At 60.9% G+C, this 113,881-nt stretch carries 105 protein-coding genes, 2 tRNA genes and 2 CRISPR repeat arrays (2 of these 109 only partly in view); of the genes, 49 read left to right on the top strand and 58 right to left on the bottom strand.

The window, feature by feature from the left end:
• The 5 genes from F7R90_RS16390 to F7R90_RS16375 form a co-directional block, all read left to right on the top strand.
• On the top strand, positions 1 to 49 hold the final stretch of the coding sequence (locus F7R90_RS16390) for a bacterio-opsin activator domain-containing protein (RefSeq protein WP_158058476.1). It extends 611 nt beyond the left edge of the window; only the last 49 of its 660 coding nucleotides appear in the window; its start codon lies off the left edge, out of view; its stop codon occupies positions 47 to 49.
• 69 nt (positions 50 to 118) lie between these two features.
• Positions 119 to 469 (top strand): DUF7344 domain-containing protein, encoded by a 351-nt coding sequence (locus tag F7R90_RS22915; RefSeq protein ID WP_449272369.1) that lies wholly within the window; start codon positions 119 to 121, stop codon positions 467 to 469.
• A gap of 280 nt (positions 470 to 749) precedes the next feature.
• On the top strand, positions 750 to 1,556 hold the full coding sequence (pheA, locus tag F7R90_RS16385; RefSeq protein WP_158058475.1) for a prephenate dehydratase: 807 nt from the start codon (positions 750 to 752) through the stop codon (positions 1,554 to 1,556).
• A 69-nt stretch (positions 1,557 to 1,625) separates the two neighbouring features.
• A complete protein-coding gene (locus F7R90_RS16380) occupies positions 1,626 to 2,072 on the top strand; it encodes an Hsp20/alpha crystallin family protein (protein ID WP_158058474.1) in 447 nt (148 codons plus the stop codon).
• 72 nt (positions 2,073 to 2,144) lie between these two features.
• The gene (locus tag F7R90_RS16375) at positions 2,145 to 2,597 is read left to right on the top strand and encodes a peroxiredoxin (RefSeq protein WP_158058473.1); all 453 of its coding nucleotides are present in this window, start codon (positions 2,145 to 2,147) and stop codon (positions 2,595 to 2,597) included.
• Positions 2,598 to 2,599: 2 nt separating this feature from the next.
• On the opposite strand, the gene F7R90_RS16370 is transcribed toward F7R90_RS16375, so the two are convergent.
• Positions 2,600 to 3,067: a hypothetical protein gene (locus F7R90_RS16370; protein ID WP_158058472.1), complete on the bottom strand. Its 468-nt coding sequence runs from the start codon at positions 3,065 to 3,067 to the stop codon at positions 2,600 to 2,602.
• Positions 3,068 to 3,189: 122 nt separating this feature from the next.
• Here F7R90_RS16370 and leuS point away from each other — a divergent pair, with 122 nt between their 5' ends.
• The 3 genes from leuS (at position 3,190) to F7R90_RS16355 (ending at position 7,406) form a co-directional block, all read left to right on the top strand.
• Entirely contained in the window at positions 3,190 to 6,066 is a 2,877-nt protein-coding gene (gene leuS, locus F7R90_RS16365) for a leucine--tRNA ligase (protein WP_158058471.1), read from the top strand.
• A 77-nt stretch (positions 6,067 to 6,143) separates the two neighbouring features.
• The gene (locus tag F7R90_RS16360) at positions 6,144 to 6,989 is read left to right on the top strand and encodes a class I SAM-dependent methyltransferase (protein ID WP_192498343.1); all 846 of its coding nucleotides are present in this window, start codon (positions 6,144 to 6,146) and stop codon (positions 6,987 to 6,989) included.
• A gap of 177 nt (positions 6,990 to 7,166) precedes the next feature.
• Positions 7,167 to 7,406 carry a DUF7535 family protein gene (locus F7R90_RS16355; protein WP_158058469.1) on the top strand — a complete coding sequence of 80 codons (240 nt, stop codon included), beginning with the start codon at positions 7,167 to 7,169 and terminating at the stop codon, positions 7,404 to 7,406.
• Between the two features lie 15 nt (positions 7,407 to 7,421).
• On the opposite strand, the gene F7R90_RS16350 is transcribed toward F7R90_RS16355, so the two are convergent.
• From F7R90_RS16350 to F7R90_RS16310, 9 genes are all read right to left on the bottom strand, one after another.
• A complete protein-coding gene (locus F7R90_RS16350) occupies positions 7,422 to 8,417 on the bottom strand; it encodes an ornithine cyclodeaminase family protein (RefSeq protein ID WP_158058468.1) in 996 nt (331 codons plus the stop codon).
• A gap of 184 nt (positions 8,418 to 8,601) precedes the next feature.
• The gene (gene thsB, locus F7R90_RS16345) at positions 8,602 to 10,254 is read right to left on the bottom strand and encodes a thermosome subunit beta (RefSeq protein ID WP_158058467.1); all 1,653 of its coding nucleotides are present in this window, start codon (positions 10,252 to 10,254) and stop codon (positions 8,602 to 8,604) included.
• 188 nt (positions 10,255 to 10,442) lie between these two features.
• Entirely contained in the window at positions 10,443 to 10,874 is a 432-nt protein-coding gene (locus F7R90_RS16340) for a CBS domain-containing protein (protein ID WP_158058466.1), read from the bottom strand.
• A 65-nt stretch (positions 10,875 to 10,939) separates the two neighbouring features.
• Positions 10,940 to 11,021: transfer RNA gene (locus F7R90_RS16335), tRNA-Ser, on the bottom strand.
• Positions 11,022 to 11,083: 62 nt separating this feature from the next.
• Complete coding sequence (locus F7R90_RS16330) at positions 11,084 to 11,284, bottom strand: hypothetical protein (protein WP_158058465.1); 201 nt, start codon at positions 11,282 to 11,284, stop codon at positions 11,084 to 11,086.
• The gene (locus F7R90_RS16325) at positions 11,281 to 11,661 is read right to left on the bottom strand and encodes a Rid family detoxifying hydrolase (protein WP_158058464.1); all 381 of its coding nucleotides are present in this window, start codon (positions 11,659 to 11,661) and stop codon (positions 11,281 to 11,283) included. Before F7R90_RS16325 ends, F7R90_RS16330 begins: the two co-directional genes overlap by 4 nt.
• A 64-nt stretch (positions 11,662 to 11,725) precedes the next feature.
• Positions 11,726 to 12,937 (bottom strand): threonine ammonia-lyase, encoded by a 1,212-nt coding sequence (ilvA, locus tag F7R90_RS16320; protein ID WP_158058463.1) that lies wholly within the window; start codon positions 12,935 to 12,937, stop codon positions 11,726 to 11,728.
• Positions 12,938 to 13,289: 352 nt separating this feature from the next.
• Positions 13,290 to 14,396 (bottom strand): GNAT family N-acetyltransferase, encoded by a 1,107-nt coding sequence (locus F7R90_RS16315; RefSeq protein ID WP_158058462.1) that lies wholly within the window; start codon positions 14,394 to 14,396, stop codon positions 13,290 to 13,292.
• 93 nt (positions 14,397 to 14,489) lie between these two features.
• On the bottom strand, positions 14,490 to 14,885 hold the full coding sequence (locus F7R90_RS16310) for a gamma-glutamylcyclotransferase family protein (protein ID WP_158058461.1): 396 nt from the start codon (positions 14,883 to 14,885) through the stop codon (positions 14,490 to 14,492).
• Positions 14,886 to 15,081: 196 nt separating this feature from the next.
• Between F7R90_RS16310 and F7R90_RS16305 the strand changes: the two genes are divergently transcribed.
• The gene (locus F7R90_RS16305) at positions 15,082 to 16,404 is read left to right on the top strand and encodes an MATE family efflux transporter (protein WP_158058963.1); all 1,323 of its coding nucleotides are present in this window, start codon (positions 15,082 to 15,084) and stop codon (positions 16,402 to 16,404) included.
• 50 nt (positions 16,405 to 16,454) lie between these two features.
• Positions 16,455 to 17,132 carry a class I SAM-dependent methyltransferase gene (locus F7R90_RS16300; RefSeq protein WP_158058460.1) on the top strand — a complete coding sequence of 226 codons (678 nt, stop codon included), beginning with the start codon at positions 16,455 to 16,457 and terminating at the stop codon, positions 17,130 to 17,132.
• Positions 17,133 to 17,151: 19 nt separating this feature from the next.
• Here F7R90_RS16300 and citZ read toward each other — a convergent pair whose 3' ends face one another.
• Entirely contained in the window at positions 17,152 to 18,291 is a 1,140-nt protein-coding gene (gene citZ, locus F7R90_RS16295) for a citrate synthase (RefSeq protein ID WP_158058459.1), read from the bottom strand.
• 131 nt (positions 18,292 to 18,422) lie between these two features.
• On the opposite strand from citZ, the gene F7R90_RS16290 reads away from it, so the two are divergent.
• Positions 18,423 to 19,676 (top strand): potassium channel family protein, encoded by a 1,254-nt coding sequence (locus F7R90_RS16290; RefSeq protein ID WP_158058458.1) that lies wholly within the window; start codon positions 18,423 to 18,425, stop codon positions 19,674 to 19,676.
• Here the strand turns inward: F7R90_RS16290 and F7R90_RS16285 are convergent.
• Together F7R90_RS16285 and F7R90_RS16280 are read right to left on the bottom strand one after the other, a co-directional pair.
• The gene (locus tag F7R90_RS16285; RefSeq protein WP_158058457.1) at positions 19,673 to 19,939 is read right to left on the bottom strand and encodes a DUF7536 family protein; all 267 of its coding nucleotides are present in this window, start codon (positions 19,937 to 19,939) and stop codon (positions 19,673 to 19,675) included. The genes F7R90_RS16290 and F7R90_RS16285 overlap by 4 nt on opposite strands.
• Before the next feature lie 54 nt (positions 19,940 to 19,993).
• Positions 19,994 to 21,238 (bottom strand): MFS transporter, encoded by a 1,245-nt coding sequence (locus F7R90_RS16280; protein WP_158058456.1) that lies wholly within the window; start codon positions 21,236 to 21,238, stop codon positions 19,994 to 19,996.
• A gap of 122 nt (positions 21,239 to 21,360) precedes the next feature.
• Here F7R90_RS16280 and F7R90_RS16275 point away from each other — a divergent pair, with 122 nt between their 5' ends.
• Complete coding sequence (locus F7R90_RS16275; protein WP_158058455.1) at positions 21,361 to 21,999, top strand: hypothetical protein; 639 nt, start codon at positions 21,361 to 21,363, stop codon at positions 21,997 to 21,999.
• Positions 22,000 to 22,090: 91 nt separating this feature from the next.
• On the top strand, positions 22,091 to 22,243 hold the full coding sequence (locus tag F7R90_RS22315) for a hypothetical protein (RefSeq protein ID WP_192498342.1): 153 nt from the start codon (positions 22,091 to 22,093) through the stop codon (positions 22,241 to 22,243).
• 14 nt (positions 22,244 to 22,257) lie between these two features.
• On the opposite strand, the gene F7R90_RS16270 is transcribed toward F7R90_RS22315, so the two are convergent.
• Positions 22,258 to 23,544: an MFS transporter gene (locus F7R90_RS16270; RefSeq protein WP_158058454.1), complete on the bottom strand. Its 1,287-nt coding sequence runs from the start codon at positions 23,542 to 23,544 to the stop codon at positions 22,258 to 22,260.
• Between the two features lie 484 nt (positions 23,545 to 24,028).
• Between F7R90_RS16270 and F7R90_RS16265 the strand changes: the two genes are divergently transcribed.
• Genes F7R90_RS16265 through F7R90_RS16255 form a run of 3 tightly spaced genes read left to right on the top strand, consistent with a single transcriptional unit; the run spans position 24,029 to position 26,609 of the window.
• Positions 24,029 to 24,985, top strand: coding sequence for a succinylglutamate desuccinylase/aspartoacylase family protein (locus tag F7R90_RS16265; protein WP_158058453.1), 957 nt, complete (start codon positions 24,029 to 24,031; stop codon positions 24,983 to 24,985).
• Entirely contained in the window at positions 24,985 to 26,088 is a 1,104-nt protein-coding gene (locus F7R90_RS16260; RefSeq protein ID WP_158058452.1) for a pyridoxal-phosphate dependent enzyme, read from the top strand. The genes F7R90_RS16265 and F7R90_RS16260 overlap by 1 nt, the downstream gene beginning before the upstream one ends.
• On the top strand, positions 26,085 to 26,609 hold the full coding sequence (locus F7R90_RS16255) for an NUDIX hydrolase (protein WP_158058451.1): 525 nt from the start codon (positions 26,085 to 26,087) through the stop codon (positions 26,607 to 26,609). Before F7R90_RS16260 ends, F7R90_RS16255 begins: the two co-directional genes overlap by 4 nt.
• A 16-nt stretch (positions 26,610 to 26,625) precedes the next feature.
• Here F7R90_RS16255 and F7R90_RS16250 read toward each other — a convergent pair whose 3' ends face one another.
• Together F7R90_RS16250 and F7R90_RS16245 are read right to left on the bottom strand one after the other, a co-directional pair.
• Positions 26,626 to 27,153, bottom strand: coding sequence for a hypothetical protein (locus tag F7R90_RS16250; RefSeq protein ID WP_158058450.1), 528 nt, complete (start codon positions 27,151 to 27,153; stop codon positions 26,626 to 26,628).
• Positions 27,154 to 27,385: 232 nt separating this feature from the next.
• Positions 27,386 to 28,756, bottom strand: a complete 1,371-nt coding sequence (locus tag F7R90_RS16245) for a tRNA(Ile)(2)-agmatinylcytidine synthase (RefSeq protein ID WP_158058449.1) — start codon at positions 28,754 to 28,756, stop codon at positions 27,386 to 27,388.
• Between the two features lie 150 nt (positions 28,757 to 28,906).
• On the opposite strand from F7R90_RS16245, the gene F7R90_RS16240 reads away from it, so the two are divergent.
• Positions 28,907 to 29,872 (top strand): transcriptional regulator, encoded by a 966-nt coding sequence (locus F7R90_RS16240; RefSeq protein ID WP_158058448.1) that lies wholly within the window; start codon positions 28,907 to 28,909, stop codon positions 29,870 to 29,872.
• A gap of 30 nt (positions 29,873 to 29,902) precedes the next feature.
• Here the strand turns inward: F7R90_RS16240 and F7R90_RS16235 are convergent, their stop codons facing one another.
• Positions 29,903 to 30,157 carry a glutathione S-transferase N-terminal domain-containing protein gene (locus tag F7R90_RS16235; protein WP_158058447.1) on the bottom strand — a complete coding sequence of 85 codons (255 nt, stop codon included), beginning with the start codon at positions 30,155 to 30,157 and terminating at the stop codon, positions 29,903 to 29,905.
• Positions 30,158 to 30,699: 542 nt separating this feature from the next.
• Here F7R90_RS16235 and F7R90_RS22880 point away from each other — a divergent pair.
• On the top strand, positions 30,700 to 30,954 hold the full coding sequence (locus tag F7R90_RS22880; RefSeq protein ID WP_394352010.1) for an SHOCT domain-containing protein: 255 nt from the start codon (positions 30,700 to 30,702) through the stop codon (positions 30,952 to 30,954).
• A 7-nt stretch (positions 30,955 to 30,961) separates the two neighbouring features.
• Here F7R90_RS22880 and F7R90_RS16225 read toward each other — a convergent pair whose 3' ends face one another.
• From F7R90_RS16225 to prf1, 7 genes are all read right to left on the bottom strand, one after another.
• Positions 30,962 to 32,368, bottom strand: a complete 1,407-nt coding sequence (locus tag F7R90_RS16225; protein ID WP_158058446.1) for an aryl-sulfate sulfotransferase — start codon at positions 32,366 to 32,368, stop codon at positions 30,962 to 30,964.
• Positions 32,369 to 32,410: 42 nt separating this feature from the next.
• A complete protein-coding gene (locus F7R90_RS16220; protein ID WP_158058445.1) occupies positions 32,411 to 32,773 on the bottom strand; it encodes a hypothetical protein in 363 nt (120 codons plus the stop codon).
• Positions 32,774 to 32,855: 82 nt separating this feature from the next.
• The gene (locus F7R90_RS16215) at positions 32,856 to 34,286 is read right to left on the bottom strand and encodes an NCS2 family permease (RefSeq protein WP_158058444.1); all 1,431 of its coding nucleotides are present in this window, start codon (positions 34,284 to 34,286) and stop codon (positions 32,856 to 32,858) included.
• Between the two features lie 145 nt (positions 34,287 to 34,431).
• Positions 34,432 to 35,148: a phosphoribosyltransferase family protein gene (locus tag F7R90_RS16210; protein WP_158058443.1), complete on the bottom strand. Its 717-nt coding sequence runs from the start codon at positions 35,146 to 35,148 to the stop codon at positions 34,432 to 34,434.
• Positions 35,149 to 35,361: 213 nt separating this feature from the next.
• A complete protein-coding gene (gene pyrE, locus F7R90_RS16205) occupies positions 35,362 to 35,883 on the bottom strand; it encodes an orotate phosphoribosyltransferase (RefSeq protein ID WP_158058442.1) in 522 nt (173 codons plus the stop codon).
• A 370-nt stretch (positions 35,884 to 36,253) separates the two neighbouring features.
• A complete protein-coding gene (locus tag F7R90_RS16200) occupies positions 36,254 to 38,056 on the bottom strand; it encodes a metallophosphoesterase family protein (RefSeq protein ID WP_158058441.1) in 1,803 nt (600 codons plus the stop codon).
• Positions 38,057 to 38,572: 516 nt separating this feature from the next.
• Positions 38,573 to 39,811: a peptide chain release factor aRF-1 gene (gene prf1 / locus F7R90_RS16195; RefSeq protein ID WP_158058440.1), complete on the bottom strand. Its 1,239-nt coding sequence runs from the start codon at positions 39,809 to 39,811 to the stop codon at positions 38,573 to 38,575.
• Between the two features lie 208 nt (positions 39,812 to 40,019).
• Between prf1 and minD the strand changes: the two genes are divergently transcribed.
• Complete coding sequence (gene minD, locus F7R90_RS16190; protein WP_158058439.1) at positions 40,020 to 41,774, top strand: cell division ATPase MinD; 1,755 nt, start codon at positions 40,020 to 40,022, stop codon at positions 41,772 to 41,774.
• Between the two features lie 41 nt (positions 41,775 to 41,815).
• Positions 41,816 to 41,950 carry a hypothetical protein gene (locus F7R90_RS22735; protein WP_267905098.1) on the top strand — a complete coding sequence of 45 codons (135 nt, stop codon included), beginning with the start codon at positions 41,816 to 41,818 and terminating at the stop codon, positions 41,948 to 41,950.
• A 19-nt stretch (positions 41,951 to 41,969) separates the two neighbouring features.
• Here F7R90_RS22735 and argS read toward each other — a convergent pair whose 3' ends face one another.
• From argS to F7R90_RS16175, 3 genes are all read right to left on the bottom strand, one after another.
• Positions 41,970 to 43,730 carry an arginine--tRNA ligase gene (argS, locus tag F7R90_RS16185; RefSeq protein ID WP_158058438.1) on the bottom strand — a complete coding sequence of 587 codons (1,761 nt, stop codon included), beginning with the start codon at positions 43,728 to 43,730 and terminating at the stop codon, positions 41,970 to 41,972.
• A gap of 186 nt (positions 43,731 to 43,916) precedes the next feature.
• The gene (locus tag F7R90_RS16180; protein ID WP_158058437.1) at positions 43,917 to 45,029 is read right to left on the bottom strand and encodes a mechanosensitive ion channel family protein; all 1,113 of its coding nucleotides are present in this window, start codon (positions 45,027 to 45,029) and stop codon (positions 43,917 to 43,919) included.
• A gap of 85 nt (positions 45,030 to 45,114) precedes the next feature.
• Complete coding sequence (locus tag F7R90_RS16175) at positions 45,115 to 47,262, bottom strand: outer membrane protein assembly factor BamB family protein (protein WP_158058436.1); 2,148 nt, start codon at positions 47,260 to 47,262, stop codon at positions 45,115 to 45,117.
• On the opposite strand from F7R90_RS16175, the gene F7R90_RS22310 reads away from it, so the two are divergent.
• From F7R90_RS22310 to twy1, 4 genes are all read left to right on the top strand, one after another.
• Positions 47,255 to 47,401: a hypothetical protein gene (locus F7R90_RS22310; protein WP_192498341.1), complete on the top strand. Its 147-nt coding sequence runs from the start codon at positions 47,255 to 47,257 to the stop codon at positions 47,399 to 47,401. The genes F7R90_RS16175 and F7R90_RS22310 overlap by 8 nt on opposite strands.
• Before the next feature lie 591 nt (positions 47,402 to 47,992).
• The gene (locus F7R90_RS16170) at positions 47,993 to 55,501 is read left to right on the top strand and encodes an MBL fold metallo-hydrolase (RefSeq protein WP_192498340.1); all 7,509 of its coding nucleotides are present in this window, start codon (positions 47,993 to 47,995) and stop codon (positions 55,499 to 55,501) included.
• A gap of 159 nt (positions 55,502 to 55,660) precedes the next feature.
• Positions 55,661 to 56,152 (top strand): hypothetical protein, encoded by a 492-nt coding sequence (locus F7R90_RS16165; RefSeq protein WP_158058434.1) that lies wholly within the window; start codon positions 55,661 to 55,663, stop codon positions 56,150 to 56,152.
• 106 nt (positions 56,153 to 56,258) lie between these two features.
• Positions 56,259 to 57,236: a 4-demethylwyosine synthase TYW1 gene (gene twy1 / locus F7R90_RS16160; RefSeq protein WP_158058433.1), complete on the top strand. Its 978-nt coding sequence runs from the start codon at positions 56,259 to 56,261 to the stop codon at positions 57,234 to 57,236.
• 1 nt (position 57,237) lies between these two features.
• Here twy1 and F7R90_RS16155 read toward each other — a convergent pair whose 3' ends face one another.
• The gene (locus tag F7R90_RS16155) at positions 57,238 to 57,711 is read right to left on the bottom strand and encodes a helix-turn-helix domain-containing protein (RefSeq protein WP_158058432.1); all 474 of its coding nucleotides are present in this window, start codon (positions 57,709 to 57,711) and stop codon (positions 57,238 to 57,240) included.
• A gap of 115 nt (positions 57,712 to 57,826) precedes the next feature.
• Here F7R90_RS16155 and F7R90_RS16150 point away from each other — a divergent pair, with 115 nt between their 5' ends.
• Entirely contained in the window at positions 57,827 to 58,612 is a 786-nt protein-coding gene (locus F7R90_RS16150; protein ID WP_158058431.1) for a hypothetical protein, read from the top strand.
• Between the two features lie 9 nt (positions 58,613 to 58,621).
• Here the strand turns inward: F7R90_RS16150 and F7R90_RS16145 are convergent, their stop codons facing one another.
• Positions 58,622 to 59,059 carry an ArsR family transcriptional regulator gene (locus tag F7R90_RS16145; protein ID WP_158058430.1) on the bottom strand — a complete coding sequence of 146 codons (438 nt, stop codon included), beginning with the start codon at positions 59,057 to 59,059 and terminating at the stop codon, positions 58,622 to 58,624.
• Positions 59,060 to 59,378: 319 nt separating this feature from the next.
• On the opposite strand from F7R90_RS16145, the gene F7R90_RS16140 reads away from it, so the two are divergent.
• The 5 genes from F7R90_RS16140 (at position 59,379) to F7R90_RS16120 (ending at position 64,677) form a co-directional block, all read left to right on the top strand.
• Positions 59,379 to 61,679 (top strand): glycoside hydrolase family 3 N-terminal domain-containing protein, encoded by a 2,301-nt coding sequence (locus tag F7R90_RS16140; protein ID WP_225741199.1) that lies wholly within the window; start codon positions 59,379 to 59,381, stop codon positions 61,677 to 61,679.
• A 61-nt stretch (positions 61,680 to 61,740) separates the two neighbouring features.
• On the top strand, positions 61,741 to 62,394 hold the full coding sequence (locus tag F7R90_RS16135; protein ID WP_158058429.1) for a hypothetical protein: 654 nt from the start codon (positions 61,741 to 61,743) through the stop codon (positions 62,392 to 62,394).
• Positions 62,395 to 62,482: 88 nt separating this feature from the next.
• Positions 62,483 to 63,235 (top strand): DUF120 domain-containing protein, encoded by a 753-nt coding sequence (locus tag F7R90_RS16130; protein WP_158058428.1) that lies wholly within the window; start codon positions 62,483 to 62,485, stop codon positions 63,233 to 63,235.
• Positions 63,232 to 63,888, top strand: a complete 657-nt coding sequence (gene ribB, locus F7R90_RS16125; protein ID WP_158058427.1) for a 3,4-dihydroxy-2-butanone-4-phosphate synthase — start codon at positions 63,232 to 63,234, stop codon at positions 63,886 to 63,888. The genes F7R90_RS16130 and ribB overlap by 4 nt, the downstream gene beginning before the upstream one ends.
• Positions 63,889 to 64,062: 174 nt before the next feature.
• Entirely contained in the window at positions 64,063 to 64,677 is a 615-nt protein-coding gene (locus F7R90_RS16120; RefSeq protein ID WP_158058426.1) for a hypothetical protein, read from the top strand.
• A gap of 1,435 nt (positions 64,678 to 66,112) precedes the next feature.
• Positions 66,113 to 69,816: direct repeats of the CRISPR family, unit length 37 nt; unit sequence GTTTCAATGCCTTCTCGGCTTTTCTGGCTTCTGCGAC.
• A gap of 119 nt (positions 69,817 to 69,935) precedes the next feature.
• Here the strand turns inward: F7R90_RS16120 and cas2 are convergent.
• From cas2 to cas6, 8 genes are read right to left on the bottom strand one after another with little or no spacing between them, the layout of a single operon-like run.
• Positions 69,936 to 70,208, bottom strand: a complete 273-nt coding sequence (gene cas2 / locus F7R90_RS16115; RefSeq protein ID WP_158058425.1) for a CRISPR-associated endonuclease Cas2 — start codon at positions 70,206 to 70,208, stop codon at positions 69,936 to 69,938.
• A 2-nt stretch (positions 70,209 to 70,210) separates the two neighbouring features.
• Positions 70,211 to 71,206: a CRISPR-associated endonuclease Cas1 gene (cas1, locus tag F7R90_RS16110; RefSeq protein ID WP_158058424.1), complete on the bottom strand. Its 996-nt coding sequence runs from the start codon at positions 71,204 to 71,206 to the stop codon at positions 70,211 to 70,213.
• The gene (gene cas4 / locus F7R90_RS16105) at positions 71,203 to 71,814 is read right to left on the bottom strand and encodes a CRISPR-associated protein Cas4 (RefSeq protein WP_158058423.1); all 612 of its coding nucleotides are present in this window, start codon (positions 71,812 to 71,814) and stop codon (positions 71,203 to 71,205) included. The genes cas1 and cas4 overlap by 4 nt, the downstream gene beginning before the upstream one ends.
• The gene (cas3, locus tag F7R90_RS16100; protein WP_158058422.1) at positions 71,811 to 73,985 is read right to left on the bottom strand and encodes a type I-D CRISPR-associated helicase Cas3'; all 2,175 of its coding nucleotides are present in this window, start codon (positions 73,983 to 73,985) and stop codon (positions 71,811 to 71,813) included. The genes cas4 and cas3 overlap by 4 nt, the downstream gene beginning before the upstream one ends.
• Positions 73,982 to 74,707: a type I-D CRISPR-associated protein Cas5/Csc1 gene (gene cas5d / locus F7R90_RS16095; RefSeq protein WP_158058421.1), complete on the bottom strand. Its 726-nt coding sequence runs from the start codon at positions 74,705 to 74,707 to the stop codon at positions 73,982 to 73,984. Before cas5d ends, cas3 begins: the two co-directional genes overlap by 4 nt.
• A 5-nt stretch (positions 74,708 to 74,712) precedes the next feature.
• Positions 74,713 to 75,690: a type I-D CRISPR-associated protein Cas7/Csc2 gene (gene cas7d / locus F7R90_RS16090; protein ID WP_158058420.1), complete on the bottom strand. Its 978-nt coding sequence runs from the start codon at positions 75,688 to 75,690 to the stop codon at positions 74,713 to 74,715.
• Positions 75,691 to 75,693: 3 nt separating this feature from the next.
• A complete protein-coding gene (cas10d, locus tag F7R90_RS16085; RefSeq protein WP_158058419.1) occupies positions 75,694 to 78,699 on the bottom strand; it encodes a type I-D CRISPR-associated protein Cas10d/Csc3 in 3,006 nt (1,001 codons plus the stop codon).
• A gap of 25 nt (positions 78,700 to 78,724) precedes the next feature.
• A complete protein-coding gene (gene cas6, locus F7R90_RS16080) occupies positions 78,725 to 79,558 on the bottom strand; it encodes a CRISPR system precrRNA processing endoribonuclease RAMP protein Cas6 (protein ID WP_158058418.1) in 834 nt (277 codons plus the stop codon).
• A 182-nt stretch (positions 79,559 to 79,740) separates the two neighbouring features.
• Here cas6 and csa3 point away from each other — a divergent pair, with 182 nt between their 5' ends.
• Both csa3 and F7R90_RS16070 read left to right on the top strand, forming a co-directional pair.
• Positions 79,741 to 80,400, top strand: a complete 660-nt coding sequence (csa3, locus tag F7R90_RS16075) for a CRISPR-associated CARF protein Csa3 (protein ID WP_158058417.1) — start codon at positions 79,741 to 79,743, stop codon at positions 80,398 to 80,400.
• A gap of 116 nt (positions 80,401 to 80,516) precedes the next feature.
• Positions 80,517 to 82,954: direct repeats of the CRISPR family, unit length 37 nt; unit sequence GTCGCAGAAGCCAGAAAAGCCACTACGGCATTGAAAC.
• A gap of 318 nt (positions 82,955 to 83,272) precedes the next feature.
• Entirely contained in the window at positions 83,273 to 84,130 is an 858-nt protein-coding gene (locus F7R90_RS16070) for an HNH endonuclease (RefSeq protein ID WP_158058416.1), read from the top strand.
• A 49-nt stretch (positions 84,131 to 84,179) separates the two neighbouring features.
• On the opposite strand, the gene F7R90_RS16065 is transcribed toward F7R90_RS16070, so the two are convergent.
• Positions 84,180 to 84,252 (bottom strand) — tRNA-His (locus F7R90_RS16065).
• Between the two features lie 187 nt (positions 84,253 to 84,439).
• Here F7R90_RS16065 and F7R90_RS16060 point away from each other — a divergent pair.
• The 3 genes from F7R90_RS16060 (at position 84,440) to F7R90_RS22910 (ending at position 86,043) form a co-directional block, all read left to right on the top strand.
• Complete coding sequence (locus F7R90_RS16060; RefSeq protein WP_158058415.1) at positions 84,440 to 84,628, top strand: hypothetical protein; 189 nt, start codon at positions 84,440 to 84,442, stop codon at positions 84,626 to 84,628.
• A gap of 227 nt (positions 84,629 to 84,855) precedes the next feature.
• Positions 84,856 to 85,311, top strand: a complete 456-nt coding sequence (locus F7R90_RS16055) for a DUF5814 domain-containing protein (protein ID WP_158058414.1) — start codon at positions 84,856 to 84,858, stop codon at positions 85,309 to 85,311.
• 327 nt (positions 85,312 to 85,638) lie between these two features.
• Positions 85,639 to 86,043 carry a DUF7344 domain-containing protein gene (locus tag F7R90_RS22910; RefSeq protein WP_449272368.1) on the top strand — a complete coding sequence of 135 codons (405 nt, stop codon included), beginning with the start codon at positions 85,639 to 85,641 and terminating at the stop codon, positions 86,041 to 86,043.
• 103 nt (positions 86,044 to 86,146) lie between these two features.
• Here F7R90_RS22910 and F7R90_RS16045 read toward each other — a convergent pair whose 3' ends face one another.
• Positions 86,147 to 86,557, bottom strand: a complete 411-nt coding sequence (locus tag F7R90_RS16045) for a ribbon-helix-helix protein, CopG family (RefSeq protein ID WP_158058412.1) — start codon at positions 86,555 to 86,557, stop codon at positions 86,147 to 86,149.
• Positions 86,558 to 86,751: 194 nt separating this feature from the next.
• On the opposite strand from F7R90_RS16045, the gene F7R90_RS16040 reads away from it, so the two are divergent.
• The 3 genes from F7R90_RS16040 (at position 86,752) to F7R90_RS16030 (ending at position 90,270) form a co-directional block, all read left to right on the top strand.
• Entirely contained in the window at positions 86,752 to 88,194 is a 1,443-nt protein-coding gene (locus tag F7R90_RS16040; RefSeq protein WP_158058411.1) for a cytochrome ubiquinol oxidase subunit I, read from the top strand.
• The gene (locus F7R90_RS16035) at positions 88,187 to 89,143 is read left to right on the top strand and encodes a cytochrome d ubiquinol oxidase subunit II (protein ID WP_158058410.1); all 957 of its coding nucleotides are present in this window, start codon (positions 88,187 to 88,189) and stop codon (positions 89,141 to 89,143) included. The genes F7R90_RS16040 and F7R90_RS16035 overlap by 8 nt, the downstream gene beginning before the upstream one ends.
• A gap of 305 nt (positions 89,144 to 89,448) precedes the next feature.
• Positions 89,449 to 90,270 carry a mechanosensitive ion channel family protein gene (locus tag F7R90_RS16030; protein ID WP_192498339.1) on the top strand — a complete coding sequence of 274 codons (822 nt, stop codon included), beginning with the start codon at positions 89,449 to 89,451 and terminating at the stop codon, positions 90,268 to 90,270.
• A gap of 30 nt (positions 90,271 to 90,300) precedes the next feature.
• On the opposite strand, the gene F7R90_RS16025 is transcribed toward F7R90_RS16030, so the two are convergent.
• The 7 genes from F7R90_RS16025 to F7R90_RS15995 all read right to left on the bottom strand — a co-directional run bounded on the left by F7R90_RS16025 (position 90,301) and on the right by F7R90_RS15995 (position 96,692).
• Complete coding sequence (locus F7R90_RS16025; protein WP_158058408.1) at positions 90,301 to 91,794, bottom strand: HAL/PAL/TAL family ammonia-lyase; 1,494 nt, start codon at positions 91,792 to 91,794, stop codon at positions 90,301 to 90,303.
• A gap of 76 nt (positions 91,795 to 91,870) precedes the next feature.
• The gene (locus tag F7R90_RS16020) at positions 91,871 to 92,557 is read right to left on the bottom strand and encodes an ABC transporter permease (RefSeq protein WP_158058407.1); all 687 of its coding nucleotides are present in this window, start codon (positions 92,555 to 92,557) and stop codon (positions 91,871 to 91,873) included.
• Positions 92,550 to 93,521, bottom strand: coding sequence for an ABC transporter ATP-binding protein (locus F7R90_RS16015; protein WP_158058406.1), 972 nt, complete (start codon positions 93,519 to 93,521; stop codon positions 92,550 to 92,552). Before F7R90_RS16015 ends, F7R90_RS16020 begins: the two co-directional genes overlap by 8 nt.
• Positions 93,518 to 94,171: an ABC transporter permease gene (locus tag F7R90_RS16010; RefSeq protein ID WP_158058405.1), complete on the bottom strand. Its 654-nt coding sequence runs from the start codon at positions 94,169 to 94,171 to the stop codon at positions 93,518 to 93,520. The genes F7R90_RS16015 and F7R90_RS16010 overlap by 4 nt, the downstream gene beginning before the upstream one ends.
• Positions 94,172 to 94,173: 2 nt before the next feature.
• A complete protein-coding gene (locus tag F7R90_RS16005) occupies positions 94,174 to 95,112 on the bottom strand; it encodes a glycine betaine ABC transporter substrate-binding protein (RefSeq protein ID WP_158058961.1) in 939 nt (312 codons plus the stop codon).
• Positions 95,113 to 95,194: 82 nt separating this feature from the next.
• The gene (locus F7R90_RS16000) at positions 95,195 to 95,902 is read right to left on the bottom strand and encodes a helix-turn-helix domain-containing protein (protein WP_158058404.1); all 708 of its coding nucleotides are present in this window, start codon (positions 95,900 to 95,902) and stop codon (positions 95,195 to 95,197) included.
• A 64-nt stretch (positions 95,903 to 95,966) separates the two neighbouring features.
• Positions 95,967 to 96,692 carry a helix-turn-helix domain-containing protein gene (locus F7R90_RS15995; protein WP_158058403.1) on the bottom strand — a complete coding sequence of 242 codons (726 nt, stop codon included), beginning with the start codon at positions 96,690 to 96,692 and terminating at the stop codon, positions 95,967 to 95,969.
• A 90-nt stretch (positions 96,693 to 96,782) separates the two neighbouring features.
• Here F7R90_RS15995 and hutU point away from each other — a divergent pair, with 90 nt between their 5' ends.
• The 4 genes from hutU to hutH are packed head-to-tail and all read left to right on the top strand — an operon-like array spanning position 96,783 to position 102,341.
• Positions 96,783 to 98,540 carry a urocanate hydratase gene (gene hutU / locus F7R90_RS15990; protein ID WP_158058402.1) on the top strand — a complete coding sequence of 586 codons (1,758 nt, stop codon included), beginning with the start codon at positions 96,783 to 96,785 and terminating at the stop codon, positions 98,538 to 98,540.
• Positions 98,537 to 99,472, top strand: a complete 936-nt coding sequence (gene hutG, locus F7R90_RS15985; RefSeq protein WP_225741198.1) for a formimidoylglutamase — start codon at positions 98,537 to 98,539, stop codon at positions 99,470 to 99,472. The genes hutU and hutG overlap by 4 nt, the downstream gene beginning before the upstream one ends.
• A complete protein-coding gene (gene hutI / locus F7R90_RS15980; protein WP_158058401.1) occupies positions 99,469 to 100,764 on the top strand; it encodes an imidazolonepropionase in 1,296 nt (431 codons plus the stop codon). Before hutG ends, hutI begins: the two co-directional genes overlap by 4 nt.
• Positions 100,761 to 102,341, top strand: coding sequence for a histidine ammonia-lyase (gene hutH / locus F7R90_RS15975; protein WP_158058400.1), 1,581 nt, complete (start codon positions 100,761 to 100,763; stop codon positions 102,339 to 102,341). Before hutI ends, hutH begins: the two co-directional genes overlap by 4 nt.
• On the opposite strand, the gene F7R90_RS15970 is transcribed toward hutH, so the two are convergent.
• From F7R90_RS15970 to F7R90_RS15955, 4 genes are all read right to left on the bottom strand, one after another.
• The gene (locus F7R90_RS15970; protein WP_158058399.1) at positions 102,342 to 102,710 is read right to left on the bottom strand and encodes a hypothetical protein; all 369 of its coding nucleotides are present in this window, start codon (positions 102,708 to 102,710) and stop codon (positions 102,342 to 102,344) included.
• Between the two features lie 305 nt (positions 102,711 to 103,015).
• The gene (locus F7R90_RS15965) at positions 103,016 to 103,699 is read right to left on the bottom strand and encodes an RPA family protein (RefSeq protein WP_158058398.1); all 684 of its coding nucleotides are present in this window, start codon (positions 103,697 to 103,699) and stop codon (positions 103,016 to 103,018) included.
• 1 nt (position 103,700) lies between these two features.
• A complete protein-coding gene (locus tag F7R90_RS15960; RefSeq protein WP_158058959.1) occupies positions 103,701 to 104,636 on the bottom strand; it encodes a replication factor A in 936 nt (311 codons plus the stop codon).
• Between the two features lie 126 nt (positions 104,637 to 104,762).
• The gene (locus F7R90_RS15955; RefSeq protein ID WP_158058397.1) at positions 104,763 to 105,431 is read right to left on the bottom strand and encodes a LysE family translocator; all 669 of its coding nucleotides are present in this window, start codon (positions 105,429 to 105,431) and stop codon (positions 104,763 to 104,765) included.
• Between the two features lie 131 nt (positions 105,432 to 105,562).
• Between F7R90_RS15955 and F7R90_RS15950 the strand changes: the two genes are divergently transcribed.
• The 3 genes from F7R90_RS15950 to F7R90_RS15940 all read left to right on the top strand — a co-directional run bounded on the left by F7R90_RS15950 (position 105,563) and on the right by F7R90_RS15940 (position 106,568).
• Positions 105,563 to 105,820: an AbrB/MazE/SpoVT family DNA-binding domain-containing protein gene (locus F7R90_RS15950; protein ID WP_158058396.1), complete on the top strand. Its 258-nt coding sequence runs from the start codon at positions 105,563 to 105,565 to the stop codon at positions 105,818 to 105,820.
• Positions 105,817 to 106,248, top strand: coding sequence for a type II toxin-antitoxin system VapC family toxin (locus F7R90_RS15945; protein ID WP_158058395.1), 432 nt, complete (start codon positions 105,817 to 105,819; stop codon positions 106,246 to 106,248). The genes F7R90_RS15950 and F7R90_RS15945 overlap by 4 nt, the downstream gene beginning before the upstream one ends.
• A gap of 74 nt (positions 106,249 to 106,322) precedes the next feature.
• Complete coding sequence (locus F7R90_RS15940) at positions 106,323 to 106,568, top strand: hypothetical protein (protein ID WP_158058394.1); 246 nt, start codon at positions 106,323 to 106,325, stop codon at positions 106,566 to 106,568.
• A 38-nt stretch (positions 106,569 to 106,606) separates the two neighbouring features.
• On the opposite strand, the gene F7R90_RS15935 is transcribed toward F7R90_RS15940, so the two are convergent.
• Positions 106,607 to 106,996 carry a hypothetical protein gene (locus F7R90_RS15935; protein ID WP_158058393.1) on the bottom strand — a complete coding sequence of 130 codons (390 nt, stop codon included), beginning with the start codon at positions 106,994 to 106,996 and terminating at the stop codon, positions 106,607 to 106,609.
• Between the two features lie 142 nt (positions 106,997 to 107,138).
• Between F7R90_RS15935 and F7R90_RS15930 the strand changes: the two genes are divergently transcribed.
• The 3 genes from F7R90_RS15930 to F7R90_RS15920 all read left to right on the top strand — a co-directional run bounded on the left by F7R90_RS15930 (position 107,139) and on the right by F7R90_RS15920 (position 108,772).
• Positions 107,139 to 107,417: a DUF7091 family protein gene (locus F7R90_RS15930; RefSeq protein WP_158058392.1), complete on the top strand. Its 279-nt coding sequence runs from the start codon at positions 107,139 to 107,141 to the stop codon at positions 107,415 to 107,417.
• 1 nt (position 107,418) lies between these two features.
• Positions 107,419 to 108,435 (top strand): mannose-1-phosphate guanylyltransferase, encoded by a 1,017-nt coding sequence (locus F7R90_RS15925; RefSeq protein ID WP_158058391.1) that lies wholly within the window; start codon positions 107,419 to 107,421, stop codon positions 108,433 to 108,435.
• Positions 108,436 to 108,502: 67 nt separating this feature from the next.
• On the top strand, positions 108,503 to 108,772 hold the full coding sequence (locus tag F7R90_RS15920; RefSeq protein ID WP_158058390.1) for a hypothetical protein: 270 nt from the start codon (positions 108,503 to 108,505) through the stop codon (positions 108,770 to 108,772).
• A 3-nt stretch (positions 108,773 to 108,775) separates the two neighbouring features.
• On the opposite strand, the gene F7R90_RS15915 is transcribed toward F7R90_RS15920, so the two are convergent.
• The 6 genes from F7R90_RS15915 to F7R90_RS15890 all read right to left on the bottom strand — a co-directional run bounded on the left by F7R90_RS15915 (position 108,776) and on the right by F7R90_RS15890 (position 112,304).
• Positions 108,776 to 109,501, bottom strand: a complete 726-nt coding sequence (locus tag F7R90_RS15915) for an adenine nucleotide alpha hydrolase (RefSeq protein WP_158058389.1) — start codon at positions 109,499 to 109,501, stop codon at positions 108,776 to 108,778.
• Positions 109,502 to 109,504: 3 nt separating this feature from the next.
• On the bottom strand, positions 109,505 to 110,290 hold the full coding sequence (locus tag F7R90_RS15910) for an SDR family oxidoreductase (protein ID WP_158058388.1): 786 nt from the start codon (positions 110,288 to 110,290) through the stop codon (positions 109,505 to 109,507).
• An 81-nt stretch (positions 110,291 to 110,371) separates the two neighbouring features.
• A complete protein-coding gene (locus F7R90_RS15905) occupies positions 110,372 to 110,854 on the bottom strand; it encodes a Tfx family DNA-binding protein (protein ID WP_192498464.1) in 483 nt (160 codons plus the stop codon).
• A gap of 144 nt (positions 110,855 to 110,998) precedes the next feature.
• Entirely contained in the window at positions 110,999 to 111,469 is a 471-nt protein-coding gene (locus F7R90_RS15900; protein ID WP_158058386.1) for a TRAM domain-containing protein, read from the bottom strand.
• 308 nt (positions 111,470 to 111,777) lie between these two features.
• The gene (locus tag F7R90_RS15895; RefSeq protein ID WP_158058385.1) at positions 111,778 to 111,960 is read right to left on the bottom strand and encodes a hypothetical protein; all 183 of its coding nucleotides are present in this window, start codon (positions 111,958 to 111,960) and stop codon (positions 111,778 to 111,780) included.
• Positions 111,961 to 112,094: 134 nt separating this feature from the next.
• Complete coding sequence (locus F7R90_RS15890; RefSeq protein WP_158058384.1) at positions 112,095 to 112,304, bottom strand: DUF6684 family protein; 210 nt, start codon at positions 112,302 to 112,304, stop codon at positions 112,095 to 112,097.
• Positions 112,305 to 112,397: 93 nt separating this feature from the next.
• Between F7R90_RS15890 and F7R90_RS15885 the strand changes: the two genes are divergently transcribed.
• A complete protein-coding gene (locus tag F7R90_RS15885; RefSeq protein WP_158058383.1) occupies positions 112,398 to 112,967 on the top strand; it encodes a hypothetical protein in 570 nt (189 codons plus the stop codon).
• 19 nt (positions 112,968 to 112,986) lie between these two features.
• Here F7R90_RS15885 and F7R90_RS15880 read toward each other — a convergent pair whose 3' ends face one another.
• A protein-coding gene (locus tag F7R90_RS15880) for a radical SAM protein (RefSeq protein WP_158058382.1) crosses the window boundary here: on the bottom strand, positions 112,987 to 113,881 show its 3' portion. The gene runs 98 nt beyond the window's last position; the window shows 895 of its 993 coding nt (coding positions 99-993); the start codon falls outside the window, past its right edge; it ends in the stop codon at positions 112,987 to 112,989.

Below are 113,881 nucleotides of genomic sequence, written 5' to 3'. Positions count from 1 at the left end.
ACAGGTCCTGCGGGCGGTCCTGGTGACTTCGGCTTCTGACTTGGGCTAAGTATTTAATAGAGTTGTTCGTTCAACAAACAGTCTATTACTCCTCTACGTGGAACACATATCCGCTCCAATGTCACCGACGCGTGATCGGCAAGCGCACGATGCTGCCGACGTCGATCGACTATTCTCGGTCGTATCGAGTGCACAGCGGCGTGGCGTCATCGACTACTTCCGCACGTCGTCCGACTCGACCGCATCGCTCGAGACGCTCGTCGACCACATCGTGTCAGACGAGAAGCAGACGAAAGCCGAGCGCAGAAAGCGGGTGGCGACGCACTTGCATCACTCCGCGCTACCGAAACTGACCAGTGCAGGGGTCGTGGAATACGACGCACAGAGTGGAACTGTTCGCTACCGTGGTAGAACGCGCGTTGAAGACCTGGTAGATTACGCTACTCGTCTCGAAGCGAACGATTCCTGAGCGACGAGAAACGCACAGCAAGGCGCACGTCTGTGGACCGCGCGGGGCTTTCGAGCATTTTTCTTGAAACCGTCGCAACCTCGCCACGTGCTTCGAATCGTCACCGTCGGTTCGGTTACTCCCCGAAGGAAAGTGGTCCGTGAGCGCGATAATCTCGTAGTCGTCGAGGCGGATTCTCGCTCGACGCGGGGACCGTCGAACCCGAGGACATACGGGGCGACGAACACCGGGTTCTGTCACACCCGACGCCCTTTTACCCTGTTCCGCAAAACACACGCCCATGAAGGCAGTCACGCTCGGTCCCGAGGGGACCTACTCCCATCGCGCGGCCAGCGCAGTCGCCGACGAGGTGGCGTTCCGCGAGTCGGTCACGAGCATCGTCGAAGCAGTCGCCGAATCGGAGTTCGACCGCGGCGTGGTCCCCATCGAGAACAGCATCGAGGGGAGCGTCACCGAGACGCTGGACGCCATCGCCGACCACGAGGTGTCCGCGGTCAAGGAAATCGTCACGCCGATTCGTCACGCCTTGCTCGCCCAGTCCGAGGAGTTCTCTGTCGTCGCCAGTCACTCACAGGCTCTGGCGCAGTGCCGGTCGTACCTCGAAGCCGAGTATCCCGATGCGGACCTCGAAGCGGTCGCCAGCACCGCTCGCGGCGTCGAACACGCCCGCGAGAATCGCGACGTGGCAGGTATCGGTCACCCCGACAACGCGGGCGAGGACCTGCAAGTCATCGCCGAGGGCATCCAAGACCGCACGTCGAACGCCACGCGCTTTTTCGTCGTCGCGCCCACCGACCAGTCCTCCCAAGCGGGCGGGAAGTCCTCGATAGTCGTCTATCCGAACGCCAACTACCCCGGTCTCCTGCTCGAACTGCTCGAACCGTTCGCCGACCGGGACATCAACCTCACCCGCGTCGAGTCCCGCCCGAGCGGCGAACGCCTCGGCGACTACGTCTTCCACGTCGATTTCGCGGCGGGCCTGTACGAGGACCGCGCACAGGAGGCAATCGCCGACATCGAATCCATCGCCGAGAACGGTTGGGTCCGCCGCCTCGGTTCCTACGACACCGAACACGTCCTGTACTGAACGGAGCTGAATTTTTAAGACGAAACGCGTCGAACGTCCGATGGGCAAAGACCGCCCGATGGGGGTACTATGGCACGACGTAGAAATCCGTTCGACGAACTCGAAGAGATGATAGACCGAATGAGTCGCCAATTCGAGGACTCGATGTCCAGCGGCGACTGGACCAAGTTCGGCGGGCGCGCCGAGATGTCGATGGACGTGGCCGACCACGGCGACGAGTACGTCGTCACCGCGGACCTGCCCGGTTTCGAGCAGGACGACATCGACGTATCGCTGCGCGAGGACGTACTCACGATTAGCGCGGAACACGCAGAAGAGACGGAGGAAGCCGAGGAAGACGACGGTCGGTATCTCCGGCAGGAACGCCGCCACCAGTCGGCCAGTCGCTCCGTGACGCTTCCCGAGAGCGTAGACGAGACGGGCGTCTCCGCGACGTACACGAACGGCGTCCTGACGGTGACGCTCCCGAAGATGGAGGCTGAAGAGGAGGACTCGACGCACATCGACATCGGGTAGCCGACTAGGGAAGATACCTCGCCGAGTCGCCGCAAGCACAAATGGCTTACCGCGCTAGACGAATCGTCGGGTATGACACTCGACGCAGGCGACGGCGCGCCGACCGTGGAAGCGACCAACCAGCGCGGCGAAACCGTCTCGCTCGACTTCCAAGCGCCGACGGTGCTGTACTTCTACCCGCGCGACGACACGCCGGGTTGCACTGTGGAGGCCAAGCAGTTCAACACGGAGCTAGAGACCTACGAAGACGCAGGCGTCGCCGTCTACGGCGTCTCGACAGACGACGTAGCGAGCCACGAGGAGTTCGCCGAGAAGTACGACCTCGGGTTCGACCTGCTTGCGGACCCCGATAGCGAAATCGCGGAGGCGTTCGGCGTCGATACGTCTCGTGGGGCCGCAGAGCGAGTCACGTTCGTCCTCGACGGCGGCAAAGTGAAAGCCGTCTACTCCGGCGTCGAACCCGACGGCCACGCCCGCGACGTACTCGGTGACATGTTGGACGACGGTCTGGTCGTGCTGGATTGAATTTAGAGGAGCGACTCGATTTCGTCGGCAGTTTCGCCGACCAGCGACTGCCAGTTTTCTGGTCGTTCGCCACCTCGCTTGGGCGGTTCGAGCGGGAACGTGACGGGATGGAATTCGACGTGGTCGAAGGCGTCCGCCGCAGTCTTGCCGACGAACTCCGCGACTTCGCGCTTCGAAGATACACCCCCGGACGCGAGGTCGTAGTAGCCGGTGAACACCTGACAGACGAGGATTTCGTCGTAGCCTTCTAACTCGCCCTCCGAGACGTAGTAGAACAGTTTCGCAGTATTGTTCGCCGGGTCGGCGCGACGCCACTCCAATTCGACGGCGACGAATCGCTCGTCATTTTCTCCGACAACGTCTACTGGCGTGCGACGAACCCGATGTTCGGTCTCCCAGTCGAGACTCGGCCGTCGCTCTCGGAGGTCGTCGCGGAGTTTGTCGCGCACGTCGTCGGCGAACTCGCCCACGAGCTGGGCGAACTCACGGATGACACCTCAACGTTTCGACTGCTGGGCAACTTTTGCCGCTATCGAACAGGTGGACCAGTCAGGTGTGAGCGTTCTTTTAGCTGGGTAACCATTCTCTGTACATGAGCTACGACCCACGGAACATCGAGCGAAGGTGGCAGAATCGCTGGGCGGAGGAGGGTCGATACGAAGCAAATCCCTCCGACAGCGACGACGAGGCCACCTTCGTCACCGTTCCCTACCCCTACCCCAGCGGCGGGATGCACATCGGCCACGCCCGCACGTACACCGTCCCGGACGTGTACGCTCGATATCGGCGCTTGCAGGGCAACAACGTACTGTTTCCCATCGCGTGGCACGTCACGGGGACTCCGATAATCGGTGCCGTCGAGCGCCTGAAGAAGGGCGAGGCGGACCAACTGTCGGTGCTGAAAGACACCTACGAGGTGCCCGAGGAAACCTTGCAGGAGTTGGAGACACCGATGGGGTTCGCCCGCTACTTCATCGAGAACCACTACAAGCAGAACATGCAGGCGCTCGGTCTGTCTATCGACTGGCGGCGCGAGTTCACCACGAACGACGACCGCTATTCGAAGTTCATCACGTGGCAGTACGAGACGCTGAGAGACAGGGGACTGCTGGAGAAGGGACTGCACCCCGTGAAGTACTGCACAGTCGAGAAGAACCCCGTCACGACCCACGACTTGTTGGAAGGCGAGGAGGCAGAGTTTCAGGAGTACACCCTCGTCAAATTCCAAGACGAGGAGGGTGTCGTCTACCCGATGGCGACGCTGCGGCCGGAGACTGTTCGGGGAGTGACGAACGCTTTCGTGGACCCGGACGCAGAATACGTGCAGGCGACCGTGGACGACGAGGAGTGGGTCGTGAGTGCCAAAGCCGCGGAAAAACTCGAACTACAAGCCCACGCTGTCGAAGTCGAAGACGAGTTCGCTGGTTCGGAGTTGGTCGGCGGCCACGTCGAGAACCCCGTCACGGGCGAGGACATCCTGTTGCTCCCGGCGTCGTTCGTGGACCCGGACAACGCGACTGGCGTCGTGATGTCGGTGCCCGCACACAGCCCCGACGACTACGTGGCGCTCCGGGAGATACAGGCCGACGGCGCGGCAGAAGACCTCACCGAGTACGGCATCGACCCCGAGGCGGTCCGCGCTATCGAACCCAAGCCGATTCTGACTATCGAGGGCTACGGAGAAATTCCGGCGAAGGACGCCGTCGAAACCGCGGGCATCGAGGACAGCGACGACCCTGACCTGCACGACGTGACGGCCGACCTCTATCAAGCCGAGTTCCATAGTGGCCGTCTCCACGACGAGTACGGCGAGTACGCGGGGAAAGTTGTCGAGGAGGTCCGAGACGAGTTGAAAGAGAACTACCAGTCCCGCGGCGCGTTCGGGTCCATGTACGAGTTCAGCGAAGAAGTCGTCTGTCGCTGTGGCGGCGACGTAGAGGTCGCCAAGCAGGAGACGTGGTTTCTGCGGTACAACGACTCAGAGTGGAAAGCGAAGACTCACCGAGCGGTCGCGCAACTGGACGCCATCCCCGAGAACACCCGCGAGCAGTACGACCACACCATCGACTGGCTGAACGAGTGGCCAGCGATTCGGAACTACGGGTTGGGCACTCGACTGCCGTGGGACGACGAGTTCGTCATCGAACCGCTGTCGGACTCGACCATCTACATGGCCTACTACACCATCGCGCACCGACTGGACGACGTGCCTGTCGAGGAGATGGGCCGGGAGTTCTTCGACACGCTCTTTTTCGGCCCTGAAGCCGTGGAAAAGCCAAATCCAACCGCTCTCGACCTGCGCGAAGAGTGGGACTACTGGTACCCGGTGGACTACCGTTGCTCGGGTAACGACCTCATCAGCAACCACCTCACGTTCTACCTCTTCCACCACGCGGAACTGTTCGAGGAACCGAAGTGGCCCCGTGGCATCACCGTCATGGGGATGGGACTGCTGGAGGGCGAGAAGATGTCGTCCTCGAAAGGCCACGTCGTCCTGCCGAGTACGGCTATCGAGACGTACGGCGCGGATACCGTACGGTTCTTCCTGCTGAACGCCGCCGAACCGTGGCAGGACTACGACTGGCGGGCAGAACAGGTCCAATCGACCCACGACCAACTGGCGCGGTTCTGGGACCGGGCCAACGAGATAATCGAGGGCGGCGAGGCGCGGAGCGACTCGCAACCGAGCGACGAGCGCGAACTCAAGCACATCGACCGCTGGCTACTGTCGAAGCTCCAATCGACCGTTCGTACCGCGACGGACTCGATGGAACGCTTCGAAACCCGGAGCGCCAGCCAAGCGGTCTTCTACGACTTCGAAGAGCATCTGAAGTGGTACCGCAAGCGCACCGACCTCGGCAGACCGGGCGCGAAGTGGACGCTTCGCGAGGTTTTGCGCACACGCCTGCGCCTGCTGGAACCGTTCGTTCCCTTCTTGGCGAACGAACTGTACGAGCGACTGGAAGGAGCGCCAGCAGACGACGCGAACTGGCCCGAACCAGACCCCGAGTTCGAGAGCGTCCTGACCGAAGTCGAGGAGTCGCTGGTTGCTGACATGACTGCGGACGTTCGGGACATCGTCGGCGTCACCGACGCCGATCCGGAGACGGTACGCGTGTACGTCGCGGCCAACTGGAAGCGAAAAGTCCTCGAAGAAGTGCTTGAATCCGGTCCCGACGTGGGCGCAGTCATGGGCAAAGTGATGCAGTACGACAGTCTGCGCGAGAAGGGCAACGAAGTGAACGACCTCGTCCAAGAACTCGTGGCGGTCGTTCGCGAACTACCGGACGAGGAGGTCGAGGTGCTGGCCGAAATCGACGAGTCGGCGGTCTACGAGGACGCCCGGAGATTCTTCGAGCGCGAGTTCGACGCCGACTTCGAGATTTACGTGGAGGGCGAGGACGCCTACGACCCCGGCGACAAAGCTGGGAACGCGGTGCCGTTGCGGCCTGCGGTTCATCTAGAGTAGCCGCGCAGAAATCACGGATACACATAAATTGGATCGTCTCGTCTGCAGCATCGATGGTGGGGGGAAGACAGTCGTCAATGGCGAGCGTCCAGGCCGAGGAACGTACCGAGCGGTCACAACCGGACGTCGCTCGGTTCTACGACGCGACGCGGTGGGAGTACCGGACGTTCTGGCACTCGAACTCGATGCACTACGGGTTCCACGCCTCGCGGCTCGAACCGTTGTCGGTGGCCATCGAGAACTCGAACCGGTACTACGCCGACCGACTGGGTCCGAGCGTCGAGCGTGTCCTCGTCGTCGGTTGCGGGATGGGCGGGTTCTGTCGCGAACTCGCCGACCGAGGACTCGACGTGACCGGTATCGACCTCAGTGAGCGAGTACTCCGAGATGCGGACGACCACGTCGAGACGGGGGCGTTCGCCGTGGCCGACTACCATCGGCTTCCGTTCGGTGACGACGCGTTCGACGCGGTCGTCGGTATCGAGACCGTCTGCCACTGCGTAGAGTACGCGCTCGCTCTGGACGAACTGCTCCGCGTGGCGAGAGACCGAGTCTTGGTTTCGGACGGTTGGCTCACCGCCGACCTCGACCCACGAGACACGCGATGCGACGTCCGTCGGATGCTGGAAGGGTGGCGAATCGACCACCTGAGCACCTGGAGCGGGTTTGAATCGCTCCTCGAAGCGCGGGACCTCCAGTACGACTGGGTCGACCACACCGATTGGGTGCTTCCCTCTTCGGAGCGACAGGTGCTCCTCTCGTTGATCGGTGTCCCGCTGTTCTACCTCGCGATGCTACTCGGATTGAAAGCCGAAGACTCCTACCGGCAAGCGTGGACGCTCTACCATCAGTGGCGTTGTCTCTCCCGACGGACCATGCGCCATGGGGACTTCTTGATCCGAGTCCCGTCTGACGACGGGTGATGAGGGACCTCTGAGGGTGAGGCGGTGGCGCGAATCTTCTGGCGAACGTCAGACTCTCGTCAGACACCACCGTTTCCGTTGTTCCACTCGAAACCCGGTAGAACCGAGTCGTCACGTCGGTGAACGAAACTGTTGTCTCACAAATGTTTATCCCGCCGCTCGTCGATACGTCGTGGCATGAGTTCGGGGGAGAGCGAACAGGACGAGGAAGGAGTCGTGCCAGCACCAGCGAAGAAAGTGATGCGGACAGTGACACCGCCCTATCGGGGACGACCGGACGCCGAGATGACGACCATCGGTCTCGCCTACTTCCTCGGGTTGGTGATACTGCTGATTCCACTCTTGCCGTTTCTACTGCTGGTGTGGGTCATCTCGAAAGCAATCGAAGTCTTCCGTCGGGATACGACCGCGGACTGAGAAAATCGCGAAAACTTACTCGACGTCGCTGCCGATGAGGTCGAACGGGTAGCCGTTGTCGTTCTCGTCTGCGTGCTCGTAGACGACGTGCGCGGCCGCAACGTCCTGAATCGCCAGTCCGGTGCTGTCGAAGACGGTAATCGTGTCTGCGTCGGTGCGACCCTCGCTGTCGCCGACCACGATGTCGCCGATTTCGGCGTCGATGTCGTCGTCCCCGAGGACGCCCTCGTGGTACGGGACGTTGATTTCGCCCGAGTGGGTCGTCTGGGCGTGGTCGTCGATGACGAGTTTCGCGTCGAGCAGAATCTCGTCGGCGAGTTCGTGCTTGCCCTCGGCGTCGGCACCCATCGCGTTGACGTGGGTGTGTTCGCCGACTGCTTCGCGGGAGACGATGGGGTCCTCGACGGGCGTGACCGTCGAAAGCACGTCGCACTGGGCGGCCTCCTCGATGGAGCCAGCGCGGACCTCGAAGTCGGCGTCGAAGTAGTCGATGAAGGCGGCGACGCGCTCTTCGCTGAGGTCGCTGACGACGACTTCCTCGATGGGTCGAACCTTCGAAATCGCTTCCAGTTGCGTGTACGACTGCACGCCAGCGCCGATGACGCCCATCGTCGTCGCGTCCTCGACGGCGAGGTGGTCGGTGGCGACGGCGGCGGCCGCGCCAGTTCGCTTCATCGTCAGTTCGGTGCCGTCCATGATAGCCAGCGGGAACGCCGTCTCGGGGTCCGAGTAAATCATCGTACCCATGACTGTCGGCAGGTCGAAGTTCTCGGGGTTGTCCGGGTGGACGTTGACCCACTTGATGCCAGCGGCGTCCCAGTCGTCAGCCTTCAGATAGGCAGGCATCGAGCGGAAATCGCCGTTGTACTGTGGCAGGTCGATGTAGGACTTCGCGGGCATCTGGGCGTCGCCGCGGGCGTAGGCGGCGAACGCGTCTTCGATTGCCCGGATAAGTTCCTCCATCTGCGTGTTTTCGTCTACGGCGTCCTGATTCAGCAGCAGCGTATCCATACGTGAACGAAATCGCCCGCGGCACTATAATTTTCCTAAAGCCGTACCGATTCGCGCAGTGTTTGCCAGCCAACCAGTGTTGCCACTGGACGACTGGACACGAAAGAAAACACAGAGTTCCGAATTGGTCTGCAAGCGGTGCGGTGGGTGGTCGGAAGAGCGTGATGTCAGGTTACGCCTGAGTTCACATTGCGCCGCCCATGCCGCCCATACCGCCCATGCCGCCTGCACCGCCGGGGCCACCCTCGTCGTCGCCCTTGTCGGTCGAGAGGTCGCCCGCGGAGATGATGTCGTCGATCTTGAGCACGAGGTTCGCTGCCTCGGTGGCACTGGACGCGACCTGCTCTTTCGCGTGGGCGGGCTCGACGACGCCAGCTTCGAAGGTGTCCTCGACTTCGCTGCTGAAGACGTTCAGACCAGCCTTCTGGTCGCCGTCCTCGTGGGCTGCGCGGAGGTCCACGAGTGTGTCGATGCTGTCGAGACCTGCGTTCTCCGCGAGGACGCGAGGCACGATTTCGAGCGAGTCGGCGAACGCCTCGACGGCGAGTTGCTCGCGGCCGGAGACGGAGTCGGCGTAGTCGCGGAGTCGGCTGGCGATTTCGACCTCGATGGCACCGCCGCCTGCGACGACGCGGCCGTCCGAGACGGTCTGTGCGACGACGTCCAGCGCGTCGGTGACGCCGCGTTCGAGTTCGTCAACGACGTGGTCGGTGGAGCCACGCAGGAGGAGGGTGACGCCGTGGCTGTCCTCGCCTTCGACGTAGAACAGTTCGTCGCCATCGTCTCGGGTCACGTCGCCGTGGCCGAGGTCGCCGCTGGAGGCACTGTCGAGGTCCGAGACGACGTTCGCGCCGAGGACTTCCTTGAGGAAGGCAACGTCGCTCTTCTTGACGCGGCGGACCGCGAGGATGCCCTCTTTGGCGAGGTAGTGCTGGGCCATGTCGTCGATGCCCTTCTGGCAGAAGACGACGTCAGCGCCCGTGTCCTTGATCTGCTCGACCTTCTCCTTGAGCTGTTTCTCTTCCTGGTCGAGGAAGCTCTGGAGCTGGTCGGGGTTGTCGATGTTGACGCTCGTGTCCACGTCGGTCTCCTCGATTTCGACCGCTTCGTTGAGGAGGAGCACGTCTGCGTCCTCGACGCTGGACGGCATGTTGTCGTGGACGGGGTCCTTGCTGATGACTGCGCCCTTCAGCAGTTCGGACTCGCCGGAGGAGCGACCGGTCTGGGTCTCGGTCTTGATGAATTCGAGGTCCACCGTGTTCTCGACGGTGACCTGCTGGACTGCGTCCACGATGATTTCGCTCAGGCGCTCCTTGTTGAGTTCTGCGCCCTTGCCGGTCATGGAGGTCTCTGCGACCTTGCGGAGCAGTTCCTCGTCGTCGGTGTTGACGTCCTCTGCGACGTTGTCGATTTCCTCGCGGGCCTTCTCGCTGGCGAGGTGGAAGCCCTTGATGATGGCGGTCGGGTGGATGTCCTGTTCGAGCAGGTCCTCTGCGCTCTTGAGGAGTTCGCCAGTCACCGCGACGGCCGTCGTCGTACCGTCACCGGCTTCGTCTTCCTGCGTCTCGGCGACCTCGATAATCATCTCGGCCGTCGGGTTGTCGATGTCCATCTCTTTGAGGATGGTGACGCCGTCGTTCGTGATGGTCACGTCGCCCATCGAATCGACGAGCATCTTGTCCATCCCTTTCGGTCCGAGTGTGGAACGTACAGCATCTGCAACGGCACGCGCCGCGTTGATGTTGTGTTCCTGGGCGTCTTTGTCTTTGACGCGCTGGGACTCGTCGGACATTACGATCATCGGCTGGCCTTGCATTCGCTGACCTCGCTGACTCATGGTTCAGCAGATAGTATGATTGTGCTTCTATATAAACCTTTATTTCCTCGTCACTTGGTGACATGGCCATCTGTCGCACGAATGCAGGGGAAATAACCAGCGTCCGGACCACTGACTGCGGATTAGTTGTGAACAATTCGCATGGCGTGGGTGGCGCTTGGCCCACGGTCGCGGGCGTGTTTTATATACTATACTCCGTCGTCGTCCCACGCTTCCCGCCGATTATCGAGGTGTCGAACCTCTCGGAGAATGTCCGCTTGACTGTTCACGATGTCCGTCAGCGTGAGGATGCCGACCAGTTCCATCCCGTCCGCGACAGGGAGTTTCTTGCTGTCGTCGTCGCCCATCTTCTTCGCCGCCTTTCGGACTGTGGTCGTCGGCGAAACCGTCCGAAGCGGGTGACTCATCGCCTTCGAAATGGGTATCGCGTCGAGTGGTCGCCCAGAGGCGTACCCTGCCTGTAGCACGTCGTTCTCGGTGACGATGCCAGTCGGGTCCCCGTCGCTCGTGACGACGACGCTTCCGATTCCGTGCTTCAACATGACTGCCACGGCGTCTCGGAGCGAGCGGTCGCGCTCGACTGTCTCGACGTCCGTGGTCATCAGTTCCCGCACGAGCATGTCATTGTGATTCGAGGGGAGGGTCTTACGTGATTCGCTCGACTCACCGATAGAAATTGTAGAAACGCCAGGACAGGGATTTGAACCCTGAATCCCGGAAGGGAACACGCTTTCCAGGCGTGCGCCTTACCGTTCGGCCATCCTGGCTCAACAAACACTTGCCCGGTGGCGCATTTAACCGCTTTGTTTCGGGGCGCGAGTGAGACGAGTTACCGCCCGCGGACGAGCAGTCGCGCTTCGCCAACGTACGCACCCAGCGCGACGCCAACCCCGACGAGGAGGCCGACCCCGAGGGCCGACAGGAACCCGACACCCTCGTTCCCGAGCGCGACGTATCCCTGATAGAGGACGAGAAACGCGAGCGTACCGGCGACGCCCCACAGCAGGGCGGACTTCTTTCGCGGCGTCACTCGCCGGAGGCGATGGCTTCGATTTCGACGCCGACGCCCTTCGGGAGGTTCGCCACTTCGACCGCGCTCCGGGCGGGCGGATTGTCTTGGAAGTACTCTTGGTAGGTGTCGTTCATCTGGTCGAAGTCATCGATGTCGTCCAAGAAGACGGATACCTTCAGCACGTCCTGCATGGTCAGGCCCTCCTCTTCGAGGATGGCCTTGACGTTCTCCAGGCTCTGGCGGGTCTGGACCGCGATTTCTTCGTCGTCCAGTAGGTCGCCGTCCGGCGTCATCGGAATCTGGCCCGCCGTGAAGACGAGGTCGCCGTTCGTCGTCGCTTGGCTGTAGGCCCCGACCGCCGCGGGTGCGTCCTGCGTGCTGATAGTTCGCTTCATATGCTTACGTTTCTCATTCTCCGACTTAAACCTACACAAGCAGAGTGCTTGGATTGTTCCGCACTCAGACGAGCACTTCGACGTCGAACCCGTCTTCGCGGAGTGCCGCGAGCAGTTCTTCGACGTGGTCGTGGCCGCGGGTCTCGATGTCCACCTCGACTTCTGCGGCATTCATCGCGATGTCCCGCGAGGTGCGGTCGTGCTGGATGCCGTAGATGTTGGCCTTCTCTCTGGAGATGACGCCAAGGAGGTCGCCGAGTGCCCCGGGTCGGTCCTTGAGGACGGTTCGAATCTTCACGTATCGACCGGTCTCCACGAGACCGCGCATGATGACCGTCGTCAGCGTGTTCATGTCGATGTTGCCACCTGAGAGGACTGGAACGATGATTTCGTCCTCGTCGTAGTCGATAGCGCCAGAGAGCAGTGCGGCCAGTGGGACTGCGCCTGCCCCCTCCACGAGCGTCTTCGCCCTCTCCAGAAGGTGTGTGACCGCCACAGCGATTTCGGAGTCCGAGACCGTGACGACTTCGTCAACGTGCTTCTCGATGACGTCGAACGGGTCGGTGCCGACGTTTCGAGTGGCGATGCCGTCCGCGATGGTATCGACGCTGTCGAGCGTGTGAATTTCGCCTTTCTCCAGCGAGGTGGCGACCGAGGACGCGCCTTCGGCTTGCACGCCGACGACGCGTGCGTCGGGTTTCTGCTCCTTGACGGCGGTAGCGATGCCGCTGATGAGTCCGCCGCCGCCGATGGGGACGACGACAGTCTCGACTTCGGGCAAATCCTCGACGATTTCCAGACCGATGGTTCCCTGCCCGGCCATCACCTTCTCGTCGTCGAAGGCGTGGACGTACGTCCGGCCTTCCGTCTCCTCGATTTCGTGGGCCTTCGCCTGCGCTTCGTTGTAGTCCTCGCCGTCGAGGACCACGGTCGCGCCGTAGTCTCTGGTCGCCTTTATCTTCGAGATGGGCGCGTTCTCCGGCATGACGATTTTGGCGTCTACGCCGCTCTTGGTTGCGGCCAAGGCGACCCCTTGGGCGTGGTTGCCCGCGCTGGCGGTCACGACCCCAGCCTCCTTTTCGGCGTCCGAAAGCGTCTCGATGCGGTTCGTCGCGCCGCGAATCTTGAACGACCCCGTTCGCTGGAACGTCTCCTGTTTCAGATGAACCTTCGCGTCGGTCATCGCCGAGAACGTGTGGGAGTAGTCCAGTGGTGTCCGGCGGGCGGTCTCCGCCACCCGGACGCGGGCATCCAGAATATCCGCGAGTTCGAGCATAGACGCGACTAGTCGGTGTGTCTCTTTAATGCTTTACCAACGCTTTCGAACACGTCAGTTATTGCCAGTGGGCCGGCCAGTGGTGTTGTCGTTCGCTGACCGCTACGCTCTCTGGTAGTTTGGTCCGAAGGGGGGAATGTGAGGAAATGGGCGCGAAACGTGTGACGCGCAGTTGGAGACAGTCGCGGGAGGTACTTAAAGCCCCGGTGGACGGAGTGAAAGTGAAAATCGCACGACTGCGAAGGGAAATATTCGATGTCTGACGGCTGGCACACACCCCCGTCTGACGACGCGATGACGGCCGTCATTCTCAGTCGTGCGCCCGAACGACGACCCCTCGCTCTCGGTCGCTTCACAGCTCAATCGAATCGAGTGGGACGGACATCCGCTGTCGTCGTGGTTCGAAGCCGAGTTTCTCGTAGTACGCACTCGCTCGCTCGTTGTCCGTTTCCACGCCGAGCGTCAGTTCGACACACCGCTCTTCACGTGCGTACTGCACGGCCCGCGCCATCACGCGGTTGGCCAATCCTGACCCCCGGTACGCCGGTTGGAGGTACAGATTCCCGACGAACAGTCGTTCCGGCGCGTCGAGAAACCGGTCGGTCGGTTCGAATCCGGCGTTCAGCCAGCCAGCGAAGACTGCGTCGATTTCGTCCAAGCCCTTTGTCGGGTCCTCGGCCTCGTCGAGCACGACCCAACACCGTCGGTTCGGCACGTCGTACTCTTCGAGCAGGTTCTCGACGAGTCGGTTTCGGTCCAGGTCCGGACTGAGGTGTTCTTCACCGACAGCCTCGCCCAAGTCCTGCCAGAACGGCATCCAGCACTTCTCGACGAACCGATGCATCACGTCTTCATCGACGCGAAGTCGGCGAAGATGGAACGACGAGTCGTCATCGCTTAGCGAGTTCCCGCTCTGTAGCGAGTTCTCGTCCCGTTCGAGAGCCACGTCTTCGAGAGACACGTCCATTCGATAGCCCTGAGTCTCGAAGCCGAGTTTTTCGAAGAACGTGACGGCCCGCTCGTTGTCGATACCGACATTGAGCGTCAGACGTTCACAACCGTTCTCGCGCGCCTGTCGAATCGCGCGTGCAACCAGTTCTTCGACGACTTTCGACCCGCGGTACGATTCGCGTACCCAGAGGTCGTGAATCACAAGCTGGTCGGGCCAGTCGAACGTCTGAGGTGACGACTCGACGCTCGTCCTCACGAATCCGGCGAACGTCGCATCGGTCGCCGACAGTGCCGTAGTCGAATCGCTGGCGGCGTCCAGTGCAACCCAAAGACGACTCGACGGTGATTCGAGTAGTTGTTGGTGGTGTTCCACGACTGCTCGCCGGTTGGCGTCCACCAGAGCGTGTCCGGCGACGGCACCACTCAAGTCCTCGTGGTACGGTTCCCAACACTCCGAAACGTAGCGTTCTACTTCCGACTCGTCGGCGCGAACCCGCCGGATTTGCATGGAGTGGAGGTTGTGTCAATTGAAAATAAGTATTGCGATGAGTCGGAGACGAAGACGCGGTGATTCTATCCACGGTTACACACCGTCTCCCGGTCACGTTCGGTCGTCGGTTCGAACCACGACCCCCTGTTCTCGGACGTAGGAGGCGACTCGCTCGGTTAGCGACCCCTCGCCGGGCCACGACGCGTCCGCCCCGAGTTTCTCGGGGTCGCCGACGTAGAGTTCGACGGGTTTCTGGTCGTCGTCCTCCCTCGGAACTTGCAGACGTGAGTACAACCCGGAGGGGACTCCTTCGTACGCATCCAGTGCTTCGACGTCGGTCGTTCGAAGCACTCTCCCCTCCACCGACCCGCCGGGCGCGAGCGTCGGATACTGTCCCTCGACGCTGTGCATCCCGTCCAACGCTGCCGCACCGAGGAACTCGAACTCAGAAACGACGCGTGCGACTCGCGTGGGGTCGGTCAGCGTCCCGTAGACGAACACGTCCATAGCTGGCCGTTCGACGGCTACCGATTTGGTTCTTCTGCGACAGTTCGAGAGCAGACAACAGGCAGGCGACCCTGCGTACCAGTACACTGAAACCGCTCTCGTCCCTCGGACTTACGAGATGCCGGATGACGCTGGTGCCGTTCGCTCCCGTCTGCTCTCGGTCTGGCGGCGCGTCCTCGCGCTCTCGTGGCCCGTGATGGCCGAGCAGACGCTCCGCACGCTGATGCGGACCACCGACATTCTCGTCACCGCACTCTTCTCGCCCGCCGCCGTCGCGGCCATCGGTCTCGCGGACCTCTACGCGCGCCTGCCGCTCCGCATCGGCCTCGGACTCGGCGGCGGTGCAGTCGCGCTCTCCAGTCAGGACACGGGGAGTGATGCTCTCGCCAACCGCGACGAGGCGATTACGCAGGCGATACTCGTCAGCGCGCTCGCGGGGATTCCGTTCGTCCTCTTCGGCGCGTTCCTGAGCGAGCAAGCAATCTCCATCCTCGGCGCGCCAACTGCGGTCGCCGCGATGGGGGGCACCTACCTCACCATCATCTTCGCCACCGCGCCCGCGCGACACGTCGCGCTCGTCGCCGCGCGCTCGTTGCAGGGAACCGGCGACACCCGGACGCCGATGTACGTCAACGTCGTCTCGAACCTGCTCAACATCTCGCTGACGGCCGCGCTCGGTCTCGGTCTGGGACCGTTCCCGCGCTGGGAAATCGTCGGCGTCGGGGTCGCCACCGCGTTCGGGAACCTCTTCACCGCCCTCGCGTTGGTTTTGGCTATCCGCGGGCGGTGGACCGCCGCGTCGTTCGCGCGTCCTACGGACGGCACCATCACGCGACAACTGCTGACCATCAGCGCGCCCAAAATCGTGGAGGGTCTCGTGGCCACCGTCGCGGAGTTCCCCTTCAACGCCATCCTGCTCTCGTTCGGCACCGAGGTCAACGCCGCCTACCAAATCGGTCGCCGGATGTACCAGCAGGTCACCGGCCCGCTCTCGCGGGGCTACAGTGTCGCCTCCAGCGTGGTCGTCGGGCAGGCACTCGGCGCGGGCGACCCGGACCGGGCACGCTTCGAGGGATGGGCTACGGCCGCTCTCGGACTGCTGACGGTCGGAACGGTCGGCGTCGTGCTCTTCTTCGCGGCTGAGTGGTTCGTCCGACTCTTCACCGACGACGCCGCGACCCGCGCGTACGCCATCGATTTCGCCAAAGTGTACGGGCTCTCCGCGCCGTTTCTCGTCCTGTTCGTCGTCCTCTCGGGGTCGCTACAGGGCGGGAGCGACACTCGGACGCCCTTCGTCGCTCGCACGACGGGTATGGTCGGGTTCATGGTAGGTCTCTCGTGGCTGGTCGGCGTTTACCTCGGATACGGTGTCGTTGGCACCTACGCGGGCATCTTCTGCTACTACGTCTGGATGACACTTCTCGTGGGCGCGGGGTTCCAGTGGGGCGACTGGGCGACTCGCGCCGCCGACATGATGGCCGAACGCGGAAGCGGGGAAGCGACTGAGACGCCAGAGTGACTAGCACACCAGCCAAAGATTGAACAAACCCCGTTCGATACCTTCCACCGATGGTCGAGAAAGACGCCGTCCGTCGGTCCTACGACGAGCTAGCAGAGACGTACGCCGCGTACCGGTCCGAGAACGGCGTCGGGATGGATGTACTCGCGGAGTTTCTCGACTCGCTGGCTGAACTTGAGTCGGAGCGCGACTCGTACAGCATTCTCGACGCTGGCTGTGGACAGGGAACGCCGATTCTGCGACGACTCAGCGAGGACGCGACTGCTGTCGGCATCGACTTCTCGAGCGAGCAACTGCGACTGGCGACGGAGAACGCCCCCGACGCCGCCCTCCTCCAGAGCGACATGACGGAACTGCCGTTCGAAGACGATAGCTTCGACGCCGTCGTCGCCTACTGGTCGCTGATTCACGTGCCGATAGACGACCATCAGGCTGTCATCGATGAATTCGCCCGCGTTTTGCGCCCTGGTGGCCGAGTCCTCGTCTGTGAAGGCACCAACGAGTGGGTCGGCGACAACCCCGACTGGCTCGACAGCGGCGTCGAGATGCAGTGGGAAATTGCGGGCGCGGACGAGACGCGGGAGCAATTAGAGACTGCTGGCTTCGAGATTACGGACAGTTGGGGCGTTCCGGAGACGCTGGAAGAAGACGAGGACGAGTCCAGCGAAGCGGAGTCCGAAGACGACCACCCGTGGACGCTGTTCGCTGGAGAACTCAGCAGAAAGTAGATTTCGGAAGGGGGTTCGACTACCGCTCGTCCACCGGCGTGTAGTCCTGATGGTCCGCACCAGTGTACTTCGCACGCGGTCGAATCAGGCGGTTGTCCTCGTACTGCTCCAGCACGTGGCCAATCCAACCGCCGACACGGGACAGCGCGAAGATGGGGGTGTAGAGGTCTATCGGGATGCCCATCTGGTAGTAGGTCGAAGCCGAGTAGAAGTCCACGTTCGGCGCGAGACCTTTCTCGTCCTGCATGTACTGCTCGATGGTCGCCGACATCTCGTACCACTTGGTGTCGCCAGCGGCCTCTCCGAGTTCCTCGGACTTCGCGCCGAGAATCTTCGCGCGCGGGTCCTTGACGTTGTAGACGCGGTGGCCGAAGCCAGCCACGCGGCGGCCTTCGTCCAGTGCGTTCTTGACCCAGTCCAGCGGGTCCATCTCACTGTCGTCCACGTCTTTGAGCATGCGCATGACGTTGGCGTTCGCACCGCCGTGGAGGCTTCCGGCGAGCGTCCCCGTCGCGGAGGTGACCGCGCTGTGGAGGTCTGCGAGCGTCGAAGAGGTGACCATCGCGGAGAACGTCGAGGCGTTCAGGCCGTGGTCGGCGTGGAGGACGAGCGCCATGTCGAACGTCTCGGCCAGCACTTCGTCCGGTTCCTCGTCGTTAAGCATGTAGAGGAAGTTCTCGGCGTGGTTGAGGTCTTCACGCGGGGACACCGGGTCGTTCCCGTTGCGGATGCGCTTGAACGCCGCGATGATGGTAGGCACCTTCGCGGTGATGCGTCGGCCCTTGCGGAGGTTCACTTCGCGGTCGGTCGGGTCCCCAGAGGAGTCGTCCGGGTCGTACGCCGAGAGGTTCGAGATGGCCGTGCGGAGCGCGGCCATCGGCTCTTCGTCGGCTTCTGCGAGCTTGCGAACCGTGTCGAGTACGTCGTCGTCCAGTTCGCGCTCGGCGGCCATCGAGTCGGCAAACTCCGCGAGTTCGTCTTCTGTGGGAAGTTCGCCGTGCCAGAGCAGATACAGCACTTCTTCGTAGCTCGCCTCGTTGGCGAGGTCCTCGATTTCGTAGCCCCGATAGACCAGTCGGCCCTCGTCGCCGTTGATGTAGCTCAGTCCCGATTCTGCGACGACGACACCCTCTAGGCCTTTCTTGACCTCGTCTGACATACCGTGATACTTCTCGGCAACACCGGAAAAGGATTATCTTTCCTTTTCGTTCTGCCGGGTCTTGGTCTATCGTAGCGAGCGACTACCTTCCCCTACGAACGTTTTTATCGAGAGGCGCACAACAATCGACTATGGAACCGTCGGCGGACGTAGAGTACGAACCCGTCAGCGTCAAAGCCGTGCTGGCGGAGATGAAAGACACCGCCGAGTTGCTCATCGACCTGTCGTTCTCGGCCGTTCTCAACGGCAGCGACGACATCGCTCGCGAGGTTCTGGACCTCGAAGCTCGGATGGACGTGCTCCAGTTGCGCGCCCGAATGAGCCTGCTGATGGCCGCCCGAAGCCCCGAAGACGCCGAACAACTGGCCCCCGTCTTGGGGGTCGTCGGTGCGGCGGAGAAGATTAGCGACGCCGCGGGCGACATCGCCAAAGTCGTCCTCGAAGATATCGGTCTGCCCGACGCGATGCGGGCCGCGCTCCCCGAAGCAGTCGAGACGCTCGTTCGCGCCGAAGTCGTCCCCGACTCCGCGCTCGCCGACCATACACTCGGCGACATCAATATCGAAACCGAGACCGGCGTCCGCGTCATCGCCATCCACCGCGGGAACGACTGGATTACGAACCCGGACCGAGACACTCGCATCGAACCCAGCGACACAGTACTCCTGCGCGGCCCGGAGGAGGGAGTCGCCGACGTGTACGAGCGCGCTACCGGTGACTCGTACGAACCACCGGACGCCCCAGAGTCGAACGTCGGCGACCTCGAACGCGCCGTCGATTCTATCGTCCTGATGAAAGACGTGAGCGAACTCGCGGTCGATTTGGCGTACGGGAGCGTCCTCTTCGACAGCGAGGATGTCGCCGAGGAAGTCGTGGAACTCGAAGCCGAAGTGGACGCGCTCAAGTCGCGCTTCGAGGCGTGGACGCTACAAGCCGCGAGTCGAGTGGACGACCCAGTGAGCTTACGGGGTCTGGTTCACCTCGCCAACAGCACCGAGGTCATCAGCGACGCGGCGGTCGAAATCAGCGAAGGCGTCCTCCGTGGTCTCGGCACCCATCCCGTGGTCGAGCAGGCAGTCGAAGAGAGCGACGAAGTCATCGTTCGCCTCACCGTGGCTCCCGGAAGCGAGTTCGACGGCGTGACCCTCGGCGACAGAGCAGTGAAAACTGAGACGGGTATGCGCGTCCTCGCGGTTCGGCGGTCGAAGGACGAGACCAGAGAGAGGAGGCCCGCCAGAGCGGACCGCGAGTGGGTCATCCAACCCGGCCCCGAGACCGAACTCCACGCTGGCGACGTGTTCCTCGCCAAGGGGACTCGCTCGGGTGCCGAGCGACTGGTGGAGTTGACCGGCGAAGACCCCGAAGAAGCGGAGTTTCCGGATTAAGTGACTTCTTCCTCTTGGGCCAGCCGATACGCAGAAACCAGGGTCAAGACTGTCGTCGCCAGCGCGCCGAGCGACGAAGCGAGTACGAACCCGAGGCCGACGTAGTACGGCGTCGGGCGTGTCGTCCCCGGTAGGAAGACGAACAGCGCCAGTACCGCGATGGTGAACAAGACCGCGAAGGTGAACCCGCGAATCGCGTTCTGGCGGACGTTCAGCGCCGCCGCGAAGTTGGTGCGGGGGCGCTCGGGGACGTTCTGTGACACGTTCGGGAGTTGGGCCGGTTCGATAAAATGCTCGTCGGTGTCGAACGAGGACGCTCACTCTACGGTCGCTCGCCCGTTCGCGCTCGGCGACACCCGCGTCTCCAGCGCGAGCGACGCCACGCCAAGTAGTAGCGAAAGTCCAACCAGCGCGGGCCACAACAACGCCTCGGCCCCGTAGTCGAAGAACAGTCCCCCGAGAACCGGTCCGATGCCGAAGCCGAGTCGCTTGGCGACTTCCAGCACCGACAGTTGGGAGCCGCGCTCCTCGACGCGCCCCACGTCGCTGGCGAGCGCCGTAATCAGCGGCGCGTGGAAGATTTCGCCCACGGTCCGTAGGACGAGGAACGCGCCGACGAGTCCCACCCCGAGCAACCACGGCGCGCCGTGGGCCAGCACGATAGCCACGAAACTCGCCGCCCAGGAGCAAGCCGACAGCGCCAACCCGCGCGTCCGTCGCCACGACTGGACCCACGAGACCGCTGGAAGCTGAAACAGGACGATGACGAGCGGGTTGAGGACGTACAGCGTCCCCAACTGCTCGCTGGTCAGACCGAACGCCTGCTCGGCGAAGACGGGGACTGTACTCTGCATCTGCGCGTAGGCGATGGCGAACCCGACGTTCAGGACGGCCAGCGCGAGAATCGTCGGTTGCGTGACCGTGCGCGTCCAATTTCGGACGGTCGCTGTGAACGATTTGCTCTGGCCAACGTCGCTCCCGCTCGCGCCGACGCTCGGAAGCGCGCCAGCGAGCAGAACCGCGACGACTGCGCTCGTCGCACCGTCGGCGACGAACACCGCGACGTGGGCCACGCCGTAGAGCAGTCCACCGACCACGAACCCGCTTCCGAACCCCGCGTTGCTGGCGACTTTCAGCAGGCCGTACGCCCGGTCGCGCTCCGCGTCGGCTGTCAGGTCGGCCACCATCGCCTGACTCGCGGGTGCGAACAGTCCGGCGGCGAATCCAGCCGCGCTGGCGACCGCGATGAAACTCGCCGCGTCGCCGACGAGCGCGTAGGCCGCCAGCGTCGGCGCGGAGAGTGCCATGCTCGCTACCATCACTGGCTTGCGACCGTAGGTGTCGGCCAGCGAGCCACCGACGACTGTGCCCACGGCAGTCGCGACGCTGTTGGCCAGCAGGCCGGTGCCGACGAGCGTGAACGGGATGCCGACGACGCCGTAGAAGTAGAGCGTGGCGAAGGGGTAGACCAGTCCCGACCCGAGGACGTTCAAGAATCGGGCGGCCGCGACGACGTAAACCGGGCGGTCGAACCCACGGTAGTCGGCGAGAACGTCGCGCATGGTGTCGTCGGACCTTTTCGCGCTCGCGCTAAATAGATTGGAAAACCCGTGTTCGATTGCTTCTACTCGGAACTACTGACTCCACCACAAAACTCATTCTCACTGACAAACTACTCACGGGTATGCTTTCTCTCTCCCCTCCGCTTCTGGGCGGCGTGGACTCCGTCGCCGCGCTCCTCTTCACCGTACTGGGTGGCCTTATCCAACTCGCCATGCTGTACTATTTCCTCCGACTGGCTGGTCGCATCCCGGCGGCGTTCGAGGACGGCTACCGGAACGTCGTCGGCGACGAAGCGGGGGACGACGGCGTCTCCTTCTGGCGATACGTCGTCCCAATCGTCGGCGTGGAACTGCTCGTCGTCGCGGCGCTCTGGCCGTCGGCGGTCGATTCGCTCCTCCCCGCAGTCGGCGTCGCGGTGTACCTGTTCTTCGGGACGCTCATCGTCGGTGGTTTCGCGGCGGGAAGCTACCTCGTCGTTCGTCGGTTCGAAGACGGCTTTCGAACCACGAGTGGCGAGTCGAACGACGCCGACTCGACGCCCCGCCGCTACGTCTGGTGGCTGGTCGGACTCGCCGCCTCGCTCACTGCGGCGACGTTCTACGGCTTCGAGACGCAGTTCGGCTTCGACTCCCGGACGTTCGCAGTCGTCTTCGGCGTGGTCGTCTTCCTAATCACTCTCGTGGTCGTCGGCCTCGTCTCCGCGCTCGGTGTGCTCGCCGTTCGGCGCTTCATCGAGGGGTATCGAACGAGTGGAAACTAACCTGGGTGCTAGTGTTCGAGACCGTTTCACGCACGCCGAGAACTCGCTTAACTGCTTCATAACAAAGGCCGCTCTCCGAGAAGACTGTTCTATGATGGTCTTCCTGCTGGCGGCGTGGTTGGGCTGTCTGTTCGTCATCTGGGCGCTGCTGTACTCAGGGAGCGAACGAAAGCGCGTCTCGACGGAAGCGACGCCACGTCACCAGCAATTCGAGACGGACGCACCGACCTCACGGAGCGACTGAGGAACAGACGAAATCTACCGATACGCTTCTAACTCCTCGCCGAACGCGAGGAAGTAGCCCGTGCCGACGAGGCCGATTGCGGTCGCCAGCCAGAACGACAGCGTCGGCGACGAACTGTATATCCACCCGCCGAGCGCGGCACTGGGAATCGTGATGGCGTTGCGCGCGAGGTAGTACGACCCGACGACGCGCCCGCCAGCGTCTTTCTCCGCAGGACCGACGATGAGCGCCTTGTGTGCGGGCAGTCCCGCGAATCGAAGCCCCGAGAACGCGAAGAGGACGCCGACGACGAGTGGGTCCGCGGGCGCGGAGATGAGTAATGCCGGGAAGATAGCGTACACGACGAACCCGAGACCGACGACCGGTTTGAGACCGACGCGTCCAGCCAATTTCGAGACGGGGACCATCACCAGTAGCGCGACGGCCATCTCCACCGCGAGCAGGACGCCGAAGAGTGCTTCCGGGCCGAGATAACCGACGACGGGGAGCGTCACATCGACTTGCAGGAACTCCGTGACGACGATGACGAAGAAGACGTAGGCCATCCCGTTAGCGAAGCGGATGAGCGTGTCGGCGACGAGCAGGGGTTTCAACGGACTCGGCATCCCGCGGAGGTCCGAGAGGACCTGCGAGACGCCCGCGAACGACTTGCCGAAGGTGTCTTCGCTGGCATCGTAGAGGACGTGCTGGACGACGGTGGCAAGCAAACCGAAGCCTGCCGCGACAGCAAGGACGTATCGAAACCCGAGTTCGAACTGGTAGGCCGCGATGAGTGCGGCGGCGAGCAGCGGCCCGAGCAGGAACGCCGTCCGGCGGAACGTCTCGGTGCTGGCGAACCCGGTCGCGAGTTCGCTCGGCGGGACGCTCTGCTTGACGATGGCGAACGTCGCACCCAGTCCGAACGACTTCCACGCTTGGGCGAGAAAGAGACCGACGAAAATCCACGCCCACGTCGGGACTCCAACGAGGCCGAGTTCCGGAGCGAAGAACCAGAGCGCGAACCCGAGCGTCGAGGCGGACCCGAAGAACGTCAGCGCCGAGCGAGAGCCGATGCGGTCGGAAAGCGCGCCGCCCGGATACGGATACACTGCGCCGATGAGGTTGCCGACGCTCCCGTACAGTCCGATGACGACGCTACTCGCCCCGAGGAAGCTCAGGTACTGGGGCATGTACCGGCCGGTCATCTGGAAGCCGAGGCTGAACGCGAACATCGCCACCGAGAGGACGAGCACGTCGCGTTCGAGCGCGAAGAACTGCCGGAACGCCGCGAACGGGTCCGCTCGCTCTCCGTCGGTCCCCATGGTCGAAGTTTCGAAGAACGCCGGTAAAATTCTGTGGGATAGCGTACCCGAATCGGCTCTGATTCCTCCCTCAGGATGCTGAAGACACTGTTTCTCGTCGCATGTCTACTTTCGACACAGTGCTTCCTGACGGCACGCTCTCCCGCGTCGTTCGCGTGCGAATCTGTCGAGTCGCTCTTCCGCCGTCGCCAGTCGTGCGGTCGTCGAGGTGACTCTCGATGCTCTCTGCTTGGTCTTTTGTGTTGGCGTCCTCCCGGTCTGTCCACGCCCGGAGAGTGTCGAGTTCCGCTCGAAGGTCGGCCAGAGCTCCTGGTCGAAGCGGTCGGGCGAACCGCCGACCACGGTGGTAACGTCGCCGAGCGGGCGCTCAAGATGGGTCTCCTGGATGATTGAGGTCGCTTTCGTGCGAACGGCGAGAAACCATCTCGCTGACCACTCTCGCATACCGAATCGCTAAAGGACGTGTGGCAACCCCGTATAGGTAATGAAGACGCTCGGAACGGCGAGTGCGGCCCCCGGAGAACTCGATACCGGGCGGTTGCAGGTCGGCCAAACCCGCGACGGGAGCGAATTCGGACTCCCCGTCGCAGTCATCAACGGCGCGGAAGACGGCCCGACGCTCTACGTACAGGCCGTCAGCGACGGCGACGAACTGAACGGTCTCGGCGTCGTCCAGCGCGCCGTCCCCCAAATCGCGCCGGAGGAACTCTCAGGCACCGTGCTGGTCGTCGGCATCGTCAACTACCACGCGTTCCAAGTCGCGGAGCATCGCAACCCCATCGACGACACGAAGATGAATCGCGCCTACCCCGGCAACGAGTCGGGCACCTCCAGCGAGCGCATCGCCGCGGCGACGTTCGAAGCGGCCACACGCGCGGATTACATCCTCGACCTTCACCAAGGCTCGACGAGCAAGATGATCAACGAGGTGCGAGTTCGCTGTGGCCGTCGTCACCGTATGCACGACGAGTGTCTCGAACTGGCGAAGGTGTTCGGCTGTGGCAACGTCTTGGACCAGAAGGGACCGGACGGCCAACTCGCTCGCGCCGCCCCGGACGAGGGCATCCCGACCATCGACCCAGAACTCGGCGGTTGCATCGGCTGGGACGAAGAGAGCATCGAGTACGGCGTCGAAGGCGTGTTCAACGTCCTGCGCTACTACGGCTTCTTGGACGGCGACGTTTCCCTCGACCCCCAGACTCGCGCGAAGGGCTTCGACCGCTACGGGTCGCCGAACGGCGGCATCGTCCGCTTCGAGAAGGAACTGGGCGAGAAAGTACACGCGGGCGACGTGCTGTTCGAAGTGACCGACCCGTTCGGCCGACTCAAAGCCGAAGTGACTGCCGACGGGAGCGGCATCTTCTGGCGCTCGCGCCGTCTCCCGCAGGTGGCGACCGGCGAGTACGTCTGTTCGGTCGGCACGGACATCGACGAGTTCTGATGGGCCCTTCTAATCTCTCCTGCCCGGCCTGTGGAGCCTCATACGTCGCCGGACCTGACGAACCGTGGCGCTGTGACTGTGGGCACGCGCTCGAATTCGCCGACCGCCCGCTCCCGAAGCGTAACTTCCCGCCAGATTTCACCGCTCTCGACACCCGAAAGGGTCTCTGGACCTTCTCACAGTTCCTCCCAATCTCGCCCGAGGTCACGCTCGGCGAGGGCTTCACGCCGCTCCAAGATGCACCCGACTGGAACGCCCAGTTCAAACTGGAGTACGTCTTTCCGTCCGGGAGTTTCAAGGACCGCGGCGCGACCACCACGCTCTCGCGGGCCAAAGAACTGGGCGTCGAACGCGTCGTCGAGGACTCCTCGGGCAACGCTGGCGCGGCAATCGCCCAGTACGCCGCCCGCGCCGGAATCGACGCCGACATCTACGTGCCAGCAGACGCCAAGCAGTCGAAACTCGACGCCATCAAGCGCGTCGGCGCGACTCCCGTGAAAGTCGAGGGGACGCGACAGGACGTGACCGACGCCTGTATAGATGCTGTGGAGAGTGACGAGTCCGGTTGGTACGCCAGCCACGCGTGGAATCCGGCGTTTTTCGCTGGCACCGCGACGTTCGCCTACGAAGTCGCGGCCCAGCGCGACTGGGAGGTTCCGGACGCAGTCGTCATGCCACTCGGCCACGGCACGCTCTTCTTGGGAGCCCATCGGGGCTTTCGCGCACTGAAGGAGGCTGGCTGGACCGACCGGATGCCCAGACTGCTCGGCGCGCAGGCTGCGGGGTACGCGCCCATCGCCGACGAACTGCCCAGCGATGACGGCCCCAACGCCAACAACTCGGTCGCCGACGGCATCCAGATTCTCGACCCCGCACGGAAAGACCAGATTCTGCGTGCTATCGAGGACACAGACGGCGACGCAATCACGCTCGGCGAACCGGAAGTCGAGGACGCGCTCGGACGACTTCGCCGAGGCGGTTTCTACGTCGAACCGACGAGCGCGGCCGCACCCGCCGCGCTCGAAGCGTATCGGGAACGCGGCGTCGTAGACCAGTCGGACGACGTGGTCGTCCCGCTCACCGGGAGCGGTCTGAAAGGATGACGACGTTTCCCGCAAATTTCTGTCCGGACTGTGCCACGCCACTCACGGACCGCGAGATAGAAGGGCGCGAGCGGCAGTACTGTGACGCCTGTGACCGCGTCGTGTGGCGCAACCCCGTCCCGACTGCTGGGGTTGCAGTCGTCGGCGACGATGGCGTGCTACTGACCGAGCGCGCGGTCGAACCCGGTGTCGGTAAGTGGGCAGTTCCCGGCGGCCATCTCGAAGTGGACGAATCACCCGAAGAAGCCGCGGTCCGCGAACTTCGAGAGGAGACCGGCGTCGAGGCGGACCCAGACGCTCTCGAACTGCTCGACACGTTCACGGCCGAGCCGTTCGACGGAAAACGAATCGTCTCAATCGGTTTCGTGGTCAAGTACGACGACATCGACGGCGCACCGCACGCCGGTCCGGAAGTATCGAGCGTCGGTTGGTTCACGCCCGACTCGTTCGCCGCTTTCGACGGCGTGTTTCTCCCGCCGCACGACCGACGATTCGAGCGGGCGTGGGAGCGACTCGGCTGAAAGCGGTCTCCCGCGTTCAGTACGCGTACACTTGGTCTAACACTTCGACGTAGAGTCCGTAGTACGTCCCGTCTCGTTCGAGATAGACGTGCATCTCGTCCGACTCTTGGTGCTCCCGGTGGTCGGTCACGCGGTCTACGAAGCTGTCGAACGCGTCGGAGGTGTTGCACGTACCGTAGCCACCGACGCTCGTCACTTCTCGGAGGATGTCTTTCTCTGCCTCGGGGAGTTTCGAGAACTCGATTGGGTCGTATATCTCCGGCAGTTCCTCGGCGACTCTGGCGACTTTGACGACGCTGTCGTACATCCCGTCGTGTTCGCCCTCGCAGTCGGTCGACCGCTCCCAGTTGGTGAGCGGGTGGCCGCTCGTCTCCGTCTTCGGCTTCTTCGTCTCGCGAACTGTCTTCTCGGTGGTCGTGTCTGTCCTCTCTCGGGAAGTCGTATCAGTCGTCTTCTCCGACGAGTCGCCCGGCATCGAACTCCCGAGACAACCCGAGACTGAACAGACGCCGAGGAGGGCGGTGACGAACGTTCGGCGGTTCAACTCCGAACACCTCTATTTTCGGGCGGCAAACTCGTGAGCGTCCCTTCGCGGCACGGACGAGCCTCGCCACCGGAAATCCGCGTGACTGGGTGTTGAACCCTGCAAGTCGCACGCCTGTGAAGCGCAGCGAGCAGGACCGTCTTGCTCCGATTCATAGTTGTGCGTCGTCCTCTCGGACAATGAATGTCTTCTTGACTGAAAGAACGGTTTCACACTCCGATATTCGGCAAACTCACTTCTCGGGGTGAATCGGCGCGTCGAAGCCACCCCGAACCAGCGGTTTGGAGATGTGCCTGCGCGCCTCCGGCGGTACCTCGTACCAGCCAAATTCTAACTCACGCTCCACTTCCCGTTCGACTTTTCCGGGTGCCGTCGTCTTGCAGTTCCGACACCGGTAGCCCTGCTCCGCTCCGGCGCTCTTCATCGACCGGCCGCAGTTGGGGCAGTCCGGCGTGACGAGTTCGGTTCGGCTCAGGTCTCGAACCGCGAACTTCTCTAACTTCAGCGTACCGTCCGAAACCTCGCCGCAGGCTACGATTCGGTCGCCTTCGCGGAGCGAGCGCACTCGGTCGCGGAATCGCTTGGTTGGTTCGAAGGCGGCACAGCGGAGTTCGGATTCGCCGCCTTCGTCGCCCTCCTCGCCTCCGTCTCGTAGGTCGAAGAAGACGTGCCCACCTCTGTGAGTTTCTGGCTCGGTGGTAACTGTCCCCTCGACTCGGTACGCGTGGCCGTCTTCGACCTCTCGAAGCGTGGCGTCTCGGAGATGTGCGTCGGTGCCCTGATTCGTGACGAACGTCGCCGTGCGCTCGACTGCTTCACCGTCGATTTCGTTGGCGACCTGTCGAACTGCGTCGGGGTCGTCGCCCCGGATGCCGTGCAGAATCGGCCCCGGCGTGTGGGGTACGCAGACGAGTTGCCCCGTCTCGCGGTCCACCGTGTCCCAGACGTCCGGGTAGCCCTCGTTCGCGGCGTCGAAGACCGATTCGGCGTCTACGTCTCTGGGCGTGCCCCACTGGTCGCTCTCGCGGTAGGAGATGCGTTCGTGCGTCCAGTCGTCGAAGACTTCCTCACTCACCGTCGAGTCGGCGGACTCATCCGCCGACTCGCCTTCGGGGAGCGGCCTCGGAGAGGCCGCTTCTGCCCCCGCCGCTCCCGCCGCCCACGCGCCAACCGCGGCGAGCGCGCCGATTTTCCCGCGTTCGTTCTTCCAGCCCTCACTCTGGTAGCCCGCAGATTCGATTTTCGCGTCGGCTTCCTCGCTCGTGAGCAACTCTCGAACCGCTCGCCGAGCGAAATCGCAGATTTCGTCCGGCACGTCCTCTGGGTCGCCCGGCGCGACGACGAGTCCGGGATTCGTTCGCGGGTCCTCGACTTCGGCGGCGCGGGCGACCTCCTCGCTGGCGACTTCGAAGGCCGTCTCGGGGTCACAGTCGGTGTGAACTGCCAGCGCGGCGTTGCCTCGCGTCTTGTACTCGACGGCGGGATTCAGGCGCACGAGGACCAACCGCTCTGCGCCCACGCGCTCTGCGACGCGGGCGGCGAGGTACGTCGTACACATCCCCAGTTCGCGCGAATCCGTGTCGTCGAGGCCGATAACCGTCACTGTTCCGGGGTTAGAGGGTCGGGAACTAACGGCTTTCGAAGGCAGGACCGTCCTACTTCAAACTACCGCCTGGTCGCGGGAGAATCGCAAGCCTCGGGAGGGTCTGGGAGTGGCACAACGTATATATGGGGGAATCACTTACGTCCGGATATGTCCCGGTCTGCACTGGTCGGGAACCTGACCGCCATGCTGGAGGACGCTGGATTCACGGTCAGCGACCGGTGTGCGATTCGACCGAAGAGCTTCGACGTAGCGGCCCGCCGCGGCGAGGACCTCTTGTTACTCAAAGTGTTGGCGAACGTCGATGCCTTCGACGGCGAGACCGGCTTAGAGATGCGGCGACTCGGCGCGTACTTAGACGCGACGCCGCTGGTCGTGGGACTGCGAACCCGCGACGAAGACCTCGAACCTGGTGTCGTCTACTTCCGGCACGGCGTTCCCGTCTTCAGCCCCGACACCGCGATGGAGTTGTTCGTCGAGGGCATGCCGCCGTTGGTCTACGCCGCACCGGGCGGCCTCTACGTCAGCATCGATGGCGATATCCTGCGCGACGAACGCGAGAAACGCGACTGGAGCCTCGGCCAACTCGCCTCCGAGTTGGGCGTCTCCCGGCGCACCGTCTCGAAGTACGAGGACGGCATGAACGCCAGCGTCGAAGTCGCTCTCGAACTCGAAGAGATGTTCGAGGGCGACCTCACCAGTCCCGTGGACGTACTCGACGGTGCCGATGAAGTTCGGGAGGAGGAACCGACGCCTGAGGACCCCGAACCGGAGGGCGACGACGAGCGTATCGTCACCGTCCTCACCCGCGCTGGCTTCGAGGTCCACCCGACGGTTCGCGCTCCGTTCAAGACCGTCAGCGAGGACAACGACAGTGCCGAGAACGTGCTCACCGGCCACTCGGCGTTCACCAAGGCTGCCGAGAAGCGCGCCCGAATCATGTCTTCCATCGGCCACGTCGTCCAGACGCGTTCTGTCTACTTCGTGGACGAGGCCAAGCGCGAGAACGTCGATGGCACTGGACTGGTCGAACGCGAGGAACTAGAGGATATTTCGAGTCCCGAAGAACTGCGCGAGTTGATTCGGGAGCGAGCGGAAGAACCGGCTAGTTCGTAATTCTCGGAAAATCCGTTCGGTCGTGTCGAATCACGCCGCCGAGCCGTACGTCTCTTCTAAGTACTTCACGATGTCGTCGCTCTCGGACATGCCTTCGACGCCTTGTTCCTCGTCCACCAGCACGGGCACGCCAGTCTGGCCGCTGACCTGCTCGACTTCGGTGCGTTCGCTATGCGAGCGCGGGACCTCGTGGGACTCGTAATCGAGACCGAGTTCGTCCAATTTGTCCTTCACTTTCGCGCAGAACGGACAGCCCGGAAGGTCGTACAGTTCGAGGTTCGTCATGTTCGTCCTCGGGTTGGTGTTTCAGTGGTATTAGGGTGATGGTGGCGGAAGCGCGTGACGTTATCTGTGACGGAGGGTTTTGGTGGTTCAGTGTTTGAAGGTGTCGAGTCGTGAAACTGAAACGAACTGCTCCGGGTATTCAATCAGACCGTCTTCAGTATCGGCGACGTGGAAAAGAACGCAGAGAAGCTAGCTACTCCCGATACCTAGAAGACCACACAGCCCGTCACAGCACCGCGCGCCACCACATCGATGAAAATGCGCACTTTGAAAAATCGAATGCTGATTTCGGACTTTGCGTCCGATTGCGCGACACCTCCGTTTATTACGTTGACACACAGAACTACGACACGTATGGCCGACACCCCCTCCGAACGCTTCCGAGAGAACGCGTCCGAGATTGCCGGGACAGTCGTCACAGGGGTCTGGCTCGTCGCACTGATCACCGGCCAAGACTGGTGGCTGGCCGCGCTTCTCTTGGGCTATCTCGTCGTCGTGCCTGTCGTCTCGTACCTCTTCGGCGACGAAGACGAGTTAGACGAGTGGGGGGCGGCGAGTGGAACGACTGGTCGGGCGACCAGTGGAAGCAGGGCCGAAAGACGGAGGACGAGACGCCCGACGAACCCACGAACAACAAGGAGGCGCTCGAAACGCTCAGGGACCGGTACGCTCGCGGCGAACTCACCGACGAGCAGTTCGAACGAAAGCTCGAACGACTGCTCGACACGGAGTCGTTAGAAGACGTGGAGGACCGCGCTCGCGCCCGAGAGCGCGAACCCGAACGCAGTCGAAAGTAGCGTCCTCTCAGATTCGCCGCCCGTTCACCCAGTCCGAAATCCTGTCGAACAGTTCGAACGCGCCGTACTGAATCCGTTTGCGCTGATACACGACTTCGCCGAGACCCCACACCACCAGCGTCAGCAGTCCGACCACGACGCCCAAGAACTCCCAACTGTTCATCCAAATCGGGCGAATCCAAGGAGTGACGTGCGCCCACGTCCGGGCGAAGTCGTTCGCCGGTTGCTGGAGGAACGTCCCGCGAGTCACTTCGACTAGCCAGAACGAGACAGTCTTGCTGTTCTTGCCCTGAATCGCCAGTCCGCTCCCGCTGACGTTGTAGCTCCCCGACTTGCCCATGTCGCGGATGGTCGGGCCGCCCGGTTCGTCGCCCAGGTTCACGCGCTCTACGTCGTAGGGTGCCCACGGCGCGTGGAACTCCCAGACGACGTTCCCTTCTGGCGTCACCTCGAAGACGCGGTGGTTCATCGTGTCCACGACCATCGTGTTGCCGTTCGGCAGTCGGTCGGCGTCACGCGGCCAGTTCAGCCCCTTCGTTCCGAGGTTCCACGTGCGCTTCCACTCGCCGTTCTCCTTCGCGTACTCGACGATGCGGTCGTTCTCGCTGTCGGCCACGAGAATCGTCGGCGTGCCGTTCTCGCTCTCCAAGTACTGGGGGTTGTGCTGTTCGTTCAGCACCGAGTAGTCGTCGTCGCTTCCGAGTCGCATCTCGATTTCCTTGGTCGAGCGGTTGACGACGATGACCTGGTCGAAGTTGCGCGGCGATGCCATGTACCTGCCCTCGCCGATCTTGTCGATGTCGTTGACGTGGGTCCAGTCGTGCGATTTACCGCCTCCCGAGAGTGGGAAGTGCGCGCCGAACTGCCAGCGCCAGACCACGTCGTCTTTCGTCATGTTGTAGACGAACAGACGGTCTCGCTTGCCCTCCGCGCGCATGTTCGCCACGAGGAGTTCGTCGCCGTTGATTAGGTCCACGTCGTGGGTGTCGTGGATGGGCAGTCGCTGGGTCCAGACGCGCTCCTGCGTTTCAATATCCAACTCGTACACCAGCGTCTCGCCCTTCGCCGTCGCGGTCACGAGCAGGTTCCCGTTCTCCAACGGGTCCACGTCGTAGAACCACGTCGCGTCGAAGCCAGAGCCGTTGTGGACCCACTGCACCCGCCCGCGGGGACCGACCGCGACGAGTCGCGCGGGCTTGTTCTCGTTGGCCATCCCCTGGAAGTGGAACCCCTGAATCGAGATGATGGTCGTGCCGTTCGCAGGTTCGTCGATGGACGCCCGGAGGTTCGTCGGGTCCTCTGTCGTCGCGAAGTGCGTCGCCCCGGAGATGCCCGCAGGTGCGAGCAACGAGAGGACCAACAGCGCGGCGACGCCGCGGACGACCCAGCGACGTGGAAGGGTGCGGAGATTCACGTACCGCGTCACGACTCGCCCCAGATTAAAAGTAGTGACCCTCTAGACCGGCAACAGGTCGGCGAACGAACTTAGTTCCTCGTCGGTGACTCCGTACCCGGTGATTCGGCGTCCGTTCTGGGAGAACGAGGCGTACTGTGGCGACATGACGCCGATGACCTTCTCCACCGGAATCGAGACGTAGTCGTACTCGTCGGTCGCTATCTGGTTGAACCCGACGACCCAGTCCCAGTCCTCAATGACGAAGGCGGCGTCTACCTGCGTCGCCTCCTCGTCTGCGTAGTATATCTTCGCAATCGGTTCGTCCGCTTCAGTTCGGTCGTACTGTTCCTGTCCGTCCAGGGTGTCGTCGTCGCTATATTTGTCGTCGTCGCTGTGTGTGTCCTCGTCACTGAATTCGCTCATTGTCGAATTACATATCGACAGCAGACGATATAACCGTTTCCGCGGCGAGAGAGTGTCTCGCAAGAAAAGTCGGGCGTCTCGCTTAGACGTTGCCAGCCAGGAACCCACCAGTCCGCACGACGAAGTAGAGGACGAACGCGGCGGCGAGTACCCAGTGGCCAGGCCGCGTGTCGTCGAGTTCGCCCGCCGCGGCCTTCACGATGGGGAACGAGATGATGCCCGCGGCGATGCCGTACGCGATGGAGAACGTGAACGGCATCACGAGGATGGTCATCCCGGCCGGAACCGCGTACGTGAGGTCGTCCCACGCGATTTCGACCACGTTCTGGAGCATCACGATGCCGATGACGACCAGCACGAGGTGGGAGGCGTAGGTCGGCACGGCGACTGCCAGTGGGACGACGGCGAGCGAGGCGAGGAACAGGAGCGCAACGACGAGCGCAGTCATGCCCGTTCGTCCGCCCTCTTCGACGCCTGTCGCCGACTCGATGTAGGTCGTCACCGTCGAGGTGCCGAGCATCCCGCCGACTGTCGTACCGACTGCGTCGGCCATGAGCGGCTTGTCGATGTCGGGCAGGTTGCCGTCTTCGTCGAGGAAGCCAGCGACCTGCGAGACGCCCGTGAGGGTGCCCGCAGTGTCGAAGAAGTCCACGAAGAAGAAGGTGAACACGATGAGTGCGAAGGAGAAGGCTTCGACGTTCTGCAATCCGGTGACGAACGCGCCAGCGAGCGGCGCGATGTTGTAGCTCGCAGCGTCGTAGGTGACGGGCGTGCTCGGAACCAGCGGAATCGGCGACTTGAGCGTAATTCCGGGCGGTGCGTTGTCCGCGGCAAACGCCGCGTAGCCCATCGCGTCGGCGGCGTAGCCCATGAGCGAGGTGGCGACGATGCCGACGATAATCGAGCCTTTGACGCCACGGGCGTAGAGTGCGAGCGTCAGGAAGAGACCGACCACGGAGATGATGGCGACGGGGTCGGAAGCAAAGACGGGATTGAACGTGAGGAAGGTCGCCGAGTCACCCGCGACGACTCGCATCTCTTCTAAGCCGATAATCGCGAGGAAGAGACCGATACCCGCACCGACTGCGAGTTTCACGGGTTCGGGGAACAGTCGAATGATGAAGGTGCGAGCGCCGACTGCGGTGAGCGCGATGAAGATGATACCCTCCACGACCACTGCGGCGAGCGCCGTCTGCCAACTGACGCCGAGCGACCCGACGACGGTGAACGCGAAGAAAGCGTTCAAGCCGAGTCCCGGTGCCTGTCCGAACGGCCGTTTCGCGTACAGCGCCATCGTCAGCGTGGCGACGGCCGCCGAGATGAGCGTCACGACGGCTATCATTTGGAACGTTCGGCCCGGCCCGACGCCGTCGATTTGGATGGCGTTCGAGAGGATGGCCGGATTGACCACGACGATGTAACTCATCGTCAGGAACGTAGTCAGTCCGGCAAGAACCTCCGTTCGTAAGTCGGTCCCGTGCTCCTCGAAATTGAAGTACTCCGCGAGTCCCATGTTGCACAATTCTGCAGTCACAACTTAAATATTCCCAAATCAGAGGGTTGTTGTGGGCACGAACGTGAGTATATATCTCCGTTCTGGTGATTTTAAATTGAACGTTTAGCCTCGCCAGCACGTCGCTCGGAAAATCAGTCGGTGATTACTCGTCGTACGTCGTCAGCGCGCCGACGGGTGCGTCGGTCATCCGCTTCGCGCGGTCGAGTCCTTCTTCGCCTGCCGCGATGAGTGCGAAGACGCCGCCGACGTTGGCGTCCGCGCGGTCCGCGATGTCGAGCAGGAGTTCTTGGGTCTCGCCGGAGCGAATCAGGTCGTCCACGACCAGCACCGTCTCGCCGTCGTCGATGGCTGACGCTGGCAGGTAGTACGTCAACTCGATGCCGGAGGCGAGTCGCTGGCGCGATTCGATGAACTCCTCGACGGCCGTCTCTTTGGACTTCTTCGCGTACGCGACCCGAGCACCGAAGTAACTCGCCATCGCCGCCCCGAGCGTGATACCGTCAGTCGCCGCGGTCAGTACGACGTCCGGGCGTTCGAAGTCGAAGGTGTTCGCGGCGACCGGTGCGACCAAATCGAGAAACGACTGGTCGAAGACGACGGCGGAGTTATCGACGTAGCCTTCCTCGTCCACCCGAATTCGTGCTTCGAGTTCGGTCGCCAACTCGTCCCGGCCGACGCCCGCGACGATTTCCTCGGCACGGTCCACGCTCGGCAGGACGTGGCCGTTGACGTATCGGTTCAGGTCGCCCGCCGGAAGTCCGGTGACCTCGGCGAGTTCGTCGTACGTTCGCGTCTCCTTCAAGATTCGAAGGACGGCGACCGCCTGCAACTGCAGGCGCGCCTTCTCTGCGCGGTTCATACTCTCGACTACCACTGCACGAACTTGAATATCTCGAAGCGAAATGGAGGGGTCTAGAACAGAACTGCGTAACTGTGGGTAGTCGGAGGCAGTCGGGTTCCTCGACTGCTCGCGGTTGCACTGCTCCGTTTCGAGGTTCTCTCCACTGCGTTCCGCGAACCTCGCTACTCGCGGCTTCGCCGCTCGATTTTCCGAGACTCCGAAGGAGTCTCGCTACTCCGCCGCCAGCAACTCCGCCGCCGTCAATAGCGACTCCAGTTCGAGGTCGTGGTCGGCCAGATTCTCGCTCGCACCCTCTTCGCGGTCCACGACGACGAGGACGCGGTTCACCGTTGCACCCGCTTCACGCAGTGCTTCGGCGGCATCGACGGCGCTCTGGCCGGTGGTGGCGATGTCTTCGAGTACGACGACCTCTTCGCCGTCTTCGAGTCGCCCCTCGACCAAGTTCGCCGTCCCGTAGTCTTTCTGCTGTTTGCGCGCGATGACGTACGGATTTCCGGTCTCGACGCTCGTGACGGCGACCAGCGGGACGCCACCGAGCGCCACGCCCGCGAGTTTCGTGTCGCCGACGCGTTCGGCGAAGGCTTCGGCGATGCGTTCGAGGCAGTCGGGGTCGGTCTCGAACAGGTACTTGTCCACGTAGTACTCGCTGGTGCCGCCGTGGGAAAGTTCGAACTCGCCGTACTTGACCGCGTCAGCGTCTCGGAGCGCCGCGATGAGTTCCTCGTCGGTCATTGTCCAACTATGGGGTCGGCGGCACTGATAAGCGGTGTCTTTCTGGTTGGTAGTGTTCGGAGTCGTTGGTTCGCAGCGTATCGGGTCCAGTATCGTGGGTGTAACTTGGAACCGGGAAAAACGCGACTGCAACCACTTCGAAAGCCCCCATCCGCTCGCGGTCGCTGACCGATATATCTGCGCCTCTCCGCACAACCCGGCGCAGATAGGGGTCGGTCAGGCGACTAAATCGAACGCGAGCGGATGACCCCTTTCAATCCACCCCTTCGGTGGATTGGGCCAAGCGTTTTGTCGGTTGGTCAGTCGGGCGGTATCGGTAGATGGTGTCACCGGGCGTTTGGGGGTCATCGTCCTCCGTCGCCCAAGTTTCTCACTGTCGAATCGCCAAGTCCGGATGCTTGTGGACCGCGACCCATCCAACGTCGAGCGACCCCGAACTGTCGCTGTTCAGTCGCGCGAAGAAGACACTGTCAGACCCGTCCCGATTGGGGTTTCCCGGCGTGAGTCCCGCCTTCGGCCGTTGGCCGCGCGCGCCGAGGACGAAGTTAACCCGGTCTAACTCCATCGAGTAGAACAACTGGAAGAGTCGCGCCGTGTCGTTTTCAATCGATTCGATGCGGTGGGTCTCCTGCTCGGCGCTCCCGTCCGCGCGGACGCCCCGGACTTCGCCGTCTTCGATTCGGTACCCGACGTAGTTCGACTCGGGGTCGCCCCACAGCAGGTCCACGGTGGCACCCCGAACCGAGTTCAGCTTGGCGTGACACCGCCAGACGCAGTTGGTCCAGCCGTCGGACACTGGCGGTGAGCCGGCGAATCCGCGGCGTTTTCGCAGAACCGCTCGTCCGCCTGCTTTCCCGGTCGTCAACTCGACGCCGCGTTCGTGGAGTGTGACGTTCCCGCTCCCCTTCTGTTCGGTCCCGAAGCCAGCGATGGAGTCGAAGTGGCTCTGCCACCGGAGTCGCTTGCGAACTGGCCGAAGGTAGGCATCCTCGGGGTAGTGTGGCGGTGAGGCTCCGGCGTTGACGACGAACGACTCGCGCGTACCGGTCTCTTCGTAGGAGGCTTCGAGTCGTGCCTCGCCGCCGGGGTAGAGGAACAGCTTCCCGAATGGGGTGACCGATTGGTCCCACTGGAGGCGGTGAATCCACGGCACGAAGAAGTGGCGCATGCCGTACCGTCGCTGTTCGCGCATCTGGTCGAAGAAGGCGGGTTGATTCGTCTCCTCGGGCGGCGAACTGCTGTCGTGGTGGCAGTGACCGAACAGACAGCAGACGACGTTGTCGTACCGCGAGAGGAGCGTCCCGACTTCCTCCTCCCGGACTGCGTAGTCGTAGTTCTGTCCGGTGCCGACCGACAGCGGGAGGTGCGAGACGACCACGACCGGGCGCTTCGTCCGGTTCAACTCGTTTCGAAGCCACTCGATTTGCTCCGGTAGAAACTCGGTGTGGACGTGGTCACTCTCGGAGTAGCCGTTGTTCAGAACGACGATTTTGGCGACGGAGGCGTCCACGCTGTACCACGTGTCGGCGTGCGTGGAGACGCCCCACGGCGCGTAGCTCCAGTCTGGTCCCCACGAATCGGCGTGTTGGTACTCGTGGTTGCCCCAGACTGGGTGGACTGGCATCTCGAGGTCGTCTTCGACGAGGTGGCGGAACTCTCGAATCTTCCGCTGGGAACTGGCGCGGCCGCCCCACGTGGGCATCATGTCGCCCATGAAGAACACGCGGTCGGCCTCCCAGTCGTTCATCGCGCGGACGAACTGCTTCAGTTTCTTCGTCGTTTTCTCGACGCCAGTCGCACCGAGTCCTCTGGCGTCCCCGGGATAGTGCGGGTCCGCGAGCAGTCCGATTTTCACTGGTTCGACAGAGATTTCCTCGACGCCGAGCGACCCGATGTTCGCTCTCGGGACGGGGGCGTCTTCGGTTCCGAGCGGAACTGGTTGCCACCCGTCTGCGCCCTCCGTGAACTCGTACAGTCCGTGGTCGGTCACACCAATTGCTGGCCGAACATCGGGAACGGGCAACTCCTTCGCGGTCGGTCGCCGATACAACTGGTCGAGAAAGGCCTCTTGAACGCCCGTTTCTTCGTCCTCCGGTGAATCGAGACTCGTGGTGAACGCCGCCGAGAGACCGCCGACCGCCGCCAGCAACTGGCGACGCGAGAGCTTAGTCACTCAATCCACCTCGGTTCGTTCCGCTGTCTCGATTCGCCCGTTTTCTCGCTCGAAACCCTCGATTTCCCGGCATGGAACGGCCGCTCGCGGTCGAGAGCGCACGGCGGTTTTCACGCCGGTTTTAACGTACGTGAACGGCTTTGTTATTCGGTCAGAGAATCGTCGCAGCCGAGTACAGCGCCGCAACCGCAGGACTCAAGCAGAGCGTTCTCCACTGCAAGCGTCCGTTGGCTGTCCGGTCGGTGACGTGATACTGGCCTTGGAAAGTCGAAGTGACCTATTCAGACCCCAGCGCGCGCTTTTGGCGCGCGCAACTGCGGTGTGGATGCTGTGCGGAGGCCGCGTAGCGGTGCTGTGCGGAGGCGGAAGCAGACAAGCACACCCAAGACGCGCGAAATCTGTGCGCCCCGCGCACAGATTTCGCCGTGTCGGTTTTTTGATCCACCTTTTTTGCGCGAGTGGTGGCCAGCGCGCTTCGCGCGCTGAGCCACCCGAGCGGAAAAAAAGGTGGTCGTTCTAGATACCAGTCGAGTACCGCAGAAGCCCCGCGACGCCGCCGAACGCAGACAGCAGTTGTTCGCCCTTCTCGAAGTCAGTAGAGATGAACTTCGTCTCGGTGCCACGCTGTTCGGCGATGTTGATGAGGAACTCGATGGCGTCCTCGCGTTCGAGAACCTCTGCGTCGGCCCCGTTCTCGCAGGTGTGTTCGGGCGTGTTCTTGCGCTGGTCGATGAACTCGTGTTCCTCCTTGTCGCCACACTCGTAGACGACCACGTCTTTGCGGAGGTCCTCGGAGATGAGCAGACGGTCAACCGACCCCATGACGAGGTTCCGGCGGGTCGGTTCGAACCCGTACGTGGCCTTGTCGCCCTCGTGGAGTTGCTTGAAGAACTCCTCCATCTGCTTCTTGTCCTTCATCACTTCGGCGTCGGCCAGCGCCTCTTCGGCGTTGTCTACGAGGTCGTAGAGGCCGGACTCGTCGGTGTAGCCCACGTCGAACTTGCCCAGCACCTTCTGTTGAATCTCGTGGTGGAGGTAGTCGCCGTCGAGGAACTCGTCTTTCGTCGGTGAGGGACCGCCGACGAGGACGCCGTCGATGTTCTCCCGTTCGGCGACGAACAGGTCGTTGGCCATCTCCGCGACTTCCTGATAGAAGTTATCGATGGCTTCGAGGCGCAGTCGGGCGAAACGCTGGGCGGACTGGCCACCTTTGCGCTGTTTGCCCGGGACGAGCGAGGACGCGGACTTCACCGGCTCGATTCGCTTGCCTTTCAGCCAGCCGACGTTGGCCTCGCGGCGGTCGAGGACGATGAGACCGTAGAGACCTTTGTCGGCCATCATGTCCTCCAGCGGGCCGGTCAGGAAGTTCGAGTCGCAGTGGTAGCGGAACGACTGAATCGGTTCCGGTGGACTGTCGAGCACTTTCGTGACCATCTCGGTCTGGCCGCCGCCGGAGTCGATAGCGCCACTGAAGATGACGATGCCGTTCTCGGGCGGGTACACGTCGTAGTAGCGTAGTCGGTCCTTGATGGAGGTCAGCGCGTCTTGGACGTTCGTGCGGGTCTGCTTGGACTTGATGTTGCTCGCTTCGCTGTGCTCTTGGGTGACGTGTGCCACCACGTCGCTGATTTGCTTGTCCTCGGGAATGTAGATAGTAACGAGTTGCGTCCCTGAGCCTTCGAACTCTTTGAGGTCCTCGATGACCTTCCGGAACTCGTACTTTTTCCTGTCGGACTGTCCGTCGTCGTCACTCATTACGGTACTCTAGCCGCTCCAGTCGGTAAGTAACCTACGACCTTCGGGTCGGGGTCGTACCGATTCGCCACCCCTGACCGACTCAGCACGAACGCACGTCGATTCGACTCGTCGTTGCCGCGAACCTCCCCGAAACTGTCTTCGATGTGTCGGCTGACACGGACTAATTTTATATGCGTGTCATGGTTCGGTTGGGACAACGAGTACTATGTCCGACACGGTGTACGCGATAGCAAGTGGTAAGGGAGGTGTCGGCAAGACCACGACCGCCGTCAACCTCGGCGCGACGTTGGCCGACCGAGGAAACAGCGTGGTCGTCCTCGACACCGACCTCGGGATGGCGAACCTCGCGGGCTTCCTCGACTTCGAAATCGAGGACCCGACGCTCCACGAGGTGCTAGCGGGCGAGGCCGACCCCGAAGATGGAATCTACGAGGCACCCGGCGGCATCGACGTACTGCCTAGCAGTACCGACATCGAGGCGTTCGCCAAGTCCGACCCCTCGAACTTGGAGAGCGTCGTCGCCGACCTCCGCGAGACGTACGACTACGTCTTGCTCGACACTGGTGCGGGCGTCAGCTACGACACGCTGATTCCACTGGCGCTCGCCGACGCCGTCTTGCTGGTCGCGACGCCAGACGTGGCCTCCGTCCGGGACACCGCCAAGACCGGCGAACTGGCCGCCCGCGTGGGTTCCAACGTCGAAGGCGCGATTCTGACCAAGCGCAGTAGCGACATCCTGAACGCAGACGACGTGGAGGAGACGCTCGGCACCGACGTGCTGGCCGTGATTCCAGAAGACGAAGCGGTTCCGATGGGAATCGACGCGGGACGACCGCTTTCGGCGTTCGCGCCCAACGCACCCGCCGGTCGCGCCTACCACGACCTCGCGGCGATTCTGGACGGCGACGCCGTGCCGGACCCGGAACTGAGCGAGACGGAGGAGTCCGACACCGCGACGGAGGCCGACGAGACCGCGCCCGGGGCCGACGAGACCGCGTCCGAGGCAGACGTGGAGAACGACGTGTTCGACACTCCCGAGTCTGATGACGAGGCGACTCCCGAATCGGACGGCGAGCGGAGCGCGGACGACGAATCGGCCGACCCGCCCGCAGACCTCGAAGGCACTGAAGCCGACGGCGCTGACGCCGTAGATACTGTGAGGGCAGACGCTGAAACGGCAGACACCCCGGACGAAGACGGCTGGTCGGAGGACCCGTTCGCCGACGTAGACGACGCGGACGAGGAGTCGTCCGACCCCCTCGACGCGACGACGAGCGACGACACCGACGACGGGGCACGAAGCGTAGACGACCTCATCAGCCAGCACATCGACGACGAGCGACTCGGCGACGACGACCCGCTCGCTTCGGTCGAAGATTCGCTAGAGGAGGCCGGTGACGAAACAGAAGACGACGCAGCCGAAAGCGTCGAAACCGAAGAAGCCGCGGACACGGTGGAGGACGACGCAGACGACCCGCTCGCTTCGCCGAGCGAACCGCAGGCCGACGACACTGCGGAGACGGCCGACTTCGAAGACCCGCTCGAAGTGGCTGACGAAGAGGACACAGACGCCGAATCGGACGAGCGCGCTGACTCCGATTCTTCGGGGTCCGATTCCGTGGACTCCGACTCCGAGACGTCCGTAGCGTCCGACTCGGACTCCCTCGACGACCCAAAGAGCGCCGACGCTGGCGACGACCTCGAATCCGCGACGCCGGTCGTCGGCGCGGTCCCGTTCGAAGGCGACGGTCCCTCAGACGACGTTTCGTCCGTCGAACGAGACGCCCAGAGCGTCGGGAACAACGACAGTGGAGAGACGGTCCTCGCCGACGAAGTCGCAGACGGCGAGTCGTCGTCCGACGACGGGGACCGAACCTCGCAGGACGATAACTCGGAGACAGACGACAAAGAGAGCGCTAACTCGGGCGTTCTCGGCCGACTCGGCTCGCTGTTCAAGTGAATCGGCAACGACTAAGGAGCTTCACCGTTCCAGCAACTACTATGGCAGACGATAGTTCGGTTTCGTTCTGGTGGATACTGTTGTTCATACTACTAGCTCTCGCCGTCGGCGCGGGCGCGGTGCTGTTCGTCGGCGGAAGTCTCGTCACTCCGCCGCAGTTCGTCGTCCCGTTCTGAAAACGCGAACTCGCTAGTTTTACATCGAGTGCGGCGCGGCGACGCCCAGCACGTGCAATGCGTTGCCGACCGCGTGTTTCGACGCCGAGACGAGCGCGAGTCGTGCGTCGCGCACGTCGTCGTCCACGTCGTCTTTCAGCACCGGACACTCGCGGTAGAAGGTGTTGAACGTCTCCGCGATTTCGCGGGTGTAGGTGGCGACCACGTGCGGTTCGAGGTCGTCTGCGGCCTCTTCGATGACGGCAGGGAAGCGCGCGACGACTTCCAGCAGTTCGCGCTCCGCGTCTGCCTGTAGGAGCGAGGCGTCGAACTCCTCGGGTGCAGATTCGAGTCCTGCCTCGTCCAGGATGCCACAGCAGCGCGCGTGGACGTACTGGACGTAGGGCGCGCTCTGGGCCTCGAAGTCGAGCGCGCGGTCCCACTCGAAGGTGATGGCTTTCGTCGGTTGCTTCGAGACGATGTCGTAGCGAACCGCGCCGATGCCGACCTGTTCGGCGATACGCTCGATGTCTTCTTCCGTAATCTCGTCGTCGCGACTGCGGTCGTCCAGACGGTCTTCGACTTCGTTGCGCGCGCGCTCGACGGCCTCGTCCAGCAGGTCGTCTAAGTCGATGCCAGTGCCTGCGCGCGTACTCATCTTACCTTCCGGAAGGTTGACGTAGGAGTACAGCACCTGCTGGAGTTGGTCGGTGTCGTTGCCCAGCAGCTCGAGCGTGGCGTTCATCTGGCGCGCTTGCAGTTTGTGGTCCTCGCCCAGCACCGTCACGGCGCGGTCGTAGTTGTCGAACTTCCACTCGTGATGGGCGAGGTCGCGGGTCGCGTAGAGGGTCGTCCCGTCCGAGCGCAGGAAGACGAGGTTTTTGTCGATGCCGAACTCGTCCAGTTCGAGTTGCCACGCGTCCTCTTCGTAGACTGCTTCGTCGAACTCCTTCAGGCGCGACACCACGTCTTCCACAGAGCTGTCGCGCAGGAACCGGGTCTCCTTGACGAACTCGTCGAACTCCGCGGGCAGGCGCTCCAAGCTCTCGCGCATGCCGCCAAGCACTGTATCGACGACCGTCTGGACTCGTTCGTAGGTCTCTTCGTCGCCCGCTTCGAGACCCTGCATGATGGCCTGAATTTCGGTCTCGGCTTCCTCTACGTCCTCGGGGTCGCCGTTCTCCAAGAAGTCGTTGCCCTTGCGGTAGTAGCGCACCAAATCGTAGTCGTCCTTCTCGCGCTCCGGTTCGGAATCGAGGTCCGATTCGTCGAAGTTCTCGTAGGCCCACGTGAACACGGCCATCTGGCGGCCCGCGTCGTTGACGTAGTAGTGGCGCTCTACGTCGTTGCCTGCGAAGTCGAGGACCCGAGCGACGGCGTCGCCGACGATGGGGTTGCGCGCACGTCCGACGTGAACCGGTCCGGTCGGGTTCGCGCTGGTGTGTTCGACTACGATCGACTCGCCGGTCGGTTCGAGGTGGCCGAACTCCTCGTCCTGCGCAGATTCGACGGTGCCCTCGTAGTAGGCGTCGCTCGGCACGAAGTTGACGTACGGTCCCTGTGCCGACGCAGATTCGACGTACTCGTACGCTTCGGCGTCGATTGCTTCGGCGATATCCACTGCGACTTTCGGCGGCGGTGCGCCGACCTCGCCAGCGAGACGGAACGCCGCACTCGAAGCGAGGACAGCCTCGACGCCTTCCGGCGGGTCCTCGACGCCGAGGTCGTCGGTCGGCAGGTCGAGCGATTCGAGTGCCGACGTGAGCGCGGCCTCCACGTCGTCGCGGAACTGCAGATACATACTACTCGATGATTTTCCACGGGCGACTAAAGGGGTTTCTGATAGTCGCGTTTGCACGCTTCTACTTACTTTCAGCTCGCAATTGCTTTCTCACGGAGCGAAACGGCCGAGTTCGCGTAGACACGTTACGAAGGCTTGCAAACGCTACTATGAACCGTGCTACTGACTCCGATACCGACCTCCCGGTCAGTTGGCCGCCGGGTCGGTCTCGTCGGTGAAGTCGGTCGCCATCCCAGTAGTCGCGGGGCTGTCGGTCGTCCGAAGACGAAGGTCTCGCTGGGGGAACGGAACCTCGACGTTGGCCCGATTCAGGGCCGCGTACGTCGCTTTCAGCACTTCGTGCGTTCCTCGTCCTCGCAAGACGGGCGTCTCTATCCAGCAGAGCAGTTCGAGTTCCACCCCGGAGTCGCCGAACGCACGGTAGCGAACCCGAGGGGACGGCCGCTCTCGGACGAGAGCCATGTCTTCGACGGCTTCCAGCAGCACGTCCTCGACGTAGTCGAGGTCGCTCTCGTAGGCGACGCTAATCGGCAGTCTGATACGGCGCTTGCGTCCCGGTTCCGACTCGTTGATGATGCGCGAACTGTTCAACACGGCGTTCGGAATCGTGACGAGGACGTCGTCGCGGGTCCGGACGACGGTCGAGCGAATGGAGATGTCTTCCACGCGGCCACGGTCGCCGCCCTCCGTCACGATGTAGTCGCCGACTCGGTAGGTGCCGTCGAAGTACAGCGCCAACGACCCGAACAAGTTGGCGACCGTGTCCTTCGCGGCGAACCCGAGGACGATACCGAGGATACCTGCCGAGGCGAGGAGCGGCGTGACGTCGTAGTTCCAGATGCGCAGGAGTGCCAGACTGCTGGCTCCGAGGACCCCAACCGTCCAGACGTTCTGGAATATCGGAACGACGCTCTGCTCGACCCGGTCGCTACCGGTCAGTTCGTTCGAGACCTTGCGTCCGATTCGGATGAACGTCACTCCCCAGACGACGACGAGGAGCGAGAGGACAGCACCCCGGACCTGCGTGTCGAGCGGCGCGGCGAGGTTCAACGGCTGGCGAACCAGATAGAAGCCGACCAATAGCGCCGACACGTATAGCGCGGGGTGGAGCGTCCGCAAGACCACGTCGTCGATTTCACCGTCGATGCGGGTCGTGACGCGACGCAGCAGTGGGTCGCCGAGGAGTTGGATTGCACCTGCGGCCGAGAACGAGGCGACGGCGATGAGTAGCACGGCTTGCCACTGGGGGAGTCGGTCGAGTAAATTCGTCAGTTCGGCCCAGATTGCCAGCGAAATCATATCTTTCAGTAGGCGGTCAGTAGTATATACCCTCCTCTCCGCGCTGGCGCGGTGAACGCGTCGTGCTACTCTCGCCTCATCGGCGTTACCGATTCGAACTCGCCCACCGAAGCATGTCGGCGAACTTCAGCGCGGAGTCGTAGCGGTCGTCCGGGTCGGCAGCGAGCGCAGTCGAGAGAACTCCTTCGAGGTCGTCGGCCCGCTTCTGAGAAAGCAGATGGTCCGCGAGCGCGCCGAGTTGATAGACTTCGACTGCGGACGAGCGGTCGTCCAAAGACGACCGCTCGGCCACAGAGGACTGGTTCGGTTCGCCAGACCCCTCGGTTTCGGGTGCGGCCAGCCACACGGGAGCGTCTCGAACTTCGGCGGCGAGTCGCCAGTCGGCGACTCGCACGCCGTCCTCGGTCAAGAGGATATTTCCGGGGACGAGTCGGCCGTGGACGACGCCCTCGCGGTGGGCATGATGGATGATTTCGGCCACGTCTGCGACTGCTCGGCAAATCTCTTCGTCGGCCATCTCCGCTGCACAATCGGCGATACTGCCGCCAGACGCCCATTCGGTCGCCAGCCACGGCTCTGGGTCGGTTCCCCACCGCCTGACTTCGAGGACGCCGAGGAAATCGAGACTCGCCCACGTTTCGAGCGCGTCGGTGAATTCGTCGGGGTCGCAGTCGGGGAGTCGCTTCAGCGCGACTCGCTCGCCCGCTGGCGTCTCGGCGTCGAACAGTTCGGCGTGGTCGCTCTCCGTGACGGCTTCGAGGCGTTCGTAGTCTTCGAACGCCTCCGGTTCCGGCGGTGGGGCGTTCGCGCGCTTGCGGCGACGATACGCCCCTGCGAGCGCGGCAGTGCCGAGCAGGCCGCCTGTAGCGAGACCGAGTGGACCGGTCGCGGCTCTGTAGGCGTCGTAGAGGGGCGTCGAATCGGGTGGTGAAAGCGCGTACACCGACCCAGATTTGGTGCCGACGTAGATGCTGTCGTCCTGTATCTGGGGCATCCACGCCGGGTCTGCCGAGTAGGAGTGTCGCCATTGCAACGTCCCATCTCGCAGAGAGACGCCGCTTACGGCGTTCTTCGGGTCGCCGACGACGAGCGTATCTGCCATGATTCCGACGGGATGGCGTCCTGCGCCTGACTGCCAGCGTTCGTTACCATCTTCCGAGTCAAGTGCGAACAGGCGGTCCTCCCCGGCGACGTAGACGGAGTCGCCGAACATGCTCGGTTGCCAACTCAGTTCGGTGGGCACGTCGAAGGTCCACTTGGGCATCCCCGTGGCAATCTCGACTGCCGAGACTGTGTTTTCCGTCGTATCGGCGACGTATGCGACGCTATCTCGAATCGTCCCAACGAACGTCGTGTCCGTTTCCCCCATGTAGAACGTCCAGCGTTGCGTGCCGTCCTCGACGTCGAACGCAGAGAGTGCCCCGTTGCTGGAGTTCCACACCAGCACGCTCCCTGCCGACGCGCCGGCAACTTCGATATTCGGGTAGTTGGTATTGTATTCGGTTTCGGTGGTCGGCGGGAAATCGACCCGCCAGCGTTCCGTGCCGCTGTCGGCGTCGAGTGCGTGAAACGACCCTTTCGTCGTTCCCACGTAGAGACTGTCTCCGTCGAACACTGGCCGAAGCCAGACGCCACCGGGGAGTGCGACGTGCCACCGCTCTCTGCCGTCGATGGCGTCGAGTGCGGCGATGCCGCTGTCGGTCACGAAGAACGTTCCCGGAACTGCCAGCGAACCATCGACACGTCCTCGGTCGGTAAACCGCCAGAGAACGTCCCCGTCGCGCGCGTCGAACGCGGTAATCCCGTGTCGCTCTTCGACGTACACCGCAGTTCCGTATCTCGGAACCTGAGTCCGCTGTGCGACGAACGTGTCCGAGTGTTCGGCGCTCACGTTCGTCTGCCAGCGTTCGCTCCCGTCCGAGTCGAGGATGGCGACTCCGGTGGTCGTTTCGGCGACTAGTCCACCGCTCGGCAACGGCTGGAGGAACACCGAGTCGTCGCTGACGCCGGATTCCCACTGCACGTCGGCCTCCGGAGCGAATGGGTGGTCCGGAATCGCGTCCGTCGTGTTGCTCCATGGCGCGCTTCCGACACCCGTGGCTGGAACGCCTCCTGCACCTGCCACACTCAGGAACTCGCGTCTCGTCGGGGACCACTGCATCACGCCAGTCGTCTCAGTGGCTATACATGTATCTTTCTCTGCCACGAGCAAGTGGTCACTGACGGTGGGCATCTTCACGCTCTCGGAAGGCCAGCGCGTCTTCTGGGGTCAGATTATGGCCGCGAGCATCATGATCGTCCTCCCAGCGTTCGTGTTCGTCGTCGTCCTCCGGAAGTACCTGCTGGAGGGGTTCCGGACGAGCGGGATGTGACTCTACGTCGCCTTTCTCTGACTCGTCCGTCACTCAGTAGTAGTTGCGCTGGAGTCAGACAACCCCGAAGGCGCTCGCTTCGCGTCTCCGAACTGTGAACGACGTGCAATCCATTCCGGTATTTTGACGGCTACCGGAGCTCGCTCCCGTGAAACCCTCCACTCACTTAATTCGCTGAAATGCTCCGCGAACCTCCGTTCTCACAGACGATACTACTACACTTTACACTCTATTACACGGCGTATCCTTCGGATACTACTCGGTCTGTAAATCGCTACTCCCTCAACATTCCGGTTATAGCACCCTCGAATCTGTCGTCTCCCTATCTCGTAAGATGTTGACGCCAACTGTGACCTGAGAGCGACCTGACTAGTCGCGAGTGATGTACCGGCCGTTTCGCGTGACGAAGTGAGATCCCCCGTAATATAAAAAAATATACATTTCACTTTTTCTCTCAACACTCCTATTTCAACCCAATTAGCATAATAGAAAATACTAAATAAAAAGAATAAATTAATACTGACAATGACATACAGAGGACAAAAAGGAGTGAGTCTCTTATTCACCTTCTTATTACTCACAGCGTCCTTCATGGGCCCCATCGTAACTGCAGACCCTGCTCGGGCGGCCCAGCAATCGACGGAAACTACGACTGCTATTCAAGAAGATTCACTGACCTCACGTCAACAGGCGTACCAAGCGTTACGAAACGCTGACCTCCCCGGAAAGAAGGGACCAGAACTCCGAACTACTCTCAACGAGACGCTCGGCGTCTATACGGACGAGAACCGAGTTTCTACAGCAGTGTTTGCAACCGACAGGAAAGTTGCCGCTCAGACACAGTCTCACGCTACTCCCGTCTCGACGAACCTGCTAGCATCGGACGCTAAACTCGCACGGACCGCCGTCACCGACGCTCGACGAGTGTTTTCCCAGTTTCGTGCGAGAGACGTCGAATTCGACGAGGCCGCCGTTCAGAACTCCCTCGATACCGCAGAATCATCGCTCGAAAAGGGAGACGAACTGCGACGCAAAGGTTCGATGGGTGCGTTCTCGCACTACGAGCGTGCGTGGACCGCTGCCCAGCGAGCGCTCGACCGGATGGATGCGGCAACGAAGCCGACCGTAACTATCACCCATCGGACTGACCTCCCGCACAACGGTTCTGTCACCTACACCGTCAAAGGCACCGTCTCAGACGTCCGAATGCACGACCTCGAGAACACGACGCTAACCGTCAACGGGGAACGACGGGAGGTGTCGTTCTACAAGAACACTACCCCCGGTGGGACGAGCCACTTCTACACGAACGTCACGCTGACCGACCGCATCAACAATATCACCGTTCGGACTACCGACCCGGGGACGACGTATGCGGCGAACGAACTCGAAACGACCGGTGCGAACAATCGCGGTCAGTCGAAGAAAGGTGGGAAGAAAAACAAGAATAAAGGTAAAGATACAGATAAAAAGCGTGGGTCGGACGGCAAACAGACCGACGTCGCTGTCGAACGACAGACTGGCCGTGACACACTCTTGTTGGACGCGGACGGACTTCCGGACTACTACGAGCGCGAGACCACCGAGACGAATCCATTGAACCCCGATAGCGACTCCGCGAACACGAGCGCGAACGAGTCCGCCAACGGACTCATCGACGGGGCGGAAGACTTCGACGACGACCGCGTCACCAACTTCCTCGAGTTCCGCAACCAGTTGAACCCGTTCGACGAGGACACCGACGGAGACCGACTGACGGACTGGTTCGAACTCACCTACACCCAGCTCAACCCGCGCGTCGTAGATAGCGACGCCGACGGGACGACTGACGACCTCGAAGACTTCGACGACGAAGGATTCGAAAACATCCGCGAACAACAGTGGGAGACAGACCCTCACGACCCTGACACGGACGCGGACAATCTCACCGACAAATACGAAGCCGATACGACGGGAACGGCACCGACGAATCCCGACAGCGATTCGAACCACACCGCCGCGAACGAATCGAACGACGGTCTCCTCGACGGGGCGGAGGACTTCGACAACGACACGCTTCGAACCGCGTTGGAGTTCAGTATCGAGACCGACCCGTTCGACGAAGATACCGACGACGACCGCCTAACCGATGCGTTCGAACACGCATACGAGACGGTCTCACCGATCACCGCTGACACGGACGACGATGGCGTCCGCGACGACCGAGAAGACCCTGACAACGAGACGCTGCCGAACGTCCTCGAACAGCACTACGACACCCATCCACTCGTTGCAGATACTGACACAGACAACCTCACGGACGCCTACGAGGTGAACGTCACACTCACGAACCCACTCACGGCCGACAGTAACTCCAGTCGTACTGCGACGAACGAAGCGTCGAACGGCATCAGCGACGGAGCCGAAGATTTCGACGAAGACGCACTACAGACGGCTATCGAAGCAGTCGTCGCAACCAACCCCTTCGACCCAGACACCGACGACGACCGACTGCTCGACGGGTTCGAACATTCCTACGACACTATCGAGCCGTTGCAGGCAGACACGGACCAAGATGGCATCCGCGACGACCGAGAAGACCCCGACGACGAGACACTGCCGAACGTCCTCGAACAACAGTACGGCACGAACCCACTCGCTGCTGATACCGACACAGACAACCTCACGGACGCCTACGAGGTGAACACGACGGAGACGAATCCGATAGTCCCCGACAGCGACTCGAAGCGAACCCGACCGGACGAAGCAGGAAACGACCGCTTCGACGGCCGTGAAGACTTCGACGCGGACGACCTCATCACGTCACTGGAGTACGACGCACAGACGAACCCCTTCGACCCAGACACCGACGACGACCTGCTCCGTGATGGTTTCGAGTACAAGTACGGCCCACTCGACCCACTCGAAAACGACTCTGACGGAGACGGTCTCGCAGACGCGCGCGAGGACTTCGACGGGGACGGACTGCCAAATCGCCTCGAACAGCGATACGGGACGAACCCACTTTCCGCAGACACAGACGGTGATGGTCTGACCGACTCCTTCGAGGTCAACGCCACGAAGACGAACCCGACGCTCACCGACAGTAACTCTACCGCAACGAACACCACCGAAGCCGGAAACGACGTCAGCGACGCCGCAGAGGACCTCGACGGCGACAACCTAACGAATCTCCGTGAGCAGACGCTCGGCACGAATCCCATCCTGAACGACACCGACAGCGACGGATTGCTCGACGGCTACGAGATGCAGGTTACTGGGACTGCCCCGCTGAACCCGGACAGCGACTCGAACCAGACTGCAAGCAGCGAAGCCGACAACGACCGTCCGGACGGACGCGAAGACTTCGACAACGACAGTCTCAACACTGCGTTCGAACAGCACGCGGACCTCGACCCGTTCAGTTCCGACACCGATAGCGACGGACTGACCGATTCGTTCGAAATCGCGTTCAGCGACCTCGATCCGCGAGCCACCGACTCGGATGGTGACGGTACCAGTGACGCGAACGAGGACTTGGATGCAGACGGCCTGTCCAACGTCGACGAGCAGGCCGCTGGCACGATGCCGTTGGTGAACGACACGGACACGGACAACCTCAGCGATGGCACCGAGGCCGACCTGGGCACCGACCCACTGGCTGCCGACACCGATGCAGACGGGTTGACCGATAGCGAAGAGCGTGACCTCGGCACGAATCCACTCGCGACTGACACTGACGACGACGGCCTCAACGATTCGGTCGAAATCGAGTATTCGGCCTTCAACGCGACTGTCGCTGACTCGAACGGTAATGGTCTCGACGACGGTGCCGACGACCTCGACGCCGACGGACTCACGAACAACCGAGAGGCCACTACCGCGACAGAACTCGCGATAAACGACACGGACGGCGACGGTGTCCTCGACGGTCGAGAACGTAATCTCGGCACGAACCCACTCGTCGTGGACACCGACGACGACGGTCTCACTGACTTCGCAGAACTAAACGTGGGCGCGGACCCACTCCTCGCGGACACGGACGGTGACGGAACTCTCGACGGCAACGAGACGTACACGACCGCCAAGACCGACGAGGAGAGCGGTGTTACGCTGTCGGTGACTGGAGACGGTAATGCAGCGAGCAATACGACTGTCGAACACCAGCCCGCGTATCACAACGGTACGGACGCAAGTGCTGGACCGACTGTGCTGGTCGATACTAAGAGCGGCAACGCGACGAAAAACGACAGTGGAGTTGACTCCACGAACGTCACCGTTCCCGTCAAGACCGACGCTACCGAGACGCGAACCGAGGACTTGACGGTCTACGTTTGGAACGGGAGCACCAAGCAAGCCTGGCATCCCGTCAAAACAGACGTGGACGTGGAGAACAGGACCGCGAGTGCGAGCGTCGAGTCCGGTGGTTACGTGACGGTGCTGAACAAGACCGCCTGGGAAGACGCCATTTCGGTCGAGAAGAAGAAACCCCGAGAGTTCAACGACAGTTCGCTCGACTGCACTGGCTCGTGTGAGGGCGCGGACAACACGATCTCTGTCGGTGAAGACGCCGGTACGTCCACGCTGAGTACCGCTTCGATTACGGAGGTCAACTCGACGAATACGACCCGAAACAAAACGAGGAGAACACGAACGAAAAACAAGTCCTCGGACAACGTGACGATTCAGTGTGTCGTCGGCCCAGACGGTAGCTGTGACGAAGACGAGGACGGCACGCTCAACTCGTGGGACGAGTGTCCGTCTACTGCTGGCTACGCCGGAGACGGCTGTCCGGACACCGACGGCGATGGTGTCCACGACGGCGACGACGAGTGTAAATACGAGAAAGAAGGCGCTAACGGGGAGAACGGCTGCCCCGTCGAGGACAGCGACTCCGACGGCATACCCGACGACAAGGACGACTGTGACTACAGTGCAGGGCCGAAGTCCAACGACGGGTGTCCGGAACCCGAAGATTCCGACCGTGACGACGACGGCGTCGACGACGACGACGACTCCTGTCCAGACACGTGGGGTAGCAAATCGAACGGGTGCCCGGACCGTGACCAGGACGACGACGGAACCTGGGACGAATACGACCCATGTCCAACGGACCCCTACGACCGCTGTGACGACCCACCGGAAGACCCCGACAGTGACGGCGACGGCGTCGACGACGACGAAGACAACTGTCCGAGCACCGAAAACAGCGGGCAGGCAAATGCTGACGGTGACGCCGATGGAGACGCCTGTGACGCAGACGACGACGGCGACGGTATCGACGACGACTCGGACAACTGTCAGTACGTGGCGAACGCCGCGCAAGTTGACCGTGACGGTGATGGAAAGGGTGCGGCCTGTGACGCGAACGAACCCGATTACGACGAAGCCTCCTGGCAGCTAAACGTGCCAGCAGGCACGGGCAACGTCTACTTCGAGATGGAGTACTTGGTGGACAAAAGCTCGGACGAGCAAGCGAACCTCACGATCATCGGCTCCGGTGGTGAGACGCTGAGTTCGCTCCAAGACACAAACAAGTGGCGACAGCGCACGCTCGACCTCGGACAGTTCGAAGGCGAGACCGTCACTGTTCGACTCAGCACCACGGGAAGTGCAACGATTCAGGCACGGAACGTCCGCGTGTATCAGGACTCCGACAGCGACTCCCTGTCGGACTATCGAGAGAATCAACGCTGGACGATTCCGTACGGCTACGGTGACTCGTTCACGCTCGACCCACGAGACCAGGACACCGACGGTGACGGCTTAGACGACGACGAAGAGGTCTCGCTCGGCCCTGCACCGTCGAACCCGGCGTCTCCGCTCCGAGTGCGGTACGCCACGTCGAACCCCGGCGAAGTCGATACTGACCAGGACGGACTCGACGACGACGCAGAGAAACGAGAACAGACGAACGCGTTCCTCGCGGACACCGACTACGACTACCTCACTGACAGCGAAGAAGTGTACCTAATCGGTACTGACCCGACCGACCGCGACACGGACGGTGACGGCCTGTTCGACGGCCGAGAAGGTGAGATCGACGTCATCATCCACGGCAAACGCGGCACCAAAGACTACGCGAACCCGCTGAAAGCCGACACAGACGGTGACGGCCTCACGGACAGCCAGGAACTCGGTGCTCGCATCGACGGTGCGTACCGTCTCTACAGTAGCCCGCAGTTCGCCGACACAGACACCGACGGCCTCGACGACAAAAGCGAACGGGCGTGGCAGACCGACCCGCTTTCGACGGACACCGACGGTGACGGCTTCATCGACTACGTCGATACGCGACCGACCACCGAGGACACGCCGCCGAAGATGAAGATCACCGCCGCTGAGTCCGGTATCGTCTTCAAGAAAGACTACAGCGAGCGCGTCCGCGTGACGGTTCGTGACAGCTCACAACTAGCGTCGGTCGAACTGAAAGGGTCGTACAACCCCTACTACGGCGACCAGTTCTGGAAAGAATCCAACGTCCAACTCGCTGACCGACGGACCGTCGAAGACGAGGACGGCGAGACGGAGTACATCTCGACGTACCTCGTCGGCATCTACCAGCACGGTGTTGCCAGCGAAGCGCCGAACAAGTACTACGTGAACGCCAGTGACGTCCACGAGAACGAACTCTCGATGCTGGTCAACCCATCTCAGGGGTCACTGGTGCAAGGTGCCAGCGTTGCCGCTGTGCCGGTTGTTGCAGGCGCTCCTGCCGGGGCGACCACAGGGACAGTAACCGGTGGCAGCATCGTCGGCGGCGTCAGTCTCGGGACCGCTGCCGTTGCTGGCGGTGTCGTCGTCGCCGTTGGCTCTGCAGCGTACTGGGCGTACGACCAACGGCCAGCAGGCGGGTACGACGCAGATGTCGTCGCAGGACAGACCTCGTACGTGGTGCCGACAGTCGCCACTGCTGGCGCTGCAAGCACCATCACGACGACAGAAGGCGTGGAACTCACGCTCCCGGGCGGTGCCGCGTACGATACCCCACCGCGTCCGCTCAGTGGTGATCACCTACGTGGGTTCGGGAAAGCACTCACTGGAGTAACCTTAGGTGTCGGTGCTGAGCAGGTCGAAGAGGAAATCGAAGAGGAAGTCGAAGAAGAAGAACCCGAAGACGTCGAACGCAAGGGTCCGTACAAGGAGCGTACGTACGAGCTTTCGGAAGAAGAGAAGCTCATCATCCGCACCATCGGTCGAACCATCATCAAGGCCTATCAAATCACCGAACGTGCGGACGATGACCCTGAAGGTGACGGCAATCTCGACGTTTCCTTCATCGACGTTGCGAAGGGCCAGAGCATCCTCGTGCAGGGACCCGAGGGGCAGAATATGCTGATTGATGCAGGGTCTTCGAGAACCTCTCGCTACGAGGAATTACTTAAATCTGAACTCGAAAAGCAGGGTGTCAGCACCATCCACAAACTGGTCATCACCCACGGTCACGAAGACCACGTTGCGTACATTGACGATCTCTTGGAAGACGAAGATATCAGCGTCAAGTCGGTCTATTGGAACAAGATCGATGTCACTGGCGGAGAAGCAAAAGCGGCCGAGGAAGCTATCGAAGACTCGGGAGTGACGTTTGACGATGATATTTCCACCGGCGATGGGAGTGCCATCTCGCTGCGTGGTGTGGATATCAAAGTCTTAAATCCTGAGTCCAGTTACGGAACAGCCGATCAAGCAGACGAAAAATCTCTCGCTCTGCGAATCGACTCCGAAGGGAAAACATTCCTCATAACCTCTGACATCTATGACGAAGAGAAGCTGGGTGTGAATGGGGAAGTGGACGTTCTCACTGCCAGCCACCACGGATCGGCTACCAACGGAGCAAACAGCAAAGAGTGGTTCGAGCAAAGAAATCCTTCGCACGTTGTGATCACCGCGAAAGGCAACACGCACCCTCACGATGAGGTGCTAATACGGCTGAATAATCTTCAGAACGAGCCTGAGACTCATGTAACTGGCATCTCCGGTACAGTTACGTTCGTGGCCGAAGACGGGAGGTTGTCGGTTCGTGGAGCTTCATCTGTAACTGATCCCGGAGAAATTATGGACGAGTTACAGAAAGATCTGGTTCATCCGAGTAACGTCCCACGAGCGACCGTTTCAGGTTAACAAGCAGATTATTCGCTTGTTTCGCTTGAGATTCAAATTTGACTCCAGTTCGCTCACTGAACCCGAGCAGTTTTTCGTGGTTTGATCCGAGACTTGAGAAGTCGTAAATACCATGTGGGAAGGTAGCGAGATCTAATTATGGATTGGAGTTATCGATGTATGACAGAAACCGGTGATATCGAGCCGGGACGAAACATGTTTTTCGCAGAACTCTACGGGTATCCAGAGAACGATAATTTCGACTATCTGACGTACAATATCGAATATCTTCCCGTCGCTGGAAGATACTCTCGCGCACAACTCCAACTGTCTCTCCACTTGGCGAAGAACGCACAACAAGTTGACAACGAAATCACCGCAGACACGTCCCGTACGAGATTTTCGGCAACGTTCGAATACGAATTCAGTGATTATCTCGAATTCGATATTTACGATGAAGACGGAAATTGGGCTGGATGCGGTGGAATCAGCGAAGACGCGCTTCCGAACTGGCTCACAGATAACGATGGTGGTGACTGTTACGTTGTCATCCAACTGGAATACGACCACCAGTACACGATGGAGAGCAAGGACTTCTCCGAGCACGAAATCGAACAACGACGGCAACGAACGCAAGAAGAATACGATAATTGGAACACGGACTCGAACTGAAGGCTGTCCCAGACGATCTAGCGCTTTCTTGACACTCGCCGAGAGCCGAGACGCACGTGCCCAGAGAGGAAAGAACGTTTTAGCCTTGGCGGTCATTCGTCCTACAATGAGCGAATCGGACGGACCCAAACAGGTAGACAGTCCGGACTACCACAGTGAGAATCATACGGCAGCCCAAACATGCGGGTGGACAGCTAATGCTCTCCGGGGCGAAGGAAAATGTTATAAAAATATATTCTATGGAATTGAGTCCCACCGCTGTATCCAGATGACGCCAGTCGTCAAGTGCAACGAGCGGTGTGTCTTCTGCTGGCGCGACCACGCTGGCCACGCCTACGAACTCGGGGACGTGGAGTGGGACGACCCCGAAGCGGTCGTGGACGCTTCGATTCGCCTCCAGAAGAAACTCCTCTCTGGTTTCGGTGGCAACGACGAAGTGCCCAGAGAAGTGTTCGAGGAGTCGATGGAACCGCGCCACGTCGCCATCAGTCTCGACGGCGAACCGAGTCTCTATCCCTATCTCCCTGAACTTATCGAGGCGTTCCACGACCGCGACATCACTACCTTCCTCGTCTCAAATGGCACTCGTCCGGAGGTCATCCGGGAGTGTGACCCGACGCAACTCTACATCAGCGTGGACGCCCCCGAGCGGGCGACGTTCGACCGCGTCGTCAAAGCCATGGAGGACGACGCGTGGGAGAAACTTCTCGAAACGATGGACGTGCTGGCTGAGAAGGACGAGACCAGAACCGTCCTCCGAACGACCTTGGTCGGCGGCCAGAACGTCGAGAACCCCGACTGGTACGCGGGGTTCTACCAGCAGGCCGACCCGGACCACATCGAACTCAAGTCCTACATGCACGTCGGCGAGTCCCGCGACCGGGTGGAGCGCACGTCGATGCTCGACCACGAGGACGTAATCGAGTTCGCCGAACAGGTACAGGAACACATGCCCGAACACGAGCATCTGAAACAGGTGCCTGCCTCTCGGGTTGCCTTGCTGTCGAAAGAAGAGGATACGTGGATTCCGAAGTTGCAGAAGGACAGCGACTTCTGGGCGCGCGACCCTGTGAGTGGTGACTGAGTTAGTTTTCGGCTTGTGCTGTCTCTTCGTCGTCTATCGAGAGTCCGTCTCGAACTGCATCAGGAAGGGTGGGTCGTGGTGCGCTCTCGTGTCGCTCGATTTTCGAAGATTTTCGAGTGTTCTTGTACAATGCACGCGCTGCGGGGACGCCACGGAGGTAATTGTATTCGTAAAGGACTTCCACACCGCGCTTGGTAAGTCCGTAGAATTTCGACGGCAAATCGCGTTTGTTCTCACTCGGTTCGTAGCGGTACAGGTCTACGATTCCTGCTTCGATGAGGGTATCGAGTTGGTCGCTAATTGCCGCCTTGCTCTTCGGAATCATATAGTCCAACTCGTCGAGAGACATGAGATGTTTCGGATGACCGAGAAGGTACTGAATGACGAGGTGGCGCGTCTCTTGGGAGAGTAGATCGAAGAGACGCCGTTGTTCCTCGAACGGCCCGGACTGGTTGATAGACGAGCTATCGGACATAGTGAGTCGTAGTACGAGTCGAGCAATAATAGTTTGGGTGAACCACTCTGGTTATTCCCGAAATAACCAAATTGATTGGAAAAATATAAGCCAACGTAGTACGACCCACGATTCGATGACGGGTCCCTCGCTCCCGCCAAATGCACGCGAAATCGAGGACGCAGTAGACGAGGCTCTTCATGGTCTCGAACTCGACCCCGACGAAACTGCCGCGATTCTCGGGTTCGCAAACGAGGAACTACCGCACTTACAGACGCCGGAAACTTCCTACTACGTCCTCGGGAGTTATCGGGACCCGTACGTCCGAAGACTCCGAACCGTCGAGAACGAACTAAACAAGCGACTCGGTGCATACGCTTTCGTGATGGGCGATCTCCAAGAAATCGGACTCGACAGACTCCCCGAGTTCCGGATTCGATTCCATCTCTTGGCATCCTACGCAGATTACGTCGTCGGCGTGTACGAACAGGACGCAGGTGGCGAGGTAACTGAACTCGGAAAAATCAGTGAAACACCATACTTTGACAAATCGTACGTCCTCCCTCGGGACTACTGCTGGATGACGAGTGCGAACTTCGACGGAAAACCAGATGTCGTCGCTGCTGCGATGACAATCTCCTACAACGCCGACCTTACTGACGACGAAAAGGCAGACAAACTCGAATCCTTGGTCGTGGAAGCGCAAGAGACAGGGATTGACGTTTCGAAACAAGAACTTTCCGACGCCGTAAGCGAACGAGAGGACAACGACACTGTTTCGTACAGCTGGGTCCATCTCAACGAATTTCGATTGTTCGAATTACACGACCGCTGTCAACCGTGGGTCGGTGAATCCGAACTGCGAGACGCCGTCGGAATCGTTCCGAAACCGCGAACCCATCCCGAATGGGAAGATAAGTGACTCCTCGTACTATGGCCGCGGCACTGCCTCGGCCGCTTGCACGTCGTCCGATTTCTCGACGCGGGCGTACACCGGTCGCCACACGTCGGGGTCGAACATGCCGACTTCGCTGAACAGTTCTCGCGCGCGGTCGGTGAACTGGTAGAACGTCCGCACACTGGATTCGGCGTCGTCTGGTTGTTCGCCTTGCTCGTAGGCCAACCGTTCGAGGACGCCAGCATCGATTAGATTTTCCAGTCGTCGGCCGACAGTCCGGCGTGATACGTCTGGGTTCATCCAGTCAAGTTCCTTCTCGCTCGGCGCGCCTTCGGGGTGGCCCGCCACGTCGATGAGCAACTCGTGGGCAACGTCCTCGGTGGCGACGTGGAGAAGTTGGCGACGGGACTCTGACTCGCCGTCCGTGCCTGCGGGGTTCGTTCGCCCGGCGGTCGGTGTACTTTCGGACATGGCTCCGTTCTTACGTACGTGTAGGGTGGCCGGGTACAATAACCTTGTGCAGATTCTGCACATGGCCTGCTAGTGCGTTTGGTGACGGTGCCGTAACCGTACCCTACCATCCCACGCGCCGGAATCCGCGACATTCCGAAGTCAACGATACTCGTACGGGCCCCTCTCGAAACTCAACCGATGAAATTCAACTTCTCTTACCTAATATCTCGAAAATACTTTATTACTTAACTCTGTACCTCTAATGGGTTGGCAAGGTTAGAAATTTATACTCTACTGGCCACATGATTAAAGTCTCCTCCGTGGGCCACAATGAGGTATGGTAGAGCGTGACAGCGATGCCATCGACGAATCGAGACGGAACTTCATGCAGGCTACCGGCGGTGTGGCGACGACCACTGCGCTCTCTGCCTACGTCGGTTCGGGGATGGCAACAGCCCAAAGTGCCGACCCGAGTCCCGAGGTCGAGAAGAAAGTCGAGAACATGAGTCTGGACGAGAAAATCGGCCAGATGACACAGGTCGCCGCCTACGAACTCGGAGACGACCCAACGTCGTTCTTCGAAGAGTACCTCCCCGGCTCGATAATGTACGCGAGTTCGAAGGACGCGGTCGAGCAGGCGAAGAACGCTAACGACCTCCAGGAGAAGATGGTCGAGGCCCAACCCCACGACGTGCCGTTCGTCTGGGGTCTCGACGCAGTTCACGGCAACAACAACCTCAAGGACGCTATCATCTTCCCGCACAACCACGGCCTCGGCGCAACGTGGAACCCCGACTACGCCCGCCAGATGGCCGAACACACCTCCAAGACACTCCGTGCGACGGGAACGCCGTGGACGTTCTCGCCAGTCGCCGACATCAATCGCGACCCGCGATGGGGTCGATTCTACGAGGGATTCAGTCAAGACCCCTATCTCGCCTCCCAGATGGTCAGCGAGAAGGTCCGCGGATACGAGACGAAGGAGGGCGACCACAAGCGCGCCGGTTCGACGACGAAACACTTCGCAGGCTACTCCGAGCCACGGAACGGCAACGACCGCAGTGCGGCACAAGTCCCTTACCGGACATTCCGAAGTACGCTCCTGCCGCCGTACCACGCAGGCATCTCCGCAGGCTCCGAGACAGTGATGGTCAACAGCGGGTCGCTCAACGGCATCCCCGCCCACGCCTCGGAGGAGTTACTCGAAGACATCCTCCGTGAGATGCTCGGCTTCGAGGGCATGGTCGTCTCCGACTGGCACGACTTCTACCGGATGGTCGAAGTCCACGAGTTCGCGGCCGACGTGAAAGAGGCGGCCAAGCTCGGCATCAACGCGGGTATCGACATGTACATGGTTCCCGCCGGCGGCATCGAGAGCGACACCGTCGAGACGTACCAGCAGAACCTCACGGAACTCGTTCAATCCGGCGAGGTGCCGATGGAGCGTATCGACGACGCGGTGACGAACGTCCTCGCGTTCAAGGAAGCTCTCGGTCTGTTCGACGACGCGAGTGCGGACCCCAAGACGGCCTCGAAAGTCGTCGGCTCTGACGAAGCACGCGCTCTCGCGGGCGAGACGGCCGCCGACTCGATGACCCTCCTCAAGAACGACGGCACGCTGCCGCTAGACCCCAGCGTCGGCACACTCCTCGTCACCGGTCCGAGCGCGGACACCATCGGCAACATGACCGGTGCGTGGACGCTCGGTTGGCAAGGTCCCGGTGAAGTCAAACCGCCCGCAGTCACGCCGCTCGAAGCAATCGAAGAGCGAGTCTCTTCGTCTACGAACGTCGTCCACGTCCCGACCGGACTCCATTCGTTCGAGAGCGAATCGAAGGTCAGGGACGCCGCCGAAAGCGCCGACGCAGTCGTGGCGGTCATCGGCGAAGGACCCTACGCCGAGGAGAAAGGCGATACCGACACGCTGGAACTCCCGTCGGCCCAACAACGCTTGGTGGAGACACTCGCTGGCGTCGAGACACCCCACGCAGGCGTGTTCTTCGCTGGCCGCCCGCGCGGAACCGACGTGTTCGAGAACCTCCCGGCCGCGCTGATGGCCTACCTTCCTGGGACGATGGGTGGACCCGCCGTCGCCGACTCCCTATTCGGAGACCACAACCCCAGCGGTCGCCTCCCGTTTACGTGGCCAGAGGGCACGGGCCAACTCCTCAATCTCCACAACAACTACCCGCCGGACAGGTTCCACTCCGGCGGCGACCCCGGTCCGCCCCATTCGAATCAGGACCCGCTGTTCCCGTTCGGGCACGGCGAGTCCTACACCGAGTTCACTTACAGCGACCTAGACGTGACGCCCGCGATGCTCCCGAAGGTGGCCTCGAACGACGAATTCACCGTCTCGGTCACGGTGACGAACTCCGGGGACCGCGCTGGCGACCACGTCGTTCCCGTCTACGGCAGTCGCCGCCACGGCCCGGTCCTCTTCCCACAGGAGGAAATCGTCGGCTTCGACCGCGTATCGCTCGCCCCCGGAGAATCGACGCGCGTGACCGTTCGAGGGTCCATCATGCCCTTAGCGACGGTCCCCGGTGGCATGTTCTCTCAGGAGGAACTGACCGTGATTTCGGGCGACTACACGATTTCGGTCGGCGACATGACCGCGACGCTGACGGTCAAATAACGCGCCGTCACCGTTCGCGGCCCGAACACTTACTTTCTTTGCGGCGACTTCTCCGGTATCTGTGACCGACGACGGGAGCGAAACGAACGGCGAGTGGCCAGCAACGATGGGGCAACTGTTGGGCGATTTGTTGGACGAGTACGAGACCTTTACTGGCCAGTCCATCGACCGGCGCGACTACGCCGAGTTGAAGCGCGCAATCGACACCGACGTAGTGCCGATCGCCGAGGCCGACCGCTCGTTTTTCGTCCTCGGAAGCTACGGCAAGGCAGAAGAAGCGCGACTCCGACTCGTGGCAGACCGACTCGACGCCGTCGGCAAACCGTTCCTACTCAAAGACCTCGGCGGGTTCGACGACCTACTACTCTGGACGACGCAGTTCAAAGTGATGGCGAACCGGGCGACCCACATCGTCGGCCTCTACGAACACTCCGAAGGCGGCCACGAGTGGGAGGCCGGATGGCTCGACCACGAGCCGTATCGGAGCAAACTCACGGTTCTCAAGCGTGACTATCCGGACCTCGACCCGACCGAGGAACCCTTCGACGGGATGTTCGCACACTTCCTCGAATCGCTCGCTGCGCTCGGGCAGATGCACCGATTCGACGCGGCGACCGAGGCGTCGGCTTCCGAAATCGAACGCGGCGTGAAAGCAGCTGTCCGGGAGTACAAAGCCGATTTGCTGGGCGAACTGCCGCCCCAACGTCGTACGTAAACTGTGGCCCTCCATCGCACACCGTTCCAATTCTGGGAACCGTCCCAAACCCGTTATCCTTAAACCGGACGCGACCGGAGTACCACCTATGTCAGCGACGCGACCGCGCGCGGTCGGCTACGACGAACTCGCCGCGCTCAAACTACTCGCCCTCGACGGGGGTCTCGACGGCGAGGTCAAAGTCTCCTGTTCGGCGCTCGCAGAGCGTCTCGACGCCTCCAATCAGACTGCTTCCCGGCGACTCCAGCGACTGGACGACGCCGGACTGGTCGAGCGCGAGATGGTCAGCGACGGCCAGTGGATATCCATCACCGACGACGGCGAGTGGTCGCTCAAGCGCGAGTACGAAGACTACCGTCGCATCTTCGAGACGCCCGCGGGCATCGAACTGTCGGGCACCGTCACCAGTGGGATGGGCGAGGGCCGCCACTACATCTCGCTGTCGGGCTACATGGAGCAGTTCGAGGACCGACTCGGCTACGAACCGTTCCTCGGCACGCTCAACGTCGAATTGACGACCGAAAGCGTTCGCGCCCGCTCCGCGATGGAAGCACTCGACCCCGTGCCAATCGACGGCTGGGAGGACGACGACCGGACGTATGGCCCGGCGGTCTGCTATCCTGCAACGATCTGCGTTGCGCCGAAGGGGCAACGAGACGGAGGCGGTGCAACCGCCGACATCGACGACGGCCAAATCTACGAACAGGCCCACACCATCGCGCCCGAGCGAACCCACCACGACGAGGATCAACTGGAAGTCATCGCCCCGGAGAAACTGCGCGAGGAACTCGAACTGGAAGACGGCGACCACGTCACGGTCCACGTCGAGGAGGAACCATGAGCCAAGCCGCCGCAGGCGTCGAGGCGGCCGTCGAGGCGTTCCGCGAAGGCAGACCAGTCTTAGTCCACGACGCCGCCGACCGCGAGGGCGAGACGGACCTCATCTATCCTGCGGGAGCAGTGACGCCCGAGGCAGTCTCGCGCATGCGCAACGACGCCGGGGGACTCGTCTGCGTCGCACTTTCGGACGAGGTGGCCGAGGCATTCGACCTGCCGTTCATGCAGGAGGCGCTCGACCACCCCGCGAGCGGGAGTCACGAACTCGGCTACGACGAACGGTCGTCGTTCTCACTCACGGTGAACCACCGCGACACCTACACGGGAATTACGGACGAAGACCGCGCGACGACGATTACGGAACTCGGTGCGGCCGCGAACGCCCCAGCAGAAACTAATTTCGCCGCAGAGTTCCGCGCACCGGGCCACGTTCATCTCTTGCGGGCCGCCCCGAACTTGCTCGCCGACCGCGAGGGCCACACGGAGTTAGGTATCGTGCTGGCCGACGCGGCCAATCGGGGGCCTGCGGTGGTCGTCTGCGAGATGCTGGACGACCAGACGGGTGCCGCGCTCTCGCCCGAGGACGCTCGGGCGTACGCAGAGCGGCACGGCTTCGCGTATCTGGAAGGGTCGGAGATAGTCGAGGGACTCGACTGAACAGACTACTTCTTCGTCAGTTTTCCCGCCGCGTCGAATCGGTCACGATGAGCAGGGCCGAGCGCGAGTATCGGACTGCGACGTGGGCGATTCGAATCCCCTGAAACTCCGCTTCGGCGCATTCTCTCGGTGGCCATGAAGCATTTACACATGTGACAGAAACACAATCTTTGCATGCGTACTGCCCTCCACCGAATCGCCGCTGGTGCGCTCGCCTACGTCGTCTCGTACCTACTGGTTGGGCTGGCGACCGTCACCCGAATCGACAACCTGCTCACCTTGGATTCGGCCACTACCATCGACCCCATCGTCGTCTACCAATCGGCCGGAAATCCAGTCTGGCAGGCCATCGGCTGGTTCACTCTGAACGCGCACGGGGTACCCGTCACTATCGCGAACGAGACAGGAAACGTCGTCGCTGCGATGAACTTCGTCCACCACCAGGGCGCATGGCTCGGCGTGATTCAAGGCTCGCTCGGACTCCTCCCGATGCTCGCGTGCCTACTCGTTGGTCTCGGAGTAACTCTGCGAAGCTGCCAATCACCCGTCCCACTCAGCGTCGGAGCCTATATGACACTCGGATACCTGCTCGCCGTCTTCGCTTCTACGGTCGTGTTCTCAGGTACCGTCGGCCCTATCGATGCATCCTTCGCGCTCCCCATGAACATACGTTCCACTCGATGGTTCATCTTCGTTCTGCTCACCCCACTGGTGTTCGGGTCAGTCGGGGCCTTTCTGGGTCGGTCACCAGTGTTCGAATCCGCCTTCGAACGTCTCGCACCGGAGTAGTTCCGTCACTCCCCCTCTCTTCTTCGTTGGCTCTTCTATAGGAGTGGAGTCTCAGTGATAGAATAACCCAGAAACGCCGCGACGGTATCGAATGGACTCGTGGTAGCAACGTGGCCGACCGCAACGGCGACGAGTCCGCAACGTTTCGGCGTTATTAGGGCCCGTTGGACGGAACGGGATTCGGGGGTTCGAAAGGCCAGTTTGGGAAGAAGGGCCTTGGCTTCCGGATGACAGATACCGATGTGCGGGCGGTATCCGGGTGGAATTAAGAGGAGCGAAGTCGCATAAACGTTCTGCTCAGACAGATTTCTCAGTGAGACGTGTGTCGCTATCTTCGGCAGTACGAAAAGGGACCGGATTGATTCAACCCAAATGGCACATGTGTTGGCTCGTCCGGTCCCGTACGCTATCTCAGATACCTGTCATATAAACGTTCGCACTCAGAACGTTGCTCGCGGAGTCGGGTTGTTGAGGTGATGCGAGACACTCTCCCCTGACTCAGGTTGGGGTTTGAGTGCTTCGCATAGTTTTCCATTGTGTCCAGATACGAGAATCGACGGTCTCAATTCGGGTTGACCGATAGGTGAATCTACACCCGAAATTGGAGCGTGTCTTTCGTCTCGATTCACATCTCATACCCTCGCACGCCTGAATACAGAGTACCCAGTATCCGGGAAAGCACGATAGAAATCGGGTGTACACGGCGGTTTTCTAGGTCGAGAAAGCGGCGACAGTCGAGTATGTCGGTCGGTGTCGGGTTTGTGGTTTCAGGGCTTTCTGATGGCTGTTGTGGCGTTTTGTTGTGGCGGGGGCGAGATGGTGGTAGACGCTGAATCCTCGCTTTCTATCCCCATTCCGACAATAATACCGGTTTTGACAGTACATCCCCGGTTTTGAACTTGAATTCGGGGGTTTCAGGAATTCCGGAAGTGGTCTGTGATGGCTACGACTATGCGTTCCAACCCACTCTCTTGGCGCTTGTTAGCCCTGTATTCGCACGAATTAGGGGGTCAGCCAACATTCGCCAGACCATCCAATATCTCAACAGAAAACTAGAGGATGGCGGTGTACACCCGATTCTGATGTTGAAATCGCGGTTTCCGAGCTTAACCTACCGACCTCCTCAAAATCAAGAACCCGGGACAGAGGCCGTCTATCCCTAGTTCTCATCTTTGCCTCCTTGCTACCCTAGTCAGGCCCATGTGCAACCACTCTCGTTGAGTGTCCACCCTGCCACAAGAGCCATTCTCCCGGCTGATTAGCGGGGTGTACACGAACAGCAGTCCGCCTAGCGAATCGCTCGAGCAATCTCGCCGCGTCAACCATGTCTCTGGAGAGTGTACAATCCGACCTCAGAGACGCGACGACATACACTCGTTCCGAACTTCTCCATCACTTTCCAGCAGTTTTCTCGCGCGCCTGCAGGAGAACGATTCTCTCGATGCCTTTTCGGCTTTTCTGGCTTCTGTGACCCATGTTGAACCTCAGACAGAAACTCCGGTCGAACGTGTTTCAATGCCTTCTCGGCTTTTCTGGCTTCTGCGACCCGCGACTTTTTGCACCTCGTGACCGTGAACGGCCGTCGGTTTCAATGCCTTCTCGGCTTTTCTGGCTTCTGCGACGTCCGGCTGATTCGGGCGTTGGTGTCGAAGCCAGCTTCGTTTCAATGCCTTCTCGGCTTTTCTGGCTTCTGCGACCGTACTACGCGCAGGAACGTCTCAGGGGCTTCGGACGGTTTCAATGCCTTCTCGGCTTTTCTGGCTTCTGCGACATTACGGCCGGACTCGGCCTGAGTCCGGGCGACCTGTTTCAATGCCTTCTCGGCTTTTCTGGCTTCTGCGACAAGTCCATCTGAGCGACGGTCTCCGCGGCCACAATATGTTTCAATGCCTTCTCGGCTTTTCTGGCTTCTGCGACCCGACCGTCCCGAGGTCGAACCACGACGCGACCGGTTTCAATGCCTTCTCGGCTTTTCTGGCTTCTGCGACCGAAATAGGCGAGCGCGCCGTTCTCCAGGTTCCAGTTTCAATGCCTTCTCGGCTTTTCTGGCTTCTGCGACCCGCGCGCTGGCTTGTGCGGCGGTTCCCCGTGACCCTGTTTCAATGCCTTCTCGGCTTTTCTGGCTTCTGCGACCCGTTCCTCACGAGTCAGGCACGAGACGGCCACCAAGTGTTTCAATGCCTTCTCGGCTTTTCTGGCTTCTGCGACGGATTTGAGGCACAACCACTTCGGAATCTACACGCTGTTTCAATGCCTTCTCGGCTTTTCTGGCTTCTGCGACGGGGCGGGAGAGCCCGACGAGGTCGCGAGCGACGAGGTTTCAATGCCTTCTCGGCTTTTCTGGCTTCTGCGACCGACCTTCGCGACCTCGTCGGAGTGGTTCATCGCTCGTTTCAATGCCTTCTCGGCTTTTCTGGCTTCTGCGACCGTCGTCTCCCTGGGGCTCAATGTCGAGTTGCGCGTGATGTTTCAATGCCTTCTCGGCTTTTCTGGCTTCTGCGACGCCCCGAAGTCTCCGAGACCAGACTGCTCGGCCAGTTTCAATGCCTTCTCGGCTTTTCTGGCTTCTGCGACCCGCGGCCATCAGGTCGTTGAGCGTGTCGTGGAGTTTCAATGCCTTCTCGGCTTTTCTGGCTTCTGCGACGGCATTGACCCGCGGACAGGACGCCGTCTTATTCTAGTTTCAATGCCTTCTCGGCTTTTCTGGCTTCTGCGACGAGCGTGTCGTCTTGGAGTGGGATATCGTAGAACCAGTTCTGTTTCAATGCCTTCTCGGCTTTTCTGGCTTCTGCGACGCATCTGTTCATCGAGTCCCGGCTGCATAACGAAGTTTCAATGCCTTCTCGGCTTTTCTGGCTTCTGCGACATTGAACAACTCTTCCCCGTGGCTTCCGATATATTGTTTCAATGCCTTCTCGGCTTTTCTGGCTTCTGCGACATTGAACAACTCTTCCCCGTGGCTTCCGATATATTGTTTCAATGCCTTCTCGGCTTTTCTGGCTTCTGCGACTACTCATGAGTGTAGTCCCTCCACAGCAAGCCGCATCGTTTCAATGCCTTCTCGGCTTTTCTGGCTTCTGCGACAAACCGCTGTCTGTTGGACATCATCGGCGTCTTCGAGTTTCAATGCCTTCTCGGCTTTTCTGGCTTCTGCGACATCCAGTACTTGAGGGGGGCGATGTAACCGACACGTCGTTTCAATGCCTTCTCGGCTTTTCTGGCTTCTGCGACCCGGCCGTCAGGAATCTGGATGCTGGCCGCGCCGCTCGGTTTCAATGCCTTCTCGGCTTTTCTGGCTTCTGCGACCCGGAAGTAGCGGCAGTAGCGTTGATAGACGACGGTGAGTTTCAATGCCTTCTCGGCTTTTCTGGCTTCTGCGACTCACTGCTCATCTGGCGAGCAGTCAAGACCAACGCATGTTTCAATGCCTTCTCGGCTTTTCTGGCTTCTGCGACAGAACCTCCCTAGATGCTTCACTACTATCCGCAACCCAGTTTCAATGCCTTCTCGGCTTTTCTGGCTTCTGCGACACCACACCCACCGGACGCACATCCACATCATGCAAATAGTTTCAATGCCTTCTCGGCTTTTCTGGCTTCTGCGACTTGGTGTTCGGCACTCGTGGTCGCATCCCTGATAGAGTTTCAATGCCTTCTCGGCTTTTCTGGCTTCTGCGACCAGCCATGTCCGCGTTCGCTGGAACAAGGTCGAAGCGTTTCAATGCCTTCTCGGCTTTTCTGGCTTCTGCGACTATTTGCCCCTACTGCGTCGGCGACGCGCGGCGACCGGTTTCAATGCCTTCTCGGCTTTTCTGGCTTCTGCGACCTATCCAGACCGACACCCAAGCGCGACAGTGTATCTGTTTCAATGCCTTCTCGGCTTTTCTGGCTTCTGCGACCCGGCTAGTCCGCAACCAGTTTCGGCGCGAGAGTGTGTTTCAATGCCTTCTCGGCTTTTCTGGCTTCTGCGACTCTCCGCGCACGACAACCGCCGGAGCATCTGTCTGTTTCAATGCCTTCTCGGCTTTTCTGGCTTCTGCGACTGCATCCAATGCGTCATCTATCGCTTCGTGGAAGCCTTGTTTCAATGCCTTCTCGGCTTTTCTGGCTTCTGCGACAGTCTCGATGTCGTCGTTCTCCTCGACTTCGGTGTGTTTCAATGCCTTCTCGGCTTTTCTGGCTTCTGCGACATCACCAATCTTCAACCACATGTGCTGGTCCTCTACCAGTTTCAATGCCTTCTCGGCTTTTCTGGCTTCTGCGACGGACGTTGAACGCGATCTTGTCCATGCGGGCTTCCTCGTTTCAATGCCTTCTCGGCTTTTCTGGCTTCTGCGACCCCGTCGTAATCGTCGTTGAACTCCGTGAGTCGGTGTGGTTTCAATGCCTTCTCGGCTTTTCTGGCTTCTGCGACGAACTCAGTAGCGAGACTCGTCGCTAATTTGGTGAAGTTTCAATGCCTTCTCGGCTTTTCTGGCTTCTGCGACAGCTTGGGCCAACTGCTGACGTAGTCACCGCGCATAGTTTCAATGCCTTCTCGGCTTTTCTGGCTTCTGCGACGCCCGTGTCGGTGTTGTAGAGGTCCGCCAGTTGTATGGTTTCAATGCCTTCTCGGCTTTTCTGGCTTCTGCGACCGACGAATACGCTCATCATCGGCGTCACGATACTGTTTCAATGCCTTCTCGGCTTTTCTGGCTTCTGCGACGTCTTCCAGTCCGGTGGGAATCTCGAACTGCGTTTCGTTTCAATGCCTTCTCGGCTTTTCTGGCTTCTGCGACCTCGTTGGTGCTTTGGAAGCGTCCGGTGCCGTTGTGTTTCAATGCCTTCTCGGCTTTTCTGGCTTCTGCGACCCCGCAACTGTCGCAGTCTACAGTCTCGTATTCAACTTGTTTCAATGCCTTCTCGGCTTTTCTGGCTTCTGCGACGGTGAGTACGATCTAGCGGGGAACATCGTTCAGTGTTTCAATGCCTTCTCGGCTTTTCTGGCTTCTGCGACCAAATATCTCTGTACTATCCGTGATGTTCTCTATGAGTTTCAATGCCTTCTCGGCTTTTCTGGCTTCTGCGACTTCCGCGCGCCGGAGAACGGCTGGCACGGGAATCGTTTCAATGCCTTCTCGGCTTTTCTGGCTTCTGCGACAGGGGGTGAAAATACAGCCAGAGGGCCAATAAAGCTTGCTCCACCGCTCGTTCACGCACCGCTCTTCGTGGACCGGGGCTGTACACAGACATTAAAAAGGTCGATGAAGACTCGGCCAGTTAGACAACGTTCGACTGCTCGCCGGGTTGATCTGCACCGAGGTCGGTCGTGTCGTCGAGACAGGATTCACAGAGGCGGTAGATTCGAATTCGGTCGCCATCTGCAGGTTCGATGTGGTCTTCAAGTTCGTCTTCTAGTTCGACGCGCTCGGTTTTCGATACCTCTAGTTCGAAGACGCTGTACTGTTTCCACGCGCCGTACCGTTGGAGCGTGCGATACACTCGGCGACGGTTCGCATCGTCGCTTACGTCGTAGGTGATTGCGAGTCGCATGGTCATCGATCGAATGTGAGCGCGTGGTACTCGTCCATCTCGCCTGTCATCGTTTTCCGGAGGAGAATCACTTGCTGGCGAATTGCCTTCCGTCGAGAAACGCTGTACTCGAAGTGCGGATGCGTGAACTCTTCTTGCATGTAGTCGTCGAACTTCGACAAATAGGTCTTGAACGCCTCATCCGCGAGGTGATTGTCCGCCGTGAAGTCGTCGTGGGTAATCACACCACGATTCACTAACCGCGTGACAAACGCGTCGCAGAAGATGGGCCGGAACTCCTCCTGTAGGTCAAGCGCGAGCGAAGGGCGACCGTGGCGGTCCGCGTGCAGCACGCCCAGAAATGGGTCGAGATTGTACTGCCGCAGCCCACTCAGGACCTCGTTTTTCATCATGACGTAGGTGAGCGAGAGCAGTGAGTTGATGTGGTCCTCAGGTGGTCGCTTCGTCCGTTTCTCGAATGTCCAGCCGTCGGTGAGCGTCTCGTCAAGCCTGTTGAAGTACCGCTCTGCAGCCTCGCCCTCGGTTCCACGGAGGCCGTCTTTATTCGTTGCGTTCTCGGCGCGAACACCGAGGTCTTTCAGCACATCCGTTCCGTGAACGCCCTTGCGCGAGAGAAGCGTCCGCGCGTTCCGGATCTTGCCCGCAATCATCGCCTTCGCAAGATCGAGTTCATCGTCATCAGACAGCGCGTACTGTGCACGGCGAATCTCTGCGATGGTGTTTCGCTCAGGAACGAAACTCCCACGGTACTTGCCGTTCTGCGTGAAGTAATTAAGGACGATGCCATGTTCGTTCGCCCGCGCGACGAACGGCGTGCTGAAGTTCACGCCACCGAAGACATTGATGGTGTCCAGTTTCTCGGTCGGATAGGATGCGAGTTCTCCGTCGTCGCCATCCACGTCCCAGACGACGATACGACCCTCGTCGGTCCGAACTTGTGTTCCCTGCTTGGTGACGAAGATAACGGACTCGTCAAACATCCCCTCAGAAGCCTTCATCTTCGTTCCTCCCGCTCGAAGCCCGTTCCCTTTGCCTTGTCGGGTTCAAGCATTGCAGTCTCTTCTGGCATACAGTACTCGCGGGCAGAACATGCCTCGCACTTACTCGGGTTGTCGGTGAGTGGTGGAATCGAATCGACGGTCATAGTTCGGATATGGCGAACGATTTCGCGGACGGTCTTTCGATGATTCTCTGTAATTTGAATCGCATAGCGCTGATCGGTTGAGTAGAGATAGATGTACCCAACGTTGACTGACTCGTCGAGTGCAGTTTCGAGGAGCATGCAGTAGCCTGCGAGTTGCACCTCGTCACTCGGGTAGTATTCGGCGCTCTCAGCTCGTTTGCGCTCGACGGGCGTTAGGGTTTCATCGTTGCTCTCTACTAGATCTATCTTGCCGTGGAGGCCCAGGTCGTTCGAGCGAAAGTACCGTTCCCGCACCCAGCCACCGCGGCGAGACTGCCGTTCGTGCTTCGACCGGCCGTCTACGAGTTCGTACGGCGTGCCGATTTCGTCTTGGTATCGTTGGTAGTAGAACCGGCGTGGACAGTAGACGTATTCGTTCAGTGCGCTGACTGGGACGAGTTCATCCCTAAAGCTGGCTTTCATGGCCCTAGGTCGAGTCCAAGGTCATCGAAATTGAGTTTACTTGCCTCCTCTTCGACTCGACAGTGCAGGTAGAGCGCGTCGTTGCCCAGTGCAACACATCCGGGGTCGTCCCAGTGTCCCGTGGTCAGTCCATAGAGGAAGAAGAAGTCCCCGAGTTTGTATTGTCGCTTCGCGCCACTGCTGTTTTGCTCCAGCGCATAACAGAGAATCTTGTTGTCTTCGCGCTCCATTTTGTCACGGAGCTTCTGAAGAGAGGAAATTCGCCCTTGTCCATCGGATACGCTGTCAACGTCGATGGAGAGTCGTACTTTCTTCGGCTTACGATTGTTCCTGTCGCTCTCACGATAGACCCACTCGTTCACATCAGAGGTCGATTTGAACGTCACCGACCGTCCGTAGCCGTCTTCGTTCATCGGAACTGACCCGGAATATACGCAGAACCCGACCACGTAGTCGGCCTTCGACTCTACCTCGCCACGTAGCTCAGACGGGACCTTCCGCAGGAATTCGGACTCGGTGAAGAATTCAATGTCCCCGTATCGTAGCAGATAGAGCGGGTTGTACGTCTTCAGTTCGTTCTCCGAGTCCGGCGACACGTCGTAGACGAGCACGTCGAGTGATTCGCCTCGATATCGTTGCAGTTCTGCTTTGACCTCGCGGGATACCGTGTCGGCGAACTGCTTGATTTCCTTCAGACCGATCCCCTCCTCGTGAGCACTGAAGTGACGCTCGACTCGTTCGTCACCTTGTTCCAGAGCGACTGTTTCGTCGGATTCGACGTACTTCTCGGCCTGTGATTTGACGTGTGCAAGTGCCTCTGCAGCGGAGTAGCGCCAGTCGAACGTCTCCGGTTCGCGTGGGTCTTCGTACACGTCTTCGAGCCATGCGGTTAGTTGCTCGCGGGATACGCGGCCCTTGGTTTCTGCTACCTCGTTTTCGAGGTCACTTGCGACAGCATCCGGCACGTAGCACCGTGCTTCGCGGACCGTACTGCCGTCGTCGATTCGACCGCGAATTCGACCTAATCGTTGGAGGAAGCTTGCCCGATTGTGCCCCGAGAAGACGAGTCGTTTCACCTCGAAGTCGATACCGACCTCGACTGCCGAATTACTGACGAGTACGTCGAATCGTTCGAGTTTCTCTTCTTTCTCACTGCCGTGGAAGCCGTCGATTCGCTCAACACGTTGGTTCGGAAGTGCTTCGCGGAGGTTCTTCGTCACGACTTCGACTTCGTGAATCCCGTCGAGGATGACGACCGTCTTGCCCTCACGAGCGCAGAAGGACTTGGTGTCCTCCCAGTCTTCTCCCAGCAGTACATCGCCCGTAGCGAACGTCGAAGCACGCCGAACGTCGAGGTCAGTCGGTGGCATGACCGACCGCCAGCCGTCGGGTGCCGGTGGCGAGCTGAACGCCATGCGCTCCTTTTGGTCGCTCTTCGTCACACGAGAGTACGGTGCAGACATCGCTTCGCGGAAACGATGTTCGAGTCGTTCTTCGGGAGTCGCGCTCAGGAAGACGAGCTTCGAGACCGCGCAGTAGTCGTCGTCTTCGTCGTACATCTCGTCCAGCAAGAACAACAATGTATTCTGCTCTTTCCTGCTCGCGCGGTGAAACTCGTCCACAACTGCCGTCGTGAACTCGTTGAGTTCACGAATGATGTCGCCCGCACTCTGGTAGGTGAACCCGCCTCGGTACAGATTCCGGTACATCATGACGAGGATGTCCGGATTCGTCAGGAGCACGACTTGCTCGGCGTTCGAGAATTCGACTCTGAGTAGGGCTTCTAGGACTTCGCGGTTCGTCTCGAACTGCGGGAATTGCTCTGCGTACTTGGTCCGTATCGTATCAGATGTGACATGGAGTACTTTGATACCATCTTCACGCTCCGGGAAGTGTGTCTTCAGTTCCCTTTCGATGGACTCCTTTTGATCGGTGATGAGCGCGTTCGTCGGGTAAACCGCGACGGTGTGTTCGCCAGACTCAACTGCAGGTGTGAGCCACGACATCGTTTTTCCACCACCGGTCGGACTGTCGTTAACGGCGACGAACCCATCCTCGTCCCGAAAGAGGTCCCGCAGCGTTCGCTGGTGATGATACGGGTCGATTATCGACGCCGGGTACGAATCTTCGTGTTCTCGGAGCGCCACACCAGACAGTGGAATCGTCGTCATCGTTTCTGTTTCAGGAACGAAACGTCGGCCGGGAGTCCAGTTGATACGCCATCGTCGTCAGCGAAATCGAACGACAGATACTCGCCTTCGAAGTCAGCTTGCGCGACGAGCGGCGTCGGACGCATTCGTTTCGTGACGAGATTCCCGACAGGTGTCTGTTCAGTGTCGTAGGCACCGATGGGGTGACCCAATTCGTACGAACCACTCTTTCGCTTGACGGACTGCATCTCTGTCTCGATTCGCACCTTCCCGCGCTTCTTGCCGAGTCGAACGTACTTCGGAAGTCGTGATTGAATCGCTTCGGCGTCTCCCTCGCGTGGAACGAGATAGAACCGCATGTCGTTGCCGTGCCCAAGCACTCGTCTACGCCCAAACGACGGGAGGTTCTTCTTTGCGTCTGGGTCCTCCTGTGCAGAGTAATTGACCGTCGCGTAGTCGTCGTCGCTCGTGTTGTAGGTCGACGTGATGAAGTTCGTCTTCCCAGAGTCACTAATCGGAACTGCTGGCGAGACGTACACACGATCCGATACGTCGGCAGTATCCGCGAGATACGTCGGTTCGAACGTCGTATCGACATATCTTCCGGCCGCCAACCCCAGCGCATAGTAGAGTGCCGTATTGAGTACGAACGACTCCGTGTCGGCGAGTCGGCCGACTTCGCGGGAAGCGAACCACACTTCTCCCTGTGTTTGTAGTCTCGCTTCGAGTACCTGTCCGGTCATGGTTTTCACTCGTCCGTCGCGCTGTCGATGAATTTCTGCGAAGCTTCACGCTGGGTTTCGAGAACGTCCGCAAGATTGTCGCCGGTCGCCGCGTCAAGGAGGTCCGTGACAGTCTCCTCGGGTACACGTTCGAGGTCGAGACCGTTCGATACCTGCTCGTCGAAGGCACTCAACAGATGGTCAGAGACAGCACCGGGGGCGAACGCTGATCCAGCTACGATCTCTTTGAGGTCCTCGTCGGATTCCTCCTGAAGCCGAGACAAGACTTCGCGTGTCAGCTCGAGGTTTGCCGGACCTTCCTCGCTCCCCGTGTAGACGCCGAGGACGTGATTCTTGACGCGACCGAGGCGCGAGGTGGTCGCTCCGTATCGCTTGTTCTTCTTCGTGATACCGAGGACGAACGCTAGCTCTTCGGGAGTGGCATCCCGAAGCGTTATGACCGAGGGGAAGAGCGTTCCCGGTTCGAAGAAGTCGGGTTCACGAATTGTCGGTTGGGCCTTCTTCGCGTAGTCGTCGCCAGGAGCGTTCTGGAACTTCTCGTCGATGACTGCGCTCGCGTCACGGAGCGTGTACGCGGTGTCGTACATGACTCGTGACGTAATAGAGAGTGCTTGGTCGGCGTCGGAACTCGCCGCACTTCCGTAGAGGATACACTCGGGGCACTTCTGACACATCTCGTTGACTTTCATCGAGCATTCTATGTCGTCGAGATAGTCGCGCTGAAGCGCCTTCGCAAATCGACGGTCGCTTCCGGTCTGTTTCCGCATAAACATCAACCCCGGAAGATACGTCTCGCGCTGGCCGTCCGCACTGACGGCTACGTCGGCGAGGTCCGCACTCTGGCCGTCTGTTGTGAAGACGGCGTGGCTTTCCAACTCGCGCAGAACGAGGATATTCGTGAAGTTGTTCTGCGGCTGGGTCGTCATCTCGTCTCGGTGAACGGTGCCTCGTTCGAGCGTCGGGTAGGTGTCGTAGTCGAACATAAATTACTCCTCGTCCTCGTCGTTCCACAGCTCTCGCTGGAGTCGAAGTGTCGCCGCGTAGAAGCCGTCCGCGAGGTTGTTCGCGTCCCGCTTCAGCAGTGATGGTTTCATGTCGTACTTCGGTCCGAGCAAGTCGGTGACGAACAGTTCGGCGTACGCTTCGATTCGCTCGTTCGGCGTGCCACCACGTTTGCTCTTCTCCTCGGAGACGCGGTACACTTGATCGCTTCGGTCGGGAAGCTTCTGCAACCGACCGGTGATTCGGTCGATTGCGTCCTGCTCGTCTATCTCCAAGCTATTCGATTCCTTGACGGCTTTGACGCTCTCGCGGAACACGCGCTCAATGGCGTACGCCTTGCTGTTGCCCCCGACGGGACGAATCGCGTCGAACGCGTAGTCTGCGAGCGTCGAAATCCGTTCTTTGGTGTCGTTGGTCATGTCGTTGTCGTCGTATCTGTGTTTGTCAGTGAGGGCCGTCCCGCTGTAGCGGTCCAGAAGGTCAGCTTCCTCTAGCAGGTAGGCAACGTTGTCGCCGTCATCGGAAGCTTGGGCCGCCCGCTTCAGCAGGTACGAACCCGGAAGCAGTTCGTTCCGAGTCAGACGAAGATACTTCGCAAACAGCGAGTCCTCCCTGTCGTTTTCGTAGCCCAGTTGAACGAGTGCTGACGCCGCGCCGAGTCGTTCTCGAAGCGCCGAGAGCGGAATGTCGCTCCCGTAGAAATCTGTGATTCGACTGAATCCTGCACCGAGTTTCACCATTTCGGAGAAATCTCGCCCGCGAACGTCGGGCAGTGGCGACTGCGAGACGTACGCCCGCAGACCCATCGCCGTGGCAATCGAGAGCCCGACGAAGACGCCGAAGAACTGGAACTCGACCTCGTTATCTTGGGGCTTGTGGAAGCTCATCGTCTGCGCGCCGAAACCAGCCTTCGGGTCGAATCCCTGACTCAGTTCTTCGACCATTCGACGGCCGCCTTCGGTGGTCGTCGCCTCACGGAGAACCTGTGCAAACGATTCGGCGCTTTTCGGTTCCTCGCCATCTATTGGAACGTAGCTCAATCGGCCTTCGTCGTCGTAGTCGAACCGTCCGTCGTCTCTGCTGGCGACCTCAAACATCGCACTGGCGAGCCACCCGATTCGAGTCATCTCCTCGCCACTGAATCGGTGGAAAATCTCGTTCGCGTAGAGATTCCACATCTGTGGCGTGTAGAAGTAGTCCGGCACGAGGTGGACGAACAGTCTGTCGTCCGCACGCCACTGCGACCCTGTTTCCCGGAGCGAGAACTCGACTTGGCATGGAACGCAGACGAGAAGTTTGTCTGGCTTGCCGGAGTCCGCGGGAATTCGGTTCGAATAGCCCGCTTGGAACGTCGTCAACGACTTGGGGGCTTCCATGTCGCTCTTACGGGTACTCGTCGTTCCGCGGTTGCAGAACGTGCAGGTCTTTCCGCGGCGCTTCGCGTGGTGTTCCTCGAAGGCGTCGGATGGTTCGGTCTCGGTCGGCGGAAGCGACCCTCCTTCGACTCGAACTACGTCCGCGATGTATGTTCGCAGTTCGTCGGCGAGTTCCCCGGTGTGAGCTTCCATCACGATGTCGGGCCACTCTTCGTTGAGTTCGAGGAGACCGTCGATGACCCACCTTGCTACGTCGCCCGGTGACAGTGAGTTACTCCGAACTCGCTCCGCGACGTGCTGACCGATGGCGTATCCGTAGTCCCACTTGCCACCTGCAGTGAGAGTTAGTTCGCTCTCCTCACGGACTGAGACGAGCGCGTCTGTCGCCTCTTGAGAGAGGTCGAAGACTTCGCAGGTCGCCACGAGCGGGTCGTCGCTCGACTCACTCTTTGCGACGACGGGGTCTACGAACGCACGCTTGACGGTGTAGACGAGACGGGCGTAGCCCGGTGCGACTCGGCTCGAACTGTCGATGTCGAAGGGGAGAAACTCGGAGAGTTCCTCCATCGTCTCTTCCATAGTCGCTGTTGGGTCAGAATCCGGGTCGGCGTCCTGCGTCGCCTTCACCACAATAGCCGAAAGAACGGTTCCGGTTCCGGCATAGAAGAAATCCTGCTCGTTTATCGTGTAGAAACCCTGTGACTGAGTCGCCAAGTTCTCGGCTAGCTTGGTTTCGTCTCCGTAGGCCTCGTGCGACTCGTTGATGTCGTCTTTCAGTCGGTCGTACAACGTCCCGACGAGTTCGTCATCTAAAGCAACGTCCTCCTCGTTCGTGGTGACGTAAACACAGCCGTCCTGATAGATGGAGAGTAGTTGGTAGTTGTACCCCTCGGCGAGTGTCTTCGAAACAACGCCGTTCAGCATGTTCGTGAACACGCCTTTCACGTCGTCCAGCGCGTGATACCGGAGCGAGACGTTTGGAAGCCCCGGATACGCTTCGGCGAGCGCATCCTGATTTCGCTGTTCGACTGCCGCTTCCGGTGAGTCACTGGAAGCCAGCGCGTCGGCCAGACGGATGAAGGGACGAAGCCTGTTGTACCGACGAGTTGCGTTGCCAGACTTCGACCGCTCTGAGTTCTCGTGGTCCACCGCACACGCGTGGAAGTCCTCGATTTCGAGTGGGTCAGCGTCTGAACCCTGCGTAAACTCTCGAAGTTCGAGACGGTCCACGAGCAGTTCGACTTCCTTTGTCTCGATTTCGTACTCGTCTTCGCGGGCTCGTTCGCCTCGAAGTTTGTGGAGATCGTGCATCACGAACAGCGCGACAGCCTCACGGAACTCCTTCTCATCTAACTCTCGCCCACCGAGCTTGGGAATGACTTCGTTCAACTGGCCAAGAACGAACACGCCGTTTCGGACATGGTTCACCATCGGCTGGTCCGTCTTCCCATACTCGACACTCTTTGCTGGGACGAACCCCCAGCCTACGTCGAGCAGTTTCGGGTCGATTTCGTTGAGGTAGGAATTGAGGACTCGCTGGGTTGTGGTAGCCTCTTTCTCAGACTCTTGTTTACCGAATGGTCCGCCAGATAGCGGTCTTTCGTTTTCTGTCATGCTATCAAGTATCTCCTCTGGATTTTCATTCTTTTACCTCCACATTGACTGCTCCACAACCCCGAGCTACGGCACTCCCGACACCCGAGTACCGAGCAAACACCGCAAGCGCCGTCACCGCATTCCGCAGACTCTCAGAAGCTCCCTTGAAATCGTACTCACAGTTACCGGTGAACCCCTGCCGGAACAGTGGTCGCGTCTCACCGTCGTCGTTGGTAATCCGATTCACTAACACGCTGTGAGTCTGGTACGAGCGCGCGTCGGGTTTCTCGATAATGCTGGATGCGAGGTCGTCGTGCGACAGGTCGAACTCGTAATCGCTCGGAGCCGTCCGATTCCACTTACCGAGGAGACTCTGGAACACCGCCGTCCTCGTGGGGAACATCGTCGTCACGTCCCCTGCTTCCTCAATGCAAGTTGGCGTGCGAAATTCTATCTCGATGGTCGGGTCGTCGTAGTCGTTCGCGCGTGCGAGCAGTTCCTCGTGGGTCGTGTTCGTACTCTCGAAACTCTCGACGCGCAACGTCCCATTCGTCAGTTCCAGCTCATCGTCGTCGAAGACCAACGCTTGGACTAGTGCCTGAAAGATTTCCTCGTCACCCGGGTCCACGACACCGAGCGTGAGTTCGTAGGTCCGGTCGGCGTGGACCGACTTGTGATGGCTTCGGTCGCTGTGTCCGAAGTTACCGAGCAAGCCGCTACAGTGCAGACTCCCAAGCTCTGAATCGTGGATACGCTCGCTGACTGCATCGTCCACTGAATCGAGTGCAGAGAGGAGCGAACTGTAGACGCTGTAGCCGTCCGAAATTGGCACTGGGAACCGAGCTTCTGGTCGGACGGTGAGAGTGATTTGGCGCATTCTATGTGGTCTCACTATCGTCGTGCATACGTTTTCGTGTGGTCGCTGTTGCTGATTTGAGTGGTTGATACATTAAAACCCACGACTATGTGACACGAATCGACAAGAATGACACACAGGCGCAATAGTTGCGCTCAGTTGCAACGGTGGTATTATTCCAGTTGCGAGACGAATACGCTCCAATGCGAACGTACATCTCGACACTCGGATTCGACGAGGCCCGCGTGACGCGGCCCGTACTCAAGCGCGGAATCGACGAAGGCGACGAAGTCGTCATTGTGCGCCCACAACATGACAGCGACGACAAGCGCGCCGAGGAAGCACTCACCGGCGTCGAGCAGTTCGTCAGTGAAATCGAGCCAGCCGTGTCATTCGACTGCGAGCGCGTACCGCACGAGGAGTTCGAGGCGAGCGTCATCGCCTGCAGTGACATCATCCGAGCAGCGGAAGGCTCTATTATCGTCAACCTCGGCGGTGGCGCACGCGATATTCTTCTCCCGCTGACGATAGCGACGCTCGTCCACCTAGACCGCGTCGAGACGGTGTTGTTCTTCAGCGACCTCGACCGCTCACATCAGGAGTGGTCACTGCCGAACGTCACCGCGAACCCACCCACGAAGTCGCTCGAAACGTTGCAGGTGCTTGCAAACGTCACCCAACCAATTTCGATTTCCGAGCTATCGAGCCACAGCACAGTCGCAAAAAGTACGGTCGGTCGCCACATCGACAAACTCGCCACCGTTGATGCCGTACGAACTGAAACCGAAGGCAAAACGAAGCAGGTCGAGCTTACACTCACCGGAAAACTACTGCTCCAGCGAACCCCCGATTCTGCTCGGTGACCGAAGTCTTCATCGACCTTTTTAACCTCTGTGTACAGCCCCGATCCACGAAGAGCGGTGCGTGAACGAGCGGTGGAGCAAGCTTTATTGGCCCTATGACTGTATTTTCACCCCCTGTCGCAGAAGCCAGAAAAGCCACTACGGCATTGAAACGCAAAGACGACCTCCTCGAAATCCTTCGTGAAGCCTGTCGCAGAAGCCAGAAAAGCCACTACGGCATTGAAACTCCGCCGCTTCGCCGGTTCGGGTGACCTCGATTCCGGTCGCAGAAGCCAGAAAAGCCACTACGGCATTGAAACGTGCCTTTGCGTCCGGCTTGACTCATTTCGTCGCCTGCGTCGCAGAAGCCAGAAAAGCCACTACGGCATTGAAACTTGACTAAGGAGATACGCTGACGCTGGTCGAGCATTCGTCGCAGAAGCCAGAAAAGCCACTACGGCATTGAAACAGACCAAGCAAGACCCGACCGAACCAGCAGAGGTCGCAGAAGCCAGAAAAGCCACTACGGCATTGAAACGCTTCGGACGCCTTGCTGGAACGCGACACCCACGGTCGCAGAAGCCAGAAAAGCCACTACGGCATTGAAACTCAATTCACGCCCATCAAGATTGGACGCGCTCGGTGTCGCAGAAGCCAGAAAAGCCACTACGGCATTGAAACAAGACTACCGCACCCACCGTGGCCGCATACTCGACTACGTCGCAGAAGCCAGAAAAGCCACTACGGCATTGAAACAAGACTACCGCACCCACCGTGGCCGCATACTCGACTACGTCGCAGAAGCCAGAAAAGCCACTACGGCATTGAAACAGATTCTGTACCGACACGGAAATCTAATGTAACGGTCGCAGAAGCCAGAAAAGCCACTACGGCATTGAAACAGTGTCGGGGTCAGGATTAAGGTCCGGATCAAGGTCGTCGCAGAAGCCAGAAAAGCCACTACGGCATTGAAACAGGGATTGGAGAGAGCGGGTGGCTGGTTCGTGCCGTCGCAGAAGCCAGAAAAGCCACTACGGCATTGAAACAGGGATTGGAGAGAGCGGGTGGCTGGTTCGTGCCGTCGCAGAAGCCAGAAAAGCCACTACGGCATTGAAACTCGCCGAGCGTGTACGAAATGAGGGTACGAGAGAGAACGTCGCAGAAGCCAGAAAAGCCACTACGGCATTGAAACGGTACGTCTCGATCACGGCCGTCTCGGAGAACGGCGACGTCGCAGAAGCCAGAAAAGCCACTACGGCATTGAAACAAATATCGCCGTAAATCACCGTTTAATCACCTCGTGTCGCAGAAGCCAGAAAAGCCACTACGGCATTGAAACCGTTGCAGTCTGGACACGTCCCCGAAAACGTCTCGTCGCAGAAGCCAGAAAAGCCACTACGGCATTGAAACTTTCATCAAGAGTGCTGGGAGGATTCGTGATGTCCGGTCGCAGAAGCCAGAAAAGCCACTACGGCATTGAAACAGAGGCAGAACACGCGCGAGCAGTGACGTCGGGGCTGTCGCAGAAGCCAGAAAAGCCACTACGGCATTGAAACAGCAGAAACAGCACTGTGAACGCGGTGCCGATAATGTCGCAGAAGCCAGAAAAGCCACTACGGCATTGAAACAGGTACTCCTGAGCGCCGCCGTCCGTGTAGTCGAACGGTCGCAGAAGCCAGAAAAGCCACTACGGCATTGAAACGCTGGCCGTGGATGTGGTGGCGGCAGATTACGCAGTGTCGCAGAAGCCAGAAAAGCCACTACGGCATTGAAACTCGATTGGGTACAAATCGACGGTGCCGAACATCTCGTCGCAGAAGCCAGAAAAGCCACTACGGCATTGAAACACAGCGTAGGAGCCGAGCGAGATTAGCATACTGTCGAGTCGCAGAAGCCAGAAAAGCCACTACGGCATTGAAACTCTGGGTGGCCGACGCCTTCGGTAGCATGGCCTTGCGGGTCGCAGAAGCCAGAAAAGCCACTACGGCATTGAAACTTCTCGGTCAACATATACGATGTGATTTACAACATGTCGCAGAAGCCAGAAAAGCCACTACGGCATTGAAACTGTAATCGTCACTGCATGGCCGTGGGTGTACGACCGAGTCGCAGAAGCCAGAAAAGCCACTACGGCATTGAAACTTATCGACACCATCTATGATGTCGTCTTCAAGTGGGTCGCAGAAGCCAGAAAAGCCACTACGGCATTGAAACCGTATGACATTCACCCACCGGGACGCTCGTCGTCCGTCGCAGAAGCCAGAAAAGCCACTACGGCATTGAAACAGTACGTCTCGACCTTCGAGCAAGACGTGACCATGTCGCAGAAGCCAGAAAAGCCACTACGGCATTGAAACTCTGCTACCTTTACGACACATGGAATCCAGAAACACCGTCGCAGAAGCCAGAAAAGCCACTACGGCATTGAAACCTTGTTCTGGAGCGACGTGGCGACGTAAACGGGACGTCGCAGAAGCCAGAAAAGCCACTACGGCATTGAAACCCGTTCGAGTGTGCGGGGATGTTCCCGGTGTTGTGGTCGCAGAAGCAAGAAAACCCAGAACGGGATTGAAACACTGATTCATCTGGCAACCCAATTTCTCAAGCGAACGACACAGAAGCTAGAAACACTGAGAAGGCATCGACACTCGAGTCACTGCTGCTCGTCTGTGCATTCGTTTATTGAGAAGTAAGTACGAAGAGAGACGTCTGAACCACCGCTGTGAGCCTCGCCTCACGCGCCCAGCAGTTTTCACGCGCGCCTGCAGGGGTGCAGGCGCGCACAATTGGGCCTGCGAGACCCCATGAACGAACGAGCAACCAACTCCAACTCGTTGACTGGTGAACAGGCACGCGAAACGACCACGCAGATGACCACACGTGAGGGCAGCGAATGACCACTCACGTCTGCCCGACATGCGAGCGCGGATTCGAAACAGAGCAGAATCTCAAAATCCATTTTTCCGAACGACACGGCGGACAACTTCTGACCCAAGAGTGTGATTACTGCACGAACGAATTCTACGTCGATTACGCGAAACGGTTCTGCTCTCGTTCGTGCTGTCGGAAGAGCGACTTTCAATCGGGAACGACCACCTCAAACGACAAGCGTCGAAAAACCACCCGAACTCACTCAGGAACGACCAACTCAAACTACCGACGTGGAAAGACCACTGGAACCTGCAAAATCTGTGAGAGTGAATTCGAATACTACTCTTCAAGCAAACGCGGCCTGTACTGTCCCGACTGTGTCCAGAACGAATCCTGGCAGACCCCACCAGAGATCGTCGGGGAAAAGAATCCTCGATGGAACGGAGGAAAGCAGATAGTCGAATGTGACGTCTGTGGCGACACTGTCGAACGATACCCCAGCAACATCGGAGACACCACCGTCTGTAGCGAACCCTGCCGAAAAACATGGCTCTCCGAGGCATTCACTGGTTCAGGACATCCAAACTGGAACGGCGGGGGGAACGGCGCTTACGGCACAGGCTGGAACGAAACCCGAAAGAAAGCGCGCAAGCGCGACGAGGACGAATGTGTCGTCTGTGGCATTACGCGAGAAGAACTCGGTCGTCATCCAGACGTCCACCACATCATCCCCGTACGGTGGTTCATCGATTCAGACCACCACACCCGCGAAGACGCTCACTTCCTCGACAACGTCGCTTGTCTCTGTCCGAGTTGTCATCGGAAAGCCGAGTTCGAGAAGATACCGCCGGAAAAACTCCGAACACTCATCGAAAAGTGAATCCATAAACCAAAACCGTTCGTTTTGAACGATTTTCCAAGAATGGTAGGTCCAGGTGCGAGAATCGAACCCGCGTCTCAGCCTCCACAAGGCTGAAGGATAGTCCACTACCCCAACCCGGACACGCAACTGATGGTAGTTCCTTGGAATTAAAATACGTTACGACTCACTCGCTCGGTGTGTCTGCGTGACAGTCTGGATTGGTTCTGTTGAATCGTTCAGGCCTGACAGGGGGTGGTGTGAGCAATCCGTGGTGCGGACTTAACAGTCGGTAAATTGATTGGTACTCGTGTAGACTGGAGTACCACGTTGCCAATCACCGACGAGTTCGAGTTTGAGGTCGCAAAGCACATCATTGGTGTCGGAGTCCTCATTGGAACGCTCATTGTAGGGCTACTCGCTGTAGCAGGAGTGGCACTTTCGTTGTTAGAAGCACTGTTCATTGCGACAGTTTCGGGTCTGATTCTCGCGTTTGTGTTTTTCTACTATGTAGGCTGATGGCGTTTCAGTAACAGTCTCTCACCCAGCCGAAAGGATTTCCGTTGCAAGATACACGCTCTAAATTGCGCATAGGGGATTCAATTCTGCCAATAAGTGGGTTTTTGACGAGGTCTCTGCACTGGAAACGAGGGGGTTTGGGACGAGTTCCCATCTCGTTTCTGCGACCGACCCCGACGCGAGCGACGACACGCTTTTCAGCGGACCGCCCCTACCGACGCTCAACAGTGGCTATCACGGACAAAATCTACGTCAAGAACCATCGGCAAATCGGCTCTCAGTTGGAGACGAACATCCCGAAGGGCGCGTTCAAGGGCGCGACGCTCGACCTGCTGTTTCAGGGGAACAACCTCGCGCAACTGGACGACGCGACCCAAGAGCGGGTGCTGGACTTCGCCGAGGACTTTCTGGACTGCAACTGTGAGTCCAATCCGTACTGTGGTTGCCCGGAGAAGAAGTTCATGCAGTACCTGCTCGAACTGCGAGAGGGTGGTCTCGGCCCCCAGGCCATCGTGGACGTGATGAGCGACGACTACATGGTGTACGCTTACGAGGGCGACGTGCTGTCGTTCCTCGACGACTCGGTGCGGACCCTCGAAGCAGTCGAAGAACTCGCCGAAGTCGATGGCAATCGCGAAGCTCAACAGGAAGCGAGTCGGAAGAAGCAGAATCTCTCCGGATAGATTTCTGGTTTTCTTTCTGTTTCTGTTTCTGTTTCTCACTAGCCGGTGGTACGAGTTCTGTATTCACCGTCGAGACTGACATTGCTGAGAGCATTAGCGCGTGTACGTATCGATTCAACCCCGCTACTACCCCGTCAGAGACAACAGTGGTATCTGTCCGTACCTGGTGGAGCGACAATGAGAGAAAACGACCGGTAGGAGTGTCGGCTCTGTCGTAGTCGTGTAACGAAGTTACCGACTGCCGGGTGGCTCTCGTCGTCCCGTTGACGGGGGGCCTAAGTGTTTAGGCACCAAGGTTTAGTTGATGGATAGTAGAAACATAGACAGATGTCTGACGATGGTTTCTCGGAAGACACTCGGGAATTAACATGGGTGGGTGACAAGGTGGTAAATCGCTCTGCAAACGTAACCGACAACCTCGATACGGTCTTTAGCCTGCTGAGTAACGCACATTGTCGCTATCTTCTGTACTATCTGTCTACGATGGACGGAGAGGTCGCCGAAATCGAGGACGCTGTGAAAGGCGTAAGCAAGTACAAAGTGGCAGGAAAAGAAACGGACATTCAGGTCAACCGGGAGAACGTCCGAATCGAACTCCATCACTCCTTATTGCCGAAACTGGAAGACGCAGAAGTAATCGAGTACGACCCGCGACAAGGAACCATCCGGTTCACCGGTGATGCTGCACTCGACGAATGGGTCGAACATGCCCAACACAAGGAAGTGGAATGAACAATTCCCACCACGAACGTAGCAAAACAGGCAACTCGGTTTCGAGGTCGATTCTATATAACGAAACCGTGGTACTACCGTAGGGAGAGACCACTCAGAAGCACTACCCAATCCGATACGTCTCGTCCGTGTCTAACTCTTCGTCCAGTTCCTCTAACTGGATGACTTCCTCTACGTCGTCCTCTTGCTCTAACTTCTCTTGGAGGTGGCTGGCGAACTGCTTGTACTCCTGTAACTGTTCGCGGAGGTGGTCTGCTTCTAACTCCAGTCGCTCGTGTTCGCGGATGAAGCTCTTGGGCACCTCGACTTTCGGCGGGAACTCGTCGGTCTCGACGCCTTCGCCGAGTTCCGCCTCGGGGACGACCTTCACGCGACCGTCGTGGGAGACGAGCAAGTCTACGTAGTCGCGGAACACTGCCGAGAGCGAGATATCGCGCTCCTCGGCGATCTCCCGGAGCGTCTCGAAGGAGTCCTCGTTGACGCGGAAGGAGATCGTCTTGTTCTTGTTGCCCATCTTGCCAATAACTGACAGGGTCCGGGTACTTAAGCGTTCGTCAGACGAGAGTGCCGTGTGTCGGTCTGTCGCACTTCTCGACTGGTAGATTCTCATCAGTTGAGAATCGGCTTCCCCCTGATAGTCGCTCGATTCGTAGCTCCGCCTGTGATGGTTCCCAGCCAATCGAGCGGAGCAAACTTCGCGGTGGTCGGATGGTAGACCCCGTCGTCGCTAGCCGACTTCAGTTCGCGCTGACGACCATCGTCCACATCGTCTTCCCCGTCATGAGTATGGGACTCGCGCCCTTCCTCGTCTACTTCACGTGGAAAGAGATTCGGACCGGCGAAGTGCTCTACGAGCGACTCCGTCGGTTCTGGACGAAGATTTTCGCGGTGAGTTTCGCGGTCGGTACCGTCACCGGACTCGTCCTCGAATTCGAGTTCGGGACGAACTTCGCGGCGTTCTCCGAGACGGCGGGCGCGCTGTTCGGTGGCCCCCTCGCCGCCGAGGGCATGATGGCGTTCTTCCTCGAAGCGACGTTCCTCGGCGTGTTCGTCTTCGGGCGCGAACGCGTCTCCGACCGCCTCTACTTCCTGTCGAGCGTCATGGTCGGTCTCGGAACGTGGCTCTCTGCGGTCTGGATTCTGGTCGCCAACTCGTGGATGCAGACGCCCCGTGGGTTCGAGATGGCGACGAAAAACGGCCACCCGGTCGTCCTGCTGACCGACCCCGTGGCGGCCTACGCCAACCCCCGGTTTCCGTGGATGTTCGTCCACATGCAGAACGCCGCCGTCCTCTCCGTGGCGCTGTTCATGGCTGGCGTGGCGGCGTACCACCTCTACCGTCGGCGACACCTGAACGTCGTCGATACGGGGAATCTCGACGCAACATTCTGGCAGACCACCCTCAAAGTCGCCATCGTCGCGCTGGTCATCAGCGCGCCGTTCCAAGCGATTCACGGTGACGCCTACGGTCGCCACGTTGCCGAGACACAGCCACAGAAGTTCGCCGCGATGGAGGCTGTCTGGGAGACCGATAGCTACGTTCCCGAGTACATCATCGCGTTCCCGACCAGCGTCGAGGACCTGACGAACCCGCGCGCGAAGGACATCTTCGGCATCGGCATCCCAGGCGGAGCCTCGTGGCTCGCTAGCGGCGGGGACCCGTCCGCCGAAATCACGGGCCTGAACGAGTTCGAGAGTTCGCCCCCGGTCGCCGTCGTCTTCTGGTCGTTCCGGGCGATGGTCGCGCTCGGCTTCTGGTTCATCGCGCTCGCGTTCTGGGCGGCGTACCGCTGGCGGACGGGCGAACTGCTGGAGGACCACCTGCTCCACAAGGCGCTCATGGCCTCGTCGCTGCTCGGAATTCTGGGGGTCGAACTCGGTTGGATAGTCACCGAAGTCGGCCGCCAACCGTGGGTGATTCAGGGCGTGATGAAGACGAGCGATAGCGTCTCCCAGAACCTCGGTTCGACGGAGGCACTCGCCACCCTCGTCGGATTCGCGGTCGTCTACTTCGCCCTACTTTCCGTCTACAGCTACGTCGTCGCTCGCATCATTCGGACGGGACCAGCAGGACCGGTTCCGGACGACTACGACCAACCACGCGACCCCGAGTCGCCGACACCTACGCGGGAGGTGCCAGCGGATGATTGAACTATCGAACTTCGACTTGCCGACGCTCTGGTTCGCTGTCGTGTTCGCCTTCCTCGCCGTCTTCCTGTTTCTGGACGGCTTCGACTTCGGGGTCGGCGCGCTCTTCGCGACGAGGGGCGACCCAGAAGAGAAAGAACGACTGCTGGCCGCAATCGGGCCGTTCTGGGACGGTAACGAAGTGTGGCTGGTCGTCTTCGGCGGTGCACTATTCGCGGCGTTCCCGCCGGTGTACGCCGCGCTGTTCAGTCGCCACTACTTGCTCCTGTTCGGCGTCCTCGGGACGCTCATCCTCCGCGGTCTTGCCCCAGAGTTCTACGAACAGCGCCACGACGAGTCGTGGCAACGCTGGTGGGGCCGAGCCTTCGTCGTCGGGAGCGTCGGCGCGCCCTTCCTGCTCGGCGTCTTCGCCGCGAACTGGCTGTTGGGCACGGCGGGGCCGACGCTCACCTCGCTCGTCGTCGGCCTCGCAGTCGTCTGCATGACGATTGCGTCTGGTGCGGCGTTCCTCGGCCTCAAACTGCGTGGCGAACTACGCGAAGAGATGGTCGCATACGGGCCGAAAGCAACGCTCGCGTTTCTCGCGTTCGCGGTGGTGACGCTCGTTCTGCTCGCCTCCCGTGTCTCCTACGACGTGACGAGCGCGGCACTCGTCGCGCTGACGGTTGCCTCGGGAGTCGGATACGTCCTCGCCACGAAGCAGGGGTATCGCTACGTCTCCTTCGTCACGGCAGGGGGCATGACCGGGTCGTTCGTCGCGCTCGTCGGCACGCTCATGTATCCCGTCGTGGAACCCGTACGAGGGCTGACGGTCGCTGAGGCCGCCGTCGGGTCGCCGTCTATCGAATTGCTGACCGGTTCGGCGGCGCTGCTGTTGCCGCTCGTGCTGACCTACTTCGTCGTGCTGTACTCGGCGTTTAGCGGCCCGATAGACCCTGAAGAAGCCTATTAAACCACCTTATTCTCGTCGAGTTCCGACGCGCTGGAAGAGAAACCGCGTCGTCCAAGCCTGCGTTCGCTTCGCTCACGCAGACGCCGCTTCTCGGCGCTCGGAACTACTCCGAGAAAAAATCTGGCCCAAAAAACGGACGGAGAAAAATCTGGCCGCCTGAGCGGCCAGATTTCTCTCGTCTTCTGTGTGCTGGTGCGACTACCGGCCCGCAGACCGCACAACGCCGTAATCAGCAGACTGCATAGCACCGCCCTAATCAGTGAACGACCGGAATTTTCAGGGATTTGTCCGTCGTCGGTTTCCCCGTGGCAGGAGTCGTCCTACAGACAGGTGTGCCAGAGTTGCCGCCCGAAGTCGGCGGCTATCTCGACGCACTCTGGAGTGTCGCGGTGTTTCTCGGCGTATTCGCCGTCCTCTACGTCCTCGGACGGCGCGTCGTGGAACCCGTCGCTCGCCGAACGCTCGCCAGCAAGCGAATCCAGCGCACGGCCGCGAACACGGCGCTGAAAATCGTCCGCCTCGGCGTCGTCGTGGTCGCGCTCCGAATCGCGCTCGACGTGGCCGACTACGGCTATCTGCTGTCGATACCGCCGACGTTGGCCGCCGCGCTGACGGTCGCAATTGGTTTCGCAAGCCGAGACATCGCCTCGAACCTCGTCAGCGGCGCGTTCATCGTCACGGACCCGAAGTTCAATATCGGCGACTGGATACAGTGGAAGAACCGCGAGGGCGTCATCGAGGACATCAGCTTTCGCGTGACGCGGGTCCGAACCTTCGACAACGAGTTGGTGACGGTGCCGAACTCCGAGTTGGCAACCAACGCCGTGACGAACCTCGTGGCGAAGAATCGCCTCCGCGTGCGTCACTCCTTTCACGTGGCGGACGACGAGGATTTGGGTCGCGTCGGCAGTATTCTGGTCGCGGCCGCAGATGCCGACGATCGGATTCTCGACGCGCCGACGCCCACCGTCGAAGTGACGGAGTTGGACGAGGGCCGGGCGACGGTCGAAGCGCGCTACTGGGTTTCGAATCCGACCCGCGAGCAGGTGGTGGAGATTCGCTCCGCGTATCTGCGGCGCGTCACCGAGCAGTTTGGGGCGGAAGGAATCGAGTTACCGCCGGGTTGACGAGTATCGAGGTGCCTACCAGGGGTAGCACTATGCGAGTTCTGTGCCCGTTCCCTCGGCAATCCGGGCGAACCGCCCTTCGTCGGCGAGCGCGGCGGTCTCGCGGATTTCCTCGTGGAGCGACACGTCCGCGAGTGGGAGGCCGACCGCGTCGTCGAGTTCCGTCGCGACGGCGTCGAGTGGTGGCGAGAGGTCGCTATCGACCAGTTCGCTACGCCGCGCGGCACAAAGCAGTTCGACGGCCAGCACCTGCTGGACTGTTTCTACTGTGTCTGTGAGTTCACGTGCCGCGATAGTTCCAAGGCTGTGGATGTCTTCTTGCCCACCCGAGACGGTGACTGACCGGCCACTCGCCGGAGCGGTTGTTTCGAGTTCCGTGACCAACCCTGTCGCCGTGTAGTGGGCTATCATCAGTCCGGATTCCAAGCCGGGGTCGGCGGCGAGGAAGTCCGCAACTCCTTCGCTCCCGACGTCGCTGACCAGTTTGTCCGCGCGACGCTCGCTCACCCGACCGACCTTCTGGATGGCAGTCGTCAGCATGTCGGCGGCAGCGGCTACCTGCTGGCCGTTGAAGTTGCCACAGGAGAACGTCTCGCCATCGGGAAACACGAGTGGATTGTCGGTCGCACTCCGGAGTTCGGTCTCGACCACGTGCCGTGCGAAGTCGAGTTGCTCGCGAACCGCGCCGTGAATCTGTGGGATACAGCGCAGCGACAGCGGATCCTGAGTCATCTGGTGGTCTCCCTCTGGCGTCGCCGAGACGAGTCGGCGAACGTTGGCCGCAGAGGCCGCGTGGCCGTCGTAGGGTCGGACCCCCGAGACTCGCTCTGCGAACGCTGTCGGGGCCTCGCCGAGCAGTTCGAACGTCCACGCACCAGCGAGGTCGGCAGTTCGGACCAGTCGCTCGGTGTCCTCGACTGCGAGTGCCAGCAGTGCAGTCATGATTGGCGTGCCACTCACGGCAGAGAGGCCCTCTTTCGCGCGTGGGTCAAGCGGTTCGACGTTCGCTTCTGCGAGGGCGACGCTACCGTCGAACGTTTCCCCACCCATTTCAGCCTCGCCTTCACCCATCAGCACGAGACCGATGTGTGCGGCCGCCCCGAGGTCGTCGGTGCTCCCCGTCGCGGGAACGACTGGGTGCACGCCCTCGTTGAGAAGCGCGAGAAACTGTTCGACCAGTTCGACGCGCACGCCGGAGACGCCGACTGAGAGGGCGTTCGCGCGGACGAGCATCGCCGCCCGGACTACGTCGGTCGGCAACGGGTCGCCGACGGCAGTGGCGTGACTTCGAAGGAGATTCTCTTGCAGACTGTCGAGGTCGTCTCGCGAGATGGAGACGGACTGTAGGTCGCCGAACCCGGTGTTGACGCCGTAGACGCGGTTGTCGCCGTCGATAATGTCTTCGACGGCGTCACGGCTGTCTTCGATTCGGTCTCGTGCTTGGGGGGACAGTTCGACGGGTTCGCGTTCGCGGGCGACTGCGACGAGTTCGTCTATCGTCAGTTCGCCGGTGATTCGTATCATTCTAAATTCTTGTTGGCGGCCGTCGGTTCGCGCGCGATGCCTCTCGCTGGTGGGGGTGAACCTCGACGTAGCATGGTTAGGCGGCCGCTCCGTCTGTGTCCGTCGCGGAGACGCCTGCCGGGGTGACTCGTCCCTCTAGCCACTCGAAGGTCCTGTCGAGCGCGATGACGAGCAGTGCGCCTGGAATCGCTCCGGCGAGCAGGATGTTGGTGTTGAACTGCTGTTGACCGAGGATGACCCACTGGCCGAGTCCGCCCGCCCCGATGAACGCACCGAGGTACGCTACGCCGATGGACAGCACCGTCGAAGTTCGGATACCCGCGAAGACGACTGGCACCGCCAGCGGCAGTTCGATGCGGCGCAGTCGTTGCAGTTCAGTCATTCCCATCCCGCGTCCGGCCTCCTTCTGTGCGTCGTCCACGTCCCGGATTCCGGCGACGGTGTTCTTCAGAATCGGGAGGAGCGCATACAAGAACAACGCTAACACGGCGGGTTTGTAGCCGAGTCCGAGTGCTGTAAACGACAGCGCGAGCACTGCGAGCGGTGGCACTGTCTGAGAGACTGCACCGAGATTCATCACTAGCCAGCCGACTTTCTCGTTGCGGGTCGCCGCGATTCCGGCGGGCACCGCGACGAGGATAGCCGCGAACTCGCCAACGAGCACCATCGTCATGTGTTGGCGGGCCATCTCGGCGAACTCGCCGGGGTTCTGTCCGATGTACTCTAACCAGCCAGTGAAGATACCGAGCGGCAACTCAAGCATGGTGGCCCTCCAGTACGGTTGATGGGTCGCCGCCAACCGCTCGGCGCACGTCGTCCTCCGAGAGAAGGCCGACGACTTCGTGGTTCGACACGACCGATATCTCCGGTCGGTTGTCGGTGAACAGTCGCTGCAAGGCAGTCTTCAGCGAATCGTCTGGCGTGACGGTCCGAGAAGTCTTCTCGACGGAGTCTGGCCGCTCTCGCATCGCCTCTCGAACCGGTATCGTCTGTAACTGTTTGAGCAATCGGTCCTCGCCGATGAAACTCTCGACGAACTCGTTTTCCGGGTTCGCCAGTAGTTCGCGGGGGGTGTCGTACTGGACGAGTCGGCCCTCGTTGAGGACAGCCACCCGGTCGCCCATCTTGATGGCCTCGTCGATAGAGTGGGTGACGAACGCGATAGTCACGTCCAGTTCGTCCTGAATTCGGAGGAACTCATCTTGGAGTTCGTCGCGGGTAATCGGGTCGAGCGCGCCGAACGGTTCGTCCATGAGTACGACCTCGGGGTTAGCCGCCAGTGCCCGAGCGACCCCGACGCGTTGGCGCTGGCCGCCCGATAGTTCTGCAGGGTACTTCTCGCGCACGTTGGCCGGTAGTTGGATGAGTTCGAGGAGTTCGGTGACTCGTTGCTCGGTGCGGTCGTCGTCCCAGCCGACGATGTCCGGAACGATGCCGATGTTCTCCTCGACGGTCATGTGGCTGAACAGCCCAATCTCTTGGATGACGTAACCGACGTTCCGCCGCAACTCTATCGAGTCGAGTTGATCGATGGACGTCCCATCGATAGAGAGGGTTCCCTCGGTGGGTTCGATGAGCGCGTTTATCATCTTCATCGTCGTCGTCTTCCCACAGCCAGAGGGACCGACCAGCGTAGCGACGTCGCCACGCGGGACTTCGAGACTCACGCTATCGACTGCTTTCGTGCCGTCACCGTAGACTTTCGAGACGTTCCGTAGTTCTATCATGTTTCTTGCACCTCCGCGCCACCGGGGAGGAACCGCTGGACCGCGTAGAGGCCGTAATCGAGCGAGATGGCGATGCCCGAGATGACGGCCGTCGCGGCGAGTATCTGGTTGGCGTTGCTGAGTCGGATTCCAGCGAAGATGGAGTTGCCCAGACCACCCGCGCCGAAGAACGCTGCGACGGTCGTGATTGCGATGAGCAGGACCGCTGCCTGCCGGACTCCAGCCATGATGACCGAGAGGGCCATCGGGAGTTGGACTCGCACGAGTAGTTGTCGGTCGGTCATGCCGAGTCCACGACCGGCCTCTATCTTGGCAGGGTCCACGCCTTCGATTCCGGTGTACGTATTTCGGGCGATGGGCAGTGCCGAGTACAGCACGAGTGCGGTCACCGCCGGAGCGACGCCGATACCCATGATGGGAATGAGCAACGACAGGAGCGCCAGACTCGGAATCGTCAGCACGATGCCCGCTGTGCCGATGAGCACGTCGGCGGCCCGGTCGTGGTTCCGAACGGCTATCGCCGCCGGAATCCAGAGCAGGACACCGAACAAGAGTGCCGTCAACGAGATGTTCAGATGCTGGATTGCCTGCGAGACCAGCGTCTCGCTGTTTGCGGCCATCCACGAGATGATACTCCCAATCGAAACCATCGTTAGAGGAAGCCGTTGTCTTTGAGGAACGTCTTCGCTACCTGTTTCGGATCTTTGCCGTCGATGCTCACTTTCGCGTTCAACGAACGCATCTTCTCGGTGGTGAGTTTCGATGTCGGCTCGTTCAGCGTCTTCTTCATCGAGTCGTCCAACACGTCCTTGTTTACGTTCGGTGCGGGATTGTAGATGATGAAGTGGTTCTTCGGGTCTTCGAGGACCTCGAGACCGAACTTCTTGATCTTCGGATTCGTGTTGAAGCCGAATCCGAGGTCCGCCTCGCCGTTCTTGACGGCCTTGTACGCCAACCCGAGTTTCATGCTGACCGTCTCGACCTTCTTGGCTTCCTTTGCGAATCCGTAGGTGTCGGGCAGACCTCCCCACCCGTCCTCGCGGCGCTTGATTTCGGGGTTCATCGCCACCGAGAAGTCGGTGTTGCCGGACTTGGCGTGCTTCGCGAGGTCGTTCAAATTCTTGATACCGTTCTCCTTGGCCCACGAGGGGTTGGCCATGATGACGTAGGTGTTGTTGAACGGCGCTTTCTGTAGCCAGTCGATGCTGTACTGCTCGTTGTACGCGCTATCGACCTTGTCGTAGAGCTTCTTCGGGTCGCTGATGACCTTGTCCTTGCCGAGAATCGACGACCACGCAGTGCCGGTGTACTCCCAGTACATCGCGGAGTCGCCGTTCTTGACCGCCTTGAAGTTCGCTGGCGAACCGCCGAGGCCAGTCTTACTTTCCACCTCGTGGCCCGCCGACTGTAGCATCTGAATGCTGATCTGGCTGAGGATGAACTGTTCGGTGAAGTTCTTCGAGGAGACGGTCAGCGACTTCCCGCTGCCGCCACCGACGAGGCTCAGACAGCCAGCCGTTCCTGTCGCCGTTCCCGCAGCGGCCGCGCCCGCTCCCTTGAGCAGCGACCGGCGGTTGATATTCCCTGTCATGCCTATGTTGTTCTACCTCATGGTTCGAGTGTAACCGTGACTCCGCATTTGTGCGGTTTTTTAAGTTGTCTATGGCGATTGTTCACGAGCGATGTTCGACGACGAACCCCGCGACGTGCGCGAGTGCACGCCGGAGATGCTCGCCAGCGGTCGATTTTCCCACGTTCATCGCATCGGCAACGTCTTCGAGCGTCGCTTCGCGGGGGACCGAGAAGTAGCCAGACTCGACGGCCAGTGCCAGTGCTTCGAACTGTCGGTCGGTCAAATCTCCGAGCAGGATGTTCCACGCGACCTGGCTCGGTAGCGTCGCCGTTTCGACTTGTGGGCGAGCGCGCTCGATCTCTACGTCACTGACCTGCTCTAGCAACTCCACCAATTCGATGAGTCGGTCGCGGTCCCGGATGATGAGATCGAAGTACTCTCGGCCGTGTTTCAGCGTCGTTGGGTCCAGCGGCATGAACCCGTGTTCGAGCATCAGGAGGAAGGGCGTCTCGTCCTGCAGTTGGGCGGTGACGAGTATCGTCGCTTGTTCGGTCCGTTTCGACGAGTTGGTCGCAGTTCGTTCCCCGTACTCCCCACTCGTGTGTTCGACTACTTCGACCTTCTCGTGATACGGGGTCGCTCGGATCAGGTCGAGCGATTCGTCTAAGTCTTCTCCCTGCAGACGAATCAGCCCCATGTACTCCCGGTCGTGAAGCGTCGCAGTGTAGATGTCACCACTCACTCCGAGGCGGCCGATTTTCTCGGTCCAATCGTCTGGATACCGGACACTGAGCCGCACGGTGAGCATTGCCAACGCTTTCCAACAGACAGTGAAAAGAGTTCGGCTAATACTGTCAGAACTTGCAGAACCCTCAATACTCTGTCCGATTCGCTAACACCCCGAGAAGTTTGTTCTCCGCGCGCCGCAGATGCTCCTCGCAAGTCCGACGCTCGACGCCCATCTCACCTGCAATCTCGGCAGTCGTCGTCTCGCGTGGAATCTCGTAGTAGCCCATCTCCATCGCGAGTTCGAACGCCTCGCGCTGGCGCACCGAGAGGTCCGGCAGTGCCGAATCGAGGGTGAGAAGCGGCCGGTCGCCGGTGACGGACCCGACTTCGCGCTTGCTCTCGACGGTCACGGAGAATTCGGCGGCCACGTCGCGGTAGAACGCGGTCAGATTTTCGGGGGCGAGCGCCAGCACGCGACACCACTTCGCGCCGTCGGCGTATCTGAGTGGTGGCACGAGCAAGCAGTCGTGTTCGGCCAGAATCGCTTCGATTGTGTCGTCACCGTGGCCGCTTCGCTCTTCGTTCTGACCATCTCGTCTTCCTCGGTCGTCCTGTTCTTTTAGGCAGGCGTCGGTGATGAGCAGTCGCTCGTCGTCCTCGACGATTCGCTCGCGGATTCCCACCGCGTCTTCGACGTGCGCGACGACTGCTTCGGCCCCCGTGGCTGCTCCCTCGCTCCCACCCGAACCGCCGCTGACGTGGAGCAAATCGCAGTGGTCGTTGCACCACAGTTCGACAGTCGTGTCGGTGCCTGCGGTGGCGTCGGCGTACGCGCCGGGTTGCTCGATACCGAGAACGGCCTCGTGCATCGAGCGGACCTTTCGGCCGAGAGTATTTAAACTACCCTCCGTGTGGCGGTACCGAGCTATTTGGCTCTCGGCACGCATTGTCACAGTAGAATGAGTGAACAGTCCACAGGTGAAGCCGACTCCCACGGCGTCGGCGACCCGAGCGAGCAGTGGCGAGAGTACCAGGGCGCACCGACCGGCACCGACATCGAGTGCGAAGGCTGGCGACAGGAGGCCGCGCTCCGGATGCTGAACAACAACTTGGACCCGGAAGTCGCGGAGAAACCAGAGGACCTCGTGGTGTACGGCGGCACCGGGCGCGCGGCCCGTAGCTGGGACGCCTACGACTCGATTCTGGGCGAACTCCGGACCTTGGCCGACGACGAGACCCTACTCGTTCAATCCGGCAAGCCAGTCGGCCGATTCCAGACCCACGAACGCGCACCGCGCGTTCTCATCGCCAACTCGAACCTCGTCGGCAAGTGGGACGACTGGGACCACTTCCACGAACTCGAATCGAAGGGTCTCATCATGTACGGCCAGATGACCGCGGGGTCGTGGGCCTACATCGGCACGCAGGGCATCATCCAAGGCACCTACGAGACGCTGGCCGAACTGGCTGACCAGCACTACCCCGAGAACGACGGCCTCCGCGGCAAGATAACCGTCACGGGCGGCCTCGGTGGCATGGGAGGCGCGCAACCGCTCGCGGTGACGATGAACCATGGCGTCTGCATCGCCGCCGAAGTGGACGAAGCGCGCATCGACCGCCGAATAGAGACTGGCTACTGCCAAGAGAAGACCGACGACTTGGACGAAGCCATCGAGAAGGCACAGCAAGCCGCCGAGAACGGCGAACCCTACAGCATCGGGGTTCACATGAACGCCGCCGACATGCTCGAAGGAATGCTCGAACGCGGCTTCGTCCCGGACGTAATCACCGACCAGACGAGTGCCCACGACGAGTTAGAGGGGTACTACCCCTCGGGATACACCGTCGCAGAAGCCGACCAACTTCGAGACGAAGACCCCGAAACCTACGTCGAAGAGAGCCTCGACACGATGGCACGTCACGTGCAGGGCATCTTAGACCTCCAAGACGAGGGAGCAATCGCCGTCGAGTACGGCAACAACATCCGCGGGCAGGTGGAGGAACACCGCAACTTCGAAAATGCGTTCGACTTCCCCGGGTTCGTCCCAGCGTACATCCGACCCCTGTTCTGCCGCGGCAAGGGACCGTTCCGCTGGGCCGCGCTGTCGGGCGAGGAGGCCGACATCCACCGCACCGACGAGGCCATCAAGGAGTTGTTCCCCGAGAAAGACCACCTGCATCGCTGGATAGACCTGGCCCAGGAGCAGGTCGAGTTTCAGGGACTTCCTTCCAGAGTGTGCTGGTTGGGGTATCAATCCGGAGATAGTGAAGACGAAGACGACCTCACCGAACGCGCGCGCTTCGCACTCCGAATCAACGAACTCGTCGCTGAAGGCGAGATTTCTGCTCCCATAGTCGTCACGCGCGACCACCTCGACGCAGGTTCGGTCGCTTCGCCCAACCGCGAGACGGAAGCCATGAAAGACGGTTCGGACGCCATCGCCGACTGGCCGATTCTGAACGCCCTGCTGAACTGCGCGTCTGGCGCTGACATCGTGAGCGTCCACGACGGCGGCGGGGTCGGCATCGGCAACTCGCTGCACACGAACAACCACGTCGTGCTTGACGGTTCCGAGCTGGCCGCAGAGAAGGCCAAGCGCGTCTACACCACCGACCCTGGCATGGGCGTGGTTCGCCACGCGGACGCCGGCTACGAGGAAGCACTAGCGGAAGCGAGTGAGTCAAACGTTGTCGTACCGATGCGAGACGGTAAATGATGGGAGAACGTACGTTCGACTGGATGGGCACCTCCAGCGACTCCAACGACGAGCAGTTCGGCCACGTCGTCGAGCTGGCGAGCATCGACGAAGCGGACGACTACGACACCGTGCTGGTCGGCGAGCCGTTCGACAAGGCGGTCATCGGCCGCAGGGGGGCCGCTGACGGGCCGAAGGCACTCCGCCAGCGACTCGCGGGCACGAAGACCCACCACTTCGACGCGGGTCCCGTTAGCTCGATTGCCGACTTGGGCGACGTGACGTTCGGCGACACGGAGTCGCCGACAGTCGCGGACCTCCAAGAGCAAGTCAGAAGCATCACCGAGCAGGTCCACGACACCGACGCGTTCCCCGTCTTCTTGGGCGGCGACAACTCGATGAGTTTCCCGAACGTCGCGCCGCTCTTGGACGAGGGCACCGTGGGCGTCGTCAACTTCGACGCACATCTCGACGTGCGCGAGGTCCGGGACGACCCGACCAGCGGGACGCCCTACCGGCAACTGTACGAGGCCGGACTCGACGCCTACGCCTGCGTCGGCGCGCGCCACTTCGAGACGTCCACGAAGTACGCCGAGTACGTCCGCGAGCAGGGCGGCGACGTTATCACTGCCGAAGAAGTCGGTGACGACGACATCGAGGCCGTGGACCGCACACTCGATGCACTGGGTGGCGTGGATCGCATCTACGTCAGCGTCGATTTAGACGTGCTGGACGCTCCGGCCGCACCGGGAGTCAGCGCGCCGACGCCCGGCGGAATCACGTCTCGTGAGTTGTTCCGGATGCTCCGCCTCCTCGGAAGCGAGAACCGACTCGCTGGCTTCGAAGTCGTCGAGTGTTCGCCGCCGTTGGACGAAGGCGGTCGCACAGCAACAGTCGGGGCGCGAGCAATCGCACACCTGCTGAGTGCCCGACCGAAGCGAGGAAATCGATGACGCTCACGACCGTCGTCTACGACGCCGCGGAAGTCGTGACTGTGGAAGGAAAGGCCGAAACAGAAACCGGGTCAGGCGAGTCGCGCGAGTCTGACGAGCGTGACGGCCCGCTCGGCGTCTACACCGACGCGGCCATCGCCGTCGAAGACGGCGAGGTTGCGCGGGTCGGCCCCAGTGGTCCCGTTACCCGCGAGTTCCCCCCGGAGAACGCTGAGAACGCTATCGACGCCAGCGGCAAAGCCGTCCTCCCCGGTTTCGTGGACCCGCACACGCACGCCCTCTTCGCGGGCGACCGCTCCGACGAGTTCGAAGCGAAGTTGCAGGGCAAGACGTACCAAGAGATTCTGGAAGACGGCGGCGGAATTCTCCGAACCGTCAAAGCCACCAGAGAGGCCACCAACCAGCAGTTGCTCGACAACCTGCTCGACCACCTCGACACGATGCTGGCCCACGGGACGACTACCGTCGAGGTGAAGTCAGGCTACGGACTCGACACCGAGACGGAACTCCGGATGCTCGACGTAATCGACCGGGCCGACACTCGCCATCCCGTAGACGTGGTGCCGACGTTCATGGGTGCCCACGCGGTACCACAGGAGATGGACACCGACGAATACGTCGCGGAAGTCGTCAACGAGCAGATTCCGGCCGTCGCCGACCAAGGAATCGCGGAGTTCTGCGACGTGTTCTGCGAGGAGGGCGTCTTCAGCGTCGAGCAGTCCCGACGAGTATTGAAAACAGGCGAGGAAGCAGGCATGACGCCTAAAGTCCACGCCGAAGAACTCGCGCACATCGGCGGCACGCAACTAGCCGCCGAAATCGGCGCAACGAGTGCCGACCACCTATTGTACTCTGACGAGGACGACATCGCCGCGCTCGTGGAGAACGACGTAGTCCCGGTCCTTCTGCCCGGCACGGCGTTCGGCCTTGGCGCGGAGTACGCTGACGCCCGTGCGTTCCTCGACGCGGGCGCACCGGTCGCAGTTGCCACGGACTTCAATCCGAACTGCTACAGTCAGAGCATGGGCTTTGCAAACTCGCTCTCCTGCGTCGAGATGGGGATGACCCCGGCGGAGGCACTGGTCGCTTCGACCAGCAACGCCGCGAAGGCCCTCGACTTGCCGGAGTCGGTCGGTACCCTCCGGGAAAGCTCACCGGCAGACATGGCGATTCTGGACGCGCCAAGCTACGTCCACGTGCCGTACAACTTCGGCGTGAACGCCGTCGAGACGGTGCTGAAAGACGGGAAAGTGGTTCACGACGAGTCAGGAGAAGCGGAGGTGACCCGATGACGGTCCGCCTCGACGGCGAGTCTCTGACGCCAGAAGACGTCGCGGCGGTCGCTCGCGACGACGAACCGGTCGCCGTCCCGGACGAGGCGCGCGAGAAGGTCCGAACTGCCCGCGAGCGGGTCGAAGAAGTAGTCGAGAGCGGCGAACCAGTGTACGGGGTTAATACGGGCTTCGGCGAACTCGTGGACGAACGCATTCCGCGCGAGGACATCGAACGCCTTCAGTTGAACCTCGTGCGAAGCCACGCCGCTGGCGCGGGCCGCGAGTTGGGCCGCGAAGAAGTCCGAGCGATGATGCTCGGGCGAGTCAACGCGCTCGTGAAGGGCTATTCGGGCGTCAGAGAAGCCGTCATCGACCAACTCGTCTCGATGCTGAACGACGGAATTCACCCAGTCGTCAAGTCCCGTGGTAGTCTCGGTGCGAGCGGCGACCTCGCGCCGCTGGCACACCTCGCGCTCGTGTTGATTGGCGAGGGGCAAGCCGACGTGGAGAGTGGCGACGAGAACAGACGACTGCCCGGCGACGAAGCACTCGCCGCCGCCGAACTCGACCCGCTCACGCTGAAAGCCAAGGAAGGCATCGCGCTCATCAACGGCACCCAGTTGTCTGCCGGACTGGCCGCGCTCGCCGTCGTGGACGCAGAGCGTGCCATTCGGGCCGCAGACGTGGCAGGCGCGCTCACGACCGAAGTGACGATGGGCACCACGGCGTCCTCTGACCAGTCCATCGCCGCGATTCGGCCGCATCAGGGCCACGCCGAGAGCGCGCGTAACGTCAAGCGACTCACCGAAGACTCCGAAATCGTGGAGTCCCATCGCAACTGCGACCGCGTGCAGGACGCCTACTCGCTCCGGTGTCTGCCGCAGGTCCACGGCGCAGTCCGGGACGCGGTTCGACATCTCCGCGAAGCGGTCGAAGTCGAGTTGAACAGCGCGACGGACAACCCGCTCATCTTCGACGCCGACGAGACGGACCCACGCGCCAGCGGCACCGAGAACGCGGCGGTCCTCTCGGGCGGCAACTTCCACGGCGACCCGCTCGCGCTCCCGTTGGACTACCTGACGAACGCGATTACCGAACTCGCCGCGATTTCCGAACGCCGGGTGGACAGGATGGTCAACCCGAACATTCAGGAAGAGTACCTCCCGGCGTTCCTGACCGAGAAGAGCGGCCTGCGCTCGGGCTACATGATCGCACAGTACACCGCCGCGGCGCTCCTCAACGAGAATCGCGCGACTGGGCGACCCTCGATGGACAACACGCCGGTCAGCGGCAATCAGGAAGACCACGTGAGCATGAGCGCCCAGAGTGCCTACGACGCGCGCTCTGCGGTCTCGAACGCCATCACGATAGTTGGAATCGAACTGCTCTGCGGTGCGCAGGCGGCGGATTTCATCCAGGAAGACCTCGACCACGGCGTCGGCACGGCCGCCGCCTACGAGACGGTTCGGAACGTAGTACCCCACCTCGGGGACGACCGGGCGATTCACCACGACATCGAAGACGCCGACGCACTCGTCTGGTCGGGCCTGCTGGAAGAGCGCGTCGAAGACGCGCTCGGCGGACAGTTGGCGTAGTCAGTCGTCTGCCCACGGCGGTCTATTTTCTGATTCTTCGTGCTCCTCGTCGTCGCACTCTTCGCTTCCTTCGCGCTCGTCGCTGCGCGCCGGGCACTGACCAGCGCGCTCGCTCGCAGTGGGCCGAAATAACCCGTGTTCTGCGCAGTCGTACACGTCTCTAACGACGTTATCGCAGTCGCGCCCGCAGGTGGGACAGCGGCGAGTCGCGTCTTCTATCCTCGTTTCGGCGGCCATCTCGTCGTAGACTTCGTGCCACCCGCCGCTGGGCGACTCACGCTCGTCGGGCATGGTGGCATGCTCGGCGACACGTCGGGCACGCTCGCCGAGCGCGGTCACGTCGAGTGCGGGTGCGTCTCGCGCCCGCACTCACCCCCGTAGCTTCTTGTAGGTATGCCGTGTGGTGTGTCATTGGGCTTCCTCGCAGGTATGCCCAGCGTGCGGGTGCTGGCCCACCCGGACGTTTCGCGTCGTGGTCGCTGGGCTACTCGTATTTCTGTTCGCTCGCTACTGCGTAGGTTCCTCCTCGTCCCACTCACCCCCGAAAGATGGTTTCCGTCTCGTTCTGCCCCCGGCAGAACGCGGTCGATTTCGTACACGTCTCGGTTCGTCTCGCCGCGGGACGACCCGAGATACGAGACGCGCGAGTCTCCGACTCGCGCGTCGTCACAGGCTTACACCTGCGGTTCAGGTTCTGATTCGGTGTCTGTCTCCGACGCCGAGTCGTCGGTGCCACCGTCGGCCTGCTCGTCTTCGAGACTCTCCAGTGCCGAGATGACCAGCGTCTTGTACTGCTCGGGCGGCAGGTCGTACTCCTGTTCGGCCATCCGGGCGTACTCGTTGCCTACGGCGGCGGTGCCGCCTTCGGGAGACGTCTCCGACGTCTCTCCGTCGCTGAACGCTTCGATGCGTTCGAGCGTGCGCTCTGCGGTCTCGGCGACCCAGCGGTCGCGCGTGGCCGCATCGACTTCGGTGATGGACTCCGGTCGGACGGAGACGTTGGTGTTGCCGTCGTCGGTCTCGTAGGTCCGTGGCTTGCCGGTGATGGCGACGTACGCTGGCGGTTCGAGTTCCCGAAGCATGCTCGCGGCTTCCGGCTGGTACTGCCCGGCGTAGACGAAGAACGGGTCGCCGTTCGGGTCTACGACGCGGCCCTGCCAGTACTCGCTGTCGTCGCCGATGTCTTCGGTCTCGGTCAGCGTGCCGACGAAGAAGATGCGGTTGGCCCGCTCGCCCGTCGGTAGGAGAGCGTACACCGGGGCGCGCTCCTCGTCTGACTCCTTGAACGTGTGCGTCGAATCGTTGAACTCGCCCGCGAACACGCGGCGGGCGACTTCTCGCATTGGGGTTCCACTCATGTCAGATCGACCTCGCTTTGATAAGCACGTCCTCTGCATCTGTCGGCCCGGCCAGCGTCTCTACGTCGTTCGCGAGGACGTAGCGTCCCATCGTGGGACCGCTCACGCGGTAGTAGCGGCCGAGCGTCTTCTCTCGCATCTCTTCAGCGACGACGGTTGTGTCGAGCGCGTCCATCGCCATGTCCTGTGCTTCCTGAAGGCCGATGCCGGTGAACTCCTCGGTGGCCTCCTTGTTGAAGATGACCTCGTGGACGTCGTTGCCGTCGTCGAGGACGCCTTTGATTCGCAGGTCGAACTCGCCGTCCTGTTCGCCGTGTTCCGAACAGCGGCCGTTCTGTAGCACGCGCGTACAGTCCTCCATGGGACACCGCTTGATGAGTCCGCTGCCGCTCTGAATGTCCACCAAGGCACCTTCGATTTCGGCGGTGTCGTCGCCGACTTCGATGTCTTCCTCGGTTTCCTCGATGGTGGTCGTGCGGTTGAGCTTCACCGAGTAGTTGCCCTGGTACTCGTCGGTGACGAGGTTCCCGAAGTGGTACACTTTGCCCTCTTCGAGTTCTGGGAGGTCGGATTTGGCCCACTTGGTGAACTTGGTGGTGCCCGTCTCGTCGCCGAGCAGGCCGACTTGGCCCACAGCGTCGCTTCGGGGGTCCCAGAGGTCCACGACTTTCGCGGTGAGGCTGATCCACTGCTCGTCTTGGTCGATGTCTTCGACCTTGACTTGGTCGGTGCCGCCGCCACCGCTTCGAATCTCGTCGCGTTCGAGACCTGCCTCGTCGAGGTAGTGACTGACGACGCTCCGTCGGGCCTCCTCCATGGGGACTCGGTATTCGTTGACGAGGTTGTCGAGGCGCTCCTCGACCTCCTCGACTGTGATATCTAAATGGTCGGAGAACTGTTCGCGTATCTCTTCGGCGTGCTGATGCACTTCACTCATGGTTTGCTCCGTCTCCGCTTCGTTTTCAGTGGGAGACACCTGACGGGTTAGTGCTGCATGGTATAAAAGTCTACGCAACCAGAGTGAAAGTGAAATCCTCCGCTCTTCAACTCCCCTCAGTCCCACTCAGCGCGACTCCAACGCCAGTACCGCGCCAAGTGCGACGAGGACGCTTCCCGAAAGCCAGCGCAGACCGTCGGCGAGTCGCGGCCGCGTCTGGAACGCGCTCCGGACGCCACCCGAGAGCAGGCCGACAGTGCCGAGATACAGCGCGGTTAGGATTGCGTAGGTGCCACCGAGCGCGAGCATTTCGAGCGTCGTGCCCGCGCCCGAAGCGGACCCTGCCCCCGACCCGACGAACTGCGGGAGGAGCGCGAGGAAGAACAGCGCGACCTTCGGATTGAGGACGTTGACGGTGACGCCCCGGAGGTAGCCCTGTCGGAGTTCGGTGTCAGTGATTTCAGTCGAAGTGTCGAGGCTTCCGAGGTCGTCCAACTCGCCGCCGCCCCAGAGCGTCTTCGCGCCGAGATAGAGGAGGTAGGCCGCTCCCGCGTACTTGATGACGGAGAAAGCCAGCGCGGAGGTTCGGAGGAGTGCGGCGAGACCGACCGCGGCGGCGGTCGTGTGAACGAGGATACCGGTGCTGACTCCCAGCGCAGAGGCGAGACCGCTTCGTTTCCCTGCGCCGACGCCCTGCGTGAGGACGAAGACGGTGTCGGGGCCGGGCATCAGAATGAGCGTGACTGCGGCCCCGACGAACAGAAGGTAAGTGTGCAAATCTATGTGCGGGAGCATTCGCGTTTGGGTGTCGGACGAGAGCGGATTAAGCGTTGGGTGACTGGCGACTTTTCGTCGTAAATCGTCTTCCGCGGACGAACGCTTATTTCTCTGAAGGTTCTTATACCAGAACGTAACCAGCCCACACCATGGCTACCGACGAGACGCGTGACGACGGCGAAACACGCGACGAGACGCGAGTCGAAGACGACTACGCAGTCACTATCCCGCGCCGAGTGCGCGAACGACTCGACCTTGAACCTGGCGACAGCGTGGAGTGGGTCCTCACCGAAGACGGCGACCTCCGGGTGGAAGTCGTCGAAGGAGAGTACGGCGTCTTCGACGACGCGCCGACGGTTTCGTTGGGCGACGTTCCGGACGACACGCTCGGTCTAGATTCCCGATGACTGCTGTCGTCATCGACTCGAACGTGTTGATAGCGTCGCACAACGAAGACGACGAACGATACGACTCCAGCGATGCTATCGTTTCTGGCATCGACCATGGGACGTTACCGGAGGCTCATGTCACGGAGTACGTCGTCGCGGAAGTCCTGAATCTCCTTCATGGGCGGTACAGCCACGAACTCGCCCTCGACACCTACGAACGACTCGACCACGGTACAGGATTCCGACTTGTACACACGACGGAAGACGACTTTGCACGCGCAGTAGAACTGTTCTATAGGTTCGACGGTATCGCGTTCGTAGACGCGGTCCTCGCGGCGTACATGAACCGAACGGACATCGAGTACCTCTACAGTCTAGACGACGACTTCGACGCGCTGGAGTCGGTCTCTCGCCTCCAGACTGCGACGAATCCATTCGCGCCGTAGACGAACTTCCAAACGAGCAGAAACTGGTTTTCGGACACAAAACTTACACCCGACTCACGAATACCCCCGATACAATGTCGGGAGATACTGGGTCACCGGGCGAAGACATCCGTTCGAGCGGCCCCGTCGAGTACTTCCTCGGTGTCCCGCTCGTGATTGCTCTGTTCATCGGCGCGGTCGTCCTCTACCTTCGCGGGTCGGCAATCGTCCACGAACACGTGCCGGATTTGCCACTTCTCGTGGACGTGCTCGCGCTGGCAGTTCTCGTCGGCGTACTGCTCTACGCGATGTTCCGCACCATCGACTTGGTGAAGCAGTGAAGCTCCATTCCGTCGAACCCTTTCGGCCGAACGGTCGCTCAGACGAAGTCCGCGATTGCCAATTGATGCTCGGAGTTGAACTTCACACTCAGTAAAACCGGCTTTTCGTATCCTTTAAGCTCTCTTTCGGCGGTTTTGTTACCGACATTCGCCCAAATTTTCGCCGCTGAGTCAGGAGCTTCTGAGAATACCTCCCTTGAGTAATGACCTCTTGACGTTTTGGGGAGTTCTACTGTCTTTTCAAATGTCTTCTCATCCGAAGAATCGAATAGCTCAACGGTGAATATACGCTTTGAATCGTCTGAATTCCACACTTCGAGCGTCGAGATGTCGGCTTCGTCGGAGCGAGACCCGCCGGAGAGACAACCGCTCGTGCTTCCGAGGACGGCGGTCGTACAGAGGGCATCGAGGAAGACACGGCGGTTCACACGACCGTAGTCATCGTCCTGCCATGACTTTCTTTCGTGATTTGTCGCCCCCTTCGAGCCACCACGACAGCAGACTCCTGTCGCACGGTTGCCCGTTCCCCACGAACAAAGCCTATCTTTCCGCGGGCACAAGCACCGACAAATGGACGACCGCCTTCAGAACTTCCTCCGGTCGAAGATACGCTCGGCGGGGCGACAGTACGAAGACGCCAAGCGGGCCTACGCCGACGCTCGGCAGAGCGCGCTCTCGGAACTCCCACAGGACGAGGAGGGCCGCGCCCGTATCGTCTGCCGTCGCCACGTCGAGCGGCGGGCCGTCTCGCTCGACGCAGAGGCGCGACCGGAGTGTTTCGAGGAGGAACACCCCGACTGCCGTGGCTGTGTCGAAGACGTACGCGCAGGTCGCATCGAGACGTGGTAGGATGCAGGAAAACGTCCCTATCGTCGCACTCGTGATGGCTGGCGGCACCGGCACGAGACTGTACCCTGCGAGTCGCTCCGACCGACCGAAGCAGTTCCTCTCGCTCGGGGCTGACGACGACGAATCCCTCCTCGCCCGGACAGTCGAGCGCGTCTCGTTCGCCGACGAAATCTTCGTCTCGACCGCTGATTCGCACGCCGAGCGCGTGCGAGAGGAAGTCCCGGAAGCAGACGTTCTCGTGGAACCGATTGCCAAGGACACCGGCCCGGCGCTCGCGTACGCGACGCATCGAATCGGAGCGGAAGTCGGCGACTGCGTCGTCCTCTGTGTCCCGAGCGACCACGTCGTCGGTGACGACTTCGAAGTAACCGCCCGCGAAGCGACCCGCGTTGCAGTCGAAACAGAGGGGCTAGTCACCTTCGGCGTAGAACCGACCCGACCCGCTACGGGGTACGGCTACATCGAGCCTAACAATTCGAACGCCGACTATGCCGAAATCGAACAGTTCCGCGAGAAACCCGACCGGGAGACCGCAGAGAAATTCGTCGAATCGGGGTTCTACTGGAACGCCGGACTGTTCGCGTGGACGCCCGACGCGCTGCTTCGCGAGGCCACCGACTCGCCGCTCGCACCGCTCGTGGACGCGTTGGAGGCTGGCGCCCCCGAACGAGGCTTCGCGGAGGTCGAATCGGTCAGCATCGACTACGCAGTGATGGAGCGCACAGACGACGCCTACGTCGTCCCGGCCGAGTTCGACTGGGACGACTTGGGGTCGTGGGACGCGCTCGAACGGGTCGTCGAGACAGACGACGACGGCAACGTCCTCCTCGGTGAGGGTATCAGCATCGATGGGGAAGGCAACGTCGTCGCTGGCGATGGCGAGACGCACGTCAGCGTCGTCGGAGTCGAGGATGTGGTCGTCGCCGCGTACGACGACCGAGTGTTGGTCGTGCCGAAAGACGACGCCCAGCGCGTACGAGAGGTAGTCGCCGCGCTTCGTGAGCGCGGCGAATTCTGACGCCGATTCTTCGGCGGGTGCTGACGGCCAGTTTGCTTTTGCAGCAGTCCGTTGTACCTCGTGTGCCATGCCTCGCACGCCCGACATTCAGACGGTCGAAACAGAAGACGAGTTCATCCACGTCCGGTTCCGCGACCCCGACGAGTTCGACGAGATTCGAACGCCGGATTGGGCCGCGAACGCGGCCCGCGACGTGTCGGAAGGTGCAGAAGTCAGAACGGGCAAACGAAAAGACAGCGACGAGTGGGAAGTCCAGAGCGTCCTCGTCAAGAAGAGCGTCGGTGAAGACAAAGCCAGAGAACAGGCGACGAAAATCGTCGAGAAGATCGAGTCCTGAGACTCACTCCGAAGGGAGCAGGTCGCAGTAGTGGAACTCGCCGTCGCCGACCTCTCTGGTTACGGTCTCGCCCGTCTCGACGGCGACAGGACGGTCGAAAATCGGGCCGTCGTGGACGAAGGTGTGGAACTCGCCGTACTCGCCGCAGGGGTCTACGTCGTCTGGCAGGTCCCCGAGAAAGTCGGCGTCGAATCGACGCCCCGCGAACGATTCGTCCAGTAGTTCGCCATCGACGGTGACGGCCGTCGCCTCGAAGCCTGCGGCGAGGAACTGTTCGGCGAACTCGTCGGTGTTTCGGCCCCAGACTGGCCAGTAGCCCTCGACTTCGGTGTCGCCGAGTCGTTGCTCCCGATAGCTTCGCACGTCTTCGAGAAACAAGTCGGCAAAGGCGACCTGCTCGACGCCCTGACGCTCGTAGTCGGTCATTACGTCGGCCATGACGCGCTCGTAGTCGTCGTTCGAGGTGTCTGCGGGGAGTTCCACGACTCGAAGCGGCAGGCCGACTGCGTCGGCCTGTTGCTCGTACAACTCGCGGCGGACGCCGTGCATGCTTGAGCGGTCAGTCGCTTCGGAGACGGTCGTGAGCAGTTCGAGTACGTCGGTGTCGCTCTCTTCAGTGTCGCCTTCCTCGGCGTCGCCATTCGCCCCGCGGCGCATCTCGTAGAGTGCGAACGCGGCGTCCTTGCCGCCGCTCCACGACAGGATGGTCGGCGTGGAGTCTGTCACCATACTCTAACTTCGTAGTCGCCCGCCATCGACGGGCATCGCCACGCCGTTGACGAAACTTGCGCGGTCGCTGGAGAGGAAGGTGATGGCGTCTCCGAGTTCCTGTGGGTCGCCGACCCGGTCCAGTGGAATGTCTTCGGCCCACGCCGCTAGGCCCTCGTCGTAGCTGTCGTACTCGCCGCGCTCGACGGCGGCCTCCACGAGTTCCTGAATGCGTGGCGTCTCGTGAGCGCCCGGTAGAACGGCGTTGACCCGCACGTCCGGCGCGAACTCGCGGGCCTGTGTCTTCATCAGGCCGATGACGCCGCGTCGAACCGCGTTCGAGAGGACGAGACCGTCGATAGCCTCGCGGACGCTCGTGGAAGTGATGTTCACCACGGTTCCGGCGTCGCTCTCCACGAGGTGCGGGTGTGCCTGCTTGGTCAACCAGACGGCACTCATCACGAGCAGGTCGTAGGCCTCGTACCAGTCGCGTTCGGTCGTGTCGAGGAAGGGGCCACTCGGCGGGCCGCCCGCCGAGGTGACGAGGTGGTCCAGGCCGCCGAACTCGGAGACTGTCGTCTCGACCAGCGCTTCGATTTCGTCGGGGTCGGTGATGTCGCACTCGACAGCCAGTACGTCGCCGTCGCCGACTTCGTCGATTTCTTCTCTCGCTTCTTCGAGTTTCTCGCCGCCGCGCGAGCAGATGGCAACGTTCGCGCCCTCTGTCGCGAGCGCCTTCGCCGAGGCGCGTCCCAATCCACTCGAACTCGCCGTTACCAGTGCCGAATTGCCTTCGATTCCGAGGTCCATGCTCGCATAGTTTGCTCCCTAGGTAAAAGCTCTCAGGGTCGCGGTCAGAAGCGTTGGTACAGTCGTCAGTTGCGCTTCGGTTCACTCGCGCCCGCTGTCGTGAGAGTGACGAACGGTGACTGCGCCGTCGGTGGTCACGCCGAGTAGGAGGTCGTCCTGCACTTCTCGACCGCTCACTGCGTCCCCGGCTTCGTCGCTCACGCGCTTCATCAGTTCCGGTGCCGCGTGGTTGACCTTGACGCCCGCCTCGTCGCAGGCGTCGTAGACCCGCGACGGCACGTCGTAGAGGTCGGTCCCGGCCTCCACGACGATGCGGACGGGTGCGCGCAGTGCTTCGGCGAACGCCACCGTTTCGCGGGCTTTCCGAACGTTGTCGCGGGCGCTCGCCTCGATGCTGGAGACGTTCGCACGCGAGGTGCCGAGGTGGTCGGCGATGGCCGCCTGTGCGACCCCGCGCTCGCGCAACGCCAGCACCTCCGCCTGTCTGCGGGTGAGGACGCTCGACTCGGCGTCGAACCCGGCGCGGTCCAGCAACTCGTCGGGGTCGGGCGCGGTCACGGCCACTCCTCCGCGAGAGCCAACTCCGCTGTCGCCCGTTCCGACACTGTAGCGCGTTCCATAGGCAGTGCTACGCACTCGGCACGAAAAAACCCGCGGCGACGCACACGGTTGGGACTGTCCACCCCACGCTTCCGGGTGTGCGCCGGGTTAGCTTCCCCAGAAGTTGTCACGACTGCCGAGTCGCTGGCGCTTCGTGCTGCCGTCGGAATCGTCCGAATTGTCGGCGTCGGCGTCAGCGTCCGCTTCGGTCTCGTCGGTGTCGTCGTCTTCCGCCTCTTCTTCTTCCATCGGCAGGCGCTCGATTTCCTCGGCGCGTGCGTGGTTCGACATGACGTTGGTAATCTCCACCTTCGCGCGAGCTTCCGGCAGAATGCCATCGACCATGACGATGAACCCGTCGTCGGTTCGGCCGACGCCTGCACCGCTCTCGTGGATGTCGTTAACTTCGATGACGACCTCTTCGCCTAGCTTGACGGGTGCAGTCTTGAGCTCGCGGATGGGCTGGTTGTAGTGCTGGCACCATTCGGCACCGCCGCGGTTACCGTAGTGGTCACACCCCATACCCTCTATTCGCTCCTGAAAACTCGGGCAATCGTCGGCAAGTGGACAGTCCGACATGCGAGAGGCTACTTGCCCACCTACCTAAACACTTCCGCAACCTTTTGCTGCGCTTGCGCCGCCGCAGGCGGCGCTGCGCTGGCAAAACGTTGATGAAAAGCCTGCGTCACCCGCGACAGAGCGCGCGAAGCGCGCTCTTCTGCGGGTTCCTTGTCCCGCTCATTCGGCGGCGGCGCGCTGCGCGCCGCCTCAGTTCGCGGTGGAACTCGGTGGTGCGACTACCGCCTCCGTACCGCTACCGCCTCCGTACCGCTACCGCCTCCGTACCGCTACCGCCTCCGTACTGCTGACTGCCTCTGTGTAGCCGGCTATTCCCCGGCGACGAGGAACGTCTGTTCGCCCTTGCACTCGAAATGAAGGTCATCTACGTCGTCGAACCACTCGTCTACGTACTCCGCGATTCGGTCGGTCTCGACGCCGGTCACGTCGAGCGAAACACTGGAGTCGCGCTGGGGAGCGTCGCGTTCTACTCGGTCGAATTCAATTATCATATCCTATTCTTCTCCGGAGAGGTTATCAACCTCAGCCTAGCGCGGCGGAAGTGAAAGTGATAGACAGAGCGGCTACGTAGTAATTTTGCGAGTGGCTAGCAAGTCGTGAATGCGCTCTCGAAAAGTAACTGATTTCAGAGATACTGGGCCGCGATGTAGGTCAGGATAGCGAGCAGAACGAACGGGATTATCGTCAGACCGAGACCGACGATTTCGAAGAAGAGGTTCTGTGGCCACGGTGAACGCAGGAGAAACAGCACGATGAAGAAGAACAGGATGACCAGCGGGATGATGTTCACCGTAATGTCGAGCAGGGTCTCTCGGTTGAACACGGAGTGTGGCATGACGAATCACAGTCTCGGTAGCCGTCAGTATAATCGCTCCGGCCAGTTTCGACGGCGATAACCTTGAAATGTCGTTGTCGTCGTAGTAGGACTGTGCCCGCGAGTAGCGACGTGGACGACGCCGAGGGGCGCAAGTGGCACGAGAGGAATACCGGGCGGTCACTTCGTACGCTCCTCGTCGGCTTGGTCTGGGTCGCATTTGCGGGCTTTTCCGTGCTAGACGCGCCACCGTACGCGCAAAACGAGTTCTGGGCCGCCGCCGGATTCTCGGCCGTCGGCGCGCTGTACGTCGCAGTGTTCGTTTCCGACCGCGTCCGAGCGATTCGACGCCGGATGCTGACGAGCGGAGTGCTGTGGGGTCTCCTCGCACTCGTCGCACTCGCTTGCTCGCTCTACTGGTACGTCCTCGTCCCCGACTACGTACTCGCCGCCGGGGCACTACTCTTCAGTGCGGTGACGACGCTGAAGTCGTTACAGGAGCGGTCGCTGGCCTGTAATCGGTGCGTGCAGGCCGTCGTGTTCGCGGGGTCGGCCGGCCTGTTCGTAGTCGGTCTCTCGGTGCGAACGCTGGGTACGAAACCGAGTATTCTCGCGCTCGCACTGGTCGGCGTGACGACTGGGCTGGTCGGGATGCTTTTCGTGCCGCGATTTCTGTGGGAGTGAGGAAAAGAGAACAGAAAATTCAGGCGAGCGGCGTCCGCTCGACGACCTGCCCGTCGTACGTCGGATACTGCTCGACGATTTCGCCGGTCTCTACGTCGCCTTCCTCGACCATCTCTTCTAAGAGCCACCACGCTATCTCGACGTGGTCGGACTTGACCGTATAGAACTCTGGGGGAACGCCGAGTTCCGCGAGTCGTTCTTCCGGTTCCCACGTCTTGCCGTAGACGAGCGTGCCGTCGTCGGTCACGTCGTCGAACTCCCGGCGGATGTTCCGGGCCATGCGCTTCATCCGGTTGCGGTGCTGGGCGGCGTCCTTGAAGACAGACGTGCAGAAGTAGACGCGCTCGTGGTCGCCCATCTTGTCGAGGATGTCCTTCGAGCCTTCCACGGCACTCATGTGGCCGTCCTGTAGCTCGTAGCCCTCTTCTTGCATCCGGCGGAAGTTCCCGTCGGACATCTCGAACTCGTTGATGTTGCAGAAGTCGGCCGCGCCCTCGTCCAAGAACTCCAAAAATTCCTCTTCGGCACGGATGCCCGGAATCTCGAACGCGGGCGTCAGCCCCTCTTCGCGGGCGATGTACAGAATCTCCTCCCACTCGGTGCCGTGCATGTCGCCCCAGAGGTCGAGCGGCGGGTGGAACCGAATCTCGTCCAGTCCGGCCTCTGAGAGGCGGCGCATGTTCTCGCGGCCGCCCGTGATGCCGGTGTAGAGGTGCGTGTGGTGGTCCTCGCCGAACTCGTCTTTGAGCAAGGAGAGGTATCGACAGGTCTTCTCCATGGCCTCCTGCGGTTCGCCACCCGTAATCGACGTGCCGAGGGCGTCCATGCGCTTGGCCTCGGTCAGCACGTCCTCCTCACTTTCCACTTTCCGCTCGTTGGCGTACACGTCCGTGACGTTCTTTCGGTTCTCGCCG

The sequence above is a fragment of the Halorussus halophilus genome (assembly GCF_008831545.1).
Classification (GTDB): Archaea; Halobacteriota; Halobacteria; order Halobacteriales; family Haladaptataceae; genus Halorussus; species Halorussus halophilus.
The sequence above is the reverse complement of the archived record's forward strand: the minus strand, read 5'-3'. Positions and strand labels throughout refer to the sequence as shown.

Bases quoted from the DNA above. Each gene is read 5' to 3' on its own strand.
- F7R90_RS22915 (WP_449272369.1), top strand. From the start codon at position 119: ATGTCACCGACGCGTGATCGGCAAGCGCACGATGCTGCCGACGTCGAT.
- pheA (WP_158058475.1), top strand. From the start codon at position 750: ATGAAGGCAGTCACGCTCGGTCCCGAGGGGACCTACTCCCATCGCGCG.
- F7R90_RS16380 (WP_158058474.1), top strand. From the start codon at position 1,626: ATGGCACGACGTAGAAATCCGTTCGACGAACTCGAAGAGATGATAGAC.
- F7R90_RS16375 (WP_158058473.1), top strand. From the start codon at position 2,145: ATGACACTCGACGCAGGCGACGGCGCGCCGACCGTGGAAGCGACCAAC.
- leuS (WP_158058471.1), top strand. From the start codon at position 3,190: ATGAGCTACGACCCACGGAACATCGAGCGAAGGTGGCAGAATCGCTGG.
- F7R90_RS16360 (WP_192498343.1), top strand. From the start codon at position 6,144: ATGGCGAGCGTCCAGGCCGAGGAACGTACCGAGCGGTCACAACCGGAC.
- F7R90_RS16355 (WP_158058469.1), top strand. From the start codon at position 7,167: ATGAGTTCGGGGGAGAGCGAACAGGACGAGGAAGGAGTCGTGCCAGCA.
- F7R90_RS16350 (WP_158058468.1), bottom strand. From the start codon at position 8,417: ATGGATACGCTGCTGCTGAATCAGGACGCCGTAGACGAAAACACGCAG.
- thsB (WP_158058467.1), bottom strand. From the start codon at position 10,254: ATGAGTCAGCGAGGTCAGCGAATGCAAGGCCAGCCGATGATCGTAATG.
- F7R90_RS16340 (WP_158058466.1), bottom strand. From the start codon at position 10,874: ATGCTCGTGCGGGAACTGATGACCACGGACGTCGAGACAGTCGAGCGC.
- F7R90_RS16325 (WP_158058464.1), bottom strand. From the start codon at position 11,661: ATGAAGCGAACTATCAGCACGCAGGACGCACCCGCGGCGGTCGGGGCC.
- ilvA (WP_158058463.1), bottom strand. From the start codon at position 12,937: ATGCTCGAACTCGCGGATATTCTGGATGCCCGCGTCCGGGTGGCGGAG.
- F7R90_RS16315 (WP_158058462.1), bottom strand. From the start codon at position 14,396: ATGCAAATCCGGCGGGTTCGCGCCGACGAGTCGGAAGTAGAACGCTAC.
- F7R90_RS16310 (WP_158058461.1), bottom strand. From the start codon at position 14,885: ATGGACGTGTTCGTCTACGGGACGCTGACCGACCCCACGCGAGTCGCA.
- F7R90_RS16305 (WP_158058963.1), top strand. From the start codon at position 15,082: ATGGCCGAGCAGACGCTCCGCACGCTGATGCGGACCACCGACATTCTC.
- F7R90_RS16300 (WP_158058460.1), top strand. From the start codon at position 16,455: ATGGTCGAGAAAGACGCCGTCCGTCGGTCCTACGACGAGCTAGCAGAG.
- citZ (WP_158058459.1), bottom strand. From the start codon at position 18,291: ATGTCAGACGAGGTCAAGAAAGGCCTAGAGGGTGTCGTCGTCGCAGAA.
- F7R90_RS16290 (WP_158058458.1), top strand. From the start codon at position 18,423: ATGGAACCGTCGGCGGACGTAGAGTACGAACCCGTCAGCGTCAAAGCC.
- F7R90_RS16280 (WP_158058456.1), bottom strand. From the start codon at position 21,238: ATGCGCGACGTTCTCGCCGACTACCGTGGGTTCGACCGCCCGGTTTAC.
- F7R90_RS16275 (WP_158058455.1), top strand. From the start codon at position 21,361: ATGCTTTCTCTCTCCCCTCCGCTTCTGGGCGGCGTGGACTCCGTCGCC.
- F7R90_RS22315 (WP_192498342.1), top strand. From the start codon at position 22,091: ATGATGGTCTTCCTGCTGGCGGCGTGGTTGGGCTGTCTGTTCGTCATC.
- F7R90_RS16270 (WP_158058454.1), bottom strand. From the start codon at position 23,544: ATGGGGACCGACGGAGAGCGAGCGGACCCGTTCGCGGCGTTCCGGCAG.
- F7R90_RS16265 (WP_158058453.1), top strand. From the start codon at position 24,029: ATGAAGACGCTCGGAACGGCGAGTGCGGCCCCCGGAGAACTCGATACC.
- F7R90_RS16260 (WP_158058452.1), top strand. From the start codon at position 24,985: ATGGGCCCTTCTAATCTCTCCTGCCCGGCCTGTGGAGCCTCATACGTC.
- F7R90_RS16255 (WP_158058451.1), top strand. From the start codon at position 26,085: ATGACGACGTTTCCCGCAAATTTCTGTCCGGACTGTGCCACGCCACTC.
- F7R90_RS16240 (WP_158058448.1), top strand. From the start codon at position 28,907: ATGTCCCGGTCTGCACTGGTCGGGAACCTGACCGCCATGCTGGAGGAC.
- F7R90_RS16235 (WP_158058447.1), bottom strand. From the start codon at position 30,157: ATGACGAACCTCGAACTGTACGACCTTCCGGGCTGTCCGTTCTGCGCG.
- F7R90_RS16220 (WP_158058445.1), bottom strand. From the start codon at position 32,773: ATGAGCGAATTCAGTGACGAGGACACACACAGCGACGACGACAAATAT.
- F7R90_RS16215 (WP_158058444.1), bottom strand. From the start codon at position 34,286: ATGGGACTCGCGGAGTACTTCAATTTCGAGGAGCACGGGACCGACTTA.
- F7R90_RS16210 (WP_158058443.1), bottom strand. From the start codon at position 35,148: ATGAACCGCGCAGAGAAGGCGCGCCTGCAGTTGCAGGCGGTCGCCGTC.
- pyrE (WP_158058442.1), bottom strand. From the start codon at position 35,883: ATGACCGACGAGGAACTCATCGCGGCGCTCCGAGACGCTGACGCGGTC.
- prf1 (WP_158058440.1), bottom strand. From the start codon at position 39,811: ATGAGTGACGACGACGGACAGTCCGACAGGAAAAAGTACGAGTTCCGG.
- minD (WP_158058439.1), top strand. From the start codon at position 40,020: ATGTCCGACACGGTGTACGCGATAGCAAGTGGTAAGGGAGGTGTCGGC.
- F7R90_RS22735 (WP_267905098.1), top strand. From the start codon at position 41,816: ATGGCAGACGATAGTTCGGTTTCGTTCTGGTGGATACTGTTGTTCATA.
- argS (WP_158058438.1), bottom strand. From the start codon at position 43,730: ATGTATCTGCAGTTCCGCGACGACGTGGAGGCCGCGCTCACGTCGGCA.
- F7R90_RS16180 (WP_158058437.1), bottom strand. From the start codon at position 45,029: ATGATTTCGCTGGCAATCTGGGCCGAACTGACGAATTTACTCGACCGA.
- F7R90_RS16175 (WP_158058436.1), bottom strand. From the start codon at position 47,262: ATGCCCACCGTCAGTGACCACTTGCTCGTGGCAGAGAAAGATACATGT.
- F7R90_RS16170 (WP_192498340.1), top strand. From the start codon at position 47,993: ATGGGCCCCATCGTAACTGCAGACCCTGCTCGGGCGGCCCAGCAATCG.
- F7R90_RS16165 (WP_158058434.1), top strand. From the start codon at position 55,661: ATGACAGAAACCGGTGATATCGAGCCGGGACGAAACATGTTTTTCGCA.
- twy1 (WP_158058433.1), top strand. From the start codon at position 56,259: ATGAGCGAATCGGACGGACCCAAACAGGTAGACAGTCCGGACTACCAC.
- F7R90_RS16155 (WP_158058432.1), bottom strand. From the start codon at position 57,711: ATGTCCGATAGCTCGTCTATCAACCAGTCCGGGCCGTTCGAGGAACAA.
- F7R90_RS16150 (WP_158058431.1), top strand. From the start codon at position 57,827: ATGACGGGTCCCTCGCTCCCGCCAAATGCACGCGAAATCGAGGACGCA.
- F7R90_RS16145 (WP_158058430.1), bottom strand. From the start codon at position 59,059: ATGTCCGAAAGTACACCGACCGCCGGGCGAACGAACCCCGCAGGCACG.
- F7R90_RS16140 (WP_225741199.1), top strand. From the start codon at position 59,379: ATGGTAGAGCGTGACAGCGATGCCATCGACGAATCGAGACGGAACTTC.
- F7R90_RS16130 (WP_158058428.1), top strand. From the start codon at position 62,483: ATGTCAGCGACGCGACCGCGCGCGGTCGGCTACGACGAACTCGCCGCG.
- ribB (WP_158058427.1), top strand. From the start codon at position 63,232: ATGAGCCAAGCCGCCGCAGGCGTCGAGGCGGCCGTCGAGGCGTTCCGC.
- F7R90_RS16120 (WP_158058426.1), top strand. From the start codon at position 64,063: ATGCGTACTGCCCTCCACCGAATCGCCGCTGGTGCGCTCGCCTACGTC.
- cas2 (WP_158058425.1), bottom strand. From the start codon at position 70,208: ATGCGACTCGCAATCACCTACGACGTAAGCGACGATGCGAACCGTCGC.
- cas1 (WP_158058424.1), bottom strand. From the start codon at position 71,206: ATGAAGGCTTCTGAGGGGATGTTTGACGAGTCCGTTATCTTCGTCACC.
- cas4 (WP_158058423.1), bottom strand. From the start codon at position 71,814: ATGAAAGCCAGCTTTAGGGATGAACTCGTCCCAGTCAGCGCACTGAAC.
- cas3 (WP_158058422.1), bottom strand. From the start codon at position 73,985: ATGACGACGATTCCACTGTCTGGTGTGGCGCTCCGAGAACACGAAGAT.
- cas5d (WP_158058421.1), bottom strand. From the start codon at position 74,707: ATGACCGGACAGGTACTCGAAGCGAGACTACAAACACAGGGAGAAGTG.
- cas7d (WP_158058420.1), bottom strand. From the start codon at position 75,690: ATGTTCGACTACGACACCTACCCGACGCTCGAACGAGGCACCGTTCAC.
- cas10d (WP_158058419.1), bottom strand. From the start codon at position 78,699: ATGACAGAAAACGAAAGACCGCTATCTGGCGGACCATTCGGTAAACAA.
- cas6 (WP_158058418.1), bottom strand. From the start codon at position 79,558: ATGCGCCAAATCACTCTCACCGTCCGACCAGAAGCTCGGTTCCCAGTG.
- csa3 (WP_158058417.1), top strand. From the start codon at position 79,741: ATGCGAACGTACATCTCGACACTCGGATTCGACGAGGCCCGCGTGACG.
- F7R90_RS16070 (WP_158058416.1), top strand. From the start codon at position 83,273: ATGACCACTCACGTCTGCCCGACATGCGAGCGCGGATTCGAAACAGAG.
- F7R90_RS22910 (WP_449272368.1), top strand. From the start codon at position 85,639: ATGTCTGACGATGGTTTCTCGGAAGACACTCGGGAATTAACATGGGTG.
- F7R90_RS16045 (WP_158058412.1), bottom strand. From the start codon at position 86,557: ATGGGCAACAAGAACAAGACGATCTCCTTCCGCGTCAACGAGGACTCC.
- F7R90_RS16040 (WP_158058411.1), top strand. From the start codon at position 86,752: ATGGTAGACCCCGTCGTCGCTAGCCGACTTCAGTTCGCGCTGACGACC.
- F7R90_RS16035 (WP_158058410.1), top strand. From the start codon at position 88,187: ATGATTGAACTATCGAACTTCGACTTGCCGACGCTCTGGTTCGCTGTC.
- F7R90_RS16025 (WP_158058408.1), bottom strand. From the start codon at position 91,794: ATGATACGAATCACCGGCGAACTGACGATAGACGAACTCGTCGCAGTC.
- F7R90_RS16020 (WP_158058407.1), bottom strand. From the start codon at position 92,557: ATGCTTGAGTTGCCGCTCGGTATCTTCACTGGCTGGTTAGAGTACATC.
- F7R90_RS16015 (WP_158058406.1), bottom strand. From the start codon at position 93,521: ATGATAGAACTACGGAACGTCTCGAAAGTCTACGGTGACGGCACGAAA.
- F7R90_RS16010 (WP_158058405.1), bottom strand. From the start codon at position 94,171: ATGGTTTCGATTGGGAGTATCATCTCGTGGATGGCCGCAAACAGCGAG.
- F7R90_RS16005 (WP_158058961.1), bottom strand. From the start codon at position 95,112: ATGACAGGGAATATCAACCGCCGGTCGCTGCTCAAGGGAGCGGGCGCG.
- F7R90_RS16000 (WP_158058404.1), bottom strand. From the start codon at position 95,902: ATGCTCACCGTGCGGCTCAGTGTCCGGTATCCAGACGATTGGACCGAG.
- F7R90_RS15995 (WP_158058403.1), bottom strand. From the start codon at position 96,692: ATGCACGAGGCCGTTCTCGGTATCGAGCAACCCGGCGCGTACGCCGAC.
- hutU (WP_158058402.1), top strand. From the start codon at position 96,783: ATGAGTGAACAGTCCACAGGTGAAGCCGACTCCCACGGCGTCGGCGAC.
- hutG (WP_225741198.1), top strand. From the start codon at position 98,537: ATGATGGGAGAACGTACGTTCGACTGGATGGGCACCTCCAGCGACTCC.
- hutI (WP_158058401.1), top strand. From the start codon at position 99,469: ATGACGCTCACGACCGTCGTCTACGACGCCGCGGAAGTCGTGACTGTG.
- hutH (WP_158058400.1), top strand. From the start codon at position 100,761: ATGACGGTCCGCCTCGACGGCGAGTCTCTGACGCCAGAAGACGTCGCG.
- F7R90_RS15965 (WP_158058398.1), bottom strand. From the start codon at position 103,699: ATGAGTGGAACCCCAATGCGAGAAGTCGCCCGCCGCGTGTTCGCGGGC.
- F7R90_RS15960 (WP_158058959.1), bottom strand. From the start codon at position 104,636: ATGAGTGAAGTGCATCAGCACGCCGAAGAGATACGCGAACAGTTCTCC.
- F7R90_RS15955 (WP_158058397.1), bottom strand. From the start codon at position 105,431: ATGCTCCCGCACATAGATTTGCACACTTACCTTCTGTTCGTCGGGGCC.
- F7R90_RS15950 (WP_158058396.1), top strand. From the start codon at position 105,563: ATGGCTACCGACGAGACGCGTGACGACGGCGAAACACGCGACGAGACG.
- F7R90_RS15945 (WP_158058395.1), top strand. From the start codon at position 105,817: ATGACTGCTGTCGTCATCGACTCGAACGTGTTGATAGCGTCGCACAAC.
- F7R90_RS15940 (WP_158058394.1), top strand. From the start codon at position 106,323: ATGTCGGGAGATACTGGGTCACCGGGCGAAGACATCCGTTCGAGCGGC.
- F7R90_RS15930 (WP_158058392.1), top strand. From the start codon at position 107,139: ATGGACGACCGCCTTCAGAACTTCCTCCGGTCGAAGATACGCTCGGCG.
- F7R90_RS15925 (WP_158058391.1), top strand. From the start codon at position 107,419: ATGCAGGAAAACGTCCCTATCGTCGCACTCGTGATGGCTGGCGGCACC.
- F7R90_RS15920 (WP_158058390.1), top strand. From the start codon at position 108,503: ATGCCTCGCACGCCCGACATTCAGACGGTCGAAACAGAAGACGAGTTC.
- F7R90_RS15915 (WP_158058389.1), bottom strand. From the start codon at position 109,501: ATGGTGACAGACTCCACGCCGACCATCCTGTCGTGGAGCGGCGGCAAG.
- F7R90_RS15910 (WP_158058388.1), bottom strand. From the start codon at position 110,290: ATGGACCTCGGAATCGAAGGCAATTCGGCACTGGTAACGGCGAGTTCG.
- F7R90_RS15900 (WP_158058386.1), bottom strand. From the start codon at position 111,469: ATGTCGGACTGTCCACTTGCCGACGATTGCCCGAGTTTTCAGGAGCGA.
- F7R90_RS15895 (WP_158058385.1), bottom strand. From the start codon at position 111,960: ATGATAATTGAATTCGACCGAGTAGAACGCGACGCTCCCCAGCGCGAC.
- F7R90_RS15890 (WP_158058384.1), bottom strand. From the start codon at position 112,304: ATGCCACACTCCGTGTTCAACCGAGAGACCCTGCTCGACATTACGGTG.